The organism is Kitasatospora sp. NPDC001119 (assembly GCF_053598475.1).
In genome coordinates, this window is sequence record NZ_JBSFKI010000003.1 from 169,336 (window position 1) to 281,516 (window position 112,181).

The following is a 112,181-nucleotide window of genomic DNA, read 5'->3' on the forward strand; positions in this document are numbered from 1 at the left end:
GCCTCCTCCTTGCCGATGGTCAGGCCGAGCACGGTGCCGACCCAGGTCATCACGAAGCGGAAGAGCAGCAGCAGTGCGAACGCCCCTGCCGCGTCGGCGAGTCCGTGCCGGACGCGCCAGCCCGTGGCGAGCCCGACCAGCGCCAGCAGCGCCAGGACGACGACGCTGACCAGCAGGTCGGCGAGGGCCTGCCCGAGCAGCAGTCCGGTGCGGGAGACGGGCATGGAGCGCAGCCGGTCGGTGACCCCGCGCCCGACGTCGCGGGCGGCACCGACCATGGTGGGCATGACGCCGTTGGTGGCCACCATGGCGAACAGGCCGGGCATCAGGAACTCCCGGTAGCCGCCGCCCCCGGGGACCTGCATGGCGCTGCCGAAGACGTACCCGAAGACCACCACCATCACCACCGGCACGCCCAGCGAGGCGGCCAACAGGCCGGGCGAGTGGCGGTAGTTGAGCAGGACGCGGAGCATCGAGGTCCAGGTGCCGGAGGCGAGCCGCCGGGCGGTGGACGGGCGCGGGACGGCGGACGGGCGCGGGGGCGCGAGTGCGGCGGCGGTCATCAGGCGGCCCTCCCGGCGTCCGCGGACTCCTGGGTGAGCGCGAGGAACACGTCGTCCAGCGAGGGCGCCCGCACCGCGACGTCCTCGGCGACGACCCCCGCGCCGTCCAACTCCCGTACCAGCGAGGGCAGCAGGACGGACACGCCGGGCGTCGTCAGCACCGTGACGGTCCGCTCGACGACGTCCACCCGCGCGTCGCCGCCGGTCATCGAGGACAGCACCACGGCGGTGGCGGCGAGCTGCCCGGGGTCGGCCAGGGTGACGGAGACCTGGCTGCCGATCGCGGCCTTGAGCCGGTCCGGCGGGCCGGTGGCGATGGCGGCGCCGTGGTCGATCACCACGATGTCGTCGGCGAGCCGGTCGGCCTCCTCCAGGTACTGGGTGGTGAGCAGCACGGTGGTGCCGGCGTCCGCCAGCTCCTTGACGGTGTCCCAGATCGCCTGCCGGCTGCGCGGGTCGAGCCCGGTGGTGGGCTCGTCCAGGAAGAGCACCGGCGGGCTGGTGACCAGGCTGGCGATGAGGTCGAGGCGCCGGCGCATGCCGCCGGAGTAGGTGCGCACGAGCCGGTCGGCGGCCTCGGTGAGGTCGAAGCGGGTGAGCAGTTCGTCGGCGCGCTCCCGGGCCCGGCGGGCGCCGAGGTGGTGCAGCCGGCCGAACAGCCGGAGGTTGTCGCGGCCGGTGACGCCCTCGTCGACGGCGGCGTGCTGCCCGGCGAGGCCGATGGCGCGCCGGACGTCCTCGGCGGCGCGGACGACGTCGTGTCCGGCGACCCGGGCGGTGCCGCGGTCGGGGGCGACCAGGGTGGCGAGGACGCGGACGGCGGTGGTCTTGCCGGCGCCGTTGGGGCCGAGCAGGCCGCAGACGGTGCCGGCCGGGACGGTGAGGTCGAGGCCGCGCAGGGCCTCGGTGGCGCCGAAGCGTTTCCGCACGCCCGTCATCTCGATGGCGGGCGCCGCGCCGGCGGCGGGTCGGGCGGTGTCGGACATGGCTCTGCCCTTCTCTAGGTACAGCGTACGTAGAAGCGCGCTTGGGCGCCATCGTACTACGTACGCCGTACGTATCTAAGATGGGAGGGCGAGGTGATCTTCCAGTGCCGTCCAGCAAGTCCCCCACCGGCCCCGACCAGCCGGAACAGTCGGAACAGCCCGACAGGCCCACGCCCCCCGAGGCCCCCGAAGTGATCTGGCTGCGCCCCGAGCGCACCGGCCGCGGCCCGCGCCCGGCCCACAGCCGGGACTCGATCGCCGCCGCGGCCATCGCGATCGCCGACGCCGAGGGCCTGGACGCGGTCTCCATGCGCCGGGTCGCGGCGGCGCTCGGCGCGGGCACCATGTCGCTCTACAACTACGTGCCGAAGAAGGAGCACCTGCTCGACCTGATGCTCGACGCGGTCGCCGGCGAGTACCGCTTCCCGCCCGCGCCGAGCGGTGACGTCCGGGCCGACCTCGCCGACCTGGCCCACCAGCAGCTCGGCCTCTCCCGCCGCCACCCCTGGCTGCCCGCACTGGTGCTGGTCCGCCCCAGCATCGGCCCCAACGCCCTGCGCTACACCGACCACTTCCTCGCCGTCACCGCCCCCACCGGCCTCGGCGGGGGCGCCCGGATGGAGGCGATGGCGCTGTTCAACGGCTTCGTCGGCCAGTTCGCCCAGTACGAGCAGACGGCCGCGGCGGGCGCCAAGTGGCAGGCGGAGCTGGTCGGTTACCTCGGCCAGGCGGCGGCGAGCGGCGAATTCCCGCACCTGGCCCAGGCGTTCGCCACCACCGGTCCGCCCGCCGACCCGGACCGGGCCTTCGACCGCACCCTGAACCGGGTGATCTCGGCGATCCTGGCGCCCGCCGAAGGGGGCGCCCAGGAGACAGTCGAAGGGGGTTAGGCCACCGCCTCCCTCGGCAGCACCCCGGCCACCCGACCGTCCACCAGGACCATGACCGCCCGGTGCGTCCTCCCGAGCACCGTCCGCGCGTCGGCCGCCGACTGCCCGACGCCGACCGTCGGCAGCGCCGGCCCGATCAGCCCGCCCAGCGGGTCGCCCGGCTTGGCCGCGCCGTCCGCGAGCGCCGCCGCCAGCGCGGCCCGGGAGACCGAGCCGACCACCTCCGTCGCGGCCACCCCGTACGGGCGCGCCGCCCGCGCCAGCACCGCCGGGGCCACGCCGCCCGGCGCATCGCCCAGCACCTCCAGCGCCTCGCCCACGGTCGCGCCGGCGGCCACCGTCACCAGCGGCGCGGCGGCGTCGAGCAGCGGCCGCAGGCCGTCCGCCGCCTCCTCCAGGAAGCCCCACTCCCGCATCCACGCGTCGCTGTGCACCTTGGACAGGTAGGAGCGCCCCGAGTCCGGCAGCACCACCACGACCAGGTCGTCCGGCCCGAGCCGGCGCGCCACCCGCAGCGCCGCCGCCACCGCCGCGCCGGAGGACGGGCCGGCCAGCAGGCCCTCCTCGCGGGAGAGGCGACGCGCGGCCAGCAGCGCCTCGCGGTCCGGGATCCGCTCGTAGGAGTCGATCAGCTCCGTACGCAGGGCCTGCGGCATGCGGTCCTCGACGGTGTCGGGGTGGAGGTAGTGCCCGATGCTCTCGACGTACCACGGGCTGCCGTCGCCGCCCCCGTACGTGGAGGACTCCGGGTCCGCGCCGACCACGGTCACGGCGCCGCCGGAGGTCTCCTTGAGGTAGCCGCCGGTGCCGGTGATGGTGCCGCCGGTGCCGACGCCGGCGACGAAGTGGGTCACCCGGCCGCCGGTCTGCTCCCAGATCTCGGGGCCGGTGGTCCGGATGTGGGCGTCCGGATTGGCCAGGTTGTCGTACTGGTTGGCGAGCCAGGCGCCGGGGATCTCCTCGGCCAGCCGCTGCACGACGTTGAACAGGTGCCTCGGGTCCTCGGCGGGCACGGCGGTCGGCGCGAGGACGACCTCCGCCCCGTACGCCCGCAGGATGTCGGACTTCTCGGCCGACGACTTGTCGGCCACCCCGGCGATCACCCGGTACCCGCGCTGCCGCCCGACGATCGCCAGGCCGATGCCGGTGTTCCCGGAGGTCGCCTCGATGATCGTCCCGCCCGGCTTCAGCAGGCCGTCCCGCTCGGCGGCCAGCACCATCGAGAGCGCGGCGCGGTCCTTGACGCTGCCACCGATGTTGAGGAACTCGGCCTTGGCGTAGATCGGCGCGGCGATCCCGGCGCCGAGCCGGGCCAGGCGGATCAGCGGCGTCCCGCCGATCGCGTCGAGGACGGATTCGTGAACTGCGGCCATCGTCGGCCCCTTTCGCTAGCACTGTCAGCCCGAGCCTGCCCAGGCCACGGGCTCGGTAGACGGTAGCGACACCGTTCCTCATCCGGCCGAAACATTGTCCGACGGCCGGGATCGGGTACGGGCCGGTGCGAGCAGGGACGGGCGGGCACACGCGGGGACGGGCGGGCGCAAGCGGGGACGGGTCGTCGGTCAAGCGGGCAGCCGGCGGGGTCCCCCCGGGGTCCTCCCCCGGTTCCGGCGCCGCACCGCCTCCGCCGCGAGCAGCGCCGCCGGGACGGCCGCGGCCGGCACCGTCCACCACGGCAGGCCGGTCACGGACGCGAGCACCGCGGGCACTCCGCAGGCGAGCAGCGTCCACAGGACGAGCGACCGGGCGAGGTCGAGGGTGACGTCGCCGGGGCGGCCGGTGAACCGCAGCGCGCCCAGGACGGCGGCGAGCACCGCCAGCAGCGCGGCGAACGTGCCCACCCCGGCGGTGAACTGCCCCTCGTCGCGGGGCTCGTCGTACGAGGCCTGCGCGACACCGGCCCGTTCCAGGCGCATCACCCGGCCGCGCCACACCGTGCCGTCCACCCGGTCTCCGGGCTTCAGTCCGTCCAGCAGCGGCCCGCCGTCGGCGAACCCCACCTCGCCGCTCCAGAACGGCGCGCCGTCCAGCGTCGCCCGGAACTCGGAGCTCTTGCCCGCGTTGCGGACGACCGTGCCGCTGACGGTGAACGGCACGGCGCGCACGCACTCCTCGACCCCCGCGCCCGGGCTCCCGGCCGGGCAGGTCACGGCGGCCGTGTACGAGCGGTACCGCTCGGCGTCGTCCGGCAGCACGACGGTGAACACGTACCAGGCGGCCGCCGCCGGGGCCAGCGCCGCGACGGCGAGCAGCGCGCCGCCGGTGCGGGTCCATGGTGAGGGACGGTGGGTCATGACGGTTCTCCCCCCGGTCCGGTGCGCGGCCGGAACCCCCGGGTCGCCGTCGCCGGGGCGTGCCGCCCCGCCCCTTCCGGGGTCGGACGGTACCGGGCGGCCGAAACGCCGGACGGTGTCGCGGTTCTCGGAGTCTGTCCGGAGCTCGCCGAAGCCCCGTGAGCGCTGCGTACGGCCTGAGCGGGTCCGCGCGAGGAGCGGCGGCGCGCTGGCGGACCTCGCGTCGAGCGCCACGCACACCACCCCCGGACCGGCTCGCGGACACAGCTGTCCCTCGATCGCCGACCAGGCTTCCCGGCACTCCTTCGCGCACGCTACCGGACTCCGCCCCGGCCTGGCACGCCGGTTCGCCAAGGCGCCGGGCGAGCAACCCCCCTCCAGGGCCGGCGCGATCGACCGGGCAAGTCCTGGCACTCCGGCAGGACTTCTCCGTTCCCGCCGGTCGCCCGGCGGGCGCTCAGCCGGCGGCCTCCCGAACCGGCGGGCGGAGGAGGGCGAGGCGACTGGCGGTGCGGTCGAGGTCGCGCATGAGGGTGGAGCCGGTGGCGAGGCCGGCGAGCGGATCGGCGCCGATCAGGACCAGGCGGACGTCGCGGTCACAGCAGACGTCGACCAGGTTGGCGAAGCGCCGACGGCCGTCGGGGGACGCCTCGGCGAGCGGTGGGACGCCGTCGAGGACGACGGTGGGGAAGCGGTCGGCGAGTGCGAGGTAGTCGGCGACGGAGGTGAGGCCCTCGCACAGCTCCTGGAAGCCGAACCACACGTGGTCCTCGCGGACCGCCCGGGCCGACAGCTCACGGCGGTGGGCGGCCACCGGACCCGCTTCCTCGGGCCGGGGCGGGGTGAGACCGGCCGAGGGCTCGTCGCCGGGGCGGAGACGGGCGCCGAGGTCGAACCCGTGAGCGCGCTCCGACCGGGGCTGCCGCCGGAAGTCGACCGGCCCGGAGACGTCGAGCACGTCCATCCGCTCCTCGATCAGCCTGATCGTCGGCTCGAAGAGGTGGTGGTACAGCGGGTCGGGCATCAGCCCGGCGGGCGGGTAGTTGGACGTGGTGACAAGGGTGATCCGCCGGTCCAGCAGGGTGCGGAGGAGACGGGCGACCAGCATCGCGTCACCCGCGTCGTGGGCGTGGAACTCGTCGAAGACGAGGATCCGGCAGTTGCCGAGCAGCTCGTCCACGGCCCGGTCCACCGCCGCGCCGTCCGCGCTCCGGCTCTCGGAGTGGTGGGCGACACCCTCGTGCAGTCGGCGGAAGAAGTCGTGGAAGTGCAGCCGCCGCTTGCGCGGGGTCGGCAGCCCGTCGAGGAAGGTGTCCACCAGCCAGCTCTTGCCGCGGCCGACCGGGCCCCAGAGGTAGAGGTGCCGCGGACTGCGGCGCAGCCGCCAGGCCGGGTGGGCCAGCTCGCCGGCCAGTCGACTGAGTCGTTCGACCGGGAGCTCCTGGGCGGGGTCGAGCGTGAATCCGTGCTGCCCCGCGGCCCGGTGGAAGTGCCCGCGCATCGCCTCGTACTGGTTCCGCACCCCGTCCGTCACGGATCCGGACCATAGCAGGGCGTCAGAACCGTCGGGATCACCGGGAGTTGCCCGGTCCGTGGCACCGCCGAAACACCGGCGCTCCGGCGGTTCGACCACGGTATTCCGGCGCTCCACCGCCGGCCGGAACAGCCGGGGCGAATATGACGCCCAGTCATCGGAAAGTCACGCATTTCCGTGCCGGGCGCACACCCTCGATATTCGCGGCCCGATTCCCGCGGACGGATCTCCGTAGCCGCCTCGTCACGCCGCGCATTCGCTCCGTCCGGAATTCCGCGCGCGAAACGCGGCCCGCGCGGGCCTTCCGGCAGGGCCTCCGGGCAGGACGTCCGGACGGGGCGCGGACACCCGGGCGGCCGGCCCCGACCCCGGCTAGATGTCGAGAGCGGCCTCGATGCGCTTGAGACCGTGCCGGGCGAGCGCGAGGTTGGCCCGCGAGCGGTCCAGCGCCAGGTAGAGGAAGAGCGAGCCGTGACCGCGGGTCAGCGGGCGGATCAGGTGGTACTGGGTGCCGAGGGTGATCAGGACGTCCTCGATGACATCATCGATCGACAGCGCGGCCAGGGCGCGTATCTTCGCACGAACGACCTCGGTGTTGGCGGCGGCCGCAATCTCCAGGTCGAGCTGCTGCCCCCCGCCGAGGAACCCGAGTGACATACCGCTCTCGTGGTCGGCCACGGCCACTCCGATGGCCCCCTCGATGGCCATCGCGTCCTTGAGTGCCTCGTCAATGTTCATGCGCTGTTCGTCCTTTGCGTGACTTCCGGGCAGAACTCCCGTGTGCGGGAACAAAATAGCAAGAAGCCGCCGGTTGTGGTCGCCTCGTGAAAATGATGGAATAAAGTACGCTGCCGGGGTTCAGAACGTGAAGGGGTACTGGTGCGCGCACTCGACGCTTCCCTCTCCGATGTGCTCGGCTCCCCCGGAGTGGTCGGTGCCGCGCTCGTCGACGCCGTCACGGGTCTCAGCTACCAGTCCGCCGGGGACCACCGGCTGCTCGGGACCGGGGCCGAACTCGCCGAGCTGACCAACCTGATCGGCGAGCGGCTGTACGAGGCAGGGGCGGAGAGCGAGTTGGAGAGCCTGGTGGTCACCAGCACCCGCCATCACCAGGTCGTCCAGGTGGTGTCCCGGAAGGGCGACCCCCTGCTGCTGGCCACCGTGCTGGACCGGGAACGGACCAACCTGGCACTGGCCCTCCGCCAGACCGCCGACCGCGCGCAGGACTTGCTGGCATGACCGACCCGTCCCACGGCACGGCGCCGCCCGCCGTGCCCGCGACTCCCACGACGCCGGCTCCACCCACCGCGCGCAACGTGCCCGCGCTGCTGCTCGCGCTGCGCCGGACGGAGTTCACCGGCTCGGTCACCGTCTCCAGCGCACCGGGCGGCACGATCCACCTGGAGCAGGGTCTGGTCGCGGCGATCGAGACCCCCGGGGCCCCGACCGCCGCGACCCTGCTGCTGAAGTCCCGGCGCGTCGGCGAGGAGGAGTGGGCGTCCGCCGAGACGGCCGCGTCCATCGGCCGACCGACCGACGCTCCCCCGACCTGGGGCGGCGACCTCGGCGCGGCCCTGGTGGCTCAGGGGTCGATCGGCGCCGCCGAGCTCGAAGCCGTCTGCGCCGCCGCCGCCTTCGACGGGGCCTTCGCCCTGGTGCTGAGCCCGCCCGGCAGTTGGGAGACGGCCGAGGCGGCGCCGCCTGCCAGGATCGCGCTGCGCCCGGGCATCGAGCCGGAGCGGCTCTTCGAGGAGACCGCCCGGCGGACGGCCCTGCTGACCCGCCTCTGGGGACCGCCCGGCGAACTGGCCCGCATCCGGATCCGTCCTGCCGCCCGGGCCGAGTCCGGCGCGCTGCGGATCCCGGTCCGCTACCGGGAGATCCTGGCCGCCGCCACCGGCCGCCGCACCGCGCGCGACCTCGGCTTCGCCCTGGGACGCGGTGTGTTCGCCGTGCTCCTCGACGTCGTACGGATGGACGCCCGGCACCTGCTCCACCGGGAACCGGCTCACCCGGGGCCCCTGGCACCGAGCGTGGCCCCGCGCACGCCGACGAGCGAACCGCCGCCGGCCGACACCGGGCCGCTACCGCGCCGCGTCCGCAGCGGACGCGGCGCGGGTGGTCCGGGCGGCCCCGGCGGCCTGCCCGCCCGATCCGAGGGAGCGGCGGCCGCTTCCGACGGTCCACCGAACGCACACCGCGCCGAGCACACCGCGCGTACCGAGACGACCGAGCAGAGCGAGAAGAGCGCACCATGAGCAGCCAGACACCGACCGCCGTGCTGGTCGACGAGTTGAAGTCCCTCCGCGACCGGGTCATGGGCATCTCGGAGAGTGTCGTCTCCACCACCGACGGCCTGTTGGTGGCCGCCGACACGGCCGCCGTCCACCCCGAGTCGGCCGCCGCCCTGTCCGCCGCCATGCTCGGCCTCGGCCGGCGCACCGCGGCCGAGGTCGGCGTGGGCGGCCTGCGCGACGTGGTCACCCGCTGCACCAGCGGCTACGTCGTGGTGCTGGCGATCGGGGAGCAGGCGCTGCTGATGGTACTGGGAGACGAGGGCCTCGACATCGCCGGCCTGCACCGCGAGTCGCCCGCCACGGTCCGCCGTCTGAGCGAGCTCCTCGGGATGGTCCCCGCGGTCTAGGCCCTCTCGTTCGGATCATGCCGGGCGCGCGGCGTGATCCGGAAGAGAGCGCCTGGTCCCGACGCCGTCGGGTTACCGACCGCGGCGGCCCCGCTTCCCCAGTCCCTCGGTCAGGGTGGCCCAGAAGCCCCGGCGCTGCGGCCGCTCCTCGGCCGTGGCGCCGACCGGCGCCCGCAGCGCCGGGCCGTCCGGGACGATGCCCTGGGCCCGGGCGGCCACCAGCCAGCTCGGCAGCTCGGTGAGCAGCAGGTCGTACAGCTCGTCGTCGGAGACCGTCCGGGGGTCGCGCCCCAGGTGGACGAAGCCGGCGTTGTCGATCGGCCGCTTCTCCGGGACGGGCAGTTCGTCCAGCTTCCGCAGGAAGTCGAACTGCCGGCTGTCCGGGTCGCCGAAGCCGATGAACTGCCAGAAGATCGGCAGCGTCGCCGCCTCGCAGAGCTTCTTCTCCGCCGCGGGCTTGCTGATCGGGCCGCCGTCCGTCTGGAACAGCACGAAGGCCGGGTCCGTGGCTCCGCTCTCCCGGTAGTGCCGGATGACCGCGTCCATCGCCAGGTGGTAGCTGGTCCTGCCCATGTGGCCGAGGCCCGCGACGATCCGGTCGATCCAGCCCGCGTGGTCCTCCAGGGCGATCTCGGCCTGGGCGTCGACCTCGGTGGAGAAGAAGACGACCGGCACGGTCCCGTCGTCGTCCAGGTGGGCCGACAGCCCCAGGACCCGGTCCGCGAGCGCCTGGACGCTGCCGTCCTTGTAGTAGGGCCGCATCGAGCCGGAGTAGTCGACCACCAGGTACACCGCCACCCGCTGGCCGTTCAGCCCGCGCCGCTCCACCGAGGCGCCGGCCGTCTTGTAGAGGCTCACCAGCGCGGGCGCGCTCTGCTCGACCTTGCTCAGACTGACGGCCATGTGTCGCTCCCTCGCTCGCTGCGGCAGCCGGGCTGCCGGGGCGCGTGATCGTCAACGCGCTCCGGACACTGTGCGCGGCGGACGGCGGTGAGGGCAAGCCGTCCGCCCGGCGCGGCCGCTCACAGGCCGTTCGGGTGCCCCGACAGCCACCCGGCGTGCCGCTCCTTCAGCCGGTCCCGCTCCTCCGTCGACGCCAGGTAGACGTCCGCCCCGCCGTCGTACGGGTGGTAGAGCCGCCGCAGGCCGGGGCCGGCGAGTCTGCCACATCCGTCCCACCCGTCCCGGCCTGGTGAAATCCCCTCGTCAGGGGCGCCGGGCTCCCGTAGCGTGGTTCGGTCGATCTTGAGGGCGGAACTGGGCAGAACGGGGCACCACATCATGCAGCAGCACCAGGGCTGGGCCGACGAGCGCTTCGGCGCCGTCGCGGACGTCTTCGCCGCCAACTTCGCCGGGTTCCCCGAGCTGGGCGCCGCCGTCACGGTGTTCGCCGGGGGCCGGAAGGTGGTGGAGCTGTGGGGCGGCACGGCCGACGAGCGCACCGGGCGGGCCTGGGCGCAGGACACCCTCGTGCCCGTCTTCTCCTGTGCCAAGGGCCCGGTGAGCATCAGCGCCCACCTGCTCGCCGAGCGGGGCCGGCTCGACCTGGACGCGCCGGTCGCCCGCTACTGGCCGGAGTTCGCCCGCAACGGCAAGCAGGACGTCACCACCCGGATGATCCTCGGCCACCGGGCCGGCATCCCCGCCCTGGACGCGGTGCTCTCCTTCGAGGAGGTCGCCGCCTGGGATCCGGTGGTCCGGGCGATCGAGGCGCAGCAGCCGCTCTGGGAGCCGGGCACCGCGTACGAGTACCACGGCCATGTGCTCGGCTTCGCGGTCGGCGAGGTGATCCGCCGGATCACCGGGCTGACCCCGGGCGCGTTCCTGCGCAAGGAGATCGCCGAGCCGCTCGGCCTGCCGGTCTGGATCGGCCTGCCGGAGAGCGAACTCCCCCGCCTGGCCCGGCTGGTGGAGGCCGAGGGCCGCCGTCCGATGCCCGGCCCGGAGCACCTGCTGACCCGGATCGTCACCATGAACGGCGCCCTGGTCTTCCCCGGCCTGGACGTGCCGCACGGCTGGAACGACCCGGCGCTGCACGCGATCGAGCTGCCCGGCGCGGGCGCCGTCGCCTCCGCCACCGGCCTGGCGGGCCTCTACGCGGCGACGGCCACCGGACTGGACGGCGCGCCCCGCCTGCTCTCGCCCGACACCGTGACCGGCGCGGTGCGCGAAGTCTCCTCCGGGGCGGGCTTCCTGGGCTTCGACATGGGCGCCCGCTGGGGCTCCGGGCTGCTGCTCGACTCCCCGGCCTTCCGCCCGCTGCTCGGCGCGCGCAGCTTCGGCAACGACGGCGCCGGCGGCCAGTTCGCCTTCGGGGACGACGAGTTCGGCGTCGGCTTCGCCTACGTCGCCAACCGGATGATCGGCCACGGCGACGCCCGGGCGAACCGCCTGATCGAGGCGGTGCGCGAGTGCCTGGGCTGACCGGCTTCCTCCCGCTCGTCACCGTCCTGGCCACCACCGGCGGCCTCGGCGAGCTGCGCTACGGCGCCTCGCTGCCCGAACTCGCCGTCCACTACGGCGATCCGTGGGACGGCGGCGGCATCCACCGGGGCGACCGGTGGCCGCACGCCTTCTGCTGGGGCGACGTGCGGACGGTGTTCTGCCGCTGCCGCCGGCTCCACTCGCTCTCCCTGCCGGTCTGGCAGGGAGAGCTCGACCTCCCGCAGCCGGGCGGCGGTTCGGCGACGCTCGACACCCACGTCTCCGAGGCCGACCTGATGGCGGCGCTGACCGCCACCGGCCACAGCTGGCAGACGGTGACGTACGAGAACCTCCCGGACCAGCGGAACCTGCTGTTCTCGCCGGCCGAGGAGGTCCGGGTGGAGCTGGTCCTGACGAACCGGGCGTCCCAGGACGGGCCGCCGCTGGAGGCGTGGGCGCTGCACAAGGCGTTGCTGTGGGGCTACGAACACCTCGACTGCCCCGAGCCCGACCGCTCCCTGCCCGACGACGGCTGGGGCGCGGCCGGGCCGTAGCGCGGCGGCGAGCCGTTCCGTCCCCTGCTCGGAACGGCCCACCGCCGGCGGCGGTCCACCGTCGGCCGCAACCCGCCGACGGCCCCCGCTACTTGAGCAGGAAGTCGTACACCGCCTGCCGCCCGGCCGGGTCGGCCGCCCGGGTCTGCACCGAGTGCGCCGCACCCGGGACGATCACGACCTGCGGGTCGTGCGCCAGCTCCGCCTGCTGGTACAGCCACTCGTTCGGCGTGGACAGGTCCCGGTCGCCGCCGAGCAGCAGCACCGGCACGTTCGGCAGCCTGCGGTGCGCCGGCGGGATCGGCGGCACCTGCTCGCGCGGCCAGTCCAGGCAGACCAGCTGGCTGCCGAGCCCGGTCGCGGTCGCCGCGTCGTACGGCCAGGTCTGCTCGGCGGTCAGCCGCTGCCGGGTGCGCTCCAGCGCGGCCGCCCGGCCCGCGACCGGGGTGTCCGTGCTGCCCCACGGGAAGCGCGAGTCCGCGCAGACGGTGGCGGCGTGCAGGCCCTGGCTGAGCGCCTCGGCCGGGGCCGCGTCCTCCCGGTGGACGGTCTCGATGAAGGCCTGGAGCTTGGCGGGCTGCCCGGCGGCGGCCTCGTGCAGCGCCTCCGGGACCCCGCCGTAGTTCGGGTCGGTGAACTCGTAGCTGGTGAGGGCGTCCAGGACCTGCGCCCCGTTGCCGTACCGCCGGACGGTGGCGGCGAGGTCGGCGGCCGGGTCGGTGGTGCAGCCGGTGGCCTGGCAGGCGGCCCGCAGCACCCGGGCGCTGGCGGGCAGCGCGGCCAGGTCGAGCGGGTCGTAGCCCTGCTGCGGCACCACCGAGTCGAGCACCAGCCGGGCCACGTGCGCCGGGTGGGCGAGCGCGTACCGCTCGGCGACGAGGGTGCCGTACGAGACGCCGTCGAGGGTCAGCCGCCGGTCGCCGAGGGCACCGCGCAGCCGGTCGATGTCGGCGACGGTGTCCGCGGTGCTGTAGAAGCGGGCGTTGGGGCCCAGGGTGGCGGCGCAGTCCGCGACCGACTGCTTGCGCGGCACGGCGAGGTCGGAGGAGCCCATGTCCTCCTGGAGGCCGGGGCACTGGAGCGCACGGGCGCCGGTGCCGCGCTGGTCGTACATGACCAGACGGTAGTCCTTGAGGACGGGCGCCATCTTTCCGGCGATCCGCTTCATCAGCGGGACGCCGGGCTGGCCGGGGCCGCCGGTGAGGAACAGCAGGTCGCCCTTGGGGGCCGCGGTGTTCCCGGCGACGGCCACCGCGAGGTCGAGGGTGCCGGGGACGGCGCCGCTGTGGTCCAGCGGGACGGTGAGCGTCCCGCAGGTGAACTCGGGCGCGTCCGGGCAGGGCGCCTGCCCGGTGATCCCGCCGCCTGGCCTGTCCGTGGCGGGTGTGTCGGCCGTGGCGGCCGCGGGAGTGGCCAGCGTGGTGCCGGCGACCACCGCGACGGCGCCCAGCAGGGCGGCGATGCGGCCGCGCGTGCTCGTCATGTGAGTCCTTCCGCTCGCACCGCGTCCGTACTGACGCGGGCACGGAAGTAGCCTGCGCCCGGGACGACGGCGAAGGCGAGCGGTTATCCGGGGATTCGACCAGGGGCGAATCCCCGACGGAGCCAGCGACGGTGACGCACCGTCACATCAATCGCGGAAGCCGCGGCAGTCTCAGAGCAGCGCCCGCGGCAGCACCACCCGCACCCACTCCTCCGGCTGCGACAGGTGCGGGGCGTGCCCGGCGCCGCCGTACAGGTGGCGTTCCGCCTTGGGCAGGGTGAGGTCGATGAGGTCCAGCACCTCGCCGAACATCGGCGCGCTCTCGTCGCTCTGGGTGAGCAGCGCGGGCTCGCCGAAGCGGGCGAGCCCGATGAGGTCGAGGTCGAGCGCGTCCGGGTCGCGCAGCTCGTCCAGGTAGGTGGGCGCGTTGCGGATGTAGCTGTGCCGGACCGGCGCGGGCAGCTGCTCCCAGGCGCCGGGGCCGAAGGCGAGGCTGTCCACGTACAGTTCGGCGGCGGCCGCCGACTCGGCCTGTTCCAGCAGCTCCCGGACGGCGGCGATCCGGTCGGCGAAGCCGGTGCCGAGCGGTCGCAGGTCCGGGTCGGCGAGCAGGATGCCGGTGCCCGGCGGCTCGTGCACGGCGATCCCGCGCAGCAGGTCGGGCCGGGCGGCGGCGAGCCGGAGGACGACCAGGGCGCCGTAGGAGTCGCCGTAGGCGAAGGCGGGCGCGAGGCCCAGCTCGTGGATCAGCCCGGCCAGGTCGGCCGCGTCCTCGTGCACCGAACCCTGGGTGAGCGGGTCCTCGCTGCGGCTGTGCCCCCGGCGGTCGTAGGCGACCGCGGTGGTGGACTCCGCCAGGCCGGGCAGCACCCGCGCCCAGGAGTCCGCGTCGCTCCAGGAACCGTGCACCAGGACGACGCCGGGGCCCTCGCCACGGGCCTCGTAGTGCAGCGCCACCCCGTTCACCCTGATCTCGGCCATCACGAGTCTCCCGGTCTCGGCGGTGCTCCCCCACCAGACTGACACAACCACCCGAAAGGGTCAGGTCCGTCGGCGGCGGGCCCCGTCCCGGCCCCCGTCAGCTCATCGCCCGCACCGGCGGCTCGTCCCGCGTCCCGTCCTCCGCGACCACCGTGAACCGCTCCGCGTCCGACACCGACAGGTCCACCGGATAGAGCGACGCGGTGTCGTTGACGTCCAGCACGGCGCTCTGCCGCCCGGTCGCCGCCTCCACCCTGGTCACCCGGCCCCGGGTCATCGCCCACACCGAGCCGCCGTCCACCACCAGGCCGGTCACCTGGTCGTCCAGCCCCGCCGTCCACCGCTTGCCGCCGTCCGTCAGCGAGTACGCCAGCAGCCGGCCGGTGGCGGTGCGGCTCGGGTGCTTGCCGCCGCTGATGCCGATGTCGCCTGGCTTCTCCCCCGGTACGACGAACAGGTCCCCGACCACCACCCCGCCGAACAGCGGCCGGGCGCTGAACTCGTCGAAGGCGTGCAGCCCGCCCAGCATCACGTCCAGGTCGTACTCGTCCCCGGCGACCGGTATCACCGCCCGCTGCCGGCCGGTCCGGTCGTAGCTGAGCACCGCGTGGGTGCCGCGCTCGGCCTGGGCGTCCACCCACACCGCGAGCGGGTCGACCGACACCACCGCGAGGTTCTTCAGCCCGCCCGCCGCGGGCAGCGCGATCCGCCGCTGCTCCCGGCCGTCCGCCGGGGCCAGCGAGCGCAGCACGGGCGGCGCGGCGCCGCACTGCGCGACCGTGACGGCGTCCCCGGGCCCGCCCGCGACCTGCAGCGGGGTGCAGCCCGGGTCGGCCGCGCCGCGCCAGACGTCCCGGCCGTCGGCCAGCCGTACGGCGCGCCAGCCGGCCTTCTCCTGGAGGAGGGCCTGCTGCCCGGCCACCGCGACCACGTCCGGAGTCGCGTCGTCCCCGTCCCGGGCGGGCGCGTCCACGGCGGCGGTCCAGCCCTCCCTGCCGTCGGAGAGGTCGAGCGCGGTGACGGCGGAGCACGGCTTGTCGTGCGGCGCGTGGCCGATCAGGCCGAGGGCGCCGCCGCGGCCCGTGCCGTCAGGCCCGGTCGTCCGGCTCATCGCGCACACCGTGTCCTCCCCGGGCGGGGCCCAGTGCCAGGCGACGGCCCCGGTCGTCCGGCGGTACGCCACCACCAGGTCCGGCCGGGCCCGGACCACCAGGTCCCCGCTGGTCCAGCTGCCCACCGCGCGGATCGTCGACGGCCGGTCCAGCGGCGCCTTCCAGGAGTCGTTGAGGCCGTCCCCGGCGAAGCCGACGAAGATCCCGAGCCCCAGTACGGCCCCGACGGCTGCCGACGGGAACCCGGCCCTCGGGTGGATCAGCGCCCAGACGAAGCCCGCGCCGCAGGGCATCAGCCCCAGGATGCTGATGATCCCCATGTACGCAAGGCTGTCGCCGCCGAACCCGTTCGCCGGGCCGAACAGCACCGCCAGCCCCATGCTCGCGAACAGCGCCCCCAGCACCCCGCCGGAGACCACCATCCAGGTCTCCCGGTCCCAGGCGGACCACACTCCCCACTTCGCCCGGACGACACTGTCCTCGGGCCGAACGGCCATGCCGGTCTCTCCCCTGCGACGCGCCGCCCACCGCGTCGGGGCGACGATCATCGGATCGTCGCAGAGCGCGCCATGATCCGGAACAAAGAGCAGGGAAAACCCCGGCCATGACCCGCACATACCGGGCCCGGGGCGCCGGTGGCACCTGCTGTCCACGGCGCGCGCCGGGCGCGGAAATCGATTGCCCGCCCCTGGGCCGCTGACTAGCGTTGCCCGGCATGACCACGCCATCCACCACCCCCGACTGGCGCACCGCCAACCGCGCGAACTGGGACGAGCGCGTCCCCGTCCACGCCGCCGGCCCCTTCTACGACCTGCCCGGCTTCGTCGCGGGCCGTGACACCCTCCAGGACTACGAGCCCGCCGAGGTCGGCGACGTCACCGGCCGCACCCTGCTCCACCTCCAGTGCCACCTCGGGCTCGACACCCTCTCCTGGGCCCGCCGCGGCGCCGTCGTCACCGGGCTCGACTTCTCCGCCCCGGCCGTCGCGGCCGCCACCGACCTCGCCGCCCGGATCGGCGCCGCCGACGCCCGCTTCGTCACCTCCGACGTCTACGCCGCCGCCGAGGCGCTCGACGGCCGGACGTACGACATCGTCTACACCGGCTTCGGCGCGCTCTGCTGGCTCCCCGACCTCACCCGCTGGGCCCGGACGGTCGCCTCGCTCATCACCCCCGGCGGCTTCCTCTACCTCGCCGAGTACCACCCGGTGGCCGACGTCCTCGCCGACGACGGGCGCGGCTTCGCGGAGGACTACTTCGAGCGCACCCCGATCGTCGTCGACTACCCCGGCACCTACGCCGACCCGGACGCCCGGCTCGACTCCACCGTCACCGTCCAGTGGCAGCACGGCCTCGGCGAGGTCGTCACCGCCCTGGCCGACGCGGGCCTGCGCCTGGACTTCCTCCACGAGCACGCCCACGCCCACTTCCGCGTCCCCGCCGGCGCCCCCGCCCCGCAGACCTACTCCCTCCGCGCCACCCGGCCCCGATGACCCCGCCGGGGCGGCTCCGCCCCGGCTCCCAGGGCCTCCCCCTCGCCGCCCTCTCCACCCGCACCGCCCTCGCCGCCGTCGAGACCCCCGTCCCCTACGCCGACGCCCTCCCCCGCGGTGCCGCCGGGCGCGATCCCGCCCGTGCTCGCGGCGGGCACATTTTGGCCCCTCAGCTCCAGCCCGTGTCCCCGCCCCTGCCCGCGGTCCGGTCCCCGCCAGGCACCCTGTCCCCGCCCGGCACCCAGTTGCCGTGCAGGCCCAGGGGCACCCGCACCGGCAGGTGGATGCGGGCCAGGGGCTCGCCGGTGAAGTCCTGGGCGGCGAGGACCACCAGGTCCGCCGCTCCCCGCTCCGGGTCGTGGACGTACGCCATCAGGTACCCGTCGTCCTCCGCCGTCGGCGACTCGGCGGCGACGAACACCGCCTCGCCCACCGCCCCGTCCCGCCCGAACTCGTGGGCCTCGACGGTCCCCCGGCTCAGGTCGTGCTTGAGCAGGGCGTTGCTGAAGCCCTCGTCCGGGCGGTCGTCCCCAGGGCCGGTCGGCGGCGCGTAGAGCTCGACGGCGGCCGCGTAGCCGTAGCGGTAGGGGCGGCCGGTGTGCCGCGGGTTGAGGCGCGGGAACTCCTGCACCCGGTCGTCCAGCCGCTCCTCCCGGACCGTCCCCGCCGCCAGGTCGACCGTCCAGCGGTCGAGCGTGGGGCGGCTCGCGCCGATGTTCCGCAGGTCCATGCCCGGCGGGTGCCGCACGACGTCGACCACCAGCTCGTCCGCCGTCCGCTCGTACGCGTTGAGGGTGTGCCCGACCAGGTGCGGCGCGAGCTCGAACCACCGCACCGCGCCGCCCTCGCGCGGCATCACCCCGACCCGGGCGGCGCGCCGCCCGTCCCAGGTGAAGGGCACCCCGGTGGCCAGGTGCGCCGGGCTGAACACCACCTGGGTGTCGTACAGCAGCACGAACCGCTCGGTGAGCGCGAAGTCGTGCATGTACGGGTTCCCGGGCACCTCGATCAGCGTGCTGCGCCGGACGGTGCCGGCCGCGTCCATCACGATGTGCTGCACCTGCTCGGAGCCGTACCGGAAGGCCAGCGAGTGCAGTTCCCCGGTGTGCGGGTCGACGACCGAGTGGGCGTTGGCGCTGTACCCCTCCGGCGTGGCGCCCAGCCCGCACGGCCCCACCGTGTCCAGCTCGTAGGTGAGTTCGTACGGGCGGATGCCGCCTTCGAGCAGCGCGTAGGTGCGCCCGGCGAGGCCCGCGACCTGCACGTTGGGGGAGATGTCCATCCGCTCGTCGACGGGCGTGCCGCGCCGGGGCTCACCGAGGCGGTCGGCGACCGCGCCGGAGCGGACCCAGCGGTTGCGGTACCACTCGGCGCGCCCGTCCCGGATCCGCACGCCGTGCACCATGCCCGCGCCGAGGGTCCACAGGTGTGCGCCCGGGTCGTCGATGCCCAGCGGATTGGGGCCGTTGCGCAGGTAGCGGCCGTCGAGGTGGGCGGGGATCCGGCCGGTGACGGGCAGGTCGTAGGCCGTGACCTCCTCGGTCACCGGGGCGAAGTTCCCGGAGACGTAGCGGCTGCGCCTCGTACCGTTATTGCTGTTGCCGTTGCCGTTGCTGTTGCTGTTGCTGATCGCGCCGTTGCCGTTGCTCTTGCCGATCGTGCTGTTGCGGATCGGGTCGCCTGGGCTCATCGTCTCGGCCTCTCGTCAGGTGATGGGGTGTCCGGACTCGTTCACGAACCGGCGCCGAACGCCCGCCCCAGTGCGGCCATCAGCGCCTCGTAGCGCGCCCCGGCCTCGGCCGACGCGAAGTGGCCGGCGAGCTCCAGGCTCACCGCGCCGTGGGTGGCCGCCCAGAAGAGGTTGGAGACCTCCAGGGCGTCGCCGGGCCGGAAGACCCCGGCCGCCATGCAGGCCTCGACGGCGGCCACCGAGGCGCCGAACGCGCCGTCGGCCAGGGCCAACGCCTCGGCGCTGGGCCGGAATCCGGGCACCGGCTGCTCGAACATCACGCGGTAGTAGGCGGGTTCGGCAACCGCCCGCTCCCGGTAGGCGCGGCCGAGCTCGGTCAGGTACTCCAACGGGTCGCTCCCGCGCGGGACTTGCTCCTGCGCCCGGCGCAGTCGTGCGAAGCCCTCCCGGTACAGCGCGTCGAGCAGCCCCTCCTTCCCGCCGAACATCGTGTACAGCACCTTGGTCGAGGAGCCGATCTCGGCGGCGATCCGGCGCACGGTCAGCGCGGCGGGGCCTTCGGCGACGAGGAGGGAGATGGCGCGGTCGAGGATCACGGCGCGTACGGCATCCTGGCCGACCCGCTGCGCGTCCTGGTAGGGCGTGCTCATGGGTAACAACGTAACCGATGGGAAACAGTGTTACCAGCCTTTGCGGGCAAGGGATTTCACCACCCACCCGGCCGCCCCGACCGACCGCCCGACCACCCGCCCTCCCGACCACCCTGACTAGACTGGCGCGCTCCACAGCCGAGGGGAGTCAGCGATGAGTGGTGCCACCCGCTGCGACGAGGTCGCGGCCGAGGCGGGCCTGGGCGAACGGCGGCGGCTGTACCGGACGAGCCGCCGGATCGGCGACGGCGTGGGCAAGTGGGGCCTGGGACTGCCCGGCATCCTCGTCCTCGCCGCCTCCGGCTGGACCTGGTGGGGCGCCGTCCTCGCGGTCGCCGCCGTGGCAGCGGCCGCCGTGGCCTACAAGAAGGTCCCGCCGCGCTCCGGGCTGGTCGCCGTGGCGCGCTACCAGGGCGGCCTCGTCCTCCACCACGCCGGCGGCGACTTCCGCGCCCTCCCCTGGGACGCCATCGAGAGCTACGAGTACATACCCTCCCGGATGGAGTTCCGCGGCAACCTGAGCGTCGAGCACTTCGGCCGCGTCCTCATCCTGGCGCGCGGCCGCGAAACCCCCTTCGTGGTCTCGAAACTGGCGGGCCGCTACGAACCGGGGCTGGCCGAGGCCATCCGCGCGGGCCTGCTGCCGCGCTACACCGCGCCCCTGCACGAGCGGTTCGAGGAGGAGGGGCACGTCCTGTTCGGGACGGTGCTCGCCGTGCTGCCCGCGGGGCTCCTCCTCGACCCCGACGACGACCACCCCACGGCCCCGCTGCCGTGGAGCGACCTCCAGGACATCAGCGCCGAGGACACGCGTGAGCTGCGGATCACGGAGCGCACCGGACCGGGCCGGGGCGGACGGGTCGTCACCCGCGTGCTCGCCGACGCGGACGTCGTCGCGGCGTTCGTCCGGGAGACCCGGGCGAAGCTCCTGGCGGAGCAGCGCCCGGAGTGACCGCCCCCTGTGACCGCCCCTTGTGACCGGGCCGTGTGACCGCCCCGCCCGACCGGGCCGCACGACCGGCCCCGGCCGCACCCCGAGCCGCGGCCGACCGACTCGACGGCCGCCCGCCAGGGCGCGCCAACCCCGCGCTACGGCCGGACAGTTGACATGCGTCGGGCGCCCGCCGGCGCACCGGCGGCACCGGGTCCGCACGTCGTGCTGCGCCGACCGGGTCAACCTCGGCGCCGGACTGTACGCGCACGCCCGGTCGGCTCGTTCTGCTGTACATGCCTCCCCTGATCCCGACGCCACCACCGCTGCCCGTACGCGGCACCGCACGGAGGTCCCCGTGGCCGTGATCGGCCGTGCGGCGGCCACCGTGGTCGCGCTGGGCATCCTGCTGATCCCGACGGCCGTCACGGCGGGCACCGACCTGCCGCCCGAGCCCGGTGCGGGCTGGTGGGAGGTGTCGGCCAACGCCGCCAACGTCCGGGTCGACCACTTCGGCGAGGAGACCGTCATCGGACTCGCCCGTTCGGGTGACCGGGTCGAGGTCGTGGACACCTGGACCTCACCGCTCGGCGCCCGCTGGGCGAAGGTCATGGTGGAGCGCACCCGGGTCTCCGGCTGGGTCCTGTGGTCCCTGCTCGCGCACCGCGACCCCTCCTCGGAACCGTAGAATCCGCCTGTACACATCAGGAGGGAATTCGCGTGTTCCGAGCGCAGCGTCCGCGCACCGCAGAGCTGACCCCACGACGGGGCGAGGAGCCGGTCACCGGCGTCGCCCTGCTGCTGCCGGGCGGGTTCCTCCGCAGTCGGCGCGCACCGATGCGGGTCGCCGAGCTGGGCCTGCGGGACCTGGCCACCGAACTCACCGACCGCGGCCGGCCGCACGGCCTCGCGGTGCACCTGCTGCGCTACCGCCACGGCGGCTGGAACGACGCGGACGCCGACACCGCCGTCGACACCCGCTGGGCGCTCGACGAGCTGGCCCGGCTCTACCCGGGCGCACCCGTCGTGCTGATCGGCAACTCGCTGGGCGGGCGCGCCGCCTTCTGGTGCGCCGGGCACCCGTCGGTGGTCGGCGTGGCCGGGATCGCGCCGTGGCTGCCCAGCGGCGACCCGGTCGACCAGCTGGCCGGGCGGCGGGTGCTGATCGTCCACGGCACCGGGGACCACAGCTCGGCCAGCGCCACCCAGTCCCTGGAGTACGCGCTGCGCGCCCGGCGGGTCGCCCCGGACCTCGCGCGGTACGAGGCCCCGGGCGCCAACCACCTGCTGCTCCGCGAGTCCCGCGACATCAGCGCGCTGACCACCACCTTCACCCTCGGCGTCCTGGGCGCCGAGCCCGCTCCGCTGGTGGCGGGGGCGGTCTGCACCCGGCTGCCGGCGCGGGTGTAGCCGGCGCTCCCCCAATCGCTGTCGCGTCCCGCCTCCCGTGTGGTCCGCGTCCGCACCCCGGGCCTCCCCTGCCGATCGGCAGGGGAGGCCCGGCCGCTTTCCCGCCGGATTCCTGCCGAACGGCACATGCGCGAAGGGGCTTCCGGCGATCACTCTTGGGGGCATCGCGACGGTGGCCACCCGGGCCGCCGCGGAAGGGAGTCCCCACCGTGTTCCGTGCCCGCGCTCTCCGCCTTCGCACCGGTCGTGTGCAACTGAATGACCGTCAGCCGCGTGTTCTCCAGGGCAGATCGCTCCGCCCCACAGCCGTCCCACCCGCTTCGGAGGGCACATGGCCGTCAGCAAACCCGCCACCCTCGCGCGGGGCCTCGCCGCCCTGCTCCTCGCGGCGGCGTCCGCATCCACCGCACCCGCCTTCGCCGCCACGCCTGCTCCGGCCACTCTCGGTCCGGCTGCCCTCGATCCGGCCGCCCTCGACGCCGCGATCGCCGCCCGGCCGGGCGACCGGGTGGCGGGCGCGGTCGCCCGGGTGACGGCCGACGGCCTGGTCTGGCGCGGCAGCGCCGACGATCCGGTGAGCGGGCGGCCGGTGGCGCCGGACGCGGCGTTCCGGATCGGCAGCATCAACAAGACCTTCGTCGCCGCGGTGCTGCTCCAACTCGCCGCCGAGCAGCGGATCTCCCTGGACGGCACCGTCCAGCAGTACCTGCCCGGCACGCTGCCCGCGAGCTTCACGCTGCCGATCACCGTCCGTCAACTCCTCGACCACACCAGCGGACTTCCGCAGGCCGTCGAGGGCCCGGAACTCGAGGGCACCGAGCTGGAGAAGCGCGACGGCATGATCGCCAACCGCTTCGCGATCGAGACGCTCGACCTGGTCGTCCAGCGGACGCTCCGGCCCCACCCGGAGCGCGGCCTGCCCGAGGCCGGCCCGGCCTTCGATCCGGGCATCGAGCAGGAGTACAACAACTTCAACTACCGGGTGGCGGGCCGGATCATCGAGCAGGTGACGGGGCACACGATCAGGGAGGAGGTGACGGCCCGCATCCTGAAGCCGCTCGGCCTGCGGCACGCCGAGGTGACGGAGGGCAGGCCCGCGATGCCCGAGCCCCACCTGGCCGGCTACGTCCCCGACAGCGCCGACACCCCGACGGACGTCTCCGAGCAGGGCGGCAACCCGGAGTCGATGGTGTCCACCCCGGCCGACCTGGACAGGTTCCTGCGCGCCCTGCTCGACGGCGAACTCCTGCCTCCGCAGCAGCTGCACGACCTGCTCACCCTGCCGCGCGACGCCTCCGGCCGGCTGGTGCCCGTACGCGGAGCGGGCGAGTGCCCGTTCGGTCCGGACAAGGGTCGGGCCTGCTACAGCGCCGGACTGATGGCCGTCCCGCTGCAGGACGGCACGGTGCTCTGGGGCAAGACCGGGCACGACCTCGGGTACTCCGACGGCGTCTTCACCACCCCGGACCTGCGCAGGCGGCTGGTCTACTCCGTCGGCGCCGGGAGCGGCACCCCGGCACCGGCGCTCCGCCTCGCCGCCACGACCTTCGGCCCCTTCGCCCCCTGAGCCCGACCGGACCGGACCGAACCGGCAAGCCACACCAGCGCCCTCCCCCCACCGTCGAAAGGAAGCAGATGATCAGCATCCCCGGCGGGCTCGCCCGCACCACCATCGACCGTGAGGGAGCCCCCGGCGCGGCCTGGATCGCCGAACTCCCCGGCCTCGCCGCCGAGCTGCTGGAACGCTGGGGCTGCGTGCCGGACGGCGCCGCCACCCACGGCGGGGTCGGCCTGATCCTCCCGGTCCGGCAGGCGGCCGAGCGCGTGGCCGTACTGAAGGTCTCGTTCCCCCACCCCGGCAACGTGCACGAGCCGGACGCCTTCGCGGTGTGGGCGGGCCGGGGCGCCGTCCGGCTCTACGAACGGGACGACGAGCGCTTCGCGATGCTGCTCGAACGGGCGAGCCCGACCACTCTCGCGGAGGTCCGGGACGGCGACGAGGTGCCGACGGTCGCCGGGCGGCTCAGCCGGCGGCTCGCCGTCCCGGCGCCCCCGGGCCTGCCCCGGCTGAGCGAGCAGGCCGCGGAATGGGAGGCCGCCCTGCGCGCCGACGCGGCCTCCCTCTCCCACCCCCTGCCGGCCCGCACGGTCGGCGCCGCCCTCGCCACCGTCCGCGAACTCGCCCGCACCCAGCCGGACGTGCTCGTCCACGGGGACCTCCACCCCCGCAACATCCTGCGGGCGGAGCGCGAACCCTGGCTGGCCGTGGACCCCAAGGGGTACGTGGGAGACCGCGCCTACGACGGCGGTACGCTGCTCAAGGTCCACGCCCTGACGCTGCTCGACGCGCCGGACCGGCAGCGCGCTCTCCTCCGCGCGCTCGACGTCTTCGCCGAGGCCGCCGAGCTGGACCGCGAACGCCTCCGCCGCTGGACCCAACTCCACGCCGTCCAGGCCGCCTTCCACGGTCGGCGGCGCGGCTTCCGGCGCGCCCGAGGAGGCCCCGGGCTCGACCGGCTCACCCGGTACGCGGACGAGCTCGCCGAAGTACTCACCCCCGCCTGACCGGCGCCCACCACCACCGGCGACCACCCGACGACCACCTACGGGCACCCAAGGAGGCCCGCGACCACCGACCGTCACCGAGAAGCGCCCGGCCCAGGAATCACGTTGGCGGTCGGCGGCCCGCACTGCCTATGGTCGGGGGATGACCACTCGAACCTTCCGCATCATGGTGCGCGGCGTCTTCGACGGCCTCACCGCCGACCAGCGTGCCGAACTACTCGCCGCCGCCCCCGAGCACGACGTGCTGCGCGCCGCCTTCACCCGCGAGGGCCACCTCAGCTACGACCTCTCCGCCCGGGCCGCCTTCACCTTCCGCTTCCTCGACGAGGGCGAGGCCGAGGAGGACATCCTGGAGGCCACCGAGCGGGCCGAGCAGTCGGCGCGGGACTGGCTCACCGAACGCGGCTACGGCTACAAGAACCTCCGCTCCCAGGCCGAGGACCTCTCCCAGGCCCCGCTCGGCAAGCGTCAGCGCCGCGCCGCCAACACCGCGCACTGACCCACCCCTCCCCTCCCCCTCCGCCACCTCCTTGACGGCTCGCCCTAGCGCTATACTTGAGCAGTCAAGGAGGTGGCAATGACAGAGCGTCCAGACCATCAGCGTTCAGACCAGCAGCAGCCGGACCAGGTGGACCGGGCCGCGACCGCACCGGCCGCGACGAACCCGAGCCCCGATCCCCTCGACACCGCCCTGCGGCTGGTCCGCGCCCAGACCGCCGTGGTCAAGCGCTTCGACGCGGGCCTCAGCCGCCTGCACGGCGTCAGCCTGGCCGACTTCACCATGCTGCTCCACCTCTCCCAGGCCCCCGGCGGCCGGATGCGCCGGGTCGACCTCGCCGAGGCCCTCGGGCTCACAGCCTCCGGCGTGACCCGCGGCCTCGCACCGCTGGAGCGGATCGGCCTGGTCGCCCGCGAGGCCGCCGCCCGCGACGCCCGGGTCACCTACGCCGCCCTCACTCCGACCGGCCGCGAGCGGCTCGCCGAGATGCTGTACACCGCCCGCAAGGTCGCCGCCGAACACTTCGCGGCCGAGCAGTGGAGCGCCGAGGACCTCGGCCGGCTGTCCACCCTGCTCACCCGCCTCGGCGGCACCGCCCCGGGCCGGCACCTCGGCTGATCCGCCCGCCTCACCGCCCCCGCGCACGACCTTCCGTACCCCGCCACACCCTCCACCCGAGCCCACGTCCTAGGCTGGCCCCGCACCATGGGGCACCTCCCGTGCCATCCGCAACAACCGGCGCTACCCGCACCACCCCACCCCGCGAAGGGCCGCACCATGACCGACACCCCCGACACCGGGCCCGGCCCGGAGCGCGCCCTCGCGGACGCCCAACGCGCGCACTGGCAGCAGACCTACACCGCCAACCCGGGGATGTACGGCGAGCGGCCTTCCGCCCCCGCCGAGTACGCCGCCGGAGTGTTCGCCGCCGCCGGGGCCCGGGAGGTGCTGGAACTCGGCGCCGGTCACGGACGCGACGCGCTGCACTTCGCCCGGGCGGGTTTCCGCGTGCTGGCCGCCGACTTCAGCCCGACCGGCCTGGAGCAGCTGCGCGCCACCGCGGCGGACCAGGGCCTGGCCGACCGGCTCTCGGTCCTCACCCACGACGTCCGCGACCCGCTGCCCCTCCCCGACGCCTCCGTCGACGCGGTCTTCGCCCACATGCTGCTCTGCATGGCGCTCTCCACCGGGGAGATCGAGGCGCTCGTCGCCGAGGTCCGCCGGGTCCTGCGCCCGGGCGGCACCCTCGTCCACACCGTCCGCCACACCGGCGACGCCCACTACGGCGCCGGCACCGGCCACGGGGACGACATCTGGGAGCACGGCGGCTTCGCCGTCCACTTCTTCCCCCGCGAGCTGGTGGACAGGCTCGCCGAAGGCTGGCACCTGACCGACGTCCACCCCTTCGAGGAGGGCGAACTGCCCCGCCGCCTCTGGCGCATCACCCAGGAGACGCCCCGATGACCGCCCCCGAAACCGTCGCCCCCGACGCCCCGAACGCCCCCGACCTCACCATCGACGGTACCGGCCTGCTCTGCGTCCAGCTCCTGCTCCGGCTGCGCGCCCGGATCGCGCACCTCCCCGCCGGCGCGGTGGTCCACATCCACACCACCGACCCCGCCGCCCCGCTCGACCTCCCCGCCTGGTGCCACCTGACCGGCCACGAGTACCTCGGCCAGGTCCCGTACGAGGCCACCGACCGCGAGGTGTACGCGCTGCGCCTCACCTCCGCCCCGGTCCAGACCCGCCCCGACCGCCCCTGGCACCCGGCCCCCGCCGCCGACTGACCGGCTGACCGACCCGCCCCGCAGGGCGCACCCGGAGCGGGCCACGGCTGCCGCACGCTCCAGGAAGCCTGGCAACGGGCCCGAGGACGGCTCGCGGCCGAAGCCCCCGCAGCGACCGGTGTGCCACCATGATGAGGTACGAACGATCCAGCGCCACAGGGAGGTTGACCGCCGTGGACCCGATCATCAGCTGCCGCTGGCAGGACCCGAGCGGCGAGTGGGCCCTGACCGTCGGCCACAACGGCGACGCCTGGGAACTGCTCGCCTCGGCCCCCTCCTCGTCGGAGTCGATCCCCTTCGCGAACCCGGACGAGGTCCGCCGGCTCGCCCAGGCCCTGCTGGACCTGCCCGCCGAACCCGAGCCGTACGAGTTCGAGTGGCAGCTCTCCCGCAGCGGGCCGGCCCCCGCCCCGGGCGGGCCGCAGCCCCACTTCGCGACCTTCGCCGTCGGCCTCGACCCCACCGACGACCACCGCCCGTACCTCGCCTACCAGTCCTACTACGACCTGGGCCGGGCGACCGGGCTCGGCCTGGAGGTGATCTGCGAGGACCCGCCGGTCGACCACCTCCGCGCCCAGGCCCACGCCTTCCTCACCACCTTCTCCGGCCCCACCCGCCGGTAGCCGTACAGACCCACCGCCCCACGGCCCCACCGCCTCACCTCCTCGCCACCCCGCCGCCGAGCAGCCCCGACTCACGCCACCGCGCGCACCGCCCAGTCCACCTCGGCCGCCCAACTCTCGGGCGCGGCCCAACCGTTGACCACCGCCAGCAGCTCCAGGTACCGCTCCCGCCGCGGATCGGCCATCGCCCCCAGCCGCTCCGTCAACCGGTCGCGCACCGCCCCGGCATCCCCCGGCACCGCCCCCGCGCAGCACCGCCCGTACCGCTCCACCAGCACCGCGACGACCGCCGCCGCCTCCGCCGACCCGGGCTCCACCCCGGCCGCGACCGCCGGCCCGGCCAACTCCCGCACCGCCACCGCCAGTCCGGGCCTCGGCAGCCCCGTGCCGGCCGCCTCCGCGGCCTCCGCCTCGGCGAGCCCGCGCAGCAGCGCCCGGAACCCGGCGTCCCCCGCCAGCTGCGCCAACTCCACCCAGGCCTCGACCTGTTCGACCGACGGCTCCTCCGGCAGCTCCGGCGTCAACGAGCGCGCCACCGCGGCGAACCGCCCGCCGCCCCCGCCCCCGCCGCCCCCGACCCCGCCGTCTTCGATCCCGCCGAACACCCCCGTCAGGAACTCCCCGATCAGGCGTCCCCGTTCATCCTCCGTGAGCCGGGCCAACCGGTGCACGAGCGTCAACTCCTCAGGTGTGGAACCGAGCCGGGCCACCGCCCCGAGCACCGCCCGCCGCAGCCGCAGCACCCGGATCTGGAGGTCGATCGCCTCCGCCTGCGCGGCGGCGACGTCGGCCGGCGTCAGTTCACGCTCCACCACCCGTCGGATCGCGGGCAGTCCGAGCCCGAGTTCCCGCAGGGTGCGGACCAGTTCGAGGCGCGCGACGGCCTCGGGGCCGTACCGCCGGTGGCCGGCCGGGTTGCGGTCGGCCGGCGACACGATCCCCTGGTCCGAGTAGAAGCGGACGGTCTTGACCGTCAGCCCCGTGCGCCGGGCCAGCTCACCGATCGTCCAGAGCGCGTCGCCGTTCATGGCCACCACCCTGCTACCTCCCCCTACGGGAGATGCAAGCCGCCCACGGCCGCGGCCGCCCCCGTCTCACCCACGGGGCCCGCGCCGACGCCCCTCCTCCCGCCCGGAGCGCCGCGGTGTCCGCCAGGCGGCGAACAGGATGCCCGCCGCGCCGATGACCGCCTGGAGCGCCCCCGTACCGGCCAGCAGGCAGATCAGGGTGCACACCGCCAGGATCGACATCAGGGCGATCAGATCGAGCGCGCGGCCGTCCGTCCCGGCACCACCGTCACCCCGCGAACCGGCAGGCTCCCCCGTCGAACGTCGAATCTCCGATGACACTGCCGCCTCCCACAGCCGGGGAGGGCAGCGCCGAGGATCCGACTCCACACAACGAAACAGCCGCATCGCGCCGCATGTCTTGTGGGGTTGCTTCCCCGGCTTCCGCCGCTCGACGCGACGAAGCCTGCCCCCCAAAGATCATGCAGCCGAGCGGCTACACAGCAGCCATGGAAGCCGACATCCGACGCCGCGTCAACCCCGCCCGGACAGGCGGCGGTTCACCTGCCGGAGCCGACCGGCCGGCCTCCCCACCGAAGCGACGACCCCGACCGAAGCGACGACCCCGACCGGGGATGCGACCCCGACCGGGGAGGCGGCATCGGTACCCCGCCGTCAGGCGGTATGCCGCAGCAGCGCCAGGTACATCGCGTCCGTCCCGTGCAGGTGCGGCCACAGCTGCACGTCCGGGCCGTCGCCGAGCGCCGGGACGCCGGGCAGCAGCGGGCGCGCGTCGATCCACTCGACCCGGCCGCCCTCGGCCCGCAGCACGTCGTCCACGACCGCCCGGGTCTCCGCGAGGTGCGGTGAGCAGGTCGCGTAGCCGACCACGCCGCCGACCCGGGTGGCCTCGATGGCCGAACGCAGCAGGTCCCGCTGGAGCGGGCCGAAGGCCGCGATGTCCGCCGGCCGGCGCCGCCAGCGCGCCTCCGGGCGACGGCGCAGCGCGCCGAGGCCGGAGCACGGCACGTCGACCAGCACCCGGTCGAAGCCTTCGGACCGCCAGGCCGGGCGCGTCCCGTCGGCCGCGATCACGGTGTACGGGCCGGGGTTGCCCGCCAGCGCCCGTGCCACCAGCCGGGCCCGGTGCGGCTGCTTCTCGCTCGCGACCAGCGCCGCGCCCCGCTCGGCGGCCAGCGCGCCGAGCAGCGCGGCCTTGCCGCCGGGGCCCGCGCAGCCGTCCAGCCAGAGCCGGTCCGGCCCGTCCAGCGGCGCCGCGGCCAGTGCCAGCGCGACCAGCTGGCTGCCCTCGTCCTGCACGCCCGCCCGGTTCTCCTGGACCGCCGCGACCGCACCCGGGTCGCCGCCCTCGGCGAGCCGCAGGGCGAACGGGGACCAGCGGCCCGGTTCGGCCTCGGGGAGCGCGTCGGCCAGCTCGTCGACGGTGGCCCGGCCGGGGCGGGCGACCAGGGTGACCTCGGGCCGCTCGTTGTCGGCCCGCAGCAGCTCCTCCATCGCGGCGCGCCCGGAGGCGTCCGGCTGCCAGCGGCCGAGCGAGTCCCAGAGCGCGGAGACCACCCAGCGCGGGTGCGAGTGCACGACCGCCAGGTGGTCCTCGGCGTCCTTGTCGTACGGCGGGGCGACCTTCTCGATCCAGGCGTCCAGGTCGTGGGCGCTGATCCGGCGCAGCACGGCGTTGACGAACTTGGCCTTGCCGTCGCCGAGCACCACCCGGGCCAGCTCGACGGTCGCCGAGACGGCCGCGTGGCTGGGGATGCGGGTGGTGAGCAGCTGGTGGGCGCCGAGCGAGAGCACGTCCAGCACCGGCGGATCGACCTTGCCGAGCGGCCGGTCGATGCAGGCGGCGATGACCGCGTCGTAGGTGCCCTGCAGGCGCAGGGTGCCGTAGACCAGCTCGGTGGCGAGGGCGGCGTCGCGCCGGTCCATGCCCTTCTGCTCGGCCTCGCGGAGCAGCGAGGGCAGGATCAGGTTGGCGTACGCGTCGCGCTCGTCGACGGCACGCAGCGCGCGGAACGCGACGATCCGGGCCGGGTCCTTCTTCGGGCGGCGGTGCGGGCGGGGGGCGCGCTTGGCGCTGGGGGTGGTCACAGGTGCCTCAAGGTGCTGCGGTGGTTATCAACGAACGGTGGTTAGCAACGAACTCGGACGACAACGCAATCGGACGACAACGAAGTCGAACGAACACGGACGATCTCAAACGAACAGTAGCGCCAAACCGGAGCGTCAGCCCCCGAAGCGCTCCCCCGCCTCCAGGCGCGCGCCCCGGGCCCAGTCGGCGGCCCGCATCTCCTTCTTCCCCTGCGGACGCACCTCCCCGAGCTCGATGTCGTGGCTGCCGGTCCCGACCCGGACGCTGTTCTTGCCCGCCATCGCGACCTCGCCCGGCGCCAGCTCGGTGGAGTCCGGCAGCAGCCTGACCGGCCCGGTGACCTTCACCCGCTCGCCCCGGAACTCCGTCCAGGCCCCCGGCGCCGGCGCGCAGCCGCGCACCACCCGGTCGATCCGCAGCGCGGGGTGGCTCCAGTCGATCCGCGCGTCCTCGACGCTGATCTTCGGCGCGAGCGTGACGCCCTCGGCGGGCTGCGGCACGGCGTGCAGGGAGCCGTCCTCGATGCCGTCCATGGTGGCCGCGAGCAGCCGCGCACCGGAGAGGGAGAGCCGGGTGAGCAGCTCGCCGCTGGTGTCGGTCGGGCGGATCTCCTCGGTGATCACGCCATAGACCGGGCCGGAGTCCAGGCCCTGCTCGATCAGGAAGGTGGACGCGCCGGTGACCTCGTCGCCGGCCAGCACCGCGTGCTGGACCGGGGCCGCGCCGCGCCAGGCGGGCAACAGCGAGAAGTGCAGGTTGACCCAGCCGTGCTTGGGGATCTCCAGGGTGCCGGGGCGCAGCAGCGCGCCGTAGGCGACCACCGGGCAGCAGTCGGGGGCGAGTTCGGTGAGCCGGGCGACGAAGTCCGGGTCGCTGGGCTTCGCCGGCTTGAGGACCTCGATCCCGGCCTCCTCGGCGCGCTGGGCGACGGGGCTGGCGACCAGCTTGCGCCCGCGCCCGGCCGGGGCGTCGGGGCGGGTGACCACGGCGACGACCTCGTGCCGGTCCGAGGCGAGCAGGGCGTCCAGGGCGGGAACGGCGACCTCGGGGGTGCCGGCGAAGACGAGACGCATCAAGTGCCTTTCTGCAAACGGAAGTTCAAGAAACCAACGAAGACCGACAACGACCGGGGAAGACCGCCGGAACCGACCGGACTCAGCGGGCGGAACCGAAGGTGCTGTGCGGCGAGACCTTGACCACCGGGGCCGGCCCGGCGCCCCAGTCCGCCTCCCGGATCGCCTTCAGCGCGGCCTTGCGCTGCTCGCGGTCCAGCCGGTCGATGAAGATGATGCCGTCCAGGTGGTCGGTCTCGTGCTGGATGCACCGGGCGAGCAACCGCGTGCCCTCCACCGTCACCGGATCGCCGTACATGTTGAAGCCCTTGGCCACCACGCCGTACGCGCGCGTGGTGTCGTAGCGCAGGCCCGGCAGCGACAGGCAGCCCTCGGGGCCGTCCTGCTCCTCCTCGCTCAGCGACAGGTCCGGGTTGATCAGGTGCCCGGTGACGCCGTCCACGTGGTACGTGAACACCCGCAGCGAGACGCCGAGTTGCGGCGCGGCGAGGCCGGCGCCGGGGGCGTCCAGCATGGTGTCGGTGAGGTCGCCGACCAGCTTGCGCAGTTCCTTGTCGAAGGTGGTCACCGGCTGGGCGGTGGACCGCAGGACGGGGTCTCCGAAGAGACGGATCGGCTGGATCGCCACGGGGTACGGGCTCCTGTCCGTAGGGGCGCGGGCTGCGGTCGGCGGCTGGTTCACCCGCCAGTCTATGCAACCCGCGCGGCCGCCCGCCGAGGGCTTCCCCGGAGTCCGGACCGGCACCGGACCGGCACCGCCTCAGGGCCCGGACCGGCGCCGGATCAGCACCGGATCGCCGCCGGATCGCCGCCCGGCACGCCCCGACTGTGCCGAGCCGCGTTACCCCGGCCCCCGCTTCGGCGTTGGTCAAGAGAGATTGACCGGGGCCGGGCGCAACGGGACACCGCGTCCCGGCCGAGCTGAACCGTACGGAAGGTGGCACGTAGGCCATGGCCGAGCAGATCAACCACGACGCCCGGGCGCGGGCGAGCCTGCACCTGCTGGTGCGGGACATCGAGCGGGTGAGGCGGCAGGTCGACGCGCTGCGGACGCTCACCGCTCAACTGGGCAACGTTTACCGTCCGCGCCGACCGAGCACCTCGGCCGGCTTCGTGGTGTACGGGCGGGCGCCGGCGCCGACCGTGCGCCTGGCACAGGAGCTGCGGGAGAGCGTGGAGACCCTGGTGGCGGCGGCGGTCGAGTTCGACCGGGCGCTGGGGTTCTCCTGGGACTCGGTGGGCTCCGCCCTCGGGGTCACCAAGCAGGCGGTGCACCGGCGCTACGGGATGCGCCGGCCGACCAGCGAACTCCTCGCCGCGAGCGGCGCCGTCCCGGGCCAGGCCCGTCCGGACCGCTCCGAGGACCTGCCCACGGGCACCGAGCGCACCGGACTGGCCACGACCGTCCCGGCGGCCCGCCAGGGCGGCCTGGACGGTCGCGCCCTGGAGCGCGCCACGATCGACCGCACCGGCATCGACCGCACGCCGATGGACCGCACCACGATCGACCGCACGCCCATCGACCGAACCAGCATCGACCGCGCCGGCATCGACCGGGGCGCGCTGGACCGGGGCCCGCTGGACCGCACCGGCATCGACCGCAGCACGATCGACCGCACCCCCGTCGACCGCACCACGACCGACCGCAGCACCCCCGTCGACCGCCCCCAGGCGGACCGACCCGGCATCCCGCTGCGCGGCTGACCGAGCCACGCACCCGGGCCGTCCGGGGCGGGGTGGCCCACTCACCCCGCCCCGCCGGGCCGCCGGTCCCCAAGCCCCCGAACGCGACGCACCCACCCGCGAGCCCCCGAAGCCCCCGACCCCCGCCCCTCAGCCGATGTCCGTCTCAGCCGATGTCCGTCGGATCCACCCGCACCCGCACCGGCTCCGCCGTCCGCAGCGCGATCCGCGCGATCTGCGCCGCCTTGAGCGCCGCCGCCAGCGCGGCCCCCTGCCCGGGCGGCACCCGCAGCAGCGCCCGCTCCTGCTCCTCCCCCCGCAGCGCCGGCGAGGGCACCGGCCCGAGCACGTCCGCCTCCTCCGGCAGCCGGATCAGGTTCAGCAGGTCCGCGACCGCCGAGGGGCTGCCGCTCACCGAGGCCATCCGGGACACCGGCGGGAAGTGCAGCTGCGCCCGTTCGTCCCGTTCCAGCCCGGCGTGCCCCAGCGGGTCCCACCGGACCAGTGCCTGCACCGGACGGGCCGAGGGCTCGGCGACCACGACCACCGTCCCGCCCTCCGTCGAGGGCCGCGCCAGCGCGGCCGCCGTGAGCCAGAGCCGCAGCGTCTCCTCCCCCGCCCGCAGGTCCGGCCGGCCGAGCAGCGCCCAGCCGTCCAGCAGCAGCACGGCCCCGTACCCGCCGCCGCCCTCGACCACCGGTTCCGCTCCGGGCGTGGAGATCACCAGGGAGGGTTCGTCCGGCACGGTGGCCAGCACCGCATCCCGGCCCGAGGTCCGCACCGGGATGCGCGGGAACGCCTTGCCCAGCTCCTCCGCCGTCCGCCGGGCCCCGACCACCTGGGCCCGCAGCCGGAAGGACCCGCACTCGGGGCAGTGCCAGTCGTTCTCCGGCTCCCCGCACCAGGCGCAGCACAGCGTGGCGTCCGCCGAGGGCGCCTCCAGCGGCCCCTCGCAGCGCCGGCAGCGGGCGGGGGTCCGGCAGCGCCCGCAGGCCAGCCGGGGCACGTAGCCGCGCCGGGGCACCTGGATGAGCACCGGGTGCCCGGCGGCCAGCGACTCCCGAGCGGCCTCCCAGGCCACCGAGGGCAGCCGGGCGGCCTGGGCGGCGGCGTCCCGGTGCTGGTCCTGGTCGGTGACGGTCCGCACCCGGGGCGCGGCCTGCCGCACCGTCTCGCGGTCCGCGACCAGCGGGCGCGCCCAGCCGGTGCTGACCAGCTGCGCGCCCTCCACCGTCACCGCGTGCCCGCCGAGCAGCACCGCGGCGCCCTCGTCGGCGGCCCGCAGCAGCGCCACCTCGCGCACGTGCGGGTGCGGGGCGCGCGGGTCGCTGTGGCTGCCGTCGCCGTCCGACCAGACGACGACCAGCCCGAGGTCCCGGACCGGCGCGAACATGGTGGCCCTGGTCCCGATCACGGCGCGCACCGAGCCCCGGCTCACCGCGAGCCAGCGCTTGTACCGCTCGCGCGGGCCGAGGTCGGCCTCCAGCGCCACGTGCGCCCCGGGGCCGAGCAGTTCGGTCAGCGCCTGGTCGACCCGGGCCACCGAGCGCCCCTCCGGGAGCACGACCAGCGCCCCGCGCCCGCCCGCCAGGGTCGCGGCCACGGCGCGTGCGATCTCGTACGGCCAGCCGGGCCCGGGCAGCGCCGCCCAGACCGCGCGCGGCGAGCCGCCGGCGGTGAGCGAGGCGAGGAAGTCGGGCCCGGCGGGGTAGCGCTGCCAGCCGCCGGGGGCCGGGGCGGCCGGGCGCGGCAGCGGCGGGGGCGAGGGTTCGGCCTCGGCCTTGGCGTGCCGGGGCGGGACGGCCAGCTGGAGCACGTCGGCCAGCGTCCCGGCGTACCGGTCGGCGACGGTCCGGCACAGCCGCAGCAGCTGCGGGGTGAGCACCGGCTCGGGCGAGAGCACCTGGGCCAGCGGGGCGAGCGGGCCGGCGAAGTCGCTCTTCTCCAGCCGGGCGACGATGAACCCGTCGTGCAGTTCCCCGCCCTCGCGCTGGCCCTTCACCACCCGCGCCCCGAACCGCACCCGCACCCGCACCCCGGGCTGGGCCTCCTCGGCCATGGCGGCCGGCACCGCGTAGTCGAAGAACTTGTCGATGGTGAGCACGCCCTTGTCCACCACGACCCGGGCCACCGGCAGGTGCTCGGCCCGCTTGGCCCCGTGCCAGGTGCGCGGCTTGGCCCGCTTGACCGTCTCCCGGATGAACGCCAGCTGCTCCGGCTCGGCGGCCCCGTTCTCCCCTGTGCTGCTCATCGCCACCAAGTACTACCAGGTCACACCGACAATGCACGAAGCGGCGCCCACCCCCGAACGGGGACGGGCGCCGCTTCCGGGCGCTACGGGCCGAGCGTCAGAACGCTACGGGCCGGCGCTCGGGCACCGGGCGCAGGACGTCAGTCCTGGACGGCGGCCTTCAGCTGCTCCACGCGGTCGGTGCGCTCCCAGGTGAAGTCCGGCAGCTCACGGCCGAAGTGGCCGTACGCGGCGGTCTGGGAGTAGATCGGGCGCAGCAGGTCCAGGTCGCGGATGATCGCGGCCGGGCGGAGGTCGAAGACCTCGGAGACGGCCTTCTGGATCGCCAGGACCGGCACCGACTCGGTGCCGAAGGTCTCCACGAACAGGCCGACCGGCTCGGCCTTGCCGATCGCGTACGCGACCTGCACCTCGGCGCGGCGGGCGAGGCCGGCGGCGACGATGTTCTTCGCCACCCAGCGCATCGCGTACGCGGCCGAGCGGTCCACCTTGGACGGGTCCTTGCCGGAGAAGGCGCCGCCACCGTGGCGGGCCATGCCGCCGTAGGTGTCGATGATGATCTTGCGGCCGGTGAGGCCGGCGTCGCCCATCGGGCCGCCGATCTCGAAGCGGCCGGTCGGGTTGACCAGCAGGCGGTAGCCCTCGGTGGTCAGCTTGATGCCCTGCTCGGCCAGCGCCTTCAGCTCCGGCTCGACGACGAACTCGCGGATGTCCGGGGTGAGCAGCGACTCCAGGTCGATGTCACTGGCGTGCTGGGTGGAGACGACCACGGTGTCGAGGCGGACGGCCTTGTCGCCGTCGTATTCGATGGTGACCTGGGTCTTGCCGTCGGGGCGCAGGTAGGGGATGGTCCCGTTCTTGCGCACCTCGGTCAGGCGGCGGGAGAGGCGGTGCGCCAGGGTGATCGGCAGCGGCATGAGCTCGGGCGTCTCGTCGGACGCGTAGCCGAACATCAGGCCCTGGTCACCGGCGCCCTGCTTGTCCAGGTCGTCAGCGCCGTCCCCCTGGGTGGAACCCTCGACCCGTGCCTCGTACGCGGTGTCGACGCCCTGCGCGATGTCGGGCGACTGGGCACCGATGGACACCGACACGCCGCAGGAGGCGCCGTCGAAGCCCTTCTTGGAGCTGTCGTAGCCGATCTCCAGGATCTTGTCCCGGACGAGCTGGGCGATCGGCGCGTACGCCTTGGTGGTCACCTCGCCGGCCACGTGCACCTGGCCGGTAGTGATGAGCGTCTCCACGGCGACCCGGGACGTCGGGTCCTCCCGCAGGAGAGCGTCAAGGATGGTGTCGCTGATCTGGTCAGCGATCTTGTCGGGGTGTCCCTCGGTCACGGACTCCGAGGTGAACAGGCGGCGAGACACAGCGCTCCCTGGGGTTGCAGCGGCTGCTGACTGAAGTTCCCCGGCTCGTACCGGGGAACTCCGGAAAGACTTGATTCCTGGAGTCTAACGGTCTGGTTCCGCCGAACGTCACCCGCTTCAGGATTTCTCGACCGCCGCGCGAGCGAATCCGATCAGTTGCCGCCTGTTTCCAGCCGCTTTGCGACCAGGTCCCAGACCACGTCCGCGAGCGCCTCCTTCGGGCCCACCGGAACGGCCGTCTCGCTGCCGTCCGAGCCCAGCACCACGGCCTCGTTGACGTCCGTGCCGAAGGCCTTGCCGTTGCCGACCTCGTTCACGACCAGCAGGTCACAGCCCTTGCGCGCGAGCTTGGCGCGGCCGTTGGCGAGCACGTCGTCCGTCTCCGCCGCGAAACCCACCACCAGTTGGCCCGAACGGGCCCGGTGGGCCGAGAGCTCGGCCAGGATGTCCGGATTGCGGACCAGCGCGACCGCGGCCGGTTCGACCCCCTCGACCTTCTTGATCTTGCCGGTGGCGTACTCGGCGGGCCGGAAGTCCGCCACCGCCGCGGCCATCACCACGGCGTCCGCGTCCTTGACCGCCTCCAGCGCCGCCTCGCGCAGCTCCAGCGCGGTCGAGACGTGCACCACGTCCACCCCGGCCGGGTCCGGCAGCTCGGCGTTGGCCGAGAGCAGCGTCACCCGGGCCCCGCGCGCCGCGGCCGTCACGGCGAGCGCGTAGCCCTGCTTGCCGGAGGAGCGGTTGCCGAGGTAGCGCACCGGGTCCAGCGGCTCCCGGGTGCCGCCGGCCGAGACCACCACGTGCCGGCCGGCCAGGTCGGTCGGCACCGGCCCGCCGCGGCGCAGCACGGCCTTGCACGCCTCGAAGATCGCGGAGGGCTCGGGCAGCCGGCCCTTGCCGGTGTCCTTGCCGGTCAGCCGCCCGACGGCCGGCTCCAGCACGATCACGCCCCGGCGGCGCAGCGTGGCGACGTTGTCCCGGGTGGCCGGGTGCTCCCACATCTCGGTGTGCATGGCGGGCGCCAGCACCACCGGGCAGCGGGCGGTGAGCAGGGTGTTGGTCAGCAGGTCGTCGGCGAGGCCGTGGGCGGCCTTGGCGATCAGGTCGGCGGTGGCCGGGGCGACCACGACCAGGTCGGCCTGCTGCCCGATCCGCACGTGCGGCACCTCGTGCACGCGCTCCCAGGTCTCGGTGGCGGCCGGGCGGCCGGACAGCGCGGCCCAGGTCGCCTCGCCGACGAAGTGCAGCGCGGCCGCGGTCGGCACCACGGTGACCTGGTGGCCGGACTCGGTGAAGCGGCGCAGCAGCTCGCACGCCTTGTACGCGGCGATCCCGCCGCTCACGCCGAGGACCACGCGGGGGGCGTCCGCACTCAGAGTCATCTACCGGCCTTTCTCCGCATCGGGCTCCGCATCGGGAACGCGCCCACCCTACGGCCCCCCGGCCCCGCCCCGCACAGCGCCCCGGCCCGACCCCGTACGGCGCTCCGCACCGCGCTCCGGCGCCGGGAACGCCGGAGGGCCCGGCGGAAACGATTCCGCCGGGCCCTCCCGGAAATTCAGCGACCGCCTCAGGCAGCCTCGACCGCCTCGGCGGTCAGCATGCCCGCGTTGATCTCGCGCAGCGCGATCGACAGCGGCTTCTCGTGCACGTGGGTGTCGACCAGCGGGCCGACGTACTCCAGCAGGCCCTCGCCGAGCTGGGAGTAGTAAGCGTTGATCTGGCGCGCGCGCTTGGCGGCGTAGATCACGAGGCTGTACTTGGAGTCGGTGGCCTCGAGCAGCTCGTCGATCGGCGGGTTGATGATGCCCTCGGGCGCGGTCATGGAAGAGGACACGCTAAAACCTTCCGAAAGGGTGGAAAAGACAGACAGGTCAGGCTACACCGAGCAAGGCTAGCAGTTCGGCCGCTACCTGCTCGACCGAGGTGTTGACAAGGGTCGTGTCGAACTCGGGCTCGGCCGCGAGCTCGATCTTGGCCGCCGCCAGCCGCTTCTCGATCACGTCCTGCGACTCGGTGCCCCGGCCGGTCAGCCGGCGGACCAGCTCGTCCCAGCTCGGCGGGGCCAGGAAGACCAGCTGCGCCTCGGGCATCGACTCGCGCACCTGCCGGGCGCCCTGGAGGTCGATCTCCAGCAGCACCGGCTCGCCGCGCTCCAGCTTCTCCTGCACGGCCGCACGCGGGGTCCCGTAACGGTTCCCGGCGAACTCGGCCCACTCCAGCAGCTCGCCGTTGGCGACCAGCTTGTCGAACTCGTCGTTGTCGACGAAGTGGTACTGGACCCCGTTCTTCTCGCCGGGCCTCGGGTGCCGGGTCGTCGCCGACACCGAGAGCCAGACCTCGGGGTGCATCTTCCTCATATGAGCGACGACCGTGCTCTTGCCGACCCCCGAAGGGCCGGAGAGCACGGTCAGCCGCGGACGCTCACTCATGCACCGATTATCCCGGATCGCGGGGGATCCTGGGACCACGGGGGCACGGTCAGGCGGCGCCACCGCCGAACTCCCGCTCCAGGGAAGCGATCTGGTTCGTACCGAGGCCGCGGACACGCCGGCTCTCACTGATGCCGAGGCGCTCCATGATCTGCTTGGCGCGGACCTTGCCGACGCCGGGAAGGGACTCGAGCAGAGCCGAGACCTTCATCTTGCCGATCACGTCGTTGTCGGCCTTGCCGGCCTTGATCACCTCGTGCAGGGAGGCGCCGGAGTGCTTGAGCCGGTTCTTGACCTCGGCGCGCTCCCGGCGAGCCTCGGCGGCCTTGGCGAGCGCGGCGGTGCGCTGTTCAGGGGTAAGGGGCGGAAGGGCCACGCCGTTCACCTCAGGGTGTGGATGGATGGATTGAGCTAGGACTGGTTTCGGTACCGAGGACACCGTCCGCAAGGGGAACCACAAGGCCCTGACCTGCGGGAGCCACGGAAATCGCGGCTCGCCGATGACCTATCGCCGGACACTACCCGGATTGCGGCGCCACGTCAGGAAAAGAACACGAAAAGTCCTGGTCAGCCAAGGCCGACCAGGACTTTCCAGGGCAAAATGACCGCGATTGCGAGACTTTGGCGGGGCCGATGTGACGGCGCTCACGTCAACTCGGCGGCCACCGCGCGGTCCTGCGGACACTCCGCAGGGTCACCACCCCGCTACCTGAAGGACGGGTTCCGCTACCAGGACCCGTCTTGCCGATCACTCCCGGGTCCGCGACGCCGGGGCACGCACCTCGCCGCGTTGTCGTCGGTCGCCGATGCTCCGCATGGACTCCCTTCTCCGCCTTGCGATGCACGCACCCCAACGCCGCGCCCTGATCCGGGCTGACCGGCAGGACGGGCCCTACACGGCCCCCGCGAACTCCCCGACGAAGCGCTCCGCCGCCGCGCGCAGCGCCGGCACCGAGGGGCCGTGCTTGAGCACGTCGCGGCTGACGCTCGGCACCACGTTCATCACCGAGGCGCCGAAGACCCGCGGCAGGTCCGCCATGGTCGCGCCCTGGGCGCCGATCCCGGGGGCCAGCAGCGGGCCGTTGATGGCCAGGTCCACGCCCGCGTCGGCCAGCGTCGCACCGACCACCGCGCCGAAGGAGCCGAGCGGCGCGGCGCCCTCGTTCTCGGCCGCCAGCTGCCGCAGCACCGAGGCCGCGACCGGCTCGCCGTCCGCGCCCACCGCGCGCTGCACCTCGGCGCCCTCGGGGTTGGAGGTGAGCGCCAGCGCGAACACGCCGCAGCCCTGCTCCCGGGCCAGGTCCAGGGCCGGGCGCAGCGAGCCGAAGCCCAGGTACGGGCTGACCGTCACCGCGTCCGAGAACAGCGGGCTGCCCGGCGACAGGAAGGCCTCGGCGTACGCGGCCATGGTGGAGCCGATGTCGCCGCGCTTGGCGTCCATCAGGACCAGCGCGCCGGCCGCCCGGGCCTCCTCGACGGTGCGCTCCAGCACCGCGACGCCCTTGCTGCCGAAGCGCTCGAAGAAGGCGGCCTGCGGCTTCAGCACGGCCACCCGGTCGGCCAGCGCCTCGACCACGGTGCGGCTGAAGGACTCCAGCCCGGCGAGGTCGTCGCCGAGCCCCCAGGCGGCGAGCAGGGAGGCGTGCGGGTCGATGCCGACGCAGAGCTGGCCGCGGGTGTCGAGGGCCTGGCGCAGCCGGGCGCCGAACGGGGCGAGGGTCATGTCGTCCTTTCCAGGACCGGTGGGTCCAGAACCGATGGGGGTGTTCACGAGCCGCGGACGGCGCTGCCGACGGCGTCGGCCAGGCTGCGGAAGCCGCCCGCGCGGACCTTGGCGGACAGGCCCTTGTGGATCCGCCAGCACCAGAACGGGCCCTCGTAGATGAAGGCGCTGTAGCCCTGGACCAGGTCGGCGCCGTGGACGATCCGCTGCCAGGCGTCCTCGGCGGTCTCGATGCCGCCGACCGAGACGAGGGTCAGCCGGCCCCCGGTGCGGGCGCGCAGCCGCTGGAGGACCTCCAGGGCGCGGGCCTTGAGCGGGGCGCCGGACAGGCCGCCCATGCCGATCTCCTCGACCCGCGCGGCGTCGGCGCGCAGGCCCTCGCGGCCGATCGTGGTGTTGGTGGCGATGATGCCGTCCAGGCCCAGCTCCAGGGCGAGGTCGGCGACCGCGTCGACGTCCTCGTCGGCCAGGTCGGGGGCGATCTTGACCAGCAGCGGCACGTGGTGCGCGGTGGTGCGGTCGGCGGCCTCGCGGACGGCGGAGAGCAGCGGCCGCAGGTGGTCCACGGCCTGGAGGTTGCGCAGCCCGGGGGTGTTCGGCGAACTGACGTTGACCACCAGGTAGTCGGCGTACTGGGCGAGCCGCTCGGTGGACTTCACGTAGTCGGCGACGGCGTCGGCCTCCTCGACCACCTTGGTCTTGCCGATGTTGACGCCGAGCACCGGGGTGGAGCTGGTGTGCGGGCGGGCGGCCAGCCGGGCGGCGACCCGGGCCGAGCCCTGGTTGTTGAAGCCCATCCGGTTGATCAGCGCGCGGTCCTCGACCAGGCGGAAGAGCCGGGGCGCCGGGTTGCCGGGCTGGGCCTCGCCGGTGACGGTGCCGATCTCGACGTAGTCGAAGCCGAGCATCGACAGGCCGTCGATGCCGACGCCGTTCTTGTCGAAGCCGGCCGCCAGGCCGAACGGGCCGGGCAGGTCGAGGCCGAGGGCGCGGGTGCGCAGGGCCCGGTCGCGCGGGGCGAGCACCAGCCGCACCAGGGTGCGCAGGCCGGGCACCGAGGAGGCGAGGCGGATCCAGAAGAAGGCGAGGTGGTGGGCCTTCTCGGGGTCCATCCTCTTGAAGAGCAGGTCGAACAGAAGCTTGTACAAGGGTGGTTCAACTCCCGGAGCGGATAACGGGCTTGCTCATGGAAGTGGGGGGCACCCGGCTGGCTCCGGTGCCCCCCACTGCGGTGGTGCTACTTGCGGCCGGCGTTGATCAGCTCGGCGTGCTCCTGGAGCGACATCACCCCGACCTCGTCGCGCAGCAGCGCGTCCATGCCCTGCACGGCCGCGCCCATCGCCTGGACGGTGGTCAGGCAGGGCACCGCGCGGGCCACGGCCGCGGTGCGGATCTCGTAGCCGTCGAGGCGGCCGCCGGTGCCGTACGGCGTGTTGATGATGAGGTCGACCTCACCGTCGTGGATCAGCTGGACGATGGTCCGCTCGCCGTTCGGGCCCTCGCCCTCGCTGTGCTTGCGCACCAGCGTGGACGGGATGCCGCCGCGGTGGAGCACCTCGGCGGTGCCGGCGGTGGCGAGCACCTCGAAGCCGAGGTTGACCAGCGCCCGGGCCGGGAAGACCAGGTTGCGCTTGTCCCGGTTGGCCACCGAGACGAAGACCTTGCCCTTGGTCGGCAGCGCGCCGTACGCGCCGGACTGCGCCTTCGCGTAGGCGGTGCCGAACACCTTGTCGATGCCCATGACCTCACCGGTCGAGCGCATCTCCGGGCCGAGCACGGTGTCCACGCCGCGGCCGTGGATGTCGCGGAAGCGGCTCCACGGCATCACGGCCTCCTTGACCGCGATCGGCGCGTCGGCGGGCAGCGTGCCGCCGTCGCCCTCGGCCGGGAGCAGGCCCTCGGCGCGCAGCTCGGCGATGGTGGCGCCGAGCGAGATCCGGGCGGCGGCCTTGGCCAGCGGCACGGCGGTCGCCTTGGAGGTGAACGGGACGGTCCGGGAGGCGCGCGGGTTGGCCTCCAGCACGTAGAGGATGTCCCCGGCCATGGCGAACTGGATGTTGATCAGGCCGCGGACGCCGACACCGCGCGCGATGGCCTCGGTGGAGGTGCGCAGGCGCTTGATGTCGTAGCCGCCGAGGGTGATCGGGGGCAGCGCGCAGGCGGAGTCGCCGGAGTGGATGCCGGCCTCCTCGATGTGCTCCATGACGCCGCCGAGGTAGAGCTCGGTGCCGTCGTAGAGGGCGTCGACGTCGATCTCCACCGCGTCGTCGAGGAAGCGGTCGATGAGCACCGGGTGCTCGGAGATCAGGCCCGCGTGGCGCTCCAGGTAGGAGGCGAGCGAGGCCTCGTCGTAGACGATCTCCATGCCGCGGCCGCCGAGCACGTAGGACGGGCGGGCGAGCACGGGGTAGCCGATCTCGTCGGCGATCGCCTTGGCCTCCTCGAAGGAGAAGGCGGTGCCGTGCTTGGGGGCCGGCAGGCCGGCGTCGCGCAGGACGCGGCCGAAGGCGCCGCGCTCCTCGGCGAGGTCGATCGCCTCGGGCTGGGTGCCGGCGATCGGCACGCCGTTGTCCTTGAGCGCCTGGGCCAGGCCGAGCGGGGTCTGGCCGCCGAGCTGGACGATCACGCCGGCGAGCGGGCCGGCCTGCTGCTCGGCGTGGACGATCTCCAGCACGTCCTCCAGGGTGAGCGGCTCGAAGTAGAGCCGGTCGGAGGTGTCGTAGTCGGTGGAGACGGTCTCCGGGTTGCAGTTGACCATGACGGTCTCGTACCCGGCGTCGGCGAGCGCGAAGGAGGCGTGCACGCAGGAGTAGTCGAACTCGATGCCCTGGCCGATGCGGTTCGGGCCGGAGCCCAGGATGATCACGGCGGGCTTGGTGCGCGGGGCGACCTCGTTCTCCTCGTCGTAGGACGAGTAGAAGTACGGGGTCTTGGCGGCGAACTCGGCGGCGCAGGTGTCGACGGTCTTGAACACCGGGCGGATGCCGAGGGCGTGGCGCACCTCGCGGACGACGTCCGGCTTCAGGCCGCGGATCTCGCCGATCTGCTGGTCGGAGAAGCCGTGCCGCTTGGCGTGGCGCAGCAGCTCGGGGGTGAGCTCCTCGGCCTCGGCCAGCTCGCCGGCGATCTCGTCCAGCAGGAAGAGCTGGTCGACGAACCACGGGTCGATCTTCGTGTACTCGAAGACCTCCTCCGGGGTGGCGCCGGCCCGGATGGCGTCCATCACGGTGTTGATCCGGCCGTCGGTCGGCACGGTGGCCTTGACCAGCAGCTCGGTCTTCTCCCCGAGCGGGCCGGTCCAGTTGAACTGGGAGCCCTTCTTCTCCAGCGAGCGCAGCGCCTTCTGCAGGGCCTCGGGGAAGTTGCGGCCCATGGCCATCGCCTCGCCGACCGACTTCATGGTGGTGGTCAGCGTGGCGTCGGCGCTCGGGAACTTCTCGAACGCGAACCGCGGCACCTTGACGACGACGTAGTCGAGGGTCGGCTCGAAGGAGGCCGGGGTCTGCTCGGTGATGTCGTTGGGGATCTCGTCCAGGGTGTAGCCGACGGCCAGCTTGGCGGCGATCTTGGCGATCGGGAAGCCGGTGGCCTTGGAGGCGAGCGCCGAGGAGCGGGAGACGCGCGGGTTCATCTCGATGACGATGACCCGGCCGTCCTCGGGGTTGACGGCGAACTGGATGTTGCAGCCGCCGGTGTCCACGCCGACCTCGCGGATGACGGCGATGCCGATGTCGCGCAGGATCTGGTACTCGCGGTCGGTGAGCGTCATCGCCGGGGCGACGGTGATCGAGTCACCGGTGTGGACGCCCATCGGGTCGAAGTTCTCGATGGAGCAGACGACCACGACGTTGTCGTTCTTGTCGCGCATCAGCTCCAGCTCGTACTCCTTCCAGCCGAGGATGGACTCCTCCAGGAGCACCTCGGTGGTCGGCGAGAGGGTCAGGCCCTGGCCGGCGATGCGGCGCAGGTCCTCCTCGTTGTGGGCGAAGCCGGAGCCGGCGCCGCCCATGGTGAAGGAGGGGCGGACGACGACCGGGTAGCCGCCGAGCGTGTCGACGCCGGCCAGCACCTCGTCCATGGTGTGGCAGATGACCGAGCGGGCGGACTCGCCGTGGCCGATCTTGGCGTTGACGGCCTCGACGACGCCCTTGAAGAGCTCGCGGTCCTCGCCCTTGTTGATCGCCTCGACGTCGGCGCCGATCAGCTCGACGCCGTACTTCTCCAGCGTGCCCGCCGCGTGCAGCGAGATCGCGGTGTTGAGCGCGGTCTGGCCGCCCAGGGTCGGCAGCAGCGCGTCGGGGCGCTCCTTGGCGATGATCTTCTCGACGAACTCCGGGGTGATCGGCTCGACGTAGGTGGCGTCGGCGATCTCCGGGTCGGTCATGATCGTGGCCGGGTTGGAGTTGACCAGCACGACCCGCAGGCCCTCGGCCTTGAGGACCCGGCAGGCCTGCGTACCCGAGTAGTCGAACTCGGCGGCCTGGCCGATCACGATCGGACCGGAGCCGATCACCAGGACGGACTTGATGTCAGAGCGCTTAGGCACGCTGGCCCTCCATGAGCTTCACGAAGCGGTCGAACAGGTAGGCGGCGTCGTGCGGACCGGCGGCCGCTTCGGGGTGGTACTGCACGCTGAAGGCGGGGACGTCGAGTGCCTGGAGGCCCTCGACCACGTCGTCGTTGAGGCAGACGTGGGAGACCTCGACCCGCCCGTAGGGGGTGTCGCTCACCTTGTCCAGCGGGGCGTTCACGGCGAAGCCGTGGTTGTGGGCGGTCACCTCGACCGTGCCGGTGGTGCGGTCCTGCACCGGCTGGTTGATGCCGCGGTGGCCGTACTTGAGCTTGTAGGTGCCGAAGCCCAGGGCGCGGCCGAGGATCTGGTTGCCGAAGCAGATCCCGAAGAACGGGGTCTTGCGCTCCAGCACGCCCTGCGCCACGGCGACCTGGTGGTCGGCGGTGGCCGGGTCGCCCGGGCCGTTGGAGAAGAACACGCCGTCCGGGTTGACGGCGTAGAGGTCCTCCAGGGTGGAGTTCGCCGGCAGCACGTGCACCTCGATGCCGCGCTCGGCCATCCGCTGCGGGGTCATCGCCTTGATGCCGAGGTCCAGCGCGGCGACGGTGAACTTCTTCTCACCGATCGCGGGTACCACGTACGCCTCGGTGGTGGCGACCTCGGCGCACAGGTCGGCGCCCTTCATCTCGGGCGACTGCTGCACCCGGGCCAGCAGGGCGGCCTGGTCGGCCAGCGCCTCGCCGGAGAAGATGCCGCAGCGCATCGCGCCGCGCTCGCGCAGGTGGCGGGTCAGCGCGCGGGTGTCGATGCCGCTGATGCCGACGACACCCTGGTTGACCAGTTCCTCGTCGAGCGAGCGGCGGGAGCGCCAGTTGGAGGCGACCCGGGCGGGGTCGCGCACCACGTAGCCGGCGACCCAGATCTGCTTGGACTCGTCGTCCTCGTCGTTCCAGCCGGTGTTGCCGATCTGCGGGGCGGTCATCACGACCACCTGGCGGTGGTACGACGGGTCGGTGAGGGTCTCCTGGTAGCCGGACATGCCGGTGTTGAAGACCGCCTCGCCGAAGGTCTCGCCGATGGCGCCGTAGGCCTGTCCGCGGAACGTCCGGCCGTCCTCCAGGACGAGCACGGCAGGCACTCGTTCCCGCCGTTGGCGCTGCGTGGTGGGGGCAGGTGCGGTCATTGCGCGGCCTCTTCCGTCTTCGTCTTCGTACGTGTTGCGAGTTGGGCGACCGCCTCGACCCAGGCGGCGTGCTCATCGGGGTGGTCGGCCCGGAAACCGGAGTCCAGCTCGGCGCCCTCGTGCGTCCAGGTGACGACGAGCAGCCCGGAGGGGACGACCTTGCCGGCGATCCCGGAGTCCGTACGGGCACCGGTCAGGTGCTCGGCCGGGATCCAGAAGTCGACGTCGCCCGGGCGCTGCACCAGCAGGCCGTCCTCGCCGAGGGTGAGGTCGGCGCGGCTGCGGGTGCCCAGGCCGTGGGCGACGACCCGGTCCAGCCAGTTCCCGGCGGTGGTCGTGCCGTGGTACCGGCCGCTGGTCTCCAGGATGGTGCGCCCGGCGCGGGACGGCACGGCCGGCAGCGGCGGGATCCCGGACTGCAGGGTGCGCCGCCAGTTCCAGCCCTGGCGCATCAGCCAGTAGACGAGGCCGATCACGATCAGCAGGCCGATGGACCAGCCGATGTACCCGGGCCAGTCGGTGACCTTCGCCTGCTCCTGGGCGAGCGCGGCGCGGTCCATCACGCCTCGCCCCGCTCGGCGAGCTCGCCGGCCAGCACGGTGGCGCGCCCGCGCAGGAAGGTGGCGTGCACCCGTCCGGGCAGGTCCAGGCCCTTGTAGGGGGTGTTGCGGCTGCGGGTGGCGAAGCTGTCCGGGTTCACGGCACCACGGTACGCGGGATCGAACAGCACCAGGTTGGCGGGCTCACCCACCGAGATCGGCCGGCCGTGACCGGTGAGACGGCCGATCCGGGCCGGGCGGTGCGACATCCGGTCCGCGACGCCCTCCCAGTTCAGCAGGCCGGTGTCGACCATGGTCTGCTGCACGACCGACAGGGCGGTCTCCAGGCCGACCATGCCCATCGCGGCCACGGCCCACTCGCAGTCCTTGTCCTCGGCCGGGTGCGGCGCGTGGTCGGTGGCGACGGCGTCGATGGTGCCGTCGGCCAGCGCCTCGCGCAGTGCCCGGACGTCCTCGGCGGTGCGCAGCGGCGGGTTCACCTTGTAGACCGGGTCGTAGGTGCGGACCAGCTCGTCGGTGAGCAGCAGGTGGTGCGGGGTCACCTCGGCGGTGACGTCCCAGCCCTTGGACTTGGCCCAGCGGACGATCTCGACCGAGCCGGCCGTGGAGAGGTGGCAGACGTGCAGCCGGGAGCCGACGTGCGCGGCGAGCAGCACGTCGCGGGCGATGATCGACTCCTCGGCGACGGCCGGCCAGCCGCCGAGCCCGAGCTCGCCGGAGACCTGGCCCTCGTTCATCTGGGCGCCCTCGGTGAGCCGCGGCTCCTGGGCGTGCTGGGCGACGACGCCGTCGAAGGCCTTGACGTACTCCAGGGCGCGGCGCATCAGCACCGCGTCGTCCACGCACTTGCCGTCGTCGGAGAAGACCCGGACGTCGGCGGCGGACTCGTGCATCGCGCCGAGCTCGGCGAGCTGCTTGCCCTCCAGGCCGACGGTGACGGCGCCGACCGGCTGCACGTCGCAGTAGCCGGCCTCCTGGCCGAGCCGCCAGACCTGCTCGACCACGCCGGCGGTGTCGGCCACCGGGGTGGTGTTGGCCATCGCGTGCACGGCGGTGAAGCCGCCCATCGCGGCGGCCCGGGTGCCGGTGAGCACGGTCTCGGCGTCCTCGCGGCCGGGCTCGCGCAGGTGGGTGTGCAGGTCGACCAGGCCGGGCAGGGCGATCAGCCCGGTGGCGTCGATCTCGATGTCCGCCTCGACCGTCAGGCCGGTGCCGATCGCCTGGACGACGCCGTCGGCGAGGTGGAGGTCCTGCGGGGCGCCGCCCAGGATCTTGGCGTTGCGGATCAGGTAGCTGGTCACTGGGCGGTCTCCACGGAGTCGGTACGGGGGGTGTCGGTGGGCGCGTCGGCGAAGACGGCGCCGCCGAGCAGCAGGTAGAGGACGGCCATCCGGACGGAGACGCCGTTGGCGACCTGCTCGATCGCGGTGCAGCGCGGCGAGTCGGCGACCTCGGCGGTGATCTCCATGCCGCGGACCATCGGACCGGGGTGCATCACGATCGCGTGGTCCGGCAGCTGGGCCATCCGGCGGCCGTTCATGCCGTAGCGGCGGCTGTACTCGCGCTCGGTCGGGAAGAACGCGGCGTTCATCCGCTCGCGCTGCACCCGCAGCATCATCAGCGAGTCCGTCTTGGGCAGCACGCTGTCCAGGTCGTAGCTGACCTCGCAGGGCCAGTTCTCGATCCCGATCGGCAGCAGGGTCGGCGGGGCGACGAAGGTCACCTGCGCGCCGAGGGTGTTCAGCAGGTGGACGTTGGAGCGGGCGACCCGGCTGTGCAGGACGTCGCCGACGATGGTCACCCGGCGGCCCGCGAGGTCCTGGCCGGCGCCCGGGTTGAGGTGGCGGCGCATGGTGAAGGCGTCGAGCAGCGCCTGGGTGGGGTGCTCGTGGGTGCCGTCACCGGCGTTGATCACACTGCCGTGCAGCCAGTCGGACTGGGCCAGCCGGGCCGGGGCGCCGGAGGCGTGGTGGCGGATGACCACCGCGTCGGCGCCCATCGCCTGGAGGGTCAGCGCGGTGTCCTTGAGGCTCTCGCCCTTGGAGACCGAGGAGCCCTTGGCGGAGAAGTTGATGACGTCGGCCGAGAGCCGCTTCTCGGCGACCTCGAAGGAGGTCTTCGTCCGGGTGGAGTCCTCGAAGAAGAGGTTGACGACGGTGCGGCCGCGCAGCGTGGGCAGCTTCTTGACGGCCCGGCCGGAGAGCTGGGCGAGCTCCTCGGCGGTGTCCAGGATCAGCAGCGCGTCGTCGCGGCTGAGGTCGGCGGCGGAGACGAGGTGGCGCTTCACGCGGGCTACTCCGGGAGGTGCGGTTCGGAAGACTGGGGGGCCAGGGCCTGCGAGGAGCGCTGGGCGAAGTCGCGGTCGCCGACCAGGACGGCGTCCACGCCGTCGCGGTCGGCGAGGCGCACCTGCACGGCCTCGCGCAGCGAGGTGGGGAGGTTCTTGCCCACGTAGTCGGCGCGGATCGGCAGCTCGCGGTGGCCGCGGTCGACCAGGACGGCGAGCTGGACGGCGCGCGGGCGGCCGATGTCGCTCAGCGCGTCGAGCGCGGCGCGGATGGTGCGGCCGGAGAAGAGCACGTCGTCGACCAGGATGACGAGCTTGCCGTCGATGCCGCCGGGCGGGATCTCGGTGTGCTCCAGGGCCCGGGCGGGCTTCAGCCGCAGGTCGTCCCGGTACATGGTGATGTCCAGGGAGCCCAGCGGGATCTCGCGCCCGGTGATCTGGGCCAGCCGGTCGTGCAGGCGGCGGGCGAGGTGGACGCCCCTGGTGTGGATGCCGAGCAGCACGACGTCCTCCGCGCCCTTGGCGCGCTCGACGATCTCGTGCGCTATCCGGGTGACGACCCGGGCGATGTCCGTGCCGTCGAGCACCTGGTGCGGCGGCCGCGGCGTGGGTTCGTGGTGTGTGGTCATGCCGAAGCGGACCTCCTTCCCCGCCTCACTGGACGGGCCTTAAAGGATGTCTGGGATGGCCCCCGCCGACCGGGCGCGGGCTTCGGTCATCCTACCAGCGCGCCGGACGGCAAACAGACGTCCACCATTCCGCTTCCCCGGGTTAACACTCCGGACGCGCCGCCGATGCGGGCCATTCGCACGACTGCCCCATTCGGCTTGACGCAACTACCTTACTCTACGTAACCTCACAGTGAGTTACGAGACGGACGTCGGACCCACCGGTAACGGCGTCGGCAATCGCCCGTGACCCACCACTGAACGCGAAGCAATCTCGTCCGGGGAGATCAATGTCCAGCGACTACGCGAAGCAACTCGGAGGCAAGCTCCGAGCGATCCGCACTCAGCAGGGTCTCTCCCTGCACGGTGTCGAGGAGAAGTCCCAGGGGCGCTGGAAGGCAGTCGTCGTCGGTTCGTACGAGCGTGGTGACCGTGCGGTCACCGTGCAGCGACTGGCCGAACTGGCGGAGTTCTACGGCGTCCCGGTCCAGGAGCTGCTGCCCGGCGGTACGCCCGGCGGCGCGGCCGAGCCGCCGCCGCGCCTGGTCCTCGACCTGGAGAGACTGACCCAGGTCCCCTCCGAGAAGGCCGGCCCGCTGCAGCGCTACGCGGCGACCATCCAGAGCCAGCGCGGCGACTACAACGGCAAGGTGCTGTCGATCCGCCAGGACGACCTGCGCACCCTGGCCGTGATCTACGACCAGTCCCCGTCGATCCTCACCGAGCAGCTGATCTCCTGGGGCGTGCTGAACCCCGACGCGCGCCGTGCGGTGCGCGAGGAGGATGCGAGCTGAGGCTCACCGCACCGGCTCCCGCCAGCGGATCCAGGCACAACCCAGCACTCCCGCCACTAGTGCTGGCAAGCAGAAACGTCACGGCGCGGCTCCCCAGACCGGGGGCCGCGCCGCGGTGTAGCCACACCACCCCGGGGCGGCGGAGGCGTCAGCAGACCGTCCCCAGGCTGTAGCCGGGCTGCGCCGCCACGCCGTCCAGCCGGACCGGCCGGTCGGCCGGGGCCCACTCCTGCCCGCCGCTCGACCAGGCCCAGGAGGCCGGCAGGTACTCCCCGCAGGAGGCCGCCGAGCCCTGCGAGCCGTGCAGCACCGCGACGCCCGGCAGCTCCAGGGCCAGCCCGGTGCAGAGCACCGCGCAGACCAGCTCCAGGTCCTCGTCGTTGATCCGGACCACGCCGTCCTCCCACTGGAGCACCCGGGCCGCGGCGGTCAGCCCGCCGCCGGGCGCGTCCACCCGCAGGCGCAGCTCGTACACCCCGGCGCCCGCGCCGACCAGCATCCGCCGGAACACCTCGCCCCCGCGCTCGTAGGCGGCGCGCACCCAGGCGGCGTGCTCCTCGTCGGACGCGCCCGCGCCCCCGTACAGGCCCCCGTCGAGCAGCAGGTCGGCGTGGCAGAGCGTCAGCCCGTTCTCCCGGGCGCGCACCAGGCGCGGCACGAAGTCCCCGGCCAGCTCCTCGCCCTGATAGGCCAGCAGCTGGGTCTGCAGGGCCGGGTTGACCAGGTAGCGGTCGCGGGCCGCGGGCTCGGCCGGGTCCAGCCCGTTCAGCAGGCAGAACTCCTCGAAGTCCTGCGGGTGGAACGTCCGGGCCCGGACGGTGTCGAACCGCTCCAGCGCCTCGGCCAGCAGGTCGGCGGTGTCGGCCAGGTAGCGCTCGTGGTCGGGGGCGTCGGAGATCCCCCAGGCGCGGGCCCGGGCGAAGTCCGCGGCGTTGGTGAGCACTCCGATGACGAACGCCTGCTCGGCGCCCTCGACCCGCCGCGGCCGGTGCGACCGCACCACGGGCCGCGAGCCGCCGGCGGTGCAGTCGGAGTTACGGCGGGCGCGCCCCAAATGACTCATCGGTGGCTCCTGGCTTCAGGGGAGGACGGTCGGCGGCAGGCGTGCCGCTGACCGTCTTCCTCCCCATCCGCGCGCGTCGCACACGTACGGCGTGTCACAGGAATGTAACCACCGGTAATGCGGGTCGCGCGGGCGTCAGGCGGAGCGGGGCGCGCGGGCCAGCTGGCGGGACTGCGCGACCAGGCGGCCGGACTCGTCCCAGACCTCCGCGTCCTCCTCGAAGTAGCCGCCGGCCAGGTTGCGGGTCGCGTGGGTGACCCGCAGCCAGCCGGGCACCGGCCTGGCGCGCAGGTGGACGGTCAGCTCGACGGTGGGGGCCCAGCCCGGCAGGCCGAGGTCGAAGGTGACCGGCGGCAGCGCGTCGGCGACCAGCAGGAGCAGCAGCGGGTCGGGCTCGCGGCCGTCGGCGAGCCGGAACCAGCCCTGGATCCGCCCGTTGCCGGAGGGCTGCCCGAGCGCCCAGCCGATGGTGGCCGGGTCCAGCCGCAGGTCGAACCGCTCCAGCAGGGCGGCCTGGGCGATCAGCTCCTTGGGCGCGTGCTCGACGCCGATGCACTGGTCCGGCGGCGGCAGCTGCGGCGGCAGCGCGCTGGTGCGCACCTCGCCGTCGGCGGTGGCGAGGTCGCCGTGGCTGGCCACCACGCGCAGCCGCTCGACGCCGTCCTGGCTGAGCGAGGCGGTGCCGGTGGACAGGCCGCGGCCGGTGCGCAGCACCTCGGTGCGGACGGTGGCCGGGCCGGGCGTGGAGGCGGACAGGTAGTAACCGCTGATCGACACCGGGTCCGGGTGGGTGCCGTGCTCCAGCGACAGCGCGTGTCCGGCCACCGCGAGCAGCAGTCCGCCGTTCACCCCGCCGCCGATCTGCCAGCCGGCGCCGAGCTCGGCCTCGTACCGGCCGGCCTCCTCGGGGTGCCTGGTCAGGGCGATGCCCTGGTCGAACTCGCTGCGGATCGCCGTGGTCATGTGGGGGGACCTGCCCTTCACGCGTGCTTCCGGACGTCAAGTTACTGACAAGTAGGCCCTCACCCTACGCCGCCCGGATGAAACGCGGAACGGCCGCCGGACACCTGTTCGGGTCCGACGGCCGTTCACGGGATTCGACCACTCAGCGGCGGATGCTCGGCTTCAGCTCGAGGAAGCGGGCGAGCAGGCCGTTGACGAAGGCCGGGGAGTCGTCCGTGGAGAACTCCTTGGCGATCTCGACGGCCTCGTCCAGGACGACGGCGTCCGGGACGCCGTCCTCCCAGATCAGCTCGTACGCACCGAGCCGCAGGACGTTGCGGTCCACGATCGGCATCCGGTCGAGCGTCCAGCCCACGGCGTACTGCTCGATCAGGTCGTCGATGCGACGAGCGTGCTGGACGTACCCCTCGATGAGCTCCATGGTGTACTCACCGACCTGCGGGGTGCCCTCGTCGGGCTTGGGCTCGCGGGCGCGGGCCACCCAGTCGGCGAGGACCTGCTGCGGGTCTACCCCACGGTGGTCGGCCTCGAAGAGGATCTGGAAGGCCCGCGTGCGGGCCTTGCTGCGTGCGGCCGACACGGACTTACTTCACCCGGCCGAGGTAGCTGCCGTCGCGGGTGTCGACCTTGACCTTCTCACCGGTGGTGACGAAGAGCGGCACCTGGATCTCGGCGCCCGTCTCCAGGGTGGCCGGCTTGGTGCCACCGGTCGAGCGGTCGCCCTGGACGCCCGGCTCGGTCTCGGCGATGGTCAGCTCGACCGCGGCCGGGAGCTCGATGTAGAGGACCGAGCCCTCGTTCTGCGCGACGAGGGCCTCGAAGCCCTCCAGCAGGTACTTGGCGGCGTCGCCGACGACCGACGGCTCGATGGTCAGCTGGTCGTAGGTGTCCATGTCCATGAACACGAAGTTCTCGCCGTCCTTGTACGAGAACTGCATGCCGCGCTTGTCGACGTTGGCGGTCTCGACCTTGGTGCCCGCGTTGAAGGTCTTGTCGACGACCTTGCCGGTCAGGACCTCCTTGAGCTTGGTACGCACGAAGGCCGGGCCCTTGCCGGGCTTGACGTGCTGGAACTCGACGACGGACCAGAGCTTGCCGCCCTCCAGCTTGAGGACCATGCCGTTCTTGAGATCGTTCGTGGAAGCCACGGGCGCACTTACTCCTGTATAGCTGTCAAGGAACCAAGGGATTGCGTCCTGCCGCCCACGGCCCCGGGGGCCGCGGTCACAGGGCGAGGAGCTCCTTGGTGGTGATGGTGAGCAGCTCGGGCCCGCCCTCCTCAAGGGGGCGCACGACGAGCGTGTCCTCGATCCGGACGCCGCCCCTGCCCGGGAGGTGAACCCCCGGACCGACGGTGACCGGCACGCGGCTGTCCAGTTTACCCATGTCCGCCGGACCGAGGCGCGGCGCCTCCCGGATCTCCAGCCCGATGCCGTGGCCCACCGGGTGCGGGGAGGGCTCGGTGTGGCCGGCCGCCTCCAGGACCTGCCGGGCGGCCCGGTCGGGTACGCACTGCTCCACGCCTGGTCCGAGCGCCTCCCGCCCGGCCCGCTGGGCCCGGAAGACCAGCCGGTGCAGCTCCACCTGCCAGGGCGCGGGGGCGGCGCCGATCACGAAGGTGCGGGCGGTGGAGACGCCGTAGCCGCGGTACTGGGCGCCCATCACCACGGTCAGGAAGTCGCCCTCCTCCACCCGGCGGTCGGTCGGCTGGTGGGCGGCCTGGCCGGAGTGGCTGCCGGTGCCGACCGAGACCGGGAAGGCCGCCCGGTCGGCGCCGTGGTCGATCATCCGGCGCTCCAGCTCCATCGCCAGGTGCCGCTCGGTGCGGCCGACCAGGATCGACTCCAGCAGCTCGCCCAGCGCCTGGTCGGCGATCTCGGCGGCGATCCGCAGGTCCGCGATCTCGTGCTCGTCCTTGACCACCCGCAGTCGCTCGACCGTCCGGCCGAGGTCCACCAGCCGGGTCCCCGCTATCAGGTCGCCCACCGCCCGGTGCCGGCTGACGGTCAGGTCGTGCTCCTCCACCGCCAGGCCCGACACCCCGGAGCGGGTGGCCGCGGCCGCGGCGGCCAGCGCGGTGTCCGAGCCGGCCGCCACCGGCAGCCGGGTGACGTCCGGGGCGATCAGGTGCTCCCCGGTGTCGTCCGGCGGCAGGTCGTCCGGCAGCGCCAGCAGCGCCCGCTCCCTGGTCAGCAACAGGCTCGCCCCGCAGGGCGCGCAGCCCGTCAGGTACCGCACGTTCGCCGCACGGGTGATCAGCGCCGCATCGGCCCCGGCCGCGCTGCAGTGCTCCCTCACCCGCTCCCGCCGCCCCGCGTACGCATCCGCCATGCGTCGAGCCTACGAACCCCCGGCCCGAAGCGCCCGCCGAGCACCCCCGCCAGAACCCCCGGTGCCCCTTGCGCGCCCCCCGCGCGACCGCGCCGTCGCCCTCCGGCCCGCGCCGGGGCCCCGCTCCCCCACCCGCCGCTCGGACGCGCGCCGCCGCCGAGGGGCCCACCTCCCCTCGGCGGCGGCTTCCTCCCGTCGCGCCTACTGCCCGTCCGGGTCGAGCAGACCCCGCCGGTACGCCGGGACGAGGTTCTGCGGGACGAGCATCTCCCGGCCGTTCAGGGTGATCGCGACCAGCTTCGGGGGCGTCGCCCGCCACTGGGCCCGGCGGTGCCGGGTGTTGCTGCGGGAGGTCTTGCGCTTGGGTACGGCCATCGCGGGCTCCTTCTCGGGTGGTGTGGTCGAACGCGTCGTCGGGCGGCGCTAGCGGGTGGCGCCCGAGGCGTACGGCAGGAGGGCCGTCTCCCGGGCGTTCTTGATCGCCCGGGCCACCGCCCGCTGCTGCTCGGCGGTGAGCCGGGTGACCCGGCGGCCGCGGATCTTGCCGCGGTCGGAGACGAAGCGGCGCAGCAGGTCGGTGTCCTTGTAGTCGATGTACTCGATGCCCGCCGCGAGCAGCGGGTTGGGCCGGGGCTTCGGCGGGGCGGATCGTTTGCGCACGGGAGGGCGCTCCTTCAGTGGACGGGGTCGAGCAGGTCCTGGAAGGCGTCCGGCAGGGCCTTCCAGCCGGGTTCGCCGGCGGCGAGTTCGGCGTCGGTGAGCAGGCAGGAGTCGAGCAGGTCGGTGATGCCGTCGACGTCCAGCCCCTCGGCGGTGAAGCTGAGCTGCTGCACCCGGTCGCCGTGCCGGGGGTGCCAGTCGAGGGCGGCGGCGGCCCGGCGCGCGGGCGGGTAGAGCTCCCAGGCCGCGTCGGGCAGGGAGGTGAGCCAGGGCCCGCACTCCTCGACCGCGAGGTTCGCCCCGGCGGCGTCCCAGGCGAGTATCAGATCGGGCCGGTTGGCCAGCCAGAACCGGCCGCGGCTGCGCTGCGCCGCCGGGACGAGCAGTTCCAGCGCCCGGTGCAGCCGCTCGGGGTGGAGCGGTCGGCGGCGCTCCCACAGCAGGGTGGCGACGCCCGCCTCGTCCCGCTCCTGCGGCAGCAGCGCGAGCGCCGGGTTGACCCGGTCGCGGGCGGCGGCCACGTCGAAGCCGCCGAGCGCGGCCCGGGTGAGCGCGCCGGTGCCGAGCCGGACGGTCCGGGCGGTGGCGTGCAGCTGGCGCAGGAGGGCGAGCCCCGGCGCGTGCGCCGCGGCGCGCGGCACGGCGAGCGTGCCGGCGTACTCGATCTGGTGGGCGAGCGCCTCGGCGCGGGTCCGATCGTCGCGCGAGGCGGTCTGCTCGCCGTGCTCCACCAGGTCGTCGGGGACGGAGAGCTCGCCGACCAGCCGGTCCGGGTCGACGGCGGTGACCACGCCCGCCAGTTCGACGACGTCGTCGAGCCGCCGCCCGTCCACCTCTCCCCCGGCGATCACCTCGACCGCGGGGTGCGGGTCGCTGCCGCCCCACAGTTCGACGATCGCCAGTCCGTACCGGCCGCCGTCGGCGATCTCCAGCAGCCGGGGCAGCAGGTCCTCGCGCAGGGCGCAGCACGGGCAGTCGTTCGCCAGCGGGACGTCGGCCACGTCGAAGGCCCCGGCGGCGTCGCGCAGCTCGCGGCGGACGGTGCCGAGCGCGGCGTCCCGCAGGTCGTGGTGCAGGACCACGGCGTCCACCGCGGCCGCCGCCAGTTCCTCGACGGCGGCCCGGCGCTGCTCCGCGTGCAGGCCGGCGACGACCACCACCGGCAGCCTGGTCCCGTCCACGGCGCTCACCAGCTCGCCTTGCGGACGCCGGGCAGGTGCCCGGCGTGGGCGTGCGCGCGCAGGTTGACCCGGGAGAGGCCGAAGGCCCGCAGGTAGCCGCGGGGCCGGCCGTCCACGGCGTCCCGGTTGCGGACCCGGGTGGCGCTGGCGTCGCGCGGCTGGCGGGCGAGCTCGGCCTGGGCGGCGGCGCGCTCGGCGGGGCCGGTGCCGGGGTGGGCGATGGTCCGCTTGAGCTCGGCCCGGCGCTCGGCGTGGCGGGCGACGACGGCGCGCCGCCGCTCGTTCTTGGCGATCTTGCTCTGCTTGGCCATCAGACCTTCTCCCCCCGGGCGCGGATGCGGGCGACGGCGGCCTCGACGCCGATCGCGTCGACGGTGCGGATGCCCTTGGCGCTCAGCGTCAGCCGGACGTACCGGCCCTCGCCGGGCAGCCAGTAGCGCTTGCGCTGGATGTTGGGGTCGAAGCGGCGGCCGGTGCGGCGGTGCGAGTGCGAGATCGCGTTGCCGAAGCCGGGCCGGCGGCCGGTGAGTTGGCAGCGGGCGGACATGGGTGCTCCCTGGCGTCCGGGAATGGGCAGGACCGGGCTCACGTTACACCAGATGAAAATGACTTCCATTTCGATGTACGGTTCGAGCCAACCCCTCGGACCGGACCCCGAGACCCCGACCCCCAGACCCCAGGAGGACGTCCCATGGCCCGCAGCGAACTGCGCCCGGTGATCAGGCTCCGCTCCACCGCCGGCACCGGCTTCACCTACGTGACCCGCAAGAACCGCCGCAACGACCCGGACCGGATGGTCCTGCGCAAGTACGACCCGGCCGCGGGCCGGCACGTCGACTTCCGCGAGGAGCGCTGACCCCGGACGCGCGAACGGCGCCTCCCCGGACTCGGGGAGGCGCCGTTCGCGGCCTGGCCGCTCGGCTCAGGAGCCCTCGGGCGTCCAGCGCTGCTCGACCCGGGCGAGCTTCCAGTACCCGATCGCGATCGCCCAGACGACCACGAACAGCCCGGCGATGGCGTAGCCCACGTTGTCCAGCGAGATGTCCGCGACGAACCCGGTGACCGGGTCGGTCAGGTCGAGCTTCTCGTGCAGCACCCCGACCAGCTCGATGGTGCCGATGATGAAGGCCACCGCGATCGACAGACCCGTGATGGTCAGGTTGTAGTACACCTTCCGGACCGGGTTGGCGAAGGCCCACTGGTACGCGAAGTTCATGAACGTCCCGTCCAGGGTGTCGAACAGGCTCATCCCCGCCGCGAACAGCAGCGGCAGGCAGACGATCGCGTACCAGGGCAGCCCGGAGGCCGCGCCCGAGCCGGCCATCACCATCAGGGTGACCTCGGTCGCCGTGTCGAAGCCCAGGCCCAGCACCATGCCCACCGGGAACATCTGCCCCGGCCGGGTGATCGAACGGGTCGCCCGGTTCAGCACCCGGGCCATGAAGCCGCGCGAGTCGAGGTGCGCCTCCAGCTCCTTCTCGTCGAACTTCCCGGCCCGCATCGAGCGGAACACCCTGAGGATGCCGAGCAGCGCCGCCAGGTTGAGCGCACCGATCAGGTAGAGGAACACGCCGGAGGTGGTCGTCCCGATCACGCCCAGCCACTTGTGGGTGGCCGACTCGTCGTCCATCAGTGTGTTCGCCAGCTGCGCGCCGCCCGCCACCAGGGCGGCCATCAGCACCACCATCGAGGAGTGCCCGAGGGCGAACCAGAAGCCCACCGAGACCGGCCGCTTGCCGTCCGCCATCAGTTTGCGGGTGGTGTTGTCGATCACCGCGATGTGGTCGGCGTCGAAGGCGTGCCGCATCCCGAGGGTGTACGCGGTGATGCCGAGGCCCACCCCGAAGACCTGGGTACCGACCGCGTACCGCTCGGGCGCGACCAGGAAGATCAGCGTGCCGAAGGCCACCACGTGCATGGCCACGATCACCGCCATCAGCCCGGCCGTACGGACGGTGTCCTCGCGCCGCCATCTGAAGCTGGGCAGCACGGAAGGGGCCGGCTTCGCGCCGGCGGCAACGGTTTCGGGCAGGGTCATCTGCGGATCACGCTCCAGCACCTCGTGGAAAACCTCGTGAGATGCCGTGGCCGGTCTCCTGGCTGACGGGATACCCGTGCCCGCCTTCCCAGGTGCGCGAGGCACCCAGTGGCTCCGTGGGCACGGACGACGTTCCTCCGCGGGCGGAGGAACGACCCGATCACAGTGGCGAGGGCCGCTCCGGGCTGGGACCCCTGAGGGTCCGTCACCGGTCTTCCCGAGCACCACGGCGGGGAACACCGTAGGGGCCGCGCCCCGACCCGTGCAAGGCTGCGCACCTGCGCAGGTGTCCAGGATCACAGGCGACCGCCTGCAAGAATGTCCGCATGCATCTCGTACCGGCCGACCGCGCGGGCCACCGCACCATCGACGGGCACCGGGTCTGCGAGGCCATCGCCGCGATCGGCGACCCCGCACACGTCCGGTCCTGGGCCGAGCGGTTCTCCCTGCTCGCCGACCCCGGACGGCTCGCCCTGCTGCTCGCCCTCCACCGGGCCGGCCCGCTCGCCGTCAGCGACCTCGCGGTGGCCACCGGCATGCGCGACCCCGCCGTCTCCCAGGCCCTGCGGCTGCTCCGCACGGCCGGCGTGGTCACCGGCGACCGGGACGGACGAGTGGTGCGCTACCGGCTCGTGGACGAGGCCATGCGCCCCCTCCTCGACGAGTGCGCCGCCGCCGAGCACCACGAGCCCAGCGCGGCAGTGGGCTGACCCCTCCCGCCGACGCCTGCCCGATCTGCCGACTCCCGCTCGGTCCGCCGACTCCTGCCCGGTCCGCCGACTCCCGCTCGGGCCGCTGACTCCCGCTCGGGAAGGCGCGCCGTGAACGGCCCCGGCCAGTACGATCATGATGTGCCGTCCCACCCCCATGCCTGGCCCGCCGACCGCTGGAACACCGACCCGGTCAAGGCCCGCGTGCTGGCGGTCGCCCGCACCCTCACCTCGGCCACCCGGGTGCTGGACGTCCTCTCCCTGCTGAGCCCGCACGGCATCGAGTGGTACTTCACCGTCAACCCCGGTTCCGTCTTCGCCGACCGCGCCCTGGACGAGTACCTGCACGGCCTGTCCGGCTTCACCGTGCTGGACTGGGACGACGCCGTCCGCCACCGCTTCGACCTGGCCGTCGCCTGCGCCGTCCACTCCTCCATGCACCGCCTGGACGCCCGCCTCGTCGTCCTGCCGCACGGCGCCGGCTACAACCGCCTGGTCACCGAGTCCACCGGCGACACGGTCAGCGCCGCCGGCCTGTCCCGCAACGAACTCACCCACCGCGGGCGGGTGTTCGTGGACGTCCTCGGGCTCTCCCACCCCGAACAGCTGGACCGGCTGCGGACCTCCTGCCCCGAGGCCCTGGACGTCGCCCGGGTGGTCGGCGACCCGTGCTTCGACCGGATGCTCGCCAGCCGGCGCTCCCGGGACGGCTACCGCGCCGCGCTCGGCGCCGTCGGCGGCCGACGGCTCGTCGTCGTCAGCTCCACCTGGAGCGAGCACTCGTTATTCGGCCGCCACCCCGACCTGCCCCGGCGGCTCGTCCGCCAACTGCCCGCCGACGAGTACACGGTGGCCGTCGTGCTGCACCCCAACGTGTGGAGCCGCCACGCCCCCGGGGCGCTGCTCGACGACGCCCGCCGGATGGGCCTGCGCCTGATCCCGCCCCACCAGGGCTGGCAGGCCGCGCTCGTCGCCGCCGACTGCGTGATCGGCGACCACGGCTCGGTCACCGTCTACGGCGCCGCCCTGGAACACCGCACCATGCTCGTCGCCACCGGCGCCGCCGAACTCGACCCGCGCTCCCCCAGCTACGCCTTCGGCCAGGCCGCCCCCGTCCTCGACCCGGACGGGGACCTCGCCGCCCAGCTCGAACGGGCCCTCGCCGAGGCCCCGGCCGGCCTGCGCGAGATCACCGACCGCTCGCTCGCCCACCGCGGCGAATCCGCCCGGCTGCTGCGCCCGCTGCTCTACTCCTTCCTGGACGGCCTGGACGAGCCCGGGGACGAACCGGCCCTGCCGCCCTACCCCAGGCCCGCCCCCTGCCCCGGGGCCGCCGAGTGGCCCACCGCGTACGACGTCGAGGGCAGCACCGAGGGGACCGAGGTGAGCCTGCGGCGCTACCCCTTCCACCCGGACGACCACACCCCGCGCGGCTTCCACGCCCTCACCGACGAGCACCCGGGCGACGCCCTGCGCTACACGGCCGAGGTGATCGCCCGCACCGAGGCGCACGCCGAACGCCCCGCCACCCGCTGGCTCGCCGACACCGCCGCCGAACTGCCCGGCCTCGCCGTCGCGGTGGCCGCCCTCGGCCCGGCCCGCCACCTGCTCCGGCTGCACGGCGGCCGGCTGCTGGAGGCCCGCGCCGAACCGGACTGGGGCCGCCCCGACCCCGCCGTCGACCCGCTGCTGCTCGGCTCGGCCGTGGCCTGCTGGCTCGCCGACGGCGGCGACCCGGCCGGCCTCCCCGAGCACGGACTCACCGTCCGCACCGGCGGGGACCGCACCCGGGTGTCCTTCCGCACCGGGCCCTGACCCCGCCCGCCCGCTACGGACCGCCCCTCGGCCCGGACCGCCCCTCAGCCCGCCAGCTGCCGCAGCCGCTCGCGGCTGCGCTCCGCCAGCTCCGCGTCGTCCAGCTCCTCGGCGAGGGTGACGAGCAGGGTGTGGGCCTGCGCCTCCTTCGCGTACTGGTTCCGCTCCTTGGCCCGCCGGGCGCAGTCGTCCGCGTGGGCGACGGCGAGGTCCAGCTGCCCGAGCGCCCGGTGGGCCCGGGCCCGGACCAGCGGCAGCTTCATCAGCATGTCGTTGTCCCGCGTCCGCCCGGCCCGGGCGGTGGCCTCGGCCAGCAGGGTCAGCGCCTCCTCCGGACGGCCGTCGGCGATCAGCGCCTGCGCCAGGTTGTAGCTCTGGACGATCTCGCCGTGGTCGTCGCCCCGGTTCTCCGCCAGGGCCAGGGTGAAGCGCTCCACCGCGTCGCCCGGGCGGCCGTCGGCCAGGCAGAGCAGGCCGTCGGTCTCGTAGAGCACCCCGACCACCCGGCGGTTCGTCACCAGCGGGACCAGCTCCGTGGCGAGCGCCAGCTGCTCGGCGGCGAGCCGGTACTCCTCGCGCTCCTGGTGGGCGCGGGCGAGCTGGTTGCGCATCTTGACCACGGCGGCCGGCTGGTTGTCCCACTGGGCCGACTCGATGCCGAGCCGGTGGGTGGCGATCCAGTCGTCGTAGAGCTTGCGGCCGTGGTACAGCGGCCAGAGCGACTCGCAGAGCCGCCACACCTCGCCGTGCCACCCCTGCGCGGCCGCCTCCTCCACCACCGCGCGGAAGTCGGCGCGTTCGGCGTACAGCCACTCCAGGGCCGCGGCGTCGGAGGCGAAACCGGGCAGGTCGTCGCCGCTCGGGTCCTGCAGCCGGAGCCGGTCCCTGCCCATCGTCCGGTCGGCGAGCGACGCACGGCCCCGGAAGTACGCCACGACGTCGGCGAGGAGCCCGGCGCGGTCGGGCAGCTCCCGCGTCCGGCCGTAGGCGTGCAGCCGCACCACGTCGTGGGCCCGGAATCGGTCCTCGCCGTCGTCGTCCACCACCTCGTCGAGCACGTGGACGCCACGCAGCTCCCTGACCGCCTGCTCGGCGCGCTCGACGCCGACCGCCCGCGCCAGTTCGGCGGACACGAAGGGGCCGGGGTGCACGCCGATCAGGTGGTAGAGCGCCCGGCCCGGCGCCGACAGCCGCTCGTGGACCAGGTCGTACGTCGCGCCGAGATCGCTCTCCTCGTCCTCCAGCATCGCCAACCTGCCCTCCCGGTCGTGCAGTTCGGCCACCACCCGGCCGACCGGCAGGCTGTCCCGGTCCAGCAGCTGGCTCCCGACCGCGTTCAGCGCGAGCGGCAACCCGCCGCACAGCTCGACCAGTTCGGCCAGTTCCCCGTCGGTTCCCCGCCCGGAGCCCACCCAGCCCCGCACCAGTTCGGCGCCCGCCGCCGCGCTCAGCGGCCCGAGTCGGCGCACCTCGGCGCCGTCCATCCGCAGCGCGGGCAGCCGCCGCCGGCTCGCGACCACCACCAGCCCGCAGGCGGGGAGCAGCGCCCGGACCTCCGCGGCGTGCTCGACGTTGTCCAGGAAGAACAGGCACCGGCGCCCGGCGGTGGCGGTGCGGAAGGCCGTGAACCGCTCGGCCTCCACGGCCGGGGGCTCGGCGCCCAGGGCGCGCAGGAAGCCGGCCAGCAGCCCGGGGAGGTCCACCCCGCCCTGGTGCCGGTAGGCCTTCAGGTCGGCGTAGAGGTCCCCGCCGGGGAAGCGCTCCCGGTGGCGCTCGGTGAACTTGGCGATCAGCTCGGTCTTCCCGACCCCGCCGAGGCCGGTGAACACCACGACCCCGAGTCCGCCCTCCTCGACCCGGTCCAGCGCGCCGGCCAGTGCGGCGAACTCCGGTTCACGGTTGACGAACGGGCCGTGCGGCGCGCGCACCTGACGGGGCGTCGGCACCGTCGGCGGCTGGTGGAGGTGCACCGACCCGATGCTCCCGGCCTGCACCACATGGCCGCCCACCGTGGCGCCTGACACGGTGTTGGCCACCTCGTGCCGCTCCATCCGCCTGCTCCCTCCGGCCGCCCGGGCCCCAGCCTACGGGCTGGGCACCCGGCCGGAGGGGCGCTCCGGTGTCACCGGGGGGTGATCTCGCCCATCTCGCCCCAGCCGTCCATGCCGGGGATCTCGATCGAGACGATCTGCGGCTTGGCGGCCACGGCGTACGACATCTCGTCCATGGCCTTGGTGAAGTGCGCGGACTCCACGTGCTCCTTGCCGGCGTCGCCGTCGCGGAACGCCTCGACCAGGACGAACTCGTTGGCGTTGTCGACGCTGCGGGACCACTCGAAGAAGAGGTTGCCGGGCTCGCTGCGGGTGGCCTGGGTGAAACCGTCGACCAGGTCGAGCCACTCGTCGGCGCGCTCGGGGCGGACCGCGAACTTGACCGTAATGAAGATCATGGGACTTCCTTCCCTTCCACGTTCACACGTGGCCGTGCGGACAGGTGCCCGCCGCTCGGCGGGCACCCGTCCATCGTCGCAGGTCAGAAGGGCTCTCCACGACACGGGGGCGTTGCGCGTCCCGGCCGGGGCCGGTCACGCCGCCTGGCAGGCGGGGCACCAGAAGAGGTTGCGGGCGGCGTGCTCCTCCGTCCGCACGTCGGTGCCGCAGACCAGGCAGGGCATGGCGGCCCGCCGGTAGACGTACACCTCGCCGCCGTGGTCGTCCACCCGGGGCGGGCGGCCCATCGCCTCGGGGGTGTGCTCGGGGCGGACGGTGTCGATCCGGCCCGCGGTGACGCCATCGCGCATCAGGGCGACCAGGTCGGCCCAGATCGCGTCCCACTCCCGGCGGGTGAGGTCGCGCCCGGCCCGGTGCGGGTCGATGCCGTGGCGGAACAGCACCTCGGCCCGGTAGACGTTGCCCACCCCGGCCAGCACCTTCTGGTCCATCAGCAGCGCCGCGACGGTCGTCCGGCTGCCCGATATCCGGCGCCAGGCGGCCTCCGGGTCGGCGTCGGCGCGCAGCGGGTCGGGGCCGAGCCGGGCGGCGACGGCGGCCTTCTGGTCGTCCGTGACGAGCGCGCAGGTGTTGGGCCCGCGCAGGTCGGCGTAGCCGTCCTCGTTCTCCAGCCGCAGCCGGACCAGCCCGACCGGCGCGGGCGCCGGGCCGGTGCCGAAGGTGAAGCCGCCGTAGAGGCCGAGGTGGACGTGCACCCAGGCGCCCTCCTCGAAGCCGAGGAAGAGGTGCTTGCCGGTGGCCTCCGCGCCGGTGAGCAGCTGCCCGTCGATCACCTTGGCCTCGTCGGCGAACCGGCCCTGCGGGCTGGAGACCCGCACCGGGCGGCCGCCGAAGGCCTCGCGGTTCTCGGTGGCGAGGCGGTGGATGATGTGGCCTTCGGGCACGGGCGTCGGCTCCTCCGGGCTCGGCGACTGGACCCGTCCATCATCGCAGCCGGCACCGACAGCCCCGTGCCGCCGCGGGTCAGCGGACCGGGACGCCCATCAGCCGGGCCAGGATGACGCGGTCCAGCTCGGCGGCCGTCCCGGCGACGTCCAGGGCGGAGTTGTCGATGATCGGCAGCCCGGAGTTGTACCAGCCGGCCATCCGCCCGTGGATGCGGGCCACCTCCTCGTCCCCGAGCCGGCGGTTGCCGCTGCGCCGGGCGTTGCGGTGCAGCACCGAGTCCAGGCTGGGCAGCAGCACGACCGGGATCATGCCGGGGCCGATGTGCCGCTTCCAGCCGCCGAGGCCGATCGCCGGGCGGTCCGGGAAGACGGCGTCGTCGATGATGCAGGAGATGCCGTTGGCCAGGTAGTTGCGGCAGGCGAAGCCGCAGGTGCGGCGGGCCAGCCGGTACTGCGCCTCGGAGGCGTTGTTCCAGCCGGACTGCGGGTTGGCGAAGCCCGCCTGCACCCACTCGCGGACGTCGTCCAGGCTGATGTGCGCGGTCGGGGTGGGCCGCCGCTCGGCCCAGTGGCGGGCGACGGTGGTCTTGCCGGCCCCGGCCGGTCCGATCAGCAGGACGGCTATCGGCCCGGTGGCCGCGTGCTGCCGCGGCGGGTGGGCCGGCAGTTGGACGGGTGCGCCGGACGGCAGCACGAAGTGCCCGGTGCCCCCGGCGGGCACGGGCGGCGCGCTCGGCACGGGTACGGCCGCGGGGGCCGGGGCCGGGTGGGCGGGAACGGGGTGGGCGGCGGGCCCGGGGCCGGTCGGCCCGGGAGTGACGGGCGCCGCCGGCGCCGGCCGGCCCGGCGGCGGGGACGGCGGAGGCTGCGGGGAGAGCGGCTGCGCCCCCGACGACGTCCCCCGCGTTCCGCCCCCCGGCGCCACCGGCGGGGCGACGGGACGCGGCGGGACCTGCCCGCCTCCGGTGTACTGCGTCACGGCACCTCCCGACACTTCTCAGCGGGGACACTACACGGCGGCCCGGCAGCGGGCACAGTCCGCCGCCGGGCCACCGCCCGTACCCTCAGCGGGTGGTGAGCCGCTCGGCCAGCGCGCGCAGCGCCAGCTCGTAGGAGCCGAGCCCGAAACCGGCGATGGTGCCGGAGGCCACCGCGGCGATCACCGAGGTGTGCCGGAAGATCTCCCGGGCGTACGGGTTGGAGATGTGCACCTCGATCAGCGGCGCGGTGCGCTGGGCCGCGGCGTCCCGCATCGCGTACGAGTAGTGGGTGAACGCACCGGGGTTGATCACCACCGGCACCTGCCCGTCGGCCGCCTCGTGCAGCCACTCCACCATCTGCTGCTCGGAGTTGGTCTCGTGCACCTCGACCTCGAAGCCGAACTCCTTGCCCAGCGCGGTGCAGCGCTCGACCAGCCCGGCGTACGAGGTGGCGCCGTAGACGTCCGGCTCGCGGCTGCCCAGCCGGCCCAGGTTGGGGCCGTTGAGCACCATCACCCTGGTCACGCCGAGACCTCCGCGTACGCGGCGACCAGCAGCGACGGGTCGGGGCCCTCCAGTACGGAGGTCTTGCCGAGGCCGTCCAGCACGATGAAGCGGATCAGGTCGCCGCGCGACTTCTTGTCGATCTTCATCGCGTCCAGCAGCTTCGGCCAGGCGTCCGCCCGGTAGCTCAGCGGCAGGCCGACCGAGGCCAGCACGGTGCGGTGCCGGTCGGCCGTCTCGTCGTCCAACCGCCCGGCCAGGCGGCCGAGTTCGGCGGCGAAGACCATGCCGATGGAGATCGCGGCGCCGTGCCGCCACTTGTACCGCTCGTTGCGCTCGATGGCGTGGCCGAGGGTGTGGCCGTAGTTGAGGATCTCGCGGCGGCCGGACTCCTTGAGGTCCCCGGAGACCACGTCGGCCTTGACCTGGATGGCGCGGCGGATCAGCTCGACGGTGTGCGGGCCGGACGGGGTCTTGGCGCCCTCGGGGTCGGCCTCGATCAGGTCGAGGATGGCCGGGTCGGCGATGAAGCCGCACTTGATGACCTCGGCGAGGCCGGAGACGTAGTCGTGCCTGGGCACCGTCTCCAGGGTGTCGAGGTCGGCCAGCACGCCCACCGGCGGGTGGAAGGCTCCGACCATGTTCTTGCCCTCGGCGATGTTGATGCCGGTCTTGCCGCCGACGGCCGCGTCGACCATGCCGAGCAGCGTGGTGGGCATGGAGATCCAGCGCACCCCGCGCAGCCAGGTCGCGGCGACGAAGCCGGCCAGGTCGGTGGTGGCACCGCCGCCGAGGCCGACGATGACGTCGCTGCGGGTGAAGCCGGTCTGCCCGAGCACCGACCAGCAGTACGCGGCGACCTCGACGCTCTTGGCGTCCTCGGCGTTGGGCACCTGGAGCACGATGGCCTCGTAGCCCTCGCCGAGCAGGTCCTCGCGGATCGCGTCGGCGGTGGCGGCGAGCGCCTCCGGGTGGATGAGCGCCACCCGCTTGGCGCGGGTCCCGATCAGCGGAGACAGCTCACCGAGCAGCTGGTGCCCGATCAGCACGTCGTACGGGTCGTGGCCGGCGCTGCCGCCGACGTGGATCCTGACGGTGGTGTCAGTCATGGGGGGTCTTCAGCTCCAGTGCTTCCAGTACGGCGTCCGCGACCTGTTCCGGGGTGCGCCCGGCGGTGTCGACCACGGCGGTGGCCACCTCCAGGTAGAGGGGGCGGCGGGCCTCCATCAGCTCGCGCCAGCGGGCCCGCGGGTTGACGGCCAGCAGCGGGCGCGGGGCGTCCAGGCCGACCCGCTTGACCGCGTCGGCGAGCGGGACCTCCAGGAAGACCACCGGCAGCTCGTGCAGCAGCGCACGGGTGGCCTCGGCCATCACCGCGCCGCCGCCGAGCGCCAGGACCCCGTCGTGCCCCTCGGCGGCCGCGCGCACGGCGGCCGCCTCCAGCGCGCGGAAGTGCGGCTCGCCCTCGTCGATGAAGATCTCCGGGATGGGCTTGCCGGCCGTCGCCTCGACGTCGGCGTCGGTGTCCCGGAAGCCGACGCCCAGGCGCTCGGCCAGCATCCGCCCGACGGTGGACTTGCCACTGCCGGGCGGGCCGACCAGCACGACAACGGGGTTCGTCATCGGATGATCAGGTTGTCGAGGTAGCCCTGCACGTTGCGGCGGGTCTCGGAGACGTTGTCGCCGCCGAACTTCTCGTTCACCGCGTCCGCCAGCACCAGCGCGACCATCGCCTCGGCGACGATGCCCGCGGCCGGGACCGCGCAGACGTCCGAGCGCTGGTGGTGCGCCTTGGCCGGCTCGCCGGTGCGCACGTCCAGGGTCTGGAGCGCCCGCGGCACGGTGGCGATCGGCTTCATCGCGGCGCGCACCCGCAGCACCTCGCCGGTGGACAGGCCGCCCTCGGTGCCGCCGGAGCGGCCGGAGGTGCGCTTGACGCCCTCGGCGGTCGGGACGATCTCGTCGTGGGCCTGGGAGCCCGGCACCCGGGCCAGGTCGAAGCCGTCGCCGACCTCGACGCCCTTGATCGCCTGGATGCCCATCAGCGCGGCGGCCAGCCGCGCGTCCAGCCGGCGGTCCCAGTGCACGTGCGAGCCGAGGCCCACCGGCACGCCGTACGCCAGCACCTCGACCACGCCGCCGAGGGTGTCGCCGTCCTTGTGGGCCTGGTCGATCTCGGCGACCATCGCCTTCGAGGCGTCGGCGTCCAGGCAGCGCACCGGGTCGGCGTCCAGCTTGGCCTCGTCCGAGGGCAGCGGCACCACGCCGGCCGGCGCCTTGGCGGCGGCCAGCTCGACCACGTGGCTGACGATCTCGATCCCGGCCACCTCGCGGAGGTAGGCGCGGGCGACGGCGCCCAGCGCGACCCGGGCGGCCGTCTCGCGGGCGCTGGCGCGCTCCAGGATCGGCCGGGCCTCGTCGATCGAGTACTTCTGCATGCCGGCCAGGTCGGCGTGGCCGGGCCGGGGGCGGGTGAGCGCCTCGTTGCGGGCCAGGCCCGCCAGGACCTCGGGGTCGACCGGGTCGGCCGACATGACCTGCTCCCACTTCGGCCACTCGGTGTTGCCGACCATGATCGCGACCGGGCTGCCCATGGTCAGACCGTGCCGGACGCCGCCGAGGAAGGTCACCTCGTCCTGCTCGAACTTCATCCGCGCCCCGCGGCCGTAACCGAGCCGGCGGCGCGCCAGCGCGTCGGCCACCACATCGGTGGTGACCGGTACACCGGCGGGCAGGCCTTCCAGCGTCGCGACGAGTGCGGGGCCGTGCGACTCCCCCGCCGTCAGCCAGCGCAACGTACCCAACGGAGCTCCTTCATCAGCGGACCGGACCACGGCACCGCCGGGGCCCGCCCCGGGCGTGCCTTTTGTACCTGAATCCTTTCATGCCCCAGCGGCACCCGGGGGCACAGTCCGCGTGACGGACAGCAACCGGCCACGATCCGGCCGGGAACCACCCGGGAAACCGGACGGAGGGCGGGCGGGCACCCGGCCGTGGGGCCGGGCCCGCCCGAGTCCGCCGGGGCCGGGCTCAGTGCCCGGCGAGCGCCTTCTCCCCCGCCTCGCGCATCGCCGCCAGCGGCCCGGGCGTCCGCCCGGTGAAGGCCTCGTTCTGCAGCACCGCCTGGTGCACCAGCAGGTCCAGCCCGCCCAGGACGGTCGCCCCGCGCCCGGCGCAGGCGGCGGCCAGCGCCGTCGGCCACGGGTGGTACAGCACGTCGAACAGCGCGCCCGGCTCGGCGGGCAGCGCCTCGGCGAAGACGTCGGTCGCGCCGACCGGCGTGGTGGAGATCGTCAGCGGCCGGGCCAGCGCCTGCGCCCCGAGCTCCCAGTCGGCGGTGCGGACGGCCACGCCCAGCCGTTCGCCCAGCTCGGCCATCTCCCGGGCCCGCTCGGCGCTGCGCACGTAGACCGTCACCTCGCCGGTGCAGATCTGGGCGAGCGCGGCCAGTGCCGAGGAGGCGGTGGCCCCGGCGCCCAGGACGGCCGCCTCGGGCACCTCGGTGATCCCGCGCTCGCGCAGCGCGTTGACCAGCCCGGGGACGTCGGTGTTGTCCCCGGTGCGCCGGCCGTCGGCGGTGAACACCACGGTGTTCACCGCGTCCACCGAGCGGGCCGTCGCGCTGACCTCGTCGAGCAGCGGGATGACCGCCCGCTTCAGCGGCATGGTGAGCGACAGCCCGGCCCACTCGGCCCCGTCCAGCGCGGCGACGAACCCGGGCAGCCCGGCCTCGTCGACCTCGAAGCCGTCGTAGCGCCAGCCGTCCAGCCCGAGCGCCGCGAAGGCGGCCCGGTGCAGGTCCGGCGAGAGCGAGTGGGCGATCGGCGAGCCGAGAACGGCCGCCCGGTGCTTGCTGGTCAACGCTTCTCTCCGCGAACTGGCGAACTGTCGTCCGGCCGCGGCTGCTTCCTGGTGCCGCGGCCACTTCCTGGTGGTGCGGCTACTTCTTGGTGGTGCAGTGGCCGCGCGCCTCGTCGAAGCCCTGCCCGGCCGACTGGCAGTACTCCTTGACGTTGGCGTAGTGCTCCTTGCTCGTCTCGGCGAACCGGGTCTGGGTCGGGGACATCGCGATGAAGTACAGCCACTTTCCGTCCGCCGGGTGCAGCGTGGCGTTGAGCGCCTCGTCGCCGGGGTTGGAGATCGGACCGGGCGGCAGGCCCTGGTTCACGTAGGTGTTGTACTTGTTGTTCGCGTCGTCCATGTCCTTCTTGTCGAGGTCCTTGCGGCCCAGCGAGTACTGGAGCGTGGTGTCCATGCCGAGCCGGTGGTTGATCTCGCCGCCGGCGGCCAGCCGGTTCTGGATGGTCTTGGCCATCTTGGCGAAGTCTTCCGGGTTGTTGCCCTCGCGCTGGAGGATGCTCGCCTCGATGAGCACCTCGTAGCCGGTCTTCAGCCCCACCGAAGCGGCCTGGGCGTCCAGGCCGGCGTACTTCTCGGTGGCGTTCTTCACCATCTGCTTGAGCAGGTCCTCGGGCTTCATGCCCTCGGCGATGTTGTAGCGGGTCGGCCAGAGGAAGCCCTCGATGTTGCCGTTCGCGTACGGCGGCAGGCCGAGGTCGTTGACCTGCGCCTTGGCGACGCCCGCCGTGGTGCCCGGCGGCAGCTTCAGCTTGGTGTCGATGAGGGTGTAGATCTCGGTGGAGTTCTTGCCCTCCGGTACGACGATCGCCGCGCCGCCCGCCTGGGCGAGCAGCTCCTTGAGCGCGGCCGCGGCCGGCATCTCCTTCTTCATCTCGTAGAAGCCGTACTGGATGGTGCCGCACTTGGGCTCGGCCTTGCAGGCCGTGTTGAACGCGTCGACGCTCTTGACCACGCCGGCGTTCTTCAGCGCCAGGCCGATCTGCCCGCCGACCGCGCCCTTCTTGACCTCGACCTGGACGGAGCCGGTGCCCTCGCCGGTGAAGTCCGGTGCCGGGCCGAAGTGGTCCTGGTAGAAGCCGTAGCCCCACCAGCCGGCCCCGCCGACGGCGCCGAGCAGCACCGCGGCGACCAGCAGGCAGGCGCCGCCGTTGCGGCGGCCCGACTTCTTGCCCTTCTCCTTGCGCTTCTTCTGGGCCTCGCGGGAGTCGTCCTGCTCGCCGAGGAAGCCGGCCTCCCCGGCCTCGGCGTGCTCGTCGGGGTACCCGTCCTCCTCGTGGCGGCCGCCGTCCGCGTGGCCGTCCCACTCGTCCGTCCCGACCTCGCGCGCGGCGCCGACCGGGTCGGCACCGGCCTCCAGTGCGGCGGCCTCGGCCTCCCAGTCGATCCCGTCCGGGCCGGGGCCGGAGGCCGGCACCGGCTCCGGGGCCGGCTGCGGCTTGGCCCGGCGTCTCGGCACCTGCCGCTGCGGAGCCTGCTGCTCGGGGGCCGGCTGCTGCGGGGGCTGCTGCTGGAGGGGCTGCTGCGCCTGGACCTGCTGGGGCTGGACCTGCTGCTGGTAACCCTGCTGCTGCACCGGCGCCTGCTGCTGGGGCAGCTGCTGCTGCGCGTACCCCTGCTGCATCGGCTGCTGCGGTTGCGGCTGCTGCGGCACGTACCCCTGCTGGGGGTAGCCCTGCTGCTGCACCGGCGCCTGCTGCTGCGCCATCTGCTGCTGGTAGCCCTGCTGACCGCCCGGGTAGCCCTGCTGCGGCATCTGCTGCTGGGGGGCCTGCTGCTGGTAGCCCTGCTGCGCCATCATCTGCTGCTGCATCTGCGGCGCCATCTGCTGCTGCGCGTACCCCTGCTGCACGTCCCCGTACTGCTGCTGGACCTGCTGGCCCTGCTGCGGGTACTGCTGCTGCCACTGGCCGTCCTGCTGGCCGGGGACCGGCTGCCGGCCGTCGTACCCGGGATCACCGGGGTGCCACGGCTCGCCCTGGGGGTTGTAGCCCCCGCCCAGATCGGTCATTGATCCCCTTAACCGACGGTGACGACCGGAGGATCAAACCGGCCGTCCGGGACGACGCGGTCCCGGCTGATTCTCGAACCGGCGTGCTAGCGCAGCGCCTGGAGGGAGACGTTACCGTACCGCAGCCTTACCCCCGGCCGGGCGGACGCACCGTCAGTGAGCGATCTCACCGACGGCACACAACTCCGTTACGGCGTCCCCGCACCGGGAGCGGAAGGCGCACCGGCCCCGCCCGAGGCCCCCGGGGCCGTCGCCGCCGGGTCGGAGGGCGCGCCCGACGCCGGTCCGCTCGGCTTGGCCGCCGCCCGGTTGGCGTTGAACTCCGCCACGTTGCGTTGCTGGACGTCGAAGCTGTCGGTGAAGCGGGTGTCCCCCGGCTTCACGGTGACGAAGTACAGCCAGTCCCCCGGCGTCGGGTCCAGCGCGGCCATGATCGCCTGCCGCCCGGGGTTGGAGATCGGGCTCGGCGGCAGTCCGGCGTGCAGGTAGGTGTTGTACGGGGAGTCCAGCCTGGTGTCGGTCACCGAGGTGTTCAGGGTCGAGCGGCCGAGCGCGTAGTTGATGGTGGAGTCCAGCTGCAGGGGCATGCCCTTGGCCAGCCGGTTGTAGATCACCCGGGCCACCTTGCCCATGTCCTCGGTGTTGTCGGCCTCGCCCTGGACCATGCTGGCCACGGTGATCAGCCCGTACACGCTCTGCCCGAGGTTCTGCGCGACCACGGTGGCGTCGTCCCGGCCGAACTCCCGGCCGGCCCGGTCCACCATCTGCTTCAGCAGGTCGAAGGCGGTGGTGCCCTCGGTGACGCTGTACGTCGCCGGGAACAGGTAGCCCTCCGGGCTGCCGTTGGCGAAGTCCGGCAGGCCGAGTTCGGCGCCCTGTTCCTGGGCGGTCTTCTGGGCGGTGCCCGCGGGCAGGTTCAGCTTCTTGTCGATGGCCGCGTAGATCTGGTAGCCGCGCCAGCCCTCGGGGATGGTCAGGCCGTTGGCGTTGGCCGGGTCGATCAGGACCGCCAGCGCCGCCGCGGCCGACATCCGCTGCTTCAGCGTGTACGTCCCGGGCTGGATCCGCCCGGCCGCCGCCGCGCTGCCCTTAGCGGCCCGGGTGAAGGCGAGCGAGCTGGCCACCACGCCGTTGCGGACCAGCGCGGAGGCGATCTGGGAGAGGCCGGCGCCCTCCGGCACCGAGACCTGCACGCTGCCGGTGCCCTGCCCGGCGAAGTCGGCGGCGGCCGGGGGTTTGCGCTGCGCCTGGATCCAGGTGTACCCGGTCAGCCCGACCCCGCCGAACACCGCGATCAGTGCGAGCGCGGTGAGCCCGCAGGCCAGCCCGTTGCGCCGTCGGTGCGGATCGGGCGCATCGAAGCGCGGACGGGGCGCACCCGGCGGACGGCCCTCCGGTTCCAGCACCGGTGCGCCCAGATGCCCGGGCGTGAGACCCGGGTGGAAGTCCTGGTCGGTCATGGCTCGCGCCCCCTTCGGCGGTCCCAGATCGATCCGGATCGACATGAATCGATCCAAAACAGACAAGGAAGCGAACGAAAAAGGGGTCCGTGCGGACGCGTCCGCACGGACCCCTCAACGGGACGTTAGATCAGACCGGTCAGCCGACCGCCTCGACGCTCTCACCGGGCGGGCGTCCGCTCACCCGTTCGGACTCAAGGGCGGTCTGCAGGATCACCACCGCGGCGGCCTGGTCGACCACCGAGCGGCCCTTCTTCGCCTTGACCCCCGAGGCGCGCAGCCCGTGGGTCGCGGTGACGGTCGACATCCGCTCGTCCACCAGCCGCACCGGCACCGGGTAGAGCCGGTTCGCCAGCCGGGTCGCGTACGCCCGGACCTTCTCCGCCGCCGGGCCCTCCTTGCCGCTGAGCGAACGCGGCAGCCCGACGATCACCTCCATCGCGTCGTACTCCTCGACGATGGCGGCGATCCTGGCCTGCGACTTCACCCCGGCCGGGACGGTCTCCACGGGCGTGGCGAGCACCCCGTCGGGGTCGCAGGACGCGACCCCGATCCGGGCGTCCCCGACGTCGACGGCGATCCGCCGACCCCGTCGGAAGGGCCTCTCCTCGAGCTCCATCAGCTGGCGCGCTCCGCGACCAGGCCGAGCACCGCGGCGATGGCCTCGCCGACCGCGGCCGGGTTGGAGCCGCCGCCCTGGGCGACGTCGTCCTTGCCGCCACCGCCGCCGCCGAGGGTCTTGGCGGCGGTCCGGACCAGCTCGCCGGCCTTGATGCCGCGGCCGCGGGCGTCCTCGTTGGTGGCGATCACGGTCAGCGGGCGGTCGTTCGCCACGGTGAACGCGGCGACCACGGCCGGGCGCGAGCCGAGGCGGCCGCGCACGTCCAGGACCAGCTTGCGCAGCTCGTCCGCGCCCACGCCGTCGGCGACCTGCGCGGCGACCACGGCGATGCCGTGCACGTCCTCGGCCGAGTCGGCCAGGCCCGCCGCGGCGGCCAGCACCTTCTCGGCGCGGAAGCGCTCGATCTCCTTCTCGGCGTCCTTGAGCTTGGCGAGCATGCCCGAGATCTTCTCCGGCAGCTCCTCCGGGCGGCCCTTGACCAGCTCGGTGAGCTGGGCGACCACGGTGTGCTCACGGGCCAGGAACCGGTAGGCGTCGCTGCCGACCAGCGCCTCGACGCGGCGCACGCCGGAGCCGATCGAGGACTCGCCGAGCAGCTTCACCAGGCCCAGCTGGGCGGTGTTGCCGACGTGGGTGCCGCCGCACAGCTCCTTGGAGAAGTCGCCGATGGTGACGACCCGGACCTCGTCGCCGTACTTCTCGCCGAACATCGCGATGGCGCCGGCCTTGCGGGCCTGGTCCATCGTCATGACCTCGGCGGTGACCTCCAGCTCGCGGGTCAGCACGTCGTTGATCTTCTGCTCGACGTCGACCAGCACGCTGCCGGGAACGGCGGCGGGCGAGCCGAAGTCGAAGCGGAAGCGGCCGGGGGCGTTCTCGGAGCCGGCCTGGGCGGCCGTCGGGCCGAGCGCGTCGCGCAGCGCCTGGTGGGTCAGGTGGGTGGCCGAGTGGGCGCGGGCGATCGCCCGGCGGCGCTCGGTGTCGATCGTGGCGTACGCCGAGGCGCCCAGCACGACCTCGCCGAACAGCACCCCGCCGGAGTGCACGATGACGCCCGGGACGGGCTGCTGCACGTCGCGGATCTCCACCACCGCGCCGGACTCCAGCCGGATCCGGCCCTGGTCGGCGAGCTGGCCGCCGCCCTCGGCGTAGAACGGGGTGCGGTCGAGGATGATCTCGACCTCGTCGCCCTCGGAGGCGGCCGGCGCCGGGACGCCGTCCACCAGCAGGCCGACCACGGTGGCCTCGCCCTCGGTGAGCGAGTAGCCGGTGAAGACGCTGGCGCCGGACGTGTCGGCGACCTCGCGGTACGCGGCGACGTCGGCGTGGCCCATCTTCTTGGCCTTGGCGTCGGCCTTGGCGCGGTCCCGCTGCTCCTGCATCAGGCGGCGGAAGCCGGCCTCGTCCACCTGGAGGCCCTGCTCCTCGGCCATCTCCAGGGTCAGGTCGATCGGGAAGCCGTAGGTGTCGTGCAGCTTGAACGCCTGGTCGCCGGAGAGCACCGCGCCGCCGGACTGCTTGGTCTCGGTGACCGCGGCGTCCAGCAGGTTGGTACCGGCCTTCAGGGTCTGGAGGAAGGCCGCCTCCTCGCCGACGACGACCGTCTCGATGCGCTTGCGGTCGCTCTCCAGCTCCGGGTACTGCGGGGCCATCGCCTTGATGGCGATGTCGGTGAGGTCCTTGGCCACCACGCCGGTGGCGCCCAGCAGGCGCATGTTGCGGATGGCGCGGCGCAGGATGCGGCGCAGCACGTAGCCGCGGCCCTCGTTGCCGGGGGTGACGCCGTCGCCGATCAGCATCAGCGCGGTGCGGATGTGGTCGGTGACCACGCGCAGCGAGACGTCCGCCTTGTGGTCGGCGCCGTAGGTGTGGCCGGTGAGCTCGGCGGCGCGGTCGAGGATCATCCGGCTGGTGTCGATCTCGAAGAGGTTGTCGACGCCCTGCAGGATGGCGGCGAGGCGCTCCAGGCCGAGGCCGGTGTCGATGTTCCGGCTCGGCAGGTCGCCGAGGATCTCGAAACCGTCCTTGCCGTCGCCGTGGCCGCGCTCGTACTGCATGAAGACCAGGTTCCAGATCTCCAGGTAGCGCTCGCCGTTGACGGCCGGGCCGCCCTCCTCGCCGTACGCGGGGCCGCGGTCGTAGTTGATCTCCGAGCACGGGCCGCACGGGCCGGGGACGCCCATCGACCAGAAGTTGTCCTTCATGCCCAGGCGCTGGATGCGCTCCGAGGGCACGCCGATGACGTCACGCCAGATCTGCTCGGCCTCGTCGTCGGCCTTGTAGACGGTGATCCAGAGCTTCTCCTTCTCCAGGCCGTAGCCACCGTCCGCGACGGGAGTGGTGAGCAGCTCCCAGGCGAACTTGATGGCTCCTTCCTTGAAGTAGTCGCCGAAGGAGAAGTTGCCGCACATCTGGAAGAAGGAGCCGTGCCGGGTGGTCTTCCCGACCTCCTCGATGTCCAGGGTGCGCACGCACTTCTGGACGCTGGTGGCGCGCGAGAACTGCGGCTTGACCTCGCCCAGGAAGTAGGGCTTGAACGGCACCATGCCGGCGTTGACGAGCAGCAGGGTGGGGTCGTCGGCGACCAGGGACGCCGACGGAACGACGGTGTGGCCGCGCTCCTCGAAGAAGCGCAGCCAGCGGCGGCGGATCTCAGCCGACTCCATTAGTGGTCCTTCCGGTTCGGGGTGCCGCCCCGCGGCGGCAGGGCGCGGCGGGGCGTTTCTTCAGTGGTCTGGGGGGTGGTACGGGCGCTGCGGGACGGAGGCAGGGCGGCGGCCGGGCTACCGGGCGCCGCCGAGATAGCTCGGTACTGCGGCTCGCCGCGCAGGACCCGGCGGTCGCCGCGGGGCTCCACCACGGCGGTGCCGTGCAGCCCGAGGTCGTCCTTCAGCTGCTCCTCGCGCTCGGCCATGCCGGCCTTCACGTCCTGGGCGAACTGCTTGGCCAGGTCGCCCAGGTGCAGCGCACCGCGGGCGGCGGTGCCGGAGAGGCTGTCCGGGGTCAGCCGGTGCACGGCCTCGTTGGCCTTGTTCATGGCCCAGACGGTGGCGCCGGCGCCGACCGCCATCCAGAAGATGCGTCGCACCATGCCGTCAGCCCCTCACCGCGCGCCGGACCCGGGAGAACAGTCCGTTCCTGGGTGCCGTCGCGGCGCGGACCTCGGCCCGGATCAGCCGGGCCAGCTCCTCGCGCTCGCCGGCCTGCGAGGGCGCCGGCGGCACGCCGCCCTGCTGCCGGGCGACGGCCTTGCGCACGCCGTAGCTGAACGCCGCGACCTTCACCAGCGGTCCGCCCAGGGTGGCGGCCACGGTGGAGGAGAGCGCGTTGGCGTTGGCGGCGGCGTCCTGCACGTTGGCGGTGATCTCGTCCACCCGCTCCAGCTGCTCGTTGGCGCTGCGCACCGCGGCGCCCGCGTCGGTCAGCAGCGGGACGGCCTGCTCGGTGACGGCGGAGACCAGGACGGCGGCCTCCTTGAGGACCCGGGAGAGGCGGACCAGCACCACGGCGAGCAGGGTGACCAGGACCGCCCAGAAGACGGCGACGAGCAATCCGGCCAGCTCTCCCACGGACACCTTTGCGCGCTCCCTCGCCTTGCAGCTCTTCAGAGGGAACCCTATCGCGCCGACGCCCGGTTTCCGGACCGGGTTCTCTCCCCGGCGATCCGGTCGGGTGTGCGATCGGCGCGCGTAACCTACCGGCCGGTCACCTCGTTCTGCCTGGCAGGCCGTCGCCCGTACGGCCCGACGCACGTCCGGACCGCGACGGTCCGGCCTGGAGCACGGGGAGCAGCCCTTGGCCGGGGACTGGAGAGCGGAGCCCGGGGAGCCCGAGGCGGGGCCGCCCGAGCCGGAGCCCGGCCGGCTGCCGGCCGAGCTGACCGGCTTCGTCGGGCGGCGGGGCGAGCTGGCCGAGCTGGCCGGCCTGCTGGCCACGGCCCGGCTGGTGACGGTCACCGGGCCGGGCGGCGTGGGCAAGAGCCGGCTGGCCCTGCGCGCGGCGGCCCGGGCGGCCGACGCGTTCCCGGACGGCACCTGGCTGGTGGACGTGGCCCCCGTGCAGGACCGGCTGCTGCTCGGCCACGCCGTCCTGGAGGCGCTGCGGCTCACCGACGGCGGCGCCCGTCCGCCGCTGGACGTCCTGACCGACCGGCTGGACGGCCGGCGCCTGCTGCTGGTGCTGGACGGCTGCGAGCACCTGGTGGAGGCCTGCGCCGAGCTGGCCAACGCGCTGCTGCGGGCGCTGCCGGAGCTGCGGCTGCTGACCACCAGCCGCACCGCGCTGCGGGCCTCGGGCGAGCACCTGCTGACCCTCGCGCCGCTGCCGGTCGGCCCGGCGCCCGCCGGCCCGGTGCGGTCGGGCGCGCTGCCGGACGCGGTGCGGCTGTTCGCCGCCCGGGCCCGGGCGGTGCTGCCGTCCTTCGAGGTGACGGAGGACAACGCGGAGGCGGTCGGGCTGCTCTGCCGCCGGCTGGACGGCATCCCGCTGGCCGTGGAGCTGGCCGCCGGCCGGCTCCGCGCGCTGTCGGTGGAGCAGGTCACCGCCCGGCTGGACGACCGCTTCCGGCTGCTCACCGGCGGCTCCCGGACTGCTCTGCCCCGGCACCGGGCGCTGCGCACGACGATCGGCTGGAGCCATGAGCTCTGCACCGTGCAGGAACGTTTACTCTGGGCCCGCCTGTCGGTCTTCGCCGGCGGTTTCGACCTGGAGGCCGCCGAGTACGTCTGCGCCGGCGAGGGCATCGAGGCCGAAGAGGTGCTCGACCTGCTCGACGAGCTGGTCGCCAAGTCCGTGGTGCTGCGCGAGGACAGCGCCTTCGGCGTGCGCTTCCGGCTGCTGGACACCCTGCGCGAGTACGGCGGCCAGTGGCTGCGGGCCGCAGGCGAGGAGCCGCGGCTGCTGCGCCGCCACCGGGACTGGTACCTGGGCGTCGCCACCTGGGGCGAGGTCGAGTGGTTCGGCCCCCGGCAGGCGGAGACCGCCGAGCGCACCCAGCTGGCCCACGGCAACCTCCGCGCGGCGCTGGAGTTCTGCCTCGCCGAGCCCGGCGAGGAGCAGATCGCCCTGCTGCTGGCCGGCACCCTCTGGTTCTACTGGATCGGCTGCGGCCACCTCGGCGAGGGCCGGCACTGGCTGGACCGGGCGCTCGCCCTGGACCGCGAGCCCACCGAGGCCCGGGCCAAGGCGCTCTGGGTGACCGGCTACACGGCCACCCTCCAGGGCGACCTCGGCTTCGCCCGCCCGGCGCTGGAGGAGTGCCGCCGCCAGGCCCTGAACACCGGCGACGACCGGGCCCTGGCCCACGCCGTCCACCGCCAGGGCTGCGTCGCCCTGGTCGGCGACGACCCCGACCGGGCCGCCGAGCTGTTCGAGGAGGCGCTCTGGCACTACCGGACCATCGGCGAGCTCAACAGCAACGTGGTGATGGCCATGCTGGAGCTGGGCCTGGCCTACCTGTTCCAGGGCGACCTGGACAGCGGCGAGCTCTGGTTCGGCCAGGCCCGCGAGCTGTGCGAGGAGCACGGCGAGCAGTGGGCCTACGGGTACGTGCTCTACGCGATGGCGTACTCGCACTGGCTGGACGGCGCCGTCCAGCCCGCCCGGATGCTGGCCCGGGAGTGCGTGCGGCTGAACCACCTCTTCCGCGACCTGCTCGGCATCGTGCTGGGCATCGACCTGCTGGCGCTGCTGGAGACCGAGCCGAGCCGCCCGGGCGAGCCGGGCGACCTGCGCGAGGCGCGGGTGCTCCAGGGGGCCGCGCACCGGATCTGGCGCGCGGTCGGCAACCCGTTCCTGGGCTCGCGGAACTTCTTCGGCCCGCACCAGGAGTGCGCGGAGCGGGCCCTGGCCGGGCTGAGCGCCCAGGAGTACGAGGAGTGCTACGAGGCCGGCACCCTGCTGGACCTGGACGCGGCGGTCGCCCGGGCGCTCGGCGGCAGGGGCGCGGCGGAGGGCGCGGAGCCGGTGCCGGATCCCCGCGCGGTGCCGCCCGCGCCGGCGCCCTCGGCGGTGCGGAATAGTTGAAACTTGCCGATTGCTTGAGGAGGCAAGGAACTGCTCGGAAGGAGCACCATGGCCGTCCACAACGCCGCCAACGAGTACCGCATGGCGAAGTTCTACTTCGATTCCAAGGCGTACACCGACGCGGCCCGCATGCTCGAAGGCGTCCTGGCCGAGGAGCCGACCAACCTCTCGGTCCGGATGCTGCTGGCCCGCAGCTACTTCCACTCGGCCCAGCTGCGGCGCGCCGAGGCCGAGCTGCTGCGGATCCTGGAGGCCGACCCGGCCGAGGACTACGCCCGGCTGATGCTCGGCCGCACCCTGGAGCGCCAGGGCCGCGCCGAGGAGGCCCGCCCGCACCTGCGGCTGGCCGCCGCGATGGCCGGCGAGAGCATCTGACGGCAGCGGGAGGAACAGCGGGAACAGCGGAAAAGGGGCGAGCCCCCGTCGCCTCGAAAGGCGGCGGGGGCTCGCTCGTGGTGTCGCGAAGAGCGGAACCGGGTCAGCGCGAGTAGTACTCGACGACCAGCTGCTCGTCACAGATCACCGGGACCTCCTTGCGCTGCGGCGCACGGTCCAGGCGGAAGGCCAGGGCCTTCAGGTTGACCTCGAGGTACTTCGGGGTCTGGCCCTCACCCGCGTAGCCACCCTCACGGGCGACCTGGAAGGGGACCTTCTCCTTGGAGCGCTCGCGGACGGTGACCACGAAGCCCGGCTTCATCTGGAACGACGGCTTGTTGACCTTGCCGCCGTTGACCTCGATGTGGCCGTGGACGACCATCTGGCGGGCCTGGTAGATGGTGCGGGCGATGCCCGAACGCAGGACCAGGGAGTCCAGACGGGTCTCCAGGTCGGCGACGAGCGCCTCACCGGTCTTGCCCTCGGCCTTCTTCGCGCGGTCGAACGCGCGCGCCATCTGCTTCTCGCTCAGGTCGTACTGGGCGCGCAGACGCTGCTTCTCGAGCAGACGGACCTTGTAGTCCGAGTTCTGCTTGCGGCCACGGCCGTGCTGGCCGGGCGGGTACGGGCGGGCCTCGAAGTACTTGACGGACTTCGGGGTCAGCGGCACGCCGAGCGCACGCGCGATCTTGACCTTGGGACGCTTCTGGTTCGCCATGAACCAAACCTTCCTTGCTTACGAATACGGCTTCACCAGGTGTTGACGGAGGTCGCATCTCGCGACCCGGAGACAACCCATCGCCGAGGCGATGCGGTCAGCCGCTCTCCGGAGCCGGGCACGGAAGTGCTGGTCACACGGACCGGCCCGGAATCCGGGCCCGTCCGCGACACCGAAACGGTGCGCGACGCTCCTGGTGCGGGCCCCTCGAGGGGGCCTACGGCCGGTGTCCCGCTGGTGCGGCCGGTCGGTGGGGTCTCCCCCGCCGCCGTCCCGGGACATGGCACTCCGATCGAGTATACCGGTGGATCACTCGCCCTTTTCCCCGGGCTGCTCCCCGGCCCCCGCCGCCGCCTTCCGCGGCTTCTGCTCGGGCTTCTGCTCGGGCTTCTGCTCGGCCTTCTTCTCCACCCTGCGCTCCCCGCGCAGCCGCCCGCGCGTCCACTCCACGACCTCCGCGTACCGCGCCTCGCCGCCGCGCCTGGTCGGCTGGTAGTACTCCCGGCCGTGCACCGCGTCCGGCGCGTACTGCTGGGCGGCGATGCCCTCCGGCAGGTCGTGCGGGTAGCGGTAGCCCTTGCCGTGGCCGAGCTTGCCCGCGCCGCCGTAGTGCGCGTCCCGCAGGTGGGACGGGACGGCGCCCGCAAGGCCCTGCCGGACGTCCGCCAGCGCCGCGTCGATCGCCAGGTAGGCGGCGTTGGACTTGGGCGCCAGGGCCAGCGCGATGGCCGCCTGGGAGAGGATGATCCGGGCCTCCGGGAAGCCGATCAGGGCCACCGCCTGGGCCGCCGCCACCGCCGTCTGCAGGGCCGTCGGGTCGGCCAGGCCGACGTCCTCGCTGGCCGAGATCATCAGCCGGCGGGCGATGAACCGCGGGTCCTCCCCCGCCTCGATCATCCGGGCCAGGTAGTGCAGGGTGGCGTCCACGTCGCTGCCGCGGATCGACTTGATCAGCGCGCTCGCCACGTCGTAGTGCTGGTCGCCGTCCTTGTCGTAGCGCACCGCCGCCTGGTTGACCGCCGTCTCGGTGGTGGCCAGCGTGATGCTCGGCTCGCCCTTCTCCAGCGCCGCCCCGGCCGCCGCCTCCAGCGTGGTGAGCGCCCGCCGGGCGTCCCCGCCGGCCAGGCGCACCAGGTGGTCCTCGGCCTCCGCGGTCAGCTCCAGCGCGCCCTCCAGCCCGCGCTCGTCGGCCACCGCGCGGCGCAGCAGCGCCCGGATGTCCTCGTCGGTCAGCGACTCCAGGGTGAGCAGCAGCGAGCGGGACAGCAGCGGGGAGATCACCGAGAAGTACGGGTTCTCGGTCGTCGCCGCGATCAGGGTGACCCAGCGGTTCTCCACGGCGGGCAGCAGCGAGTCCTGCTGGGCCTTGGAGAAGCGGTGGATCTCGTCCAGGAAGAGCACCGTCTCCCGGCCGGACATCCCGACCGCCCGCCGGGCGCCGTCGATCACCGCCCGGACCTCCTTGACCCCGGCGGTGATCGCGGACAGCTCCACGAAGCGGCCCTCGACCGCCTGGCTGATCACGTGCGCCAGGGTGGTCTTGCCGGTGCCGGGAGGGCCCCAGAGGATCACCGAGCTGGTCGCCGCCGGGCCGCGCGAGCTCCCGACCAGGCGGCGCAGCGGCGAGCCGGGCTTCAGCAGCTGCCGCTGCCCGGCCACCTCGTCCAGGGTGCGCGGACGCATCCGTACGGCCAGGGGCGCCCGGCCGGGCTCCCTGGTCTGGCGTTCCTCGGCGGCGGCGGTGAAGAGGTCCGGTTCGTCCACACCGGAAGCCTATGCGAGGGCTCGGACAGCCCGCCAAGAGCTGCGCGGGCCCGTCCTACTCCAGCCCGGCGGCGTGGTCCGGGACGTACTTCTGGAGGTCCCGCGGCGGCCGCTCGTAGCCGCGCGAGGCGGGGCGGGGCGGCAGCTGCACCCGCGGCTCCCTGATCTCGTGGTACGGCACGGTGGACAGCAGGTGGGCGATCATGTTGATCCGGGCCCGGCGCTTGTCGTCGCTCTCCACCACGTGCCAGGGCGAGTCCGGGGTGTCGGTGTGGATGAACATCTCGTCCTTGGCCCGCGAGTAGTCCTCCCAGCGGGTGATCGACTCGACGTCCATCGGGGAGAGCTTCCAGCGCTTCATCGGGTCCTCCAGCCGGTCCCGGAAGCGCCGCTGCTGCTCGGTGTCGCTCACCGAGAACCAGTACTTGCGCAGCAGGACGCCCGACTCGGTGAGCATCCGCTCGAAGGTCGGGCACTGGTGCAGGAACTGCCAGTACTCCTCGTCGGTGCAGAAGCCCATCACCCGCTCGACGCCCGCGCGGTTGTACCAGCTGCGGTCGAACAGGACGATCTCCCCGGCGGCCGGCAGGTGCTCGACGTACCGCTGGAAGTACCACTGGGTCTTCTGCCGCTCGGTCGGTGTGGGCAGCGCCGCGACCCGGGCGATGCGGGGGTTGAGGTACTCCGTCACCCGCTTGATCGCCCCGCCCTTGCCCGCGGCGTCGCGCCCCTCGAAGACCACCACCAGCCGGGCGCCCTCGACGCGCACCCACTCCTGGAGCTTCACCAGCTCCTCCTGGAGGCGCAGCAGCTCCCGCTCGTACGGCTTCCTGGCCAGTCGCTCCGGTTTCCCGGTCCGCTGCTGCTCGGCCACCCTCGGTTCCTCCGTCCGGCTGAATGCTGATCAGCACTCACCGTAGGCGCCCACGGCCGGTTCCGCAGGTCGGCGGGGGGCTGTGGCGACCGGGGCCGGTCTCGTGGACCGGCCCTGGGGAGAGGTGCCTGGGAGAGGCTAGACGGCGACGAAGGGCTCGGGGTAGCGGCAGAGCCCGCGCGGGGTGCCGTCGTACGACGGCAGCGGCAGCACCTGGAAGTACGCCTCCGGCACCTCGAACGGGCCGGTGACCTCGTGCCGCCCGGCCGGCGCGAAGCCGAACCGCGCGTAGTACTCCGGGTCGCCGAGGACGACCACGAGCTTCTCGCCCGCGTCCTCGGCCGCCGCCAGCGCGGCCCGGACGACCAGCTCGCCGACGCCCCGGCGCTGCCACTCGGGCGCCACCGCGACCGGCCCGAGCGCCAGCGCCTTGCCGTCGCCGACGAGCAGCCGGGTGAGCAGCGCGTGGCCGATCACCAGCCCGGTCCCGTCGACCGCCACCACGGACAGCCCGGGCAGCCAGGCGGGATCGCGGCGCAGCGCGTCCACCAGGTCCGCCTCGTCCGGGCCGGGGAACGCGGCCATGTGGACGCGTCTGGTCGCCGGGGCGTCCTCCGGACATTCGATTCTTGTGGTCACCTGCAAGAGTCAACCCTCCCTGTGTCACACACCGTTGTGGACCGGCCCCGGACGGCGGGTGAGCCGTCCGGGGCCGTTGCAGGTTAGCGGATGACGCGGTGTCAGGACTGGGGCTGGGCCTCGCCCTTGGCGTCCTCGCGGACCTTCGGCTTGGCGTCCACGCCGGCCTCGCGGCGCTGCGCCGGGGTGATCGGGGTCGGGGCGCCGGTCAGCGGGTCGCCGCCGGTGGACGTCTTCGGGAAGGCGATGACGTCCCGGATGGTGTCGTACCCGCCCAGCAGGGTGACGATGCGGTCCAGGCCGAAGGCGACACCGCCGTGCGGCGGCGGGCCGTAGTTGAAGGCGTCCAGCAGGAAGCCGAACTGCGAGGCCGCCTCCTCCTCGGAGAGGCCGATCGCGTCGAACGCCCGCTTCTGCACGTCGCGCTGGTGGATACGGATCGAACCGCCGCCCAGCTCCGAGCCGTTGAGGACCAGGTCGTAGGCGTTGGAGAGCGCCGAGCCCGGGTCGGTGTCGAAGGTGGCCAGCGACTCCGCGGTCGGGGCGGTGAACGGGTGGTGCACCGCGTGCCAGCCCTGGAACTGGCCCTTGTCGTCCTCGATCGGCTCGAACATCGGGAAGTCGACGACCCAGAGGAAGGCCCACTGGGACTCGTCGATCAGCTCGCAGCGGCGGCCGATCTCCAGGCGGGCGGCGCCGAGCAGCTCCTGGGAGGCGCGCTCCTTGCCGGCCGCGAAGAAGACCGCGTCGCCGTTCTTGGCGCCCGCGGCGGCGGCGAGGCCGGCCAGGTGCTCCGCGGAGAGGTTCTTGGCGACCGGGCCGCGCAGCTCGCCGGTCTCGGCGTCGATGAGCACGTAGGCCAGGCCCTTGGCGCCGCGCGCCTTGGCCCAGTCCTGCCAGGCGTCCAGCTGCTTGCGCGGCTGCGAGGCGCCGCCGGGCATGACCACGGCACCGACGTACGGGGCCTGGAAGACGCGGAACTCGGTGCCCTTGAAGTACTCGGTCAGGTCGGTGAGTTCCTGGCCGAAGCGGACGTCCGGCTTGTCCGAGCCGTAGCGGCCCATGGCGTCCGCGTAGGTCATCCGGGGCAGCGGGTTCGGGATCTCGTACCCGTGCACCTCGCGCCAGATGGAGCCGACGATCTTCTCGCCGAGGGCCAGGACGTCCTCCTGGTCGACGAACGAGGCCTCGATGTCCAGCTGGGTGAACTCCGGCTGCCGGTCGGCGCGGAAGTCCTCGTCGCGGAAGCAGCGGGCGATCTGGTAGTAGCGCTCCATGCCGGCCACCATCAGCAGCTGCTTGAACAGCTGGGGCGACTGCGGCAGGGCGTACCAGTGGCCGGGCTGGAGGCGGACCGGGACGAGGAAGTCGCGGGCGCCCTCGGGGGTGGAGCGGGTGAGGTACGGCGTCTCGATGTCGAGGTAGTCGTTCTCCTCCATCACCCGGCGGATGATGTTGTTGACCTTGGAGCGCAGGCGCAGGCCCTTGGCCGGGCCCTCGCGGCGCAGGTCCAGGTAGCGGTAGCGCAGCCGGACCTCCTCGTTGACCGTGCCCGGCTCGTACTCGGCGACCGGGAAGGGCAGCGGGGCGGCCTCGGAGAGCACCTCGATCGCGCTGACGACGACCTCGACGGCGCCGGTCGGGATGTCGGGGTTCTCGTTGCCCTCGGGGCGGACCCGGACGTCGCCGACGACCTTGACGCAGTACTCGGCGCGCAGGCCGTGTACCGAGTCGAGGTCGCGGACCACGATCTGCACGGTGCCGGAGGCGTCGCGCAGGTCGATGAAGGCGACGCCGCCGTGGTCGCGGCGGCGGGCGACCCAGCCGGCCAGGGTGACGGTGGTGCCTGCGTGCTCCGGGCGGAGCGTGCCCGCGTCGTGCGTGCGGATCACAGCTGCTTCTCCTTCAGGGTGGTGACGAGTGCGTCGAGGGCGACGGGGGTCTGCTCGCCGGTGCTCATGTCCTTGAGCTGGACGACGCCCTCGGCGAGGTCCCGGTCCCCGGCGATCAGGGCGAAGCGGGCGCCGGACCGGTCGGCGGACTTCATGGCGTTCTTGATGCTCTTGACGCCGAAGGCGAGGTCGGTGGCCACGCCGGCCCGGCGCAGCTCGACCACCTTGGCGAACAGGGTGTTCTTGGCCTCCTCGCCGAGCGCGACGGCGTAGACGGAGGTGGCCGCCGGCAGGTCGAGGGCGACGCCCTCGGCCTCCAGCGCGAGGTAGGTGCGGTCCACGCCGAGCGCCCAGCCGACGGACGGCAGCGCCGGGCCGCCGATCATCTCGGACAGGCCGTCGTAGCGGCCGCCGCCGCCGATCGCGGACTGGGCGCCGAGGCCGTTGTGCACGAACTCGAAGGTGGTGCGGGTGTAGTAGTCCAGGCCGCGCACCAGCTTGGGGTCGTCCACGAAGGCCACGCCCGCCGCGGTGAGCAGCTCGCGGACCTTCTCGTCGTACGCCTTGCAGGCCTCGCACAGGTAGTCGCGCAGCATCGGGGCGCCGACCAGCTGGGCCTGCACCGACTCGCGCTTGTCGTCGAGGACGCGCAGCGGGTTGATCTCGGCGCGGCGGCGGGTCTCCTCGTCCAGGTCCAGGCCGGCGAGGAAGTCGATCAGCGCGGCACGGTAGACCGGGCGGCACTGCTTGTCGCCGAGGCTGTTGAGCAGCAGCGAGTAGTCGCTCAGCCCCAGCGAGCGGAAGGCGTCGTCGGCCAGGATGATCAGCTCGGCGTCCAGCGCCGGGTCCTCGGCCCCGATCGCCTCGGCGCCGACCTGGGAGAACTGGCGGTAGCGGCCCTTCTGGGCGCGCTCGTAGCGGTAGTACGAGCCCGAGTACCAGAGCTTGACCGGCAGGTTGCCCTGCTTGTGGAGGTTGGCCTGGAGCGCGGCGCGCAGCACCGAGGCGGTGCCCTCGGGGCGCAGCGCGAGCTCGTCGCCGCCCTTGGTGGTGAGGGTGTACATCTCCTTGGAGACGATGTCGGTGGACTCGCCGACACCGCGGGAGAACAGCTTCACGTCCTCGAAGACCGGGGTCTCGACGTAGCCGTAACCGGCCCGGCGGGCGGGCGCGGCGATGCGCTCGCGGATCGCCAGGAAGGTCGCGGAGCTGGGGGGCAGCAGGTCGTAGGTGCCCTTGGGGGCGGTGAAGGTGCTCAACTTCTCTTCCGTCACATTCCTCGTCGCGGGAAAGCCGGGGCGCCTGCCGCCCCTGCTGCCTGTCGGAGGTAGGGGTTGGTGGCGCGCTCGCGGCCGATGGTGGTCTGACCGCCGTGGCCGGAGAGGACCACGGTGGAGTCGTCGAGGGGCAGGCACACCCGGGCCAGCGAGTTCATGATCGCCTCGCTGTCCCCGCCCGGGAGGTCGGTACGCCCGATGGAGCCGGCGAACAGCAGGTCGCCCGAGAACAGCACCGGGGGGAGGTCCTCGGCACCGGGCGTCCGGAAGGTCACCGACCCCCCGGTATGGCCCGGGGCGTGGTCCACGGTGAGCTTCAGTCCGGCCAGCTCCAGCACGCCGCCGTCGGTGAGCTCGCGCACGTCGTCGGGCTCGCCGACGGTGAGCTCGCCCATCAGCTGGGTGCCCAGGGAGCGGCCGAGCGCCTTCTCCGGGTCGGACATCATGTACCGGTCCTCGGGGTGGATCCAGGCCGGGACGCCGCGGGCGCCGCAGACCGGGACCACCGAGGCCACGTGGTCGATGTGGCCGTGGGTGAGCAGCACGGCGACGGGCTTCAGCCGGTGCTCGCGGACCATCTCCTCGACGCCGCGGGCCGCCTGGTGGCCGGGATCGACGATGACGCACTCCTCGCCGGCCGCCGGAGCGACCAGGTAGCAGTTGGTGCCCCAGGCTCCAGCGGGGAATCCGGCGATGAACACGCGCGTCCTTCGGGTGTGTGGCGGTCGGCTGCGGCGGCTGCCAGTGGTGATGCCACCAGTGGTGATTCAGGTGCAGCCTACCGGCGCCGCGGGTCCGGTTGCGAACCAGATACGGGCGGCGGGGCGCCGCGGCCCGGCAGGTTCACCGGGTTCTTACAGGCCCGGTCCCTACACTTGGCCGCCGAGGGATGCGATGATCCGCTCCGGAATCCATCCACTTTTCCCGCACATCCGTAGGAGACACGGCCGGTGGTCAGCAGCGAACAGCGGCGGCGGCAGCTCGCCCGAGAGAAGTACGAGCGCCAGTTGGAGCGCCGGGTCGAGGCCCAGGCCGCGCGCAGGCGGCGCAACACGATCCTGGGCGCCTCGCTCGCCGTCGTGGTCCTGGCCGGCGGTGGCACCCTGATCGCCACCGGCGCGTTCAGCTCGGACGACAAGGGCGACAAGAAGGCCTCGAACAGCGCCCAGGCCGCGCCGACCGGTACCGAGGAGCCGTCCGCCCCGACCCGCAAGCCGGTCGAGGGCTGCGCCGCCCCGGCGCCGGGCGCGCCCAACGGCAAGCAGTGGCAGGCCGAGCCGGCCATGACGATCGACGCGGGCGGCTCGTACGCCATGACGCTGGACAGCAACTGCGGCAAGGTGACGATCGCGCTGGACGCGGCGAAGGCCCCGCACACCGTGAACTCCTTCGCCTTCCTGGCCGGTGAGCAGTACTTCGACCACACCAAGTGCCACCGCCTCACCACCGACGGCATCTTCGTGCTGCAGTGCGGCGACCCGACCGCCAGCGCGACCGTCCCGGGCGGCTCCGGCGGCCCCGGCTACAAGTTCGCGGACGAGAACCTGACCGGCGCGACCTACCCGGCCGGCACCGTGGCGATGGCCAACTCCGGTCCGGGCACCAACGGCAGCCAGTTCTTCCTGGTCTACAAGGACACCAAGCTGCCCCCGAACTACACCCCCTTCGGCAAGGTCACCGGCGGCCTGGACGTGGTGCAGAAGATCGCCGCCGCGGGCACCCTGGAGGGCTCGTCGGACGGCCACCCGATGGCCGACGTCACCTTCAACTCCGTTACGGTGGCGAAGGGTTGACCGACTCCGGGGTCGTCGGCGGGTGGCCTGCGCGCCGCCCCCGCACGGCCCCGGACCGAAATCGCCCGGCCCGGATGCGGACAGCACCGGGCCTGGTCGCCTATGTTGGCGTTGTATAGGGTGCCCGGACCCGCCTAGCCGTCACCCTCGGCAGCAAGGCACGGCGGACGGGGACGGCGGACTCTTTCGGTCCGTCGCACATCAACTGTGGACGACGGACGCGCGCCGCCCCGGCGCGGGCGCGACGTCATGTGGAGGACGCGCTATGAGCAGCGACCCGTGGGGCCGTGTGGACGAGCAGGGCACGGTCTACGTCAGGACGGCCGACGGCGAACGAGTCGTCGGTTCCTGGCAGGCCGGCTCGCCCGAGGAGGCCCTCGCCTACTTCGAGCGCAAGTACCAGGGCATCGAGGTGGAGATCGGCCTGCTGGAGAAGCGGGTGCGGACCACCGACCTGGCCGCCAAGGACGCCCTGGCCGCGCTGGAGCACCTGCGCGCCCAGGTGGTCGAGGGGCACGCGGTCGGCGACCTGGAGGGTCTGGCCAAGCGGCTGGACACGCTCACCGGCGAGATCGAGAGCCGGCGCGAGGAGCGCAAGGCCGCCCGCGCCAAGGCCCAGGACGAGGCCCGTGCGGCCAAGGAGGCCCTGGTCACCGAGGCCGAGCAGCTCGCCGAGTCCACCCAGTGGCGGGAGGCCGGGGACCGGCTGCGCGCCCTGGTGGACACCTGGAAGGGCCTGCCGCGGCTGGACCGCAAGAGCGACGACGAGCTCTGGCACCGCTTCTCGCACGCCCGCTCGGTCTTCTCCAAGCACCGCAAGGCGCACTTCGCCACCCTGGACGCCGAGCGCGAGAAGGCCCGGCAGACCAAGGAGGCGCTGGTGTCCGAGGCCGAGGCGCTGTCCTCGTCCACGGACTGGGGCAGCACCGCGGCCGCCTACCGCGACCTGATGGCGCGCTGGAAGGCCGCCGGCCGGGCCCAGCGGGACATCGAGGACGAGCTGTGGGCGCGGTTCCGCGGCGCCCAGGACGTCTTCTTCCAGGCCCGCTCCGCGGTGTTCAGCGAGCGGGACGCCGAGCAGGTGGAGAACCAGAAGCTCAAGGAGGCGCTGGCCGCCGAGGCCGAGACGATCCTGCCGATCACCGACCTCAAGGCCGCCAAGGCCGCGCTGCGCGAGGTCAACGAGCGCTGGGAGGCGATCGGGCACGTGCCGCGCGAGGTCCGTCCGAAGCTGGACGGCCGGCTGAACGCGGTCGAGCGGGCGATCCGCGAGGCCGAGGAGGCCGAGTGGTCGCGCTCCAACCCGGAGGCCAAGGCCCGCGCGGCCGGCATGGTGGGCCTGTTCCAGGCGAAGGCCGACAAGATCCAGGCCGACCTGGACAAGGCCCGCGCGGCCGGCAACGCCTCCAGGATCGCCAAGCTGGAGTCCGAGCTGGACGGCGTGCGGACCCTGCTGGACCAGGCGCACAAGAGCCAGGAGGAGTTCAGCGGCTGATCGCCCCGGCACGCTGGACGGCGAAGGCCCCCGGGACCGTTCCCGGGGGCCTTCCGCGTTCCCCCGCCGTGCTGCCGGCGGGGGCCGCCGCTACTTGCGGGCGGAGGTGACGCGGTAGACGTCGTACACGCCCTCGACGCCGCGCACCGCCTTGAGCACGTGGCCCAGGTGCTTCGGGTCGCCCATCTCGAAGGTGAAGCGGCTCATCGCCACCCGGTCCCGGGAGGTCTGCACCGCCGCCGACAGGATGTTGACGTGCTGGTCGGAGAGCACCCGGGTGACGTCCGACAGCAGCCGCGAGCGGTCCAGCGCCTCGACCTGGATGGCCACCAGGAAGACCGAGGACTGGGTGGCCGCCCACTCGACGTCGATCATGCGCTCCGGCTGCTGGTTCAGCGCCTCCACGTTGACGCAGTCGGCGCGGTGCACCGAGACGCCGTTGCCGCGGGTCACGAAGCCGACGATCGGGTCCCCCGGCACCGGGGTGCAGCAGCGGGAGAGCTTGACCCAGACGTCCTCGACGCCCTTGACGATCACGCCCGGGTCGCCCTTGGCCCGGCGGCGCACCGCCCGCCGGTTGTCATGGGTCGGGGTGGCGGTCTCCGCCAGGTCCTCGGTCGCGCCCTCCTCGCCGCCGAGCGCCTGGACCAGCTTCTGCACGATGTTCGGCGCGGCGACGTGGCCCTCGCCGATCGCGGCGTAGAGCGAGGAGATGTCGGGGTAGCGCATCTCGTGGGCCAGGGTGACCAGCGAGTCGCCGGTCAGGATCCGCTGGATCGGCAGGCCCTGCTTGCGCATCGCCCGGACGATCGCCTCCTTGCCGTGCTCGATCGCCTCCTCGCGGCGCTCCTTGGAGAACCAGGCGCGGATCTTGTTGCGGGCGCGCGGCGACTTGACGAAGCCCAGCCAGTCCCGGGACGGGCCGGCGTTCTCCGCCTTGGAGGTGAACACCTCGACGGTGTCGCCGTTCTCCAGGGTCGACTCCAGCGGCACCAGCCGCCCGTTGACCCGGGCGCCTATCGTCCGGTAGCCGACCTCGGTGTGCACCGCGAAGGCGAAGTCGACCGGGGTCGCCCCGGCCGGCAGGGCTATCACGTCGCCCTTGGGGGTGAAGACGAAGACCTCGTTGCTGGCCAGGTCGAAGCGGAGCGACTCCAGGAACTCGCCCGGGTCGGCGGTCTCCTTCTGCCAGTCCAGCAGCTGCCGCAGCCAGGCCATCTCGTTGACGGCGCCGGCCTTGTCGTCCTTGCGGACCTGGGTCGGGGTGTCGGTGCGGACCTTGGAGGCCCCGGCCACCGCGCGCTGCTTGTACTTCCAGTGCGCCGCGATGCCGTACTCGGCCCGCCGGTGCATGTCGAAGGTGCGGATCTGCAGCTCGACCGGCTTGCCCCCGGGGCCGATCACCGTGGTGTGCAGCGACTGGTACATGTTGAACTTGGGCATCGCGATGTAGTCCTTGAACCGCCCCGGCACCGGGTTCCACCGCGCGTGGATGGTGCCCAGCGCCGCGTAGCAGTCGCGGACGGTGTCGACCAGGACCCGGATGCCCACCAGGTCGTAGATCTCGGCGAAGTCCCGGCCCCGGACGATCATCTTCTGGTAGACCGAGTAGTAGTGCTTCGGCCGGCCGGTGACGGAGGCGGTGATCCGGGCGCCCCGCAGGTCCCCCTGGACCTGGTCGATGACGGTCGCCAGGTACTCGTCCCGCTTGGGGGCGCGCTCGGCGACCAGCCGGACGATCTCGTCGTACATCTTGGGGTAGAGGATCGCGAAGGCGAGGTCCTCCAGCTCCCACTTGATGGTGTTCATGCCCAGCCGGTGCGCCAGCGGGGCGTAGATCTCCAGCGTCTCGCGGGCCTTCTTCTCCTGCTTCTCCCGCTTGAGGTAGCGCATCGTGCGCATGTTGTGCAGGCGGTCGGCCAGCTTGATCACCAGGACCCGCGGGTCCTTGGCCATCGCCACGACCATCTTGCGGACGGTCTCGGCCTGCGCGGCCTCGCCGAACTTGACCCGGTCCAGCTTGGTGACGCCGTCCACCAGCAGGGCCACCGAGTCGCCGAAGTCCTTGCGCAGGGTCTCCAGGCCGTAGTCGGTGTCCTCGACGGTGTCGTGCAGCAGCCCGGCCATCAGCGTCGGGGCGTCCATGCCGAGCTCGGCCAGGATCGTCGCGACGGCCAGCGGGTGGGTGATGTACGGGTCGCCGCTCTTGCGCTTCTGCCCGCGGTGCCACTTCTCGGCCACCGCGTACGCCTTCTCGATGTCGCGCAGCAGAGCCGGGTCGGCCTTGGGGTCGTTGGCCCGGATCGAGCGGAACAGCGGTTCCAGGACGGGGTTGAGCACGCTGGAGCGCTGGCCGCCCAGGCGGGCCAGCCGGGCCCGCATGCCGCCGGTGGAACCGCGGCCGGAGGGGCCGAGCGAACGCGAGGAGGTCGGCGCCGGGCGTGCCGGGGTGGCCCCCGAGGGCGTGGGACGGTTTTCGGGGGTGGCCGCTTCGGCCGTGGGCACAACCTCGTCGGGCAAGGACTACTCCTCGGGGCACCGGGGCCGACCCCTGCCGAGGCCCGAACGGTCCGGGACAACCGGGAGGGGATGAATCTTCATGGTACCGAGCCGGGCGCCGGGGTGTTCATCCGGCCGGGCCAGGAAACGGAAGGACGGCGGTCGGATGTCCCGACCGCCGTCCTCCCCACGAGTCCCTCAGACCGTGACCAGCGTCTCCAGCGGAGCGCCGCCCAGGTGCCCGGCCAGCCGCTCGCGGCCGTCCAGGAAGCCCAGCTCCATCAGCACCACGACGCCCGCCAGCTCGGCCCCGGCCTCCTTCACCAGGTCCAGCGAGGCGCCGATGGTGCCACCGGTGGCCAGCACGTCGTCCACCACCAGCACCCGCTCACCGGGCGTGAAGGCGTCGCACTGCACCTCCAGCGTCGCCGAGCCGTACTCCAGCTCGTACGAGCGCCGGAACACCTCGCCGGGCAGCTTGCCCTGCTTGCGGATCGGCACGAAGCCGAGCCCGGCCGCGAAGGCCGCCGGGGCCGCCAGCACGAAGCCGCGCGCCTCCAGGCCCACGACCTTGGTCGCACCGAGCTCCGCGGCCCGGTCCGCCAGCGCCCGGGTGAGGGCGCCGAAGGCCTCGGCGTCGGCGAGCAGCGGCGCGATGTCCTTGAACAGCACACCCGGCTTCGGGTAGTCCGGGACGTCCCGGATCCGGCTGTTCAGCAGCTCGGCCAGTGCGGTGTCGGCGGTGGTCACGGTGGGTTCCTCGGGTTCGTGGTCGGGTTCAGCGCTTGGTGGACGGACGGCCCTTGGCACGGGTGCCGGCCGAGCGGCCACGCTGTCCGACCATACCCGCAGGCTGCTCCTCGTCGTCCGGCTCCCCGTCCGCCGTGACGGCGTCCCCGGCCTCCGCCTTGGCGGCGGCCGAGGCCCGGTGCTGGAGGACCCGCTTGCGCAGCGCCTTCATCTCCGGCTGCTCCTCCTTGAGCTGCGCCAGCAGCGGGGTGGCGACGCAGATCGAGGAGTAGGCACCGGCCGCGAGACCGATGAACAGCGCGAGCGAGATGTCGTTCAGGGTGCCGGCGCCCAGGAAGCCGCCGCCGATGAACAGCAGCGCGGCGACCGGAAGCAGCGCCACCACGGTGGTGTTGAGCGAGCGCACCAGGGTCTGGTTGAGGCCCGCGTTGGCGGCCTCGCTGTAGGTGAGCTTGTTCTGCTTGGTGATCCCCTTGGTGTTCTCCTTCACGGTGTCGAAGACGACAACCGTGTCGTAGAGGGAGTAACCGAGGATCGTCAGGAAGCCGATCACCGTACCCGGGGTGACCTCGAAGCCCACCAGGGCGTACACGCCGATGGTGATCAGGAGGTCGTGGATGAGGGCGACCAGCGCGGCCAGCGCCATCCGCCACTCGAAGGCGATCGCCAGGTAGACCGTCACCAGGACCATGAAGACGACCAGGCCGGTGAGCGCCTTCTGGGAGATCTGCTTGCCCCAGCTGGGGCCGATGACCTGGGCCTCGACGGTGTCCAGCGGCACGCCGAGCTTCTGGGAGAGCTCGGAGCGGATCTCGTCGGAGCTCTTCGGCTCCTCGGTGCTGACCTGGATGCGGATCTTGCCGTTGTCGGTCGACTGCACCAGCGGGTGCGAGGAGACGACCCCGTCGGCGGTTTCCTGCGCCTGGGAGACCGTCAGGCCGGGCTTGGCCACGGTGTAGACCGAGCCGCCCTTGAACTCGATGCCCAGGTGCAGACCCATGGCCAGGCCGATCGCCGCGACCAGCACGATCACGCCGGAGATGGAGTACCAGAGCTTGCGGCGACCGACGAAGTCGAAGCTGACCTCGCCCTGGTAGAGCCGGTGGCCCAGGTTGGAGAAGCGTGACACGGTGTCAGGCCTCCTTCACGGCGGCAGAGGAGGGGTTACGGCGACGGCTGCTGCGAAGCGGCGGGCGGGCGCCCAGTCGCTTCGGGTCCAGGCCGGACCACGGGTGGCCGTTCAGGAAGAACTTGCGGCGGGCCAGCAGCGTGATCAGCGGCTTGGTGAAGAGGAAGATCACCACGACGTCGAGCGCGGTGGTCAGACCCAGGGTGAAGGCGAAGCCCTGGACCTTGCCGACCGAGACCACGTAGAGGACGGCGGCACAGAGGAAGGACACGAAGTCCGAGACCAGGATGGTGCGCCGGGCGCGCGGCCAGGCCCGCTGGACCGCCGGGCGCAGCGGGGCTCCCTCGCGGACCTCGTCGCGGATGCGCTCGAAGTACACGATGAAGGAGTCGGCGGTGATGCCGATCGCGACGATCGCACCGCAGACCGCCGGCAGGTTCAGCGCGAAGCCGATCGCGTTGCCGAGCAGGCTCATGATCGAGTAGGTCAGGGCCGCCGAGACGAGCAGACCGGCGATCGAGACCAGGCCGAGGCCGCGGTAGTAGACCAGCGAGTAGGCGACCACCAGCAGCATGCCGATCGCGCCGGCCACCAGGCCGGCCTTGAGCTGGTCGCTGCCGAGCGCCGGGGAGACGGTGGTGATGTCGCTCTTGACGAACTCCAGCGGCAGGGCGCCGTAGCCGAGCACGTTGGACAGGTCCTGCGCCTCGGCCTGGGTGAAGCGGCCGGTGATCACGGCGCTGCCGCCGGGGATCGCGTTCTTGACCTCGGGGTGCGAGACGACCTGGTTGTCCAGGACGATCGCGAACTGGTTGTTCGGCGGGGCCTGGGTGGCGAGCTGGCCGGTGACCTTGGTGAAGTCGTCGGTGCCGTTGCCGTTGAACTGCAGCTGGACCTGCCAGCCGGCACCCGTCTGGGTGTCGAGGGTCGGCTGCGCCTTGGAGACGTCCGAGCCCTTCACGGCGACGGGGCCGAGGGCGAGCTTCTCGTAGTAGCCGTTCTCGGGCTTCTGCGAGCAGGCGACGACGGCCTTGTCGTCGGGGCCGGTCTGGGCGGTGCGGACCTCGGGCTTGGAGCAGTCGAGGGCGGCGAACGCGGCGCTCAGCTCCGGCGGCACGGTGCCCTGGGTCATCGCGGCGCTGAGGTCGGCGGCGCTCGGCGGGGTGGCCGCGGCGCTCGGGGCGCCGGTGGCGGGGGCGGTGGGCGCGGTGCTCGCGCCGGTGGCCGCGGCGGTCGGGCTGGCGCCCTCGGCGGCCAGCGCCTCGCTCTCGGGGCGGCCCTGCTTGGTGGCGCTCGCGCCCGGGGACGGGGTGCCGGCCGTGGCGGCGGGCGGGGTCGCGCCCGGGGTGCCGGTGGCGGCGGCGGACGGGGTGCCCGTGGGAGCCGGGGCGGTGACGCCGCTGGGCGCCACGGCCAGGACCGGACGGAAGAACAGCTTGGCGGTGGTACCCACCTGGTCCGCCGCGTTCTGCTGGTTCCCGCCCTTGGGGATGTTCACGATGATCGTGTTGTCGCCCTGGGTCTGGACCTCCGCCTCGGAGACACCCATACCGTTGACGCGGCGCTCGATGATCCCGGTGGCGATGTCCATGTTGGACTTGGTGATCGCCTTGGGGTCGGTCGACTTCGCGGTCAGCGTGATGCTGGTGCCACCGGCGAGATCGATCCCGAGCCGGGGCTTGGTGGTGCCCGTCCCGAACATGAGGGCGACCAGTCCGACGGTGACGACCAGGATGAGGGCCAGCGCCCGCCCTGGGTAGCCGTCGCGCGGGCGCGACTTGGGTGTTGCCACCTTGCTCGTTTCTCCCTGTCCATGCCACTTCCCCGACCGGACCCCCGTCCGGCTCGTGGCGGGACAGGGGTCCGGCGGTTCTGCGGCCCTGAGGTCCTGTGGGCTCGCGGCACTGTGCCGCGCGGCCGGGCGGGTTGCCCGTCCGTACTACTTGCTCGCGGGAGCCCCGCCCTCGACGTCGCCCTTCTCGGCGCTGTCCTTGGAGAGCGACAGCGGCTTGTCCTCGACCGGCTCGGCGTCGGCCTCCTCGGCCTCCGGCTCGGGCAGCTCGTCATCGGCGGGGCGGCCGTTGATGATCGCGTCGTACTCCTGGGGGTCCAGGACGGCCGCGATGGCGCTCTTGGTGAAGTGGGTGACCACGCCGGGCGCGATCTCCAGCTCGACGGTCTCGTCGTTGACCGCCTTCACCTGGGCGTACAGACCGCCGATGGTGCGCACACCGGCCCCCGGCTCCAGCGCCGTCTGCATCTGCTGCATCTGCGACTGGCGCTTCTTCTGCGACCGGAACATGAGCACGATCGCGATGATCGGGAGGAGAAGGATGATGAGGTTCACTGCAGCCAGGGTCCTTTACGGGCCGCCGGCCGGCGGCCTGTGTGGTATTGGTCGGCCCGTCAGGTGAGAGGGGCGGTCCGGCGGAGTCTAGGCGACCCCGAATCGATCGGACAACGCCAAGCATCGCATCATGCCGCCGAAAGTGGCGACCCTCCGCCTGCACAGTTTCCCCGGACGCCACTCCCGGCTCCCCCGTGCGCCACCACGGGAGCACCGGCCGGGAACCGACCGGCCCGACTCACCCGTTCAGCCGATGGCGGTCAACTTTCGTCGGCGGGGAACAGCTCCGACTGCGCCGGAACACGCCCGCGGGTGGTCTGGACCGGCGGGGTCAGGCCGAGGTGCTGCCAGGCGGCCGCGGTGGCGATCCGGCCGCGCGGGGTGCGGGCGAGCAGGCCCTCGCGGACCAGGAAGGGCTCGGCGACCTCCTCGACCGTCTCCGACTCCTCACCCACGGCGACCGCCAGTGTCGACAAACCGACCGGACCGCCGCCGAACAGCCGCAGCAGCGCGTCCAGCACCGCGCGGTCCAGCCGGTCCAGCCCGCGGGCGTCCACCTCGTAGACGTCCAGCGCCTGGGCGGCGATCCCGGCGTCGACCACGCCGTCGTGCCGGACCTGGGCGTAGTCGCGGACCCGGCGCAGCAGCCGGTTGGCGATGCGCGGGGTGCCACGCGAGCGCCCGGCGATCTCGGCCGCGCCGGCCGGGTCTATCTCCACGTCCAGCAGCGCGGCCGAGCGGTGCACCACCCGCTGGAGCTCGGCCGGGGCGTAGAACTCCATGTGCCCGGTGAAGCCGAAGCGGTCGCGCAGCGGGGGCGGCAGCAGGCCGGCCCGGGTGGTGGCGCCGACCAGGGTGAAGGGCGGCAGCTCCAGCGGGATGGCGGTGGCGCCCGGGCCCTTGCCGACGATCACGTCGACCCGGAAGTCCTCCATCGCCATGTAGAGCATCTCCTCGGCCGGCCGGGACATCCGGTGGATCTCGTCGAGGAAGAGCACCTCGCCCTCGGTGAGCGAGGAGAGGATCGCCGCGAGGTCCCCCGCGTGCTGGATGGCCGGGCCGGAGGTGATCCGGATCGGGGCGCCCAGCTCGGCGGCGATGATCATGGACAGGGTGGTCTTGCCGAGCCCGGGCGGGCCGCTCAGCAGCACGTGGTCGGGCGCGCTGCCGCGCTGGCGGGCGGCCTGGAGCACCAGCGACAGCTGCTCGCGCACCCGCTCCTGGCCGATGAACTCGTCCAGCAGCTTGGGGCGCAGCGCCGCCTCCACCGCCTGGTCCTCACCGTCGGCGGCGGCCGTGACCAGCCGGTCGGTGGGTTCCGGGTCGTACATCGTCGCGGGCTCCAGAGTCTCCGGTGTCGACAAAAGGACAGATCGTCAGTTGGTCAGCGGGCGCGGTTGAGGCCGCGCAGGGCGAGCCTGAGCAGGGCGCCGACGTCCGTCACCGCCTGCGCCTCGGCCTCCGGGGTGACGGCCGCGACCGCCTCGTCCGCCTCGCGCGGGGCGTAGCCGAGGCCGGTCAGCGCGGAGTGCAGCTGCTCGCTCCACGGCGCCGGGCCGCTCGCGACCGGCTTCTGCGCGGGCACCGCCCCGTGCGGGGCGCCGAGCTTGTCCTTGTACTCCAGCAGCAGCTTGGCCGCCTTGGCCTTGCCGATGCCCGGCACCGCGACCAGCGCCTTCTCGTCGCCGCCCGCGATCGCGGCGCGCAGCGCGTCGGGGCTGTGCACGCCCAGGATCGCCTGCGCCAGCTTGGGGCCGACGCCGGGCGCGGCCTGGAGGATCTCGAACACGGCGCGCTCGTCGTCGTCCGCGAAGCCGAACAGGGTCAGCGAGTCCTCCCGGACCACCAGCGAGGTGGCCAGCCGGGCCGGCTCGCCCAGCCGCAGCCCGGCCAGGGTGTTCGGGGTGCACTGCACGGCCATGCCGACCCCGCCGACCTCGACCACCGCGATCCCGGAGGAGACGGCCGCCACGGGCCCTTGCACGAAGGCGATCATCGGACGGTGCCTTTCGGAAGAGTGGAGCGGGAGGTGGCGCGGGCGGCCCGGACGGCGGCCTCCAGCCGGTTGGTCGCCCCGCCGCGCCAGATGTGGCAGATGGCCAGCGCCAGCGCGTCGGCGGCGTCGGCGGGCTTGGGCGGCGCGTCCAGCCGCAGCAGGCGCTGCACCATGGCGGTGACCTGCGCCTTGTCGGCCCGGCCGGAGCCGGTGACGGCGGCCTTGACTTCGCTGGGGGTGTGCAGGGTGACGGGGATGCCGCGCCGGGTGGCGCAGAGCATCGCGACGGCGCTGGCCTGGGCGGTGCCCATCACGGTGCGGACGTTGTGCTGGGCGAAGACCCGCTCGACGGCCACCAGGTCGGGCCGGTGCTCGTCCAGCCAGGCCTCGATGCCCTGCTCGACCTGGAGCAGCCGCTCCCCGATCTCCGCCTCGGCGGGGGTGCGCACCACGCCGACCCCGGCCATCCGCAGCGGCCGGCCCGGCGCGCCCTCGACCACGCCGACCCCGCACCTGGTCAGCCCCGGGTCCACGCCCAGTACCCGCACCACTCGCCCGTCTCCCTACCACTCGCCACGAAGGACCTCCGCAGGCTACCGCCCGGGTCCGACAACCCCGCCGACGACACCGGCCCGGTGGTCCAGGGACCACCGGGCCGGGCAGTGGGGCCGGTCACCCACCAACGATCACTGGGCGGTGATCACTCGGCGTCGAGCTGCGCGCCGACCTCGTCGGAGATGTCGAAGTTGGCGAAGACGTTCTGCACGTCGTCGCTGTCCTCGAGCGCGTCGATCAGCTTCAGGATCTTGCGGGCGCCGTCGACGTCCAGCTCGACCTGCATGCTGGGGAGGAAGTTGGCCTCGGCCGAGTCGTAGTCGACGCCGGCGTCGACCAGCGCGGTGCGCACGGCGACCATCTTCGAGGCCTCGGAGACGATCTCGAACGAGTCGCCGAGGTCGTTGATCTCCTCCGGCTCCTGGTCCAGGACGACCTCGAACAGCTTGTCCTCGTCCACGCCGTCGGCCTTGGGGACGATGACGACACCCTTGCGGGTGAACAGGTACGAGACCGAGCCCGGGTCGGCCATCGAGCCGCCGTTGCGGGTCATCGCGACGCGCACGTCGGAGGCGGCGCGGTTGCGGTTGTCGGTGAGGCACTCGATCAGGACCGCGACACCGTTCGGGCCGTAGCCCTCGTACATGATGGTCTGGTAGTCGGCGCCGCCGGCCTCCAGACCGCCACCGCGCTTGACGGCGCGGTTGATGTTGTCGATCGGGACCGAGCTCTTCTTCGCCTTCTGGATGGCGTCGTAGAGGGTCGGGTTGCCCGCCGGGTCGGGTCCGCCGGTGCGCGCCGCCACCTCGATGTTCTTGATCATCTTGGCGAAGAGCTTGCCGCGCTTGGCGTCGATCACGGCCTTCTTGTGCTTGGTGGTAGCCCACTTAGAGTGGCCGGACATCGCCAGCTCCTTTACGTCGCCAAAGGGAAATGAACAGATGAGATCTTACCGGTGTCGCCGGCGGTGGGGCGCACACGGTGGGCGGCGGTCTACCGACCGGCGAGGTGCTCCTCGACCATCCGCACGAAGTACGCGTGGACCCGGTGGTCGCCGGTCAGCTCCGGGTGGAAGGAGGTGGCCAGCAGGTTGCCCTGGCGCACGGCGACGATCCGGCTCTCCGGGCCGTCCGCGGCGGGCAGCTCGGCCAGCACCTTGACGCCCGCGCCGACCCCCTCGACCCAGGGGGCGCGGATGAAGACGCCGTGCACCGGCGCGTCGTCCAGGCCCGCGAACTCGATCCCGGACTCGAAGGACTCGTTCTGGCGGCCGAAGGCGTTGCGGCGCACCGTCATGTCGATGCCGCCGACGGTCTGCTGGTCGTCGCGGCCGTCCAGGATCTTGTCCGCCAGCATGATCATGCCCGCGCAGGTGCCGTAGACCGGCATCCCGTCGGCGACCCGCTCGCGCAGCGGCTCCATCACGCCGAACAGCAGCGCCAGCTTGGACATGGTGGTGGACTCCCCGCCGGGGATCACCAGCGCGTCGACCTCGGCCAGCTCCTCGGCGCGGCGCACCGGACGGGCGAGCGCGTCGGCCTCGGCCAGCGCCACCAGGTGCTCGCGGACGTCGCCCTGGAGGGCGAGGACGCCGATGACAGGAGTGCTCACGGTCTTCAACCTCTATCGATCGTTACGACGGACTACGTGGCGCGGCCCGCCGCGCGCCGAGGCGCTGCGGCGGGCCGGCTCGGAAACTGCGGGTGGTTACCAGCCGCGGTTGGCGTAGCGCTCGGTCTCCGGCAGGGTGTCGCAGTTGATGCCGACCATGGCCTCGCCCAGGTTGCGGGAGGCGTCCGCGATGACCTTCGGGTCGTCGAAGAAGGTGGTGGCCTTCACGATCGCGGCGGCACGCTTGGCCGGGTCGCCCGACTTGAAGATGCCGGAGCCGACGAAGACGCCCTCGGCACCCAGCTGGCGCATCAGCGCGGCGTCGGCCGGGGTGGCCACGCCACCGGCGGAGAACAGCACGACCGGCAGCTTGCCGAGCTCGGCGACCTCCTTGACCAGCTCGTACGGGGCACGCAGCTCCTTGGCGGCGGCGAACAGCTCGTTGTTGTCCAGCGCGCGCAGCTTGCCGATCTCGTTCTTGATCTGGCGCAGGTGGCGGACGGCCTCGACGACGTTGCCGGTGCCGGCCTCGCCCTTCGAGCGGATCATGGCCGCGCCCTCGGCGATGCGGCGCAGGGCCTCGCCCAGGTTGGTGGCGCCGCAGACGAAGGGGGTGGTGAAGGCCCACTTGTCCGAGTGGTTGACCTCGTCGGCCGGGGTCAGCACCTCGGACTCGTCGATGTAGTCGACGCCCAGCGACTGGAGCACCTGGGCCTCGACGAAGTGGCCGATGCGGGACTTGGCCATCACCGGGATGGAGACCGCCTCGATGATCTCCTCGATCATGTTGGGGTCGGACATGCGGGCCACGCCGCCGTCCTTGCGGATGTCGGCCGGGACCCGCTCCAGGGCCATGACGGCCACGGCGCCGGCGTCCTCGGCGATCTTGGCCTGCTCGGCGTTGACCACGTCCATGATCACACCGCCCTTGAGCTGCTCGGCCATGCCGCGCTTGACCCGGGCGGTGCCGATCTGCGGCTGGTCTGCGGTGGTGGGGGTCGTGGACACGTGAGACCTCACTCGAAGATGAATCAGTGCTATCGCCCTATGGTAGGCAGACCGGATGGCCCACTCATGCGCCACCAAGTCCAGCCAGGACGACGGGACACGACAAACGGGCCGTATCCGGGGGACACCTTAAGCAGGCGCCCCTTCGGGCGTGAGAGCGGGCGGCGGTGCATCGTCCATCTCGAACGCCAACGGGAACGGCGCCTTCCCCGCCAACCGGAAGTACCGCACCAGCCGGTGCTCGCGCACCGCCCGCGCCGCCCGCACCGCGTCGTTGTGGAACCGGCGGGCCATCGGCACCCGCCGCACCGCGGCCGTCAGCTCACGAACCGCGTCCTCGCCACCCGGCTCCGCCACCAGCGCCGCCATCTGCTCCGGCTCCTCGAACACCGCCCGCAGCGCCAGGCTCAACTGGCTCTCCGCCACCTCGCGCTGCTCGTCATCGGCCTGCCGGGCCGCGTGCGCCGCGTCCAGCAGCAGCAGCGAGGCCGCCGGATCCAGCAGCGAGGACGTCGCCAGCTCCATCGCCACCGAGGCCCGGCGCACCAGCTGCGCGTCCAGCGCCGCCCGCGCCGCGTCGATCCGGGCGTGCAGCCGGTCCAACCGACCGGCCGTCCAACTCAGGTACATGCCGAACAGCACCACGGCCACGCCGGCCCAGATCCAGGTAGTCACGGGCCGCTACGTTACCCGGTGTCACCGGTTCAGCCCCGGGCGGTCGCGTTCCGGTAGCTCTCCCGGTCGATGTCCGCGATGTTCACCGCCGTGAACAGCCGGGTGCCCGGCCTCGGCCGGACGAACCGCGCCAGCAGCGCCAGCACGCCCTCGCTCAGCGCCGCCTTCGCCTCCGGCGAACGGCCCGGGAAGATCTGGAACTCCACGAACACCTGGGTGTCCCCGGCCGCCCCGCTGGTGCCGACCACCAGCAGCTCGCTCTGCCGGAACACCGTCTTGCAGGACTCCGGCTTCGCGTCGATCGTCGCCTCGGCCAGCCGGTTGATCGCCAGGCCGAGGCCCCGGCGGTCGAAGGTTCCGGCCAGGTCGGCCGAGTAGTCGACGGAGATCTGCGGCATCGTCGCCCCCGTGGATCGCAGTGGTACGGACGCCCGACCCTAACCCCACCGACCCCGGGGATCAGTCCCGGGCCAGCCCGAACCGGCCGCGCCGACCGCTGCGCACGTCCTCCTCGACCACCGCCGCCTGGCCCGCCGTCACCGTCTCGTACACCGCCAGGATGTCCGCGCCGACCGTCGACCAGTCGAACCGCCGCACGTGCCGCGAAGCCGCCTCCCGCAGCTCCTCCAGCCGCGCCGGATCACCCAGCAGCCGCAGCGCCGTACGGGCCAGCGCGTCCGCGTCCTCCACCGGGAACAGCTCGCCCGCGTCCCCGCCGTCCAGCACCTGCTTGAACGCGTCCAGGTCGCTCGCCAGCACCGGCGCACCCGCGGACATCGCCTCGACCAGGATGATCCCGAAGCTCTCACCCCCGGTGTTCGGCGCCACGTACAGGTCCACGCTGCGCAGCAGCCGGGCCTTGTCCCGGTCGCTCACCATGCCGAGGAACTCCACCTGCCGGCGCACCTCCGGCGCCAGGCCCGCGACCGCCTCCTCCTCGTCGCCCTTGCCCGCCACCAGCAGCCGCACCCCCGGCCGCTCCGCCAGGATCCTCGGCAGCGCCGCCAGCAGCGTCGGCAGGCCCTTGCGCGGCTCGTTGATCCGGCCGATGAAGCCGATCGTGCCCGGCTCCCCCTTCGCCGCACCGCCCGTCCAGCGCCCGTCCGGCTCGGCCTCCGCGAAGAAGCCCACGTCCACGCCGTTGGGGATCACCACCGCGTCCCCGCCCAGGTGCTCCACCAGGGTGCGCCGGGCGTACTCCGACACCGCGATCCGGGCCCGGATCTTCTCCAGCCCCGGCTGGAGGATCGGCGAGGCCGCGATCATCATCCGGGACCGCGGGTTGGAGGTATGGAACGTCCCCACCATCGGCCCGGTCGCCGACCAGGCGGCCAGCATCGACAGGCTCGGCGCGGCCGGCTCGTGCACGTGCAGGATGTCGAAGCGGCCGTCGTGCAGCCACCGCCGCACCCGCGCCGCCGACAGGATGCCGAAGCTCAGCCGCGCCACCGACCCGTTGTACGGCACCGCCACCGCCCGCCCGGCCGGGACCACGTACGGCGGCAGCGCCTCGTCGTCCTCGGCCGGCGCCAGCACCGACACCTCGTGCCCCAGGCCGATCAGGTGCTCGGCCAGGTCCCGGATGTGGAACTGCACCCCACCGGGGACGTCCCAGTCGTACGGGCAGACGATGCCGATCTTCACGGGTTCCTCAAGCTCCTTCGGACGGTCGTGCGGGCGGGACGGCGGAACGGATCAGGACCCGGAGGCCTCGGCCACCGGCTCCGGGGCCCCCTCCGCGCGCTCCGCGGGCGCCGCCTTCACCGTCTCACGGACCGGCAGGTCGGCGAGCCAGAACCTCTGCAGCATGTGCCAGTCCTGCGGGTGCTCGCGGATGCCCCGCTCCCACACCCCCGCCATCGCCTGGGTCATCGCCCGGGTGCGCTCCTTGCGGTCGCCCTCCTCGGGCACCGGCACCTCCGGGTGGATCCGGCCCCGCAGCACCGGACCGTCGTACCAGAGCGTCACCGGCATCAGCGCCGCCCCGGTCCGCTGGCACAGCGCCGCCGGACCGGCCGGCATCCGGGTCTCCTCACCGAAGAACGTCACCCCGATACCCGCCTCCGACAGGTCCCGGTCCCCCACCAGGCAGACCAGCCGGCCCTCGCGCAGCCGCCGCGCCAACGTCCCGATCACGTTCACCGAACCGCCGGTCAGCGCCAGGACCTCCATGCCCTGGCCCTCCCGGAACTCCACGAACCGGTCGAACAGCCGCTCCGGCTTCAACCGCTCCGCGACCGTGGTGAACGGGTAGCCCTGCTGCGCCACCCAGGTCCCCGCGAGGTCCCAGTTGCCCATGTGCGGCAGCGCTATCACCGCGCCCCGACCGGCCTCCAGCGTCTCCCGCAGGTGCTCGAAGCCGTCCACCTGGACATCCCGGGCCACCCGCTCCCGGCTCCACACCGGCAGCCGGAACGACTCCATCCAGTACCGCAGGTACGAGCGCATCCCGGCCCGCGACAGCTCCCGCATCGCGGCCTCGTCCAAGCCCGGACGGACCCGGCGCAGGTTCGCCTCCAACTGGAGCACCCGCTTGCCGCGCTTGCGCCACGCGTAGTCCGCCAGCCGGTCGAACAGCCCCGCGGCCACCCGCTCCGGCAGGTGCTTCAGCAGCCCCCACCCCAGCGCGTACGCCCAGTACACCAGTCGGTCCGTCACCGCAGGACGCCCCCCATCAGCTCCCGGCCGCCGCTCGGTCGGCCTCGAACGCCTCCCGGCGCACGGTCAGCATGCGCTGGAACACCGTCACCAGGCTGCCCGCGGCCACCAGCCACAGCGCCACCGGCAGCAGCCACTCCACGTACGGCACACCGAACGTGTGCAGACCCGCGACCCCGGCCGCCACCAGGCTGGCCACCAGCCGCTCGGCCCGCTCCACCAGCCCCGACACGTCGCACGGCAGACCCTGGCTCTCCGCCCGCGCCTTCGTGTACGACACCACCAGACCGCTCGCCAGGCAGAAGATCGCCACCGCGCAGAGCAGGTTGTCGTCACCCTTGCCCGCGTACCACATCGCCAGACCACCGAAGATCGCCGCGTCCGCGACCCGGTCCAGGGTGGAGTCGAGGAACGCCCCCCACTTCGACGTCCGGCCCAACTGGCGGGCCATGTTCCCGTCGACCAGGTCCGAGAAGATGAACAGCGTGATCGTGATGGTGCCCCAGAAGAACTCCCCGCGCGGGAAGAACACCAGCGCACCGGCCACCGAACCGGCGGTACCGATCAGCGTCACGGCGTCCGGACTCACACCGAGGCGGATCAGGAACGCGGCGAACGGGGTCAGGACACGTGTGAAGAAGGCACGCGCGTATTTGTTGAGCATGGCCTTCCCAGCCGCTCCGATCTCCCAGATACCGCCTGGCGCGGAACGCGCGGCAGACGGCCGGGCGGATCAGCCCGTCCGGCCCACCCATCGTAGCCACGCCGGAGACACGCTCCGGCGCACGCACCGCCGGGTCGGCACCCCCGCCACCACCCACACACGGACCGTCACCGACCGGCCCCTACGACACGCGCCCCGCAGAACCCGACCCTAGACTGCCAAAGACAGCCTCGGCGCCACGGGAGGAGACCCCGATGCCCGACCGCAGCACGGCACGAGCCGGCCAGGCACCCCCCGTCAACGGCCCGAAGGACCTGCGCAACGTCGTCCTCATCGGCCCCAGCGGTGTGGGCAAGACCACCCTCGCCGAATCCCTCGCCCTCGCCTCCGGCGCCACCGGCCGGGCCGGCCGCGTCACCGACGGCACCACCGTCTCCGACCACGAGGACATCGAGCACCAGCAGCAGCGCTCCGTCCAGCTCGCGCTCCTCCCCCTCGAATGGAAGGGCGTCAAGATCAACCTGATCGACCCGCCCGGCCACCCCGACTTCACCGCCGACCTGCGCGCCGCCCTGCACGCCGCCGACGCCGCCGTCTTCGTCGTCTCCGCCACCGACCCGGTCACCGCCCCCACCCGCGCCCTGTGGCGCGAATGCGCCGCCGAAGGCATCCCCCGCGCCATCGCCGTCGCCAAACTCGACCTCGCCCACACCGGCTTCGACGACATCCTCACCGCCTGCCACGACGCCTTCGACCTCGGCCCGGACACCCTCCGCCCGCTCTTCCTGCCCGTCCTCCACGACGGACACCCCGACGGCAGCGTCGACCTCCTCACCGGCGACACCTACGGCGACACCGACCCCCTCCCCGACACCACCCCCGCCCACGACAGCCTCGTCGAGGCCATCTCCGGCCAGGACGACACCCTCATGGAGCGCTACCTCTCCGGCGACCCCCTCGACACCGACTCCCTCGAAGCCGGCCTGCGCCGCGAAGTCCTCTCCTGCACCCTCCATCCCGCCGTCCCCACCAGCGAGAACGGCCTCGGCGCCGCCGAACTCCTCGACCTCATCGCCCACACCTTCCCCGACCCCACCGAACGCACCCGCCCCGCCCCCGCCTGCGACCCCGACGCCCCGCTCGCCGCCCAGGTCGTCCGCGTCACCGGCGACGCCTACGTCGGCCGGATCAGCCTGCTGCGCCTCTACGCCGGCACCCTGCGCCCCGACACCCGGATCCACCTCACCGGCACCGCCCACACCGCCGACCAGAACGGCGACGAACGCGTCACCGCCCTCACCAGCCCCTTCGGCAAACTCCAGCGCCCCGTCCCGCACGCCGTCGCCGGCGACCTCGTCTGCGCCGCCAAACTCACCACCGCCCGCGCCGGCGACACCGTCCACGACCCCGGCCACCCCGTCGAACTCGACGGCTGGAACCTCCCCGAACCGCTGCTCCCGATCGCCGTCGAAGCCCACAGCAAGGCCGACGACGACAAGCTCTCCCAGGCCCTCGCCCGCCTCACCGCCGAGGACCCGGCCCTACGCCTCGAACAGAACCCCGACACCCACCAGCTCGTCCTCTGGTGCACCGGCGAGGCCCACGCCGAGGTCGTCCTCGACCGCCTCCGCACCCGCCACGGCGTCCACGTCGACACCGTCGAGCCCAAGGTCGCCCTGCGCGAGACCTTCGGCACCGCCGCCGTCGGCCACGGCCGCCTGGTCAAGCAGTCCGGCGGCCACGGCCAGTACGCCATCTGCGACCTGGAGGTCGAACCGCTCCCGGCCGGCTCCGGCTTCGAGTTCCAGGAGCACGTCGTCGGCGGCGCCGTCCCCAAGCACTTCATCCCCTCCGTCGAGAAGGGCGTCCGCGCCCAGCTCGCCAAGGGCGTCGCCACCGGCCACCCGCTCGTCGACGTCCGGGTCACCCTCACCGACGGCAAGGCGCACTCCGTCGACTCCTCCGACGCGTCCTTCCAGAACGCCGCCGCCCTCGCCCTGCGCGACGCCGCCGAGCACGCCGTCATCCGCCTGCTCGAACCCGTCGCCGCCGTCAGCGTCCTGCTCCCCGACGACTACCTCGGCGCCGTCCTCGGCGACCTCTCCGCCCGCCGCGGCCGCGTCCTCGGCAGCGAGACCGGCGGCACCGGCCTCACCCTGCTGCGCGCCGAGGTCCCCGAACTCGAACTCGTCCGCTACCCGGTCGACCTGCGCTCGCTCACCCACGGCACCGCCGAGTTCTCCCGCGCCTACCTGCGCCACGAGCCGATGCCCGCCGCCCTGGCCGAGCGCTACACCGACTGAGCGGCCCCGCGCCCGACCACGGCCGGACGGGTCTACGGCCGGACGGGCTTCCGGGCCGGCAGCGCGCACGCCGCCGTACCCCCCGGCATCCGGTGCCGGTTGCGCGCCACCCAGCGGTAGACCGCCCCCGCCAGCGGCCGCACCGGCGCCGCCGTCAACACCGCGCCCAGATATGCCCACGCCCCGCCGGAGCGCATCAGCAGCCGCGCAACCCCCTGCGCGCCCCCGTACACCCGGCCGGTCGGCGTCACCCAGAGCACCTCGCGCTCCGCCCGCTCCGCCGACACCTCGCCCCGCCCGCCCGCACGCCCGTCCAGCCCCGCCAGGTCCGCGAACTGGAACGGCACCGCCTCCCAGCCCCCCGAGGCCAGCGTCTGCCGCAGGTACCGCTCCGCCCAGCGCACGCAGGACGAGCAGAACGAACAGTCCCCGTCGAAGACCAGCACCGGATCCTTCACGGCCGCGCCCCTTTCGTCACTCCCACCACCCATCCTGCCCCACCGCCCCCATCCCTCCCACGGCGGGCATCGACCCGCCCGAAGCTGGGCATCATGCCCCTCAGGCCTCCGGTGACGGTACTTCAGACGATCATCCGCGCGGGGGTGCCACGGCACGGTAACCTGCCGCTGACAAGGGGAGGAGGGGACGCCACCGTGACCACACTCGACATGACCCCGGGTGCGCAGATACCCCGGACCGACACCGGGCCGCAGACCGCCATCACCCAGGGACTCTCCTCGACCGCCTACCGCGACGGCGAGATCCAGGGCTTCGTCGGCGCCGTCACCGACGCCACCGCGAAGAAGGGCCGCTTCGCGCTCTTCCGCCCCAACCTCGGCGAGGCCTTCAGCAAGGCGCTGGTCTCCCGCGCCCTGGGCGGCGCCCGCAAACCCCTCGTCCCGGCCTTCGGAGTCGACACCCGCCAGGTCGTCGAGCACTGCCTGGCCGCCGAGGAACTGCGCAACACCCGCGACCGGCAGCTCAGCACCGTCTCCATCGCCACCGGCGTGCTCTTCCTCCCCGGCACCCTCGTCTGGCTCGGCGCCTTCCAGCTCCGCGCCTGGCTCAAGCGGGACAACCCGAAGAACGCGGCCGTCTACGGCGGCATCGTGCTCGCCGCGGCCGCCGCCCTCGCCGTCCTGCTCGCCCTGCGCCCGCCGGCCACCGGCTTCATCGGCGTCTACCTGCGCGTCACCATGCTCGCGCCGGTCATCGGCTGGTACCTCGCCCGCCGGATCGTCGAGCGCTCCGCCAAGGACCTGCGCAGCCGCTGGCAGGCCCTGGTCGAGGGCAGCGCCGTCGCCGCCACCGTCGCCAAGGCCGTCCCCCGGGACGACCTCGACAAGAAGGCCGCCGACCTGCGCGACAAGCTCGGCCGCCTGGACGCCGAGCAGGAGACCAACATCCACCACTACGCCGGTCCCAAGGGCATCCTCGGCGCCGGCCGCCGCTGGGGCGAATGGCGCCTCGCCGACACCCTCCACCCCGCCGAGGGCCACGTCGACTTCCGCGCCTTCCACCCCTGGGACCTGATCCGCCGGATCTCCTCCCACCTGAAGGGCCTCGGCGTCAGCCACGTCGCCAACAGCGGCATGCCCAACGTCGCCATCAAGCAGTGGGTCGTCTTCGACATCGGCGAGGGCGCCGACGAGATCAGCCGCCCCGGCAACGCCGACATGGACGGCGACCGGATGCGCGACTTCGCCGTCCAGAGCGTCGCCGACAAGCAGACCTTCTCCGGCGGCCCCCGGCACTACCTCGCCACCCAGTTCATCACCCACGACGGCAAGCTGGTCCTCACCTTCACCGTCACCGTCACCCTGCTCGCCAACGTCCTCAACATCACCGTGTCCGGCTACGCGCTCGGCCCGGTCAAGGGCGTCTTCTTCGACAAGCCCAAGGACAAGGAGAAGTCGGTCGCCAAGACCGTGAAGTTCTGGGAGGAGCGCACCGTCAAGCTCCCCCTGATCGACAACGACGAGGTCGTCCGCCAGGCCGTCCGCGCCCCGTTCTACCGGATGCCCGGGCTGCTCACCTGGCTCGGCGGCGGACTCGGCCTGCCCGAGCCGTTCGGGCTGCGGCACATCTGGGCCGGCCGGGCCTGGGAGAACCGCTCCATGGTCGACAACGCCCAGAACGCCTCCGTCCCGGTGCTCGCCGCCGTCCACGCGGCCACGCTGGAGTTCCTGGAGGAGCACGACCTGGACGCCGACCGCTTCTTCAAGAACCGCACCTCGATCATCAAGTCCGAGGCGCAGAGCCCCCGCCCGTACGACGTCGACACCTTCAACGCCGGCTGACCCGCGGAACGCGGAAGGGCCCCACCGGGATCTCTTCGGTGGGGCCCTCTTGCGCTCGTGCTGTGGATCAGCCCTGCGGCCAGACCTCGGCCAGCATCTTCCGGGTGTCCGCCAGCAGCTGCGGCAGCACCTTGGTGTGGCCGACCACCGGCATGAAGTTGGTGTCCCCGCCCCAGCGCGGCACCACGTGCTGGTGCAGGTGCGCCGCGATCCCGGCCCCGGCCGCCGCGCCCTGGTTCATCCCGATGTTGAACCCGTGCGCCCCGGAGGCCGCCCGCAGCGCCGTCATCGCCTTCTTGGTGAAGTCCGCCAGCTCGGCCGTCTCGGCCTCGTCCAGGTCGGTGTAGTCGGCGACGTGCCGGTACGGGACCACCATCAGGTGCCCGCCGTTGTACGGGTACAGGTTCAGCACCGCGAACACGGCACTCCCCCGGGCGATGACCAGCCCCTCCTCGTCGCTCAGCGACGGGATCGAGCAGAAC

At 73.4% G+C, this 112,181-nt stretch carries 109 protein-coding genes, 2 pseudogenes and 1 riboswitch (2 of these 112 only partly in view); of the genes and pseudogenes, 28 read left to right on the forward strand and 83 right to left on the reverse strand.

Annotation, left to right across the window (positions count from 1 at the left end; genetic code table 11):
- Positions 1–563, reverse strand: the 5' portion of a protein-coding gene (locus ACWDD9_RS04980) for an ABC transporter permease (protein ID WP_079272106.1). The gene continues 277 nt to the left of window position 1, outside the view; the window shows 563 of its 840 coding nt (coding positions 1–563); it begins with the start codon at positions 561–563; its stop codon lies off the left edge, out of view.
- Positions 563–1,549, reverse strand: a complete 987-nt coding sequence (locus tag ACWDD9_RS04985; RefSeq protein ID WP_449810824.1) for an ATP-binding cassette domain-containing protein — start codon at positions 1,547–1,549, stop codon at positions 563–565. Before ACWDD9_RS04985 ends, ACWDD9_RS04980 begins: the two co-directional genes overlap by 1 nt.
- A 104-nt stretch (positions 1,550–1,653) precedes the next feature.
- Here ACWDD9_RS04985 and ACWDD9_RS04990 point away from each other — a divergent pair, with 104 nt between their 5' ends.
- A complete protein-coding gene (locus tag ACWDD9_RS04990; RefSeq protein WP_449810825.1) occupies positions 1,654–2,439 on the forward strand; it encodes a TetR/AcrR family transcriptional regulator in 786 nt (261 codons plus the stop codon).
- Here ACWDD9_RS04990 and ACWDD9_RS04995 read toward each other — a convergent pair.
- The 4 genes from ACWDD9_RS04995 to ACWDD9_RS05010 all read right to left on the reverse strand — a co-directional run bounded on the left by ACWDD9_RS04995 (position 2,436) and on the right by ACWDD9_RS05010 (position 7,005).
- The gene (locus tag ACWDD9_RS04995) at positions 2,436–3,812 is read right to left on the reverse strand and encodes a pyridoxal-phosphate dependent enzyme (protein WP_449810826.1); all 1,377 of its coding nucleotides are present in this window, start codon (positions 3,810–3,812) and stop codon (positions 2,436–2,438) included. The genes ACWDD9_RS04990 and ACWDD9_RS04995 overlap by 4 nt on opposite strands.
- 189 nt (positions 3,813–4,001) lie before the next feature.
- Positions 4,002–4,733, reverse strand: coding sequence for a hypothetical protein (locus ACWDD9_RS05000; RefSeq protein ID WP_449810827.1), 732 nt, complete (start codon positions 4,731–4,733; stop codon positions 4,002–4,004).
- Between the two features lie 457 nt (positions 4,734–5,190).
- Positions 5,191–6,267 carry a cell division protein ZapE gene (gene zapE / locus ACWDD9_RS05005; RefSeq protein ID WP_449810828.1) on the reverse strand — a complete coding sequence of 359 codons (1,077 nt, stop codon included), beginning with the start codon at positions 6,265–6,267 and terminating at the stop codon, positions 5,191–5,193.
- 372 nt (positions 6,268–6,639) lie between these two features.
- Positions 6,640–7,005, reverse strand: a complete 366-nt coding sequence (locus tag ACWDD9_RS05010) for a hypothetical protein (protein ID WP_049654214.1) — start codon at positions 7,003–7,005, stop codon at positions 6,640–6,642.
- 141 nt (positions 7,006–7,146) lie between these two features.
- On the opposite strand from ACWDD9_RS05010, the gene ACWDD9_RS05015 reads away from it, so the two are divergent.
- Genes ACWDD9_RS05015 through ACWDD9_RS05025 form a run of 3 tightly spaced genes read left to right on the forward strand, consistent with a single transcriptional unit; the run spans position 7,147 to position 8,911 of the window.
- Complete coding sequence (locus ACWDD9_RS05015) at positions 7,147–7,506, forward strand: hypothetical protein (protein WP_387966792.1); 360 nt, start codon at positions 7,147–7,149, stop codon at positions 7,504–7,506.
- Positions 7,503–8,525, forward strand: a complete 1,023-nt coding sequence (locus tag ACWDD9_RS05020) for a hypothetical protein (RefSeq protein WP_181970524.1) — start codon at positions 7,503–7,505, stop codon at positions 8,523–8,525. The genes ACWDD9_RS05015 and ACWDD9_RS05020 overlap by 4 nt, the downstream gene beginning before the upstream one ends.
- Positions 8,522–8,911 (forward strand): roadblock/LC7 domain-containing protein, encoded by a 390-nt coding sequence (locus tag ACWDD9_RS05025; protein ID WP_449810829.1) that lies wholly within the window; start codon positions 8,522–8,524, stop codon positions 8,909–8,911. Before ACWDD9_RS05020 ends, ACWDD9_RS05025 begins: the two co-directional genes overlap by 4 nt.
- Positions 8,912–9,103: 192 nt before the next feature.
- Here the strand turns inward: ACWDD9_RS05025 and ACWDD9_RS05030 are convergent.
- Together ACWDD9_RS05030 and ACWDD9_RS05035 are read right to left on the reverse strand one after the other, a co-directional pair.
- Positions 9,104–9,814 (reverse strand): annotated as a pseudogene (locus ACWDD9_RS05030) (vWA domain-containing protein); the annotation flags it as partial.
- 119 nt (positions 9,815–9,933) lie between these two features.
- A complete protein-coding gene (locus tag ACWDD9_RS05035) occupies positions 9,934–10,194 on the reverse strand; it encodes a DUF3885 domain-containing protein (protein ID WP_049654209.1) in 261 nt (86 codons plus the stop codon).
- On the opposite strand from ACWDD9_RS05035, the gene ACWDD9_RS05040 reads away from it, so the two are divergent.
- Together ACWDD9_RS05040 and ACWDD9_RS05045 are read left to right on the forward strand one after the other, a co-directional pair.
- A complete protein-coding gene (locus ACWDD9_RS05040) occupies positions 10,193–11,335 on the forward strand; it encodes a serine hydrolase domain-containing protein (RefSeq protein WP_449810830.1) in 1,143 nt (380 codons plus the stop codon). The two genes, ACWDD9_RS05035 and ACWDD9_RS05040, sit on opposite strands and share 2 nt — an antisense overlap.
- The gene (locus ACWDD9_RS05045) at positions 11,323–11,889 is read left to right on the forward strand and encodes a hypothetical protein (protein WP_074002410.1); all 567 of its coding nucleotides are present in this window, start codon (positions 11,323–11,325) and stop codon (positions 11,887–11,889) included. The genes ACWDD9_RS05040 and ACWDD9_RS05045 overlap by 13 nt, the downstream gene beginning before the upstream one ends.
- Before the next feature lie 88 nt (positions 11,890–11,977).
- Here ACWDD9_RS05045 and ACWDD9_RS05050 read toward each other — a convergent pair whose 3' ends face one another.
- From ACWDD9_RS05050 to ACWDD9_RS05060, 3 genes are all read right to left on the reverse strand, one after another.
- The gene (locus ACWDD9_RS05050) at positions 11,978–13,372 is read right to left on the reverse strand and encodes an alpha/beta hydrolase (RefSeq protein ID WP_449810831.1); all 1,395 of its coding nucleotides are present in this window, start codon (positions 13,370–13,372) and stop codon (positions 11,978–11,980) included.
- A 171-nt stretch (positions 13,373–13,543) separates the two neighbouring features.
- On the reverse strand, positions 13,544–14,353 hold the full coding sequence (locus ACWDD9_RS05055; RefSeq protein WP_049654204.1) for an alpha/beta fold hydrolase: 810 nt from the start codon (positions 14,351–14,353) through the stop codon (positions 13,544–13,546).
- Between the two features lie 97 nt (positions 14,354–14,450).
- On the reverse strand, positions 14,451–15,962 hold the full coding sequence (locus tag ACWDD9_RS05060) for an outer membrane protein assembly factor BamB family protein (protein ID WP_380741146.1): 1,512 nt from the start codon (positions 15,960–15,962) through the stop codon (positions 14,451–14,453).
- A 218-nt stretch (positions 15,963–16,180) separates the two neighbouring features.
- Between ACWDD9_RS05060 and ACWDD9_RS05065 the strand changes: the two genes are divergently transcribed.
- Complete coding sequence (locus ACWDD9_RS05065; protein ID WP_387966785.1) at positions 16,181–16,957, forward strand: class I SAM-dependent methyltransferase; 777 nt, start codon at positions 16,181–16,183, stop codon at positions 16,955–16,957.
- Positions 16,958–17,126: 169 nt separating this feature from the next.
- Here ACWDD9_RS05065 and ACWDD9_RS05070 read toward each other — a convergent pair whose 3' ends face one another.
- The gene (locus tag ACWDD9_RS05070; protein WP_449810832.1) at positions 17,127–18,647 is read right to left on the reverse strand and encodes a carotenoid oxygenase family protein; all 1,521 of its coding nucleotides are present in this window, start codon (positions 18,645–18,647) and stop codon (positions 17,127–17,129) included.
- A gap of 41 nt (positions 18,648–18,688) precedes the next feature.
- Positions 18,689–19,297 (reverse strand): TetR/AcrR family transcriptional regulator, encoded by a 609-nt coding sequence (locus ACWDD9_RS05075; RefSeq protein ID WP_074002408.1) that lies wholly within the window; start codon positions 19,295–19,297, stop codon positions 18,689–18,691.
- 154 nt (positions 19,298–19,451) lie between these two features.
- On the opposite strand from ACWDD9_RS05075, the gene ACWDD9_RS05080 reads away from it, so the two are divergent.
- From ACWDD9_RS05080 to ACWDD9_RS05125, 10 genes are all read left to right on the forward strand, one after another.
- On the forward strand, positions 19,452–20,249 hold the full coding sequence (locus ACWDD9_RS05080) for a hypothetical protein (protein WP_449810833.1): 798 nt from the start codon (positions 19,452–19,454) through the stop codon (positions 20,247–20,249).
- A gap of 337 nt (positions 20,250–20,586) precedes the next feature.
- Positions 20,587–20,916, forward strand: a complete 330-nt coding sequence (locus ACWDD9_RS05085; protein WP_074002406.1) for a hypothetical protein — start codon at positions 20,587–20,589, stop codon at positions 20,914–20,916.
- Positions 20,917–20,948: 32 nt separating this feature from the next.
- Entirely contained in the window at positions 20,949–21,638 is a 690-nt protein-coding gene (locus ACWDD9_RS05090; RefSeq protein WP_449810834.1) for an alpha/beta hydrolase, read from the forward strand.
- A gap of 331 nt (positions 21,639–21,969) precedes the next feature.
- Complete coding sequence (locus tag ACWDD9_RS05095) at positions 21,970–23,205, forward strand: serine hydrolase domain-containing protein (RefSeq protein WP_449810835.1); 1,236 nt, start codon at positions 21,970–21,972, stop codon at positions 23,203–23,205.
- A gap of 68 nt (positions 23,206–23,273) precedes the next feature.
- Positions 23,274–24,203, forward strand: coding sequence for an aminoglycoside phosphotransferase family protein (locus ACWDD9_RS05100; RefSeq protein ID WP_449810836.1), 930 nt, complete (start codon positions 23,274–23,276; stop codon positions 24,201–24,203).
- 142 nt (positions 24,204–24,345) lie between these two features.
- Positions 24,346–24,702, forward strand: a complete 357-nt coding sequence (locus ACWDD9_RS05105) for a DUF6204 family protein (RefSeq protein ID WP_074002403.1) — start codon at positions 24,346–24,348, stop codon at positions 24,700–24,702.
- A gap of 78 nt (positions 24,703–24,780) precedes the next feature.
- Positions 24,781–25,320: a MarR family winged helix-turn-helix transcriptional regulator gene (locus tag ACWDD9_RS05110; RefSeq protein WP_380737445.1), complete on the forward strand. Its 540-nt coding sequence runs from the start codon at positions 24,781–24,783 to the stop codon at positions 25,318–25,320.
- Positions 25,321–25,479: 159 nt separating this feature from the next.
- Positions 25,480–26,166 carry a class I SAM-dependent methyltransferase gene (locus tag ACWDD9_RS05115; protein ID WP_049654241.1) on the forward strand — a complete coding sequence of 229 codons (687 nt, stop codon included), beginning with the start codon at positions 25,480–25,482 and terminating at the stop codon, positions 26,164–26,166.
- The gene (locus ACWDD9_RS05120; RefSeq protein WP_449810837.1) at positions 26,163–26,489 is read left to right on the forward strand and encodes a sulfurtransferase TusA family protein; all 327 of its coding nucleotides are present in this window, start codon (positions 26,163–26,165) and stop codon (positions 26,487–26,489) included. The genes ACWDD9_RS05115 and ACWDD9_RS05120 overlap by 4 nt, the downstream gene beginning before the upstream one ends.
- Before the next feature lie 173 nt (positions 26,490–26,662).
- Entirely contained in the window at positions 26,663–27,112 is a 450-nt protein-coding gene (locus ACWDD9_RS05125; protein WP_049654244.1) for a hypothetical protein, read from the forward strand.
- A gap of 71 nt (positions 27,113–27,183) precedes the next feature.
- Here ACWDD9_RS05125 and ACWDD9_RS05130 read toward each other — a convergent pair whose 3' ends face one another.
- The 5 genes from ACWDD9_RS05130 to def form a co-directional block, all read right to left on the reverse strand.
- Positions 27,184–28,140: a MerR family transcriptional regulator gene (locus tag ACWDD9_RS05130; protein ID WP_449810838.1), complete on the reverse strand. Its 957-nt coding sequence runs from the start codon at positions 28,138–28,140 to the stop codon at positions 27,184–27,186.
- A 66-nt stretch (positions 28,141–28,206) separates the two neighbouring features.
- Positions 28,207–28,362, reverse strand: a complete 156-nt coding sequence (locus ACWDD9_RS05135; RefSeq protein ID WP_158077698.1) for a hypothetical protein — start codon at positions 28,360–28,362, stop codon at positions 28,207–28,209.
- Positions 28,363–28,794: 432 nt separating this feature from the next.
- Positions 28,795–30,228, reverse strand: a complete 1,434-nt coding sequence (locus ACWDD9_RS05140; RefSeq protein ID WP_449810839.1) for an RsmB/NOP family class I SAM-dependent RNA methyltransferase — start codon at positions 30,226–30,228, stop codon at positions 28,795–28,797.
- 135 nt (positions 30,229–30,363) lie between these two features.
- Positions 30,364–31,302, reverse strand: a complete 939-nt coding sequence (fmt, locus tag ACWDD9_RS05145) for a methionyl-tRNA formyltransferase (RefSeq protein ID WP_449810840.1) — start codon at positions 31,300–31,302, stop codon at positions 30,364–30,366.
- 82 nt (positions 31,303–31,384) lie between these two features.
- Positions 31,385–31,930 (reverse strand): peptide deformylase, encoded by a 546-nt coding sequence (gene def, locus ACWDD9_RS05150; protein WP_049659138.1) that lies wholly within the window; start codon positions 31,928–31,930, stop codon positions 31,385–31,387.
- A 323-nt stretch (positions 31,931–32,253) separates the two neighbouring features.
- Between def and ACWDD9_RS05155 the strand changes: the two are divergent.
- Positions 32,254–32,599, forward strand: a pseudogene (locus ACWDD9_RS05155) (hypothetical protein); the annotation flags it as partial.
- 552 nt (positions 32,600–33,151) lie between these two features.
- Here ACWDD9_RS05155 and ACWDD9_RS05160 read toward each other — a convergent pair.
- The 14 genes from ACWDD9_RS05160 to pyrR form a co-directional block, all read right to left on the reverse strand.
- Complete coding sequence (locus ACWDD9_RS05160; RefSeq protein ID WP_117487140.1) at positions 33,152–35,236, reverse strand: primosomal protein N'; 2,085 nt, start codon at positions 35,234–35,236, stop codon at positions 33,152–33,154.
- Between the two features lie 140 nt (positions 35,237–35,376).
- The gene (gene metK / locus ACWDD9_RS05165; protein WP_049651366.1) at positions 35,377–36,600 is read right to left on the reverse strand and encodes a methionine adenosyltransferase; all 1,224 of its coding nucleotides are present in this window, start codon (positions 36,598–36,600) and stop codon (positions 35,377–35,379) included.
- 152 nt (positions 36,601–36,752) lie between these two features.
- Positions 36,753–37,982 (reverse strand): bifunctional phosphopantothenoylcysteine decarboxylase/phosphopantothenate--cysteine ligase CoaBC, encoded by a 1,230-nt coding sequence (coaBC, locus tag ACWDD9_RS05170; RefSeq protein WP_049651365.1) that lies wholly within the window; start codon positions 37,980–37,982, stop codon positions 36,753–36,755.
- Positions 37,983–38,170: 188 nt separating this feature from the next.
- Complete coding sequence (gene rpoZ, locus ACWDD9_RS05175; protein WP_030056185.1) at positions 38,171–38,437, reverse strand: DNA-directed RNA polymerase subunit omega; 267 nt, start codon at positions 38,435–38,437, stop codon at positions 38,171–38,173.
- A gap of 37 nt (positions 38,438–38,474) precedes the next feature.
- Entirely contained in the window at positions 38,475–39,032 is a 558-nt protein-coding gene (gene gmk / locus ACWDD9_RS05180; protein WP_049651364.1) for a guanylate kinase, read from the reverse strand.
- 49 nt (positions 39,033–39,081) lie between these two features.
- Positions 39,082–39,408 carry an integration host factor, actinobacterial type gene (mihF, locus tag ACWDD9_RS05185; protein WP_030056187.1) on the reverse strand — a complete coding sequence of 109 codons (327 nt, stop codon included), beginning with the start codon at positions 39,406–39,408 and terminating at the stop codon, positions 39,082–39,084.
- 516 nt (positions 39,409–39,924) lie between these two features.
- Positions 39,925–40,755 carry an orotidine-5'-phosphate decarboxylase gene (pyrF, locus tag ACWDD9_RS05190; protein ID WP_049651363.1) on the reverse strand — a complete coding sequence of 277 codons (831 nt, stop codon included), beginning with the start codon at positions 40,753–40,755 and terminating at the stop codon, positions 39,925–39,927.
- A gap of 44 nt (positions 40,756–40,799) precedes the next feature.
- A complete protein-coding gene (locus ACWDD9_RS05195) occupies positions 40,800–41,903 on the reverse strand; it encodes a quinone-dependent dihydroorotate dehydrogenase (protein WP_449810841.1) in 1,104 nt (367 codons plus the stop codon).
- Positions 41,904–41,992: 89 nt separating this feature from the next.
- Positions 41,993–45,301 (reverse strand): carbamoyl-phosphate synthase large subunit, encoded by a 3,309-nt coding sequence (carB, locus tag ACWDD9_RS05200; RefSeq protein WP_117487143.1) that lies wholly within the window; start codon positions 45,299–45,301, stop codon positions 41,993–41,995.
- Positions 45,294–46,451, reverse strand: a complete 1,158-nt coding sequence (gene carA, locus ACWDD9_RS05205) for a glutamine-hydrolyzing carbamoyl-phosphate synthase small subunit (protein ID WP_117487144.1) — start codon at positions 46,449–46,451, stop codon at positions 45,294–45,296. Before carA ends, carB begins: the two co-directional genes overlap by 8 nt.
- Positions 46,448–47,011 carry a PH-like domain-containing protein gene (locus ACWDD9_RS05210; protein WP_449810890.1) on the reverse strand — a complete coding sequence of 188 codons (564 nt, stop codon included), beginning with the start codon at positions 47,009–47,011 and terminating at the stop codon, positions 46,448–46,450. Before ACWDD9_RS05210 ends, carA begins: the two co-directional genes overlap by 4 nt.
- Positions 47,011–48,312 carry a dihydroorotase gene (locus ACWDD9_RS05215; RefSeq protein WP_049651358.1) on the reverse strand — a complete coding sequence of 434 codons (1,302 nt, stop codon included), beginning with the start codon at positions 48,310–48,312 and terminating at the stop codon, positions 47,011–47,013. The genes ACWDD9_RS05210 and ACWDD9_RS05215 overlap by 1 nt, the downstream gene beginning before the upstream one ends.
- Entirely contained in the window at positions 48,309–49,298 is a 990-nt protein-coding gene (locus tag ACWDD9_RS05220) for an aspartate carbamoyltransferase catalytic subunit (protein WP_049651357.1), read from the reverse strand. Before ACWDD9_RS05220 ends, ACWDD9_RS05215 begins: the two co-directional genes overlap by 4 nt.
- Before the next feature lie 5 nt (positions 49,299–49,303).
- A complete protein-coding gene (gene pyrR / locus ACWDD9_RS05225; protein ID WP_049651356.1) occupies positions 49,304–49,927 on the reverse strand; it encodes a bifunctional pyr operon transcriptional regulator/uracil phosphoribosyltransferase PyrR in 624 nt (207 codons plus the stop codon).
- Between the two features lie 329 nt (positions 49,928–50,256).
- On the opposite strand from pyrR, the gene bldD reads away from it, so the two are divergent.
- Positions 50,257–50,760: a transcriptional regulator BldD gene (gene bldD, locus ACWDD9_RS05230; protein WP_030056198.1), complete on the forward strand. Its 504-nt coding sequence runs from the start codon at positions 50,257–50,259 to the stop codon at positions 50,758–50,760.
- 148 nt (positions 50,761–50,908) lie between these two features.
- Here bldD and ACWDD9_RS05235 read toward each other — a convergent pair whose 3' ends face one another.
- The 10 genes from ACWDD9_RS05235 to rpmB all read right to left on the reverse strand — a co-directional run bounded on the left by ACWDD9_RS05235 (position 50,909) and on the right by rpmB (position 57,505).
- Positions 50,909–51,823 carry a hypothetical protein gene (locus tag ACWDD9_RS05235; RefSeq protein WP_143204534.1) on the reverse strand — a complete coding sequence of 305 codons (915 nt, stop codon included), beginning with the start codon at positions 51,821–51,823 and terminating at the stop codon, positions 50,909–50,911.
- A gap of 135 nt (positions 51,824–51,958) precedes the next feature.
- Positions 51,959–52,786 carry a thioesterase family protein gene (locus tag ACWDD9_RS05240; protein WP_049651354.1) on the reverse strand — a complete coding sequence of 276 codons (828 nt, stop codon included), beginning with the start codon at positions 52,784–52,786 and terminating at the stop codon, positions 51,959–51,961.
- Between the two features lie 142 nt (positions 52,787–52,928).
- Positions 52,929–53,366 (reverse strand): transcription antitermination factor NusB, encoded by a 438-nt coding sequence (gene nusB, locus ACWDD9_RS05245; protein ID WP_049651353.1) that lies wholly within the window; start codon positions 53,364–53,366, stop codon positions 52,929–52,931.
- A gap of 4 nt (positions 53,367–53,370) precedes the next feature.
- Complete coding sequence (gene efp / locus ACWDD9_RS05250) at positions 53,371–53,934, reverse strand: elongation factor P (protein ID WP_049651352.1); 564 nt, start codon at positions 53,932–53,934, stop codon at positions 53,371–53,373.
- A gap of 76 nt (positions 53,935–54,010) precedes the next feature.
- On the reverse strand, positions 54,011–55,117 hold the full coding sequence (locus ACWDD9_RS05255) for a M24 family metallopeptidase (protein WP_117487146.1): 1,107 nt from the start codon (positions 55,115–55,117) through the stop codon (positions 54,011–54,013).
- A 201-nt stretch (positions 55,118–55,318) separates the two neighbouring features.
- Positions 55,319–55,492: a 50S ribosomal protein L32 gene (gene rpmF / locus ACWDD9_RS05260; protein WP_049661326.1), complete on the reverse strand. Its 174-nt coding sequence runs from the start codon at positions 55,490–55,492 to the stop codon at positions 55,319–55,321.
- Between the two features lie 48 nt (positions 55,493–55,540).
- On the reverse strand, positions 55,541–55,777 hold the full coding sequence (gene rpsR / locus ACWDD9_RS05265) for a 30S ribosomal protein S18 (RefSeq protein WP_049661328.1): 237 nt from the start codon (positions 55,775–55,777) through the stop codon (positions 55,541–55,543).
- Positions 55,778–55,791: 14 nt separating this feature from the next.
- Positions 55,792–56,958, reverse strand: a complete 1,167-nt coding sequence (locus tag ACWDD9_RS05270) for a CobW family GTP-binding protein (RefSeq protein ID WP_449810891.1) — start codon at positions 56,956–56,958, stop codon at positions 55,792–55,794.
- 5 nt (positions 56,959–56,963) lie between these two features.
- The gene (gene rpsN, locus ACWDD9_RS05275; RefSeq protein WP_375875499.1) at positions 56,964–57,269 is read right to left on the reverse strand and encodes a 30S ribosomal protein S14; all 306 of its coding nucleotides are present in this window, start codon (positions 57,267–57,269) and stop codon (positions 56,964–56,966) included.
- Positions 57,269–57,505 carry a 50S ribosomal protein L28 gene (rpmB, locus tag ACWDD9_RS05280; RefSeq protein WP_449810842.1) on the reverse strand — a complete coding sequence of 79 codons (237 nt, stop codon included), beginning with the start codon at positions 57,503–57,505 and terminating at the stop codon, positions 57,269–57,271. The genes rpsN and rpmB overlap by 1 nt, the downstream gene beginning before the upstream one ends.
- Positions 57,506–57,649: 144 nt before the next feature.
- Here rpmB and rpmG point away from each other — a divergent pair, with 144 nt between their 5' ends.
- Complete coding sequence (rpmG, locus tag ACWDD9_RS05285; protein WP_049656556.1) at positions 57,650–57,814, forward strand: 50S ribosomal protein L33; 165 nt, start codon at positions 57,650–57,652, stop codon at positions 57,812–57,814.
- 66 nt (positions 57,815–57,880) lie between these two features.
- On the opposite strand, the gene ACWDD9_RS05290 is transcribed toward rpmG, so the two are convergent.
- Positions 57,881–58,996 carry a Nickel transporter NicT gene (locus tag ACWDD9_RS05290; RefSeq protein ID WP_049656561.1) on the reverse strand — a complete coding sequence of 372 codons (1,116 nt, stop codon included), beginning with the start codon at positions 58,994–58,996 and terminating at the stop codon, positions 57,881–57,883.
- Between the two features lie 31 nt (positions 58,997–59,027).
- Positions 59,028–59,240: riboswitch (cobalamin riboswitch) on the reverse strand.
- Between the two features lie 82 nt (positions 59,241–59,322).
- On the opposite strand from ACWDD9_RS05290, the gene ACWDD9_RS05295 reads away from it, so the two are divergent.
- Positions 59,323–59,706: an ArsR/SmtB family transcription factor gene (locus ACWDD9_RS05295; RefSeq protein WP_049656554.1), complete on the forward strand. Its 384-nt coding sequence runs from the start codon at positions 59,323–59,325 to the stop codon at positions 59,704–59,706.
- Between the two features lie 141 nt (positions 59,707–59,847).
- Positions 59,848–61,521, forward strand: coding sequence for a hypothetical protein (locus tag ACWDD9_RS05300; RefSeq protein WP_449810843.1), 1,674 nt, complete (start codon positions 59,848–59,850; stop codon positions 61,519–61,521).
- 44 nt (positions 61,522–61,565) lie between these two features.
- Here the strand turns inward: ACWDD9_RS05300 and ACWDD9_RS05305 are convergent, their stop codons facing one another.
- The 15 genes from ACWDD9_RS05305 to ACWDD9_RS05375 form a co-directional block, all read right to left on the reverse strand.
- Complete coding sequence (locus ACWDD9_RS05305) at positions 61,566–63,572, reverse strand: AAA family ATPase (RefSeq protein WP_449810844.1); 2,007 nt, start codon at positions 63,570–63,572, stop codon at positions 61,566–61,568.
- 71 nt (positions 63,573–63,643) lie between these two features.
- Positions 63,644–63,970 (reverse strand): putative quinol monooxygenase, encoded by a 327-nt coding sequence (locus tag ACWDD9_RS05310; protein WP_074002386.1) that lies wholly within the window; start codon positions 63,968–63,970, stop codon positions 63,644–63,646.
- A 135-nt stretch (positions 63,971–64,105) separates the two neighbouring features.
- Positions 64,106–64,915: an Fpg/Nei family DNA glycosylase gene (locus ACWDD9_RS05315; protein ID WP_449810845.1), complete on the reverse strand. Its 810-nt coding sequence runs from the start codon at positions 64,913–64,915 to the stop codon at positions 64,106–64,108.
- A 79-nt stretch (positions 64,916–64,994) separates the two neighbouring features.
- Entirely contained in the window at positions 64,995–65,897 is a 903-nt protein-coding gene (locus ACWDD9_RS05320) for an AAA family ATPase (protein ID WP_387822951.1), read from the reverse strand.
- Positions 65,898–65,982: 85 nt separating this feature from the next.
- A complete protein-coding gene (gene aroQ / locus ACWDD9_RS05325; protein ID WP_449810892.1) occupies positions 65,983–66,411 on the reverse strand; it encodes a type II 3-dehydroquinate dehydratase in 429 nt (142 codons plus the stop codon).
- Between the two features lie 8 nt (positions 66,412–66,419).
- Complete coding sequence (gene aroB, locus ACWDD9_RS05330) at positions 66,420–67,511, reverse strand: 3-dehydroquinate synthase (protein ID WP_074002384.1); 1,092 nt, start codon at positions 67,509–67,511, stop codon at positions 66,420–66,422.
- The gene (locus ACWDD9_RS05335) at positions 67,504–68,025 is read right to left on the reverse strand and encodes a shikimate kinase (RefSeq protein ID WP_049653982.1); all 522 of its coding nucleotides are present in this window, start codon (positions 68,023–68,025) and stop codon (positions 67,504–67,506) included. Before ACWDD9_RS05335 ends, aroB begins: the two co-directional genes overlap by 8 nt.
- On the reverse strand, positions 68,022–69,206 hold the full coding sequence (gene aroC / locus ACWDD9_RS05340; protein ID WP_107086502.1) for a chorismate synthase: 1,185 nt from the start codon (positions 69,204–69,206) through the stop codon (positions 68,022–68,024). Before aroC ends, ACWDD9_RS05335 begins: the two co-directional genes overlap by 4 nt.
- A 226-nt stretch (positions 69,207–69,432) precedes the next feature.
- A complete protein-coding gene (locus ACWDD9_RS05345) occupies positions 69,433–70,263 on the reverse strand; it encodes a shikimate dehydrogenase (RefSeq protein WP_449810846.1) in 831 nt (276 codons plus the stop codon).
- A gap of 79 nt (positions 70,264–70,342) precedes the next feature.
- Positions 70,343–72,271: an endolytic transglycosylase MltG gene (gene mltG, locus ACWDD9_RS05350; protein WP_449810847.1), complete on the reverse strand. Its 1,929-nt coding sequence runs from the start codon at positions 72,269–72,271 to the stop codon at positions 70,343–70,345.
- A 188-nt stretch (positions 72,272–72,459) separates the two neighbouring features.
- Positions 72,460–73,731: an endolytic transglycosylase MltG gene (mltG, locus tag ACWDD9_RS05355; protein WP_449810848.1), complete on the reverse strand. Its 1,272-nt coding sequence runs from the start codon at positions 73,729–73,731 to the stop codon at positions 72,460–72,462.
- 139 nt (positions 73,732–73,870) lie between these two features.
- Positions 73,871–74,350, reverse strand: a complete 480-nt coding sequence (ruvX, locus tag ACWDD9_RS05360; protein WP_049653990.1) for a Holliday junction resolvase RuvX — start codon at positions 74,348–74,350, stop codon at positions 73,871–73,873.
- Positions 74,350–77,019, reverse strand: coding sequence for an alanine--tRNA ligase (gene alaS, locus ACWDD9_RS05365; RefSeq protein WP_449810849.1), 2,670 nt, complete (start codon positions 77,017–77,019; stop codon positions 74,350–74,352). The genes ruvX and alaS overlap by 1 nt, the downstream gene beginning before the upstream one ends.
- Positions 77,019–77,444, reverse strand: a complete 426-nt coding sequence (locus ACWDD9_RS05370; RefSeq protein WP_053112171.1) for a DUF6167 family protein — start codon at positions 77,442–77,444, stop codon at positions 77,019–77,021. The genes alaS and ACWDD9_RS05370 overlap by 1 nt, the downstream gene beginning before the upstream one ends.
- Positions 77,445–77,448: 4 nt before the next feature.
- On the reverse strand, positions 77,449–77,928 hold the full coding sequence (locus ACWDD9_RS05375) for a DUF948 domain-containing protein (protein ID WP_387966766.1): 480 nt from the start codon (positions 77,926–77,928) through the stop codon (positions 77,449–77,451).
- A 220-nt stretch (positions 77,929–78,148) separates the two neighbouring features.
- Here ACWDD9_RS05375 and ACWDD9_RS05380 point away from each other — a divergent pair, with 220 nt between their 5' ends.
- Together ACWDD9_RS05380 and ACWDD9_RS05385 are read left to right on the forward strand one after the other, a co-directional pair.
- Positions 78,149–80,377 carry an ATP-binding protein gene (locus ACWDD9_RS05380; RefSeq protein WP_449810850.1) on the forward strand — a complete coding sequence of 743 codons (2,229 nt, stop codon included), beginning with the start codon at positions 78,149–78,151 and terminating at the stop codon, positions 80,375–80,377.
- Positions 80,378–80,425: 48 nt separating this feature from the next.
- The gene (locus tag ACWDD9_RS05385; protein ID WP_049651814.1) at positions 80,426–80,752 is read left to right on the forward strand and encodes a tetratricopeptide repeat protein; all 327 of its coding nucleotides are present in this window, start codon (positions 80,426–80,428) and stop codon (positions 80,750–80,752) included.
- 103 nt (positions 80,753–80,855) lie between these two features.
- Here the strand turns inward: ACWDD9_RS05385 and rpsD are convergent, their stop codons facing one another.
- From rpsD to ACWDD9_RS05420, 7 genes are all read right to left on the reverse strand, one after another.
- Positions 80,856–81,470, reverse strand: a complete 615-nt coding sequence (gene rpsD, locus ACWDD9_RS05390) for a 30S ribosomal protein S4 (RefSeq protein WP_030240707.1) — start codon at positions 81,468–81,470, stop codon at positions 80,856–80,858.
- 309 nt (positions 81,471–81,779) lie between these two features.
- Positions 81,780–83,234 (reverse strand): replication-associated recombination protein A, encoded by a 1,455-nt coding sequence (locus ACWDD9_RS05395; protein WP_449810851.1) that lies wholly within the window; start codon positions 83,232–83,234, stop codon positions 81,780–81,782.
- Between the two features lie 55 nt (positions 83,235–83,289).
- Positions 83,290–84,108 carry a polyphosphate kinase 2 gene (gene ppk2 / locus ACWDD9_RS05400; protein ID WP_049651815.1) on the reverse strand — a complete coding sequence of 273 codons (819 nt, stop codon included), beginning with the start codon at positions 84,106–84,108 and terminating at the stop codon, positions 83,290–83,292.
- 138 nt (positions 84,109–84,246) lie between these two features.
- Positions 84,247–84,747 (reverse strand): GNAT family N-acetyltransferase, encoded by a 501-nt coding sequence (locus ACWDD9_RS05405; RefSeq protein WP_241852868.1) that lies wholly within the window; start codon positions 84,745–84,747, stop codon positions 84,247–84,249.
- A gap of 101 nt (positions 84,748–84,848) precedes the next feature.
- On the reverse strand, positions 84,849–86,639 hold the full coding sequence (aspS, locus tag ACWDD9_RS05410) for an aspartate--tRNA ligase (RefSeq protein WP_049651817.1): 1,791 nt from the start codon (positions 86,637–86,639) through the stop codon (positions 84,849–84,851).
- Positions 86,636–87,898 carry a histidine--tRNA ligase gene (gene hisS / locus ACWDD9_RS05415; RefSeq protein ID WP_449810852.1) on the reverse strand — a complete coding sequence of 421 codons (1,263 nt, stop codon included), beginning with the start codon at positions 87,896–87,898 and terminating at the stop codon, positions 86,636–86,638. Before hisS ends, aspS begins: the two co-directional genes overlap by 4 nt.
- Positions 87,899–87,909: 11 nt before the next feature.
- Positions 87,910–88,617 (reverse strand): MBL fold metallo-hydrolase, encoded by a 708-nt coding sequence (locus ACWDD9_RS05420; protein ID WP_049651819.1) that lies wholly within the window; start codon positions 88,615–88,617, stop codon positions 87,910–87,912.
- 249 nt (positions 88,618–88,866) lie between these two features.
- Between ACWDD9_RS05420 and ACWDD9_RS05425 the strand changes: the two genes are divergently transcribed.
- The gene (locus ACWDD9_RS05425; RefSeq protein WP_049651820.1) at positions 88,867–89,709 is read left to right on the forward strand and encodes a peptidylprolyl isomerase; all 843 of its coding nucleotides are present in this window, start codon (positions 88,867–88,869) and stop codon (positions 89,707–89,709) included.
- 265 nt (positions 89,710–89,974) lie between these two features.
- Positions 89,975–91,204, forward strand: a complete 1,230-nt coding sequence (locus ACWDD9_RS05430) for a DUF349 domain-containing protein (RefSeq protein WP_049651821.1) — start codon at positions 89,975–89,977, stop codon at positions 91,202–91,204.
- A gap of 90 nt (positions 91,205–91,294) precedes the next feature.
- Here the strand turns inward: ACWDD9_RS05430 and ACWDD9_RS05435 are convergent, their stop codons facing one another.
- From ACWDD9_RS05435 to pgsA, 16 genes are all read right to left on the reverse strand, one after another.
- On the reverse strand, positions 91,295–93,724 hold the full coding sequence (locus ACWDD9_RS05435) for a RelA/SpoT family protein (RefSeq protein WP_181970527.1): 2,430 nt from the start codon (positions 93,722–93,724) through the stop codon (positions 91,295–91,297).
- 177 nt (positions 93,725–93,901) lie between these two features.
- Positions 93,902–94,453 carry an adenine phosphoribosyltransferase gene (locus ACWDD9_RS05440; RefSeq protein ID WP_049651822.1) on the reverse strand — a complete coding sequence of 184 codons (552 nt, stop codon included), beginning with the start codon at positions 94,451–94,453 and terminating at the stop codon, positions 93,902–93,904.
- Positions 94,454–94,481: 28 nt separating this feature from the next.
- Positions 94,482–95,582: a protein translocase subunit SecF gene (gene secF / locus ACWDD9_RS05445; protein ID WP_049651823.1), complete on the reverse strand. Its 1,101-nt coding sequence runs from the start codon at positions 95,580–95,582 to the stop codon at positions 94,482–94,484.
- A gap of 4 nt (positions 95,583–95,586) precedes the next feature.
- Positions 95,587–97,374, reverse strand: coding sequence for a protein translocase subunit SecD (gene secD, locus ACWDD9_RS05450; protein WP_380781165.1), 1,788 nt, complete (start codon positions 97,372–97,374; stop codon positions 95,587–95,589).
- Positions 97,375–97,521: 147 nt separating this feature from the next.
- Complete coding sequence (gene yajC, locus ACWDD9_RS05455) at positions 97,522–97,929, reverse strand: preprotein translocase subunit YajC (protein WP_053112055.1); 408 nt, start codon at positions 97,927–97,929, stop codon at positions 97,522–97,524.
- A 260-nt stretch (positions 97,930–98,189) separates the two neighbouring features.
- Positions 98,190–99,260, reverse strand: coding sequence for a Holliday junction branch migration DNA helicase RuvB (ruvB, locus tag ACWDD9_RS05460; RefSeq protein ID WP_049651426.1), 1,071 nt, complete (start codon positions 99,258–99,260; stop codon positions 98,190–98,192).
- A gap of 53 nt (positions 99,261–99,313) precedes the next feature.
- On the reverse strand, positions 99,314–99,925 hold the full coding sequence (gene ruvA / locus ACWDD9_RS05465) for a Holliday junction branch migration protein RuvA (RefSeq protein WP_074002376.1): 612 nt from the start codon (positions 99,923–99,925) through the stop codon (positions 99,314–99,316).
- A complete protein-coding gene (ruvC, locus tag ACWDD9_RS05470; RefSeq protein WP_449810893.1) occupies positions 99,922–100,473 on the reverse strand; it encodes a crossover junction endodeoxyribonuclease RuvC in 552 nt (183 codons plus the stop codon). Before ruvC ends, ruvA begins: the two co-directional genes overlap by 4 nt.
- A gap of 152 nt (positions 100,474–100,625) precedes the next feature.
- Entirely contained in the window at positions 100,626–101,384 is a 759-nt protein-coding gene (locus tag ACWDD9_RS05475; RefSeq protein WP_049651428.1) for a YebC/PmpR family DNA-binding transcriptional regulator, read from the reverse strand.
- An 89-nt stretch (positions 101,385–101,473) separates the two neighbouring features.
- Positions 101,474–102,091 carry a pyridoxal 5'-phosphate synthase glutaminase subunit PdxT gene (gene pdxT / locus ACWDD9_RS05480; RefSeq protein WP_049651445.1) on the reverse strand — a complete coding sequence of 206 codons (618 nt, stop codon included), beginning with the start codon at positions 102,089–102,091 and terminating at the stop codon, positions 101,474–101,476.
- Positions 102,092–102,187: 96 nt separating this feature from the next.
- Positions 102,188–103,099, reverse strand: a complete 912-nt coding sequence (gene pdxS, locus ACWDD9_RS05485; RefSeq protein ID WP_049651429.1) for a pyridoxal 5'-phosphate synthase lyase subunit PdxS — start codon at positions 103,097–103,099, stop codon at positions 102,188–102,190.
- Between the two features lie 129 nt (positions 103,100–103,228).
- Positions 103,229–103,774 (reverse strand): LemA family protein, encoded by a 546-nt coding sequence (locus tag ACWDD9_RS05490; protein ID WP_049651430.1) that lies wholly within the window; start codon positions 103,772–103,774, stop codon positions 103,229–103,231.
- A gap of 29 nt (positions 103,775–103,803) precedes the next feature.
- Entirely contained in the window at positions 103,804–104,172 is a 369-nt protein-coding gene (locus tag ACWDD9_RS05495; RefSeq protein WP_049651431.1) for a 5-carboxymethyl-2-hydroxymuconate Delta-isomerase, read from the reverse strand.
- Positions 104,173–104,233: 61 nt separating this feature from the next.
- Positions 104,234–105,418 carry a glycosyltransferase family 4 protein gene (locus tag ACWDD9_RS05500; protein WP_449810853.1) on the reverse strand — a complete coding sequence of 395 codons (1,185 nt, stop codon included), beginning with the start codon at positions 105,416–105,418 and terminating at the stop codon, positions 104,234–104,236.
- Positions 105,419–105,469: 51 nt separating this feature from the next.
- Positions 105,470–106,432 carry a phosphatidylinositol mannoside acyltransferase gene (locus ACWDD9_RS05505; RefSeq protein ID WP_241852867.1) on the reverse strand — a complete coding sequence of 321 codons (963 nt, stop codon included), beginning with the start codon at positions 106,430–106,432 and terminating at the stop codon, positions 105,470–105,472.
- A 16-nt stretch (positions 106,433–106,448) separates the two neighbouring features.
- Positions 106,449–107,096 (reverse strand): phosphatidylinositol phosphate synthase, encoded by a 648-nt coding sequence (pgsA, locus tag ACWDD9_RS05510; RefSeq protein ID WP_049651434.1) that lies wholly within the window; start codon positions 107,094–107,096, stop codon positions 106,449–106,451.
- A gap of 254 nt (positions 107,097–107,350) precedes the next feature.
- Between pgsA and ACWDD9_RS05515 the strand changes: the two genes are divergently transcribed.
- Positions 107,351–109,399 (forward strand): elongation factor G-like protein EF-G2, encoded by a 2,049-nt coding sequence (locus tag ACWDD9_RS05515; protein WP_449810854.1) that lies wholly within the window; start codon positions 107,351–107,353, stop codon positions 109,397–109,399.
- A gap of 32 nt (positions 109,400–109,431) precedes the next feature.
- On the opposite strand, the gene ACWDD9_RS05520 is transcribed toward ACWDD9_RS05515, so the two are convergent.
- Positions 109,432–109,857: a thiol-disulfide oxidoreductase DCC family protein gene (locus ACWDD9_RS05520; protein WP_449810855.1), complete on the reverse strand. Its 426-nt coding sequence runs from the start codon at positions 109,855–109,857 to the stop codon at positions 109,432–109,434.
- A gap of 195 nt (positions 109,858–110,052) precedes the next feature.
- Between ACWDD9_RS05520 and ACWDD9_RS05525 the strand changes: the two genes are divergently transcribed.
- Positions 110,053–111,699: a hypothetical protein gene (locus ACWDD9_RS05525; RefSeq protein ID WP_079272097.1), complete on the forward strand. Its 1,647-nt coding sequence runs from the start codon at positions 110,053–110,055 to the stop codon at positions 111,697–111,699.
- Between the two features lie 67 nt (positions 111,700–111,766).
- Here ACWDD9_RS05525 and ACWDD9_RS05530 read toward each other — a convergent pair whose 3' ends face one another.
- Positions 111,767–112,181, reverse strand: the 3' portion of a protein-coding gene (locus ACWDD9_RS05530; RefSeq protein ID WP_049651438.1) for an HIT family protein. It continues 146 nt past the right edge of the window; the window shows 415 of its 561 coding nt (coding positions 147–561); its start codon lies off the right edge, out of view; it ends in the stop codon at positions 111,767–111,769.

Excerpts from the sequence above, each read along its gene's own strand:
- ACWDD9_RS04985 (WP_449810824.1), bottom strand. The coding sequence starts at position 1,549 with ATGTCCGACACCGCCCGACCCGCCGCCGGCGCGGCGCCCGCCATCGAG.
- ACWDD9_RS04995 (WP_449810826.1), bottom strand. The coding sequence starts at position 3,812 with ATGGCCGCAGTTCACGAATCCGTCCTCGACGCGATCGGCGGGACGCCG.
- ACWDD9_RS05000 (WP_449810827.1), bottom strand. The coding sequence starts at position 4,733 with ATGACCCACCGTCCCTCACCATGGACCCGCACCGGCGGCGCGCTGCTC.
- ACWDD9_RS05010 (WP_049654214.1), bottom strand. The coding sequence starts at position 7,005 with ATGAACATTGACGAGGCACTCAAGGACGCGATGGCCATCGAGGGGGCC.
- ACWDD9_RS05020 (WP_181970524.1), top strand. The coding sequence starts at position 7,503 with ATGACCGACCCGTCCCACGGCACGGCGCCGCCCGCCGTGCCCGCGACT.
- ACWDD9_RS05025 (WP_449810829.1), top strand. The coding sequence starts at position 8,522 with ATGAGCAGCCAGACACCGACCGCCGTGCTGGTCGACGAGTTGAAGTCC.
- ACWDD9_RS05040 (WP_449810830.1), top strand. The coding sequence starts at position 10,193 with ATGCAGCAGCACCAGGGCTGGGCCGACGAGCGCTTCGGCGCCGTCGCG.
- ACWDD9_RS05035 (WP_049654209.1), bottom strand. The coding sequence starts at position 10,194 with ATGATGTGGTGCCCCGTTCTGCCCAGTTCCGCCCTCAAGATCGACCGA.
- ACWDD9_RS05050 (WP_449810831.1), bottom strand. The coding sequence starts at position 13,372 with ATGACGAGCACGCGCGGCCGCATCGCCGCCCTGCTGGGCGCCGTCGCG.
- ACWDD9_RS05055 (WP_049654204.1), bottom strand. The coding sequence starts at position 14,353 with ATGGCCGAGATCAGGGTGAACGGGGTGGCGCTGCACTACGAGGCCCGT.
- ACWDD9_RS05060 (WP_380741146.1), bottom strand. The coding sequence starts at position 15,962 with ATGGCCGTTCGGCCCGAGGACAGTGTCGTCCGGGCGAAGTGGGGAGTG.
- ACWDD9_RS05065 (WP_387966785.1), top strand. The coding sequence starts at position 16,181 with ATGACCACGCCATCCACCACCCCCGACTGGCGCACCGCCAACCGCGCG.
- ACWDD9_RS05070 (WP_449810832.1), bottom strand. The coding sequence starts at position 18,647 with ATGAGCCCAGGCGACCCGATCCGCAACAGCACGATCGGCAAGAGCAAC.
- ACWDD9_RS05075 (WP_074002408.1), bottom strand. The coding sequence starts at position 19,297 with ATGAGCACGCCCTACCAGGACGCGCAGCGGGTCGGCCAGGATGCCGTA.
- ACWDD9_RS05080 (WP_449810833.1), top strand. The coding sequence starts at position 19,452 with ATGAGTGGTGCCACCCGCTGCGACGAGGTCGCGGCCGAGGCGGGCCTG.
- ACWDD9_RS05095 (WP_449810835.1), top strand. The coding sequence starts at position 21,970 with ATGGCCGTCAGCAAACCCGCCACCCTCGCGCGGGGCCTCGCCGCCCTG.
- ACWDD9_RS05100 (WP_449810836.1), top strand. The coding sequence starts at position 23,274 with ATGATCAGCATCCCCGGCGGGCTCGCCCGCACCACCATCGACCGTGAG.
- ACWDD9_RS05105 (WP_074002403.1), top strand. The coding sequence starts at position 24,346 with ATGACCACTCGAACCTTCCGCATCATGGTGCGCGGCGTCTTCGACGGC.
- ACWDD9_RS05110 (WP_380737445.1), top strand. The coding sequence starts at position 24,781 with ATGACAGAGCGTCCAGACCATCAGCGTTCAGACCAGCAGCAGCCGGAC.
- ACWDD9_RS05115 (WP_049654241.1), top strand. The coding sequence starts at position 25,480 with ATGACCGACACCCCCGACACCGGGCCCGGCCCGGAGCGCGCCCTCGCG.
- ACWDD9_RS05120 (WP_449810837.1), top strand. The coding sequence starts at position 26,163 with ATGACCGCCCCCGAAACCGTCGCCCCCGACGCCCCGAACGCCCCCGAC.
- ACWDD9_RS05130 (WP_449810838.1), bottom strand. The coding sequence starts at position 28,140 with ATGAACGGCGACGCGCTCTGGACGATCGGTGAGCTGGCCCGGCGCACG.
- ACWDD9_RS05135 (WP_158077698.1), bottom strand. The coding sequence starts at position 28,362 with ATGTCGATCCTGGCGGTGTGCACCCTGATCTGCCTGCTGGCCGGTACG.
- fmt (WP_449810840.1), bottom strand. The coding sequence starts at position 31,302 with ATGCGTCTCGTCTTCGCCGGCACCCCCGAGGTCGCCGTTCCCGCCCTG.
- ACWDD9_RS05160 (WP_117487140.1), bottom strand. The coding sequence starts at position 35,236 with ATGAGCAGCACAGGGGAGAACGGGGCCGCCGAGCCGGAGCAGCTGGCG.
- coaBC (WP_049651365.1), bottom strand. The coding sequence starts at position 37,982 with ATGACTCTGAGTGCGGACGCCCCCCGCGTGGTCCTCGGCGTGAGCGGC.
- gmk (WP_049651364.1), bottom strand. The coding sequence starts at position 39,032 with ATGAGTGAGCGTCCGCGGCTGACCGTGCTCTCCGGCCCTTCGGGGGTC.
- pyrF (WP_049651363.1), bottom strand. The coding sequence starts at position 40,755 with ATGACCCTCGCCCCGTTCGGCGCCCGGCTGCGCCAGGCCCTCGACACC.
- carA (WP_117487144.1), bottom strand. The coding sequence starts at position 46,451 with ATGACCGCACCTGCCCCCACCACGCAGCGCCAACGGCGGGAACGAGTG.
- ACWDD9_RS05210 (WP_449810890.1), bottom strand. The coding sequence starts at position 47,011 with ATGGACCGCGCCGCGCTCGCCCAGGAGCAGGCGAAGGTCACCGACTGG.
- pyrR (WP_049651356.1), bottom strand. The coding sequence starts at position 49,927 with ATGACCACACACCACGAACCCACGCCGCGGCCGCCGCACCAGGTGCTC.
- bldD (WP_030056198.1), top strand. The coding sequence starts at position 50,257 with ATGTCCAGCGACTACGCGAAGCAACTCGGAGGCAAGCTCCGAGCGATC.
- ACWDD9_RS05235 (WP_143204534.1), bottom strand. The coding sequence starts at position 51,823 with ATGAGTCATTTGGGGCGCGCCCGCCGTAACTCCGACTGCACCGCCGGC.
- ACWDD9_RS05240 (WP_049651354.1), bottom strand. The coding sequence starts at position 52,786 with ATGACCACGGCGATCCGCAGCGAGTTCGACCAGGGCATCGCCCTGACC.
- ACWDD9_RS05255 (WP_117487146.1), bottom strand. The coding sequence starts at position 55,117 with ATGGCGGATGCGTACGCGGGGCGGCGGGAGCGGGTGAGGGAGCACTGC.
- rpmF (WP_049661326.1), bottom strand. The coding sequence starts at position 55,492 with ATGGCCGTACCCAAGCGCAAGACCTCCCGCAGCAACACCCGGCACCGC.
- rpsN (WP_375875499.1), bottom strand. The coding sequence starts at position 57,269 with ATGGCCAAGCAGAGCAAGATCGCCAAGAACGAGCGGCGGCGCGCCGTC.
- rpmB (WP_449810842.1), bottom strand. The coding sequence starts at position 57,505 with ATGTCCGCCCGCTGCCAACTCACCGGCCGCCGGCCCGGCTTCGGCAAC.
- rpmG (WP_049656556.1), top strand. The coding sequence starts at position 57,650 with ATGGCCCGCAGCGAACTGCGCCCGGTGATCAGGCTCCGCTCCACCGCC.
- ACWDD9_RS05290 (WP_049656561.1), bottom strand. The coding sequence starts at position 58,996 with ATGACCCTGCCCGAAACCGTTGCCGCCGGCGCGAAGCCGGCCCCTTCC.
- ACWDD9_RS05295 (WP_049656554.1), top strand. The coding sequence starts at position 59,323 with ATGCATCTCGTACCGGCCGACCGCGCGGGCCACCGCACCATCGACGGG.
- ACWDD9_RS05305 (WP_449810844.1), bottom strand. The coding sequence starts at position 63,572 with ATGGAGCGGCACGAGGTGGCCAACACCGTGTCAGGCGCCACGGTGGGC.
- ACWDD9_RS05310 (WP_074002386.1), bottom strand. The coding sequence starts at position 63,970 with ATGATCTTCATTACGGTCAAGTTCGCGGTCCGCCCCGAGCGCGCCGAC.
- aroQ (WP_449810892.1), bottom strand. The coding sequence starts at position 66,411 with ATGGTGCTCAACGGCCCCAACCTGGGCCGGCTGGGCAGCCGCGAGCCG.
- aroB (WP_074002384.1), bottom strand. The coding sequence starts at position 67,511 with ATGACTGACACCACCGTCAGGATCCACGTCGGCGGCAGCGCCGGCCAC.
- ACWDD9_RS05335 (WP_049653982.1), bottom strand. The coding sequence starts at position 68,025 with ATGACGAACCCCGTTGTCGTGCTGGTCGGCCCGCCCGGCAGTGGCAAG.
- mltG (WP_449810847.1), bottom strand. The coding sequence starts at position 72,271 with ATGACCGATCTGGGCGGGGGCTACAACCCCCAGGGCGAGCCGTGGCAC.
- mltG (WP_449810848.1), bottom strand. The coding sequence starts at position 73,731 with ATGACCGACCAGGACTTCCACCCGGGTCTCACGCCCGGGCATCTGGGC.
- ruvX (WP_049653990.1), bottom strand. The coding sequence starts at position 74,350 with ATGGAGCTCGAGGAGAGGCCCTTCCGACGGGGTCGGCGGATCGCCGTC.
- alaS (WP_449810849.1), bottom strand. The coding sequence starts at position 77,019 with ATGGAGTCGGCTGAGATCCGCCGCCGCTGGCTGCGCTTCTTCGAGGAG.
- ACWDD9_RS05370 (WP_053112171.1), bottom strand. The coding sequence starts at position 77,444 with ATGGTGCGACGCATCTTCTGGATGGCGGTCGGCGCCGGCGCCACCGTC.
- ACWDD9_RS05385 (WP_049651814.1), top strand. The coding sequence starts at position 80,426 with ATGGCCGTCCACAACGCCGCCAACGAGTACCGCATGGCGAAGTTCTAC.
- rpsD (WP_030240707.1), bottom strand. The coding sequence starts at position 81,470 with ATGGCGAACCAGAAGCGTCCCAAGGTCAAGATCGCGCGTGCGCTCGGC.
- ACWDD9_RS05430 (WP_049651821.1), top strand. The coding sequence starts at position 89,975 with ATGAGCAGCGACCCGTGGGGCCGTGTGGACGAGCAGGGCACGGTCTAC.
- ruvB (WP_049651426.1), bottom strand. The coding sequence starts at position 99,260 with ATGTACGACCCGGAACCCACCGACCGGCTGGTCACGGCCGCCGCCGAC.
- ruvA (WP_074002376.1), bottom strand. The coding sequence starts at position 99,925 with ATGATCGCCTTCGTGCAAGGGCCCGTGGCGGCCGTCTCCTCCGGGATC.
- ACWDD9_RS05475 (WP_049651428.1), bottom strand. The coding sequence starts at position 101,384 with ATGTCCGGCCACTCTAAGTGGGCTACCACCAAGCACAAGAAGGCCGTG.
- ACWDD9_RS05495 (WP_049651431.1), bottom strand. The coding sequence starts at position 104,172 with ATGCCGCAGATCTCCGTCGACTACTCGGCCGACCTGGCCGGAACCTTC.
- pgsA (WP_049651434.1), bottom strand. The coding sequence starts at position 107,096 with ATGCTCAACAAATACGCGCGTGCCTTCTTCACACGTGTCCTGACCCCG.
- ACWDD9_RS05515 (WP_449810854.1), top strand. The coding sequence starts at position 107,351 with ATGCCCGACCGCAGCACGGCACGAGCCGGCCAGGCACCCCCCGTCAAC.